Here is a 115343-nt window from a genome sequence, read left to right as displayed (position 1 = left end):
TCCAATACTTCTACACCAGCAATTTCAAGACGTGCCTCTAACTCACGTTTTAATTCTTCAGAGATTTCTTCAGTATTTCCGCGTAACGTAATGCAAGTTTCATCTTGGAAATTGTCATAAGGATATTTTGTTGCGACGTGGCGGATTGCCGTTTCGCTTTGAATTTCTACAAATCGATCGTAATGTTCAACACCGAACATTGCTTTTGCAGAATCAACTACTTTATATACGATAACAGCTGCAATTTCAATCGGATTTCCCTCAACATCGTTTACTTTTAATTTCTTACTATTAAAGTTTTCAACACGTAACGATACAGTTTGACGGAATGCGAACGGAATCGTTAAAAATAAACCGTTTTGACGAATTGTTCCTAAATAATTACCAAAGAACGTAATAACTTTCGCTTGATTCGGTTGAACAATCCCGATACCCGTAGCGAGAATTGCGGCTAATACAATAGTTAGTGCTGCTCCTATAAAAATTTCTTGTGCAAGGAAAAATACACCGATAGCCGCTAAAATCAAAATTCCAATAATACCGAGAAAACCATTTACATAAAATACTTGTTTTTCTTTCATATAATCGCCTCCTGATATAAAAATGATATCACTTTTATATCATTTTAAGCAAGAGGTATGCACCTAATTTTCTGAATTTTATTGATTGATATCTTTTATGTACATTTTAAGCTTAAAAAAGGGAATGTACGTTCTGTTTTTATGGTAAAATAAAGAAGACTTAACCGCCCACTGCAGCAGCTAAGTCCCTTTGAGAGCATCTTGCATTGTGACAAATGATTCAAAGCGGTTTTGCCAGGATTATTTCTTCAATCGCTGACTCAATCTCTTTGTCAGAAGCGTCATAACTTCCTTTTGACTTTGGCTTGTCATGAGAGGAAGTTTGATTTACTTCTTCTTTAGCATGTCCTTTTTCAGTAAAATTCATGCTAGGCATTTTAAATGCACCCATATTCATGTATTTTCCAAACTTCCACGCTTCAACAATAGGGCAGAAGCGAACAATTCCCTCTGCAACTTTCATTGCACCAATCCATAGAAAAATGTTAGACCAAGTGCACCATGGCTTGCGTACAAGTTTAGTTGCACTACACCCGAAGAGGACAAGCCCAAGTGTAATTCGAATTAGAGCGTTTATTGTCCCGATGTTTTGCTTCATTAGAAAAACACTCCTTTTTATGAAAATTGAAATAGTAAATACTACTTCTCTTATTAGTATCCCGTGTGATTTTCGGGATATGTAATCCAACATTTGACGTTGAAAAAGATGTTGGAATGGGCGTGTGTGTCAGTAGCTTTTTTTGTTATAATGAAAGAATGCATAAAAAGAAGATGAAATTAAATCATTCTTTTTGAAAAATATTTAATAGTTATTTAAAAAAAACAAGATGAAAACTAACTGTTATTTTAAACAGAACTATAGATATAACTAGAGAAAAGGAAGGGTGTTTTCATGTACGATATTTCCGGATGGAAACATGTATTTAAGCTTGATCCAAATAAGGAGTTAAGCGATGAACATTTAGAAATGATTTGTGAGTCTGGAACTGATGCGGTTATTGTAGGCGGAAGTGATGGGGTTACAATTGATAACGTATTACACATGCTAGTTAGCATTCGTAGATATGCTGTTCCTTGTGTATTAGAGGTCTCTGATGTAGAAGCAATTACACCAGGATTTGATTTTTATTACATCCCAAGTGTGTTAAATAGCCGAAAAGTAGAATGGGTAACAGGTGTTCATCATGAGGCATTGAAAGAATTTGGGGATATTATGGACTGGGACGAAATTTTTATGGAAGGTTATTGTGTTTTAAATCGAGAAGCGAAAGTAGCCGAGCTTACAGATGCAAAATGTGATTTAACAGAAGATGACGTTATTGCATATGCGCGTTTAGCAGACAAGTTATTACATTTACCGATATTTTATTTAGAATATAGCGGTACGTATGGAGAAGTTGAACTTGTTAAAAATGTAAAAGCAGAATTGAAACAAGCTAAGTTATACTATGGCGGCGGTATTTCTAATGCAGAACAGGCGAAAGAAATGGCACAGTATGCTGATACAGTAGTTGTTGGAAATATTATTTATGATGATATAAAATCGGCGTTAAAAACAGTTAAAGCAGTAAAAGGAGAGTAGGTGCAGGCGTATATGAGTATGACAGATAAGTTATTAAACGGTTTAAATCCACAGCAACAAAAAGCGGTACAAACAACGAATGGACCACTTCTATTAATGGCAGGTGCAGGTAGTGGTAAAACACGTGTGTTAACACACCGTATTGCGTATTTGCTTGGTGAAAAAGGTGTAGCACCATGGAATGTACTAGCTATTACCTTCACAAATAAAGCAGCTCGTGAAATGCGCGAGCGTATTGATACACTTGTGGGACCAGAAGCAGAAGATATTTGGATTTCGACGTTCCACTCTATGTGTGTACGTATTTTACGACGCGATATCGATCGTATTGGTATTAATCGTAACTTTACAATCTTAGATTCAGGTGATCAGCTAACTGTAGTCAAAAAAATTATGAAAGAGCGCAATATTGATCCGAAGAAATTTGAGCCGCGCTCTATTTTAGCGGGTATTAGTAATGCCAAAAATGAACTGTTATCTGCGGATAAATATGCAAAAAAAATTACAATGGCTGATCCATATGAAAAATTAACGAGCGATGTATACACAGAGTATCAAAAACGTCTTTTGAAAAATAATTCATTAGACTTTGATGATTTAATTATGACGACGATTCAGCTATTTGAACGTGTTCCAGAAGTATTGGAGTTTTATCAGCGTAAGTTCCAATATATTCACGTGGATGAGTATCAAGATACGAATAAAGCGCAATATCTTCTTGTTAAACATTTGGCAGCACGTTTTAAAAATCTTTGCGTTGTAGGTGACTCTGACCAGTCTATTTATCGCTGGCGTGGTGCAGATATTTCTAACATTTTGTCATTTGAAAAAGATTATGAGAATGCACAAGTAATTTTGTTAGAACAAAACTATCGTTCGTCACAAAATATTTTAAATGCAGCGAATGCTGTTATTGAAAAAAATACGAATCGTAAACCGAAGAAATTATGGACGGACAATCAAGTTGGAAGCAAAATTTCGTATTATCGTGCTGCAACTGAAAAGGACGAAGCATATTTTGTTGCGAAAAAAATTCGTGACGATCTTCAAATGGGGAAACGAAAATATACTGATTTTGCAGTACTATATCGTACGAATGCTCAGTCTCGTATGGTCGAGGAGATTTTCCTTAAATCTAACATTCCGTACAAAATTGTCGGGGGTACGAAGTTCTACGACCGTAAAGAGATTAAAGATATTTTGGCATACTTACGTTTAATCGGTAATCCAGATGATGAAATTAGTTTTGCACGTATTATTAACATGCCAAAGCGTGGTATTGGTGCGACTTCTATTGATAAAATTATTAATTATGGTGTGCAAAACGGAATTTCATTAACTGCTGTATTTGATGAGATTGAGCATGTTGGAGTAAGTGCAAAAATTACAAAGGCAGTAAAAGAATTCGCAAGTTTATTACACAACTGGGTAAATATGCAAGAGTATTTATCTGTTACAGAATTAGTAGAAGAAGTTATTGAAAAAACAGGCTATCGCGATATGTTGAAAAATGAGCGTTCTTTAGAAGCGGAAGGTCGTTTAGAAAACTTAGACGAGTTCTTATCTGTTACGCAAACATTTGAATCTCAAAGCGAAGATAAGAGCCTTGTTGCATTCTTAACAGATTTAGCACTTGTTGCTGATATTGATCGTGTAGATGAAGACCCAACTGCTGGTGAAGAAGTTATTTTAATGACGATGCACTCAGCAAAAGGATTAGAGTTCCCGGTTGTCTTTATTGTTGGTTTAGAGGAAGGGATATTCCCTCATACTCGTTCTCTTATGGAAGAGGATGAAATGCAAGAAGAACGTCGTCTTGCTTATGTAGGTATTACTCGTGCAGAAGAAGAGCTATATTTATCTAATGCGCAAATGCGTACTTTATTTGGTAGAACAAGTATGAACGCTGCGTCTCGCTTCATTACAGAAATCCCGGCAGAACTAGTGGAATCATTAAATGAAACAGCGCCGAAGCGTGAAAATTCGTTTGGTGCAAAAGGCAGAACAGCAAGTAGTAGTAAAATGACAACGACAACCACAACACGCTCTCGTTCAGCTTTCGCGCGTCCTGCAGCTAAGACGACAGGCGGTGAGCAAATTGGCTGGGCAGTAGGCGATAAAGCTTCCCACCAAAAATGGGGAATCGGTACAGTTGTAAGTGTAAAAGGTGAAGGTGATGCAAAAGAATTAGATATTGCGTTCCCAAGCCCGATTGGTGTTAAACGTTTGTTAGCAAAATTTGCACCTGTGACGAAACAATAGAAAGGAATGAGGATATGTCAAAAGAGATAGCAAAAAAACGTATAGAAGAACTGCGTGATTTGTTAAATACATTTAACTATCAATATCACGTATTAGACAATCCTTCTGTTTCTGATGCGGAATATGACCGTGATATGCAGGAGCTTATAAAATTAGAAGCAGAGAACCCTGAGTTTATGAGTGAAGATTCTCCCTCCGTTCGCGTTGGGGGAACTATTCTTGATATATTTGAAAAAGTAACACATAAGTCACCAATGTTAAGTTTAGGAAATGCATTTAACGAAGGGGATTTACGTGATTTCGACAGAAGAGTACGTCAAGGAATTGATGGTGCGAATGTAAGATATATATGTGAATTAAAAATTGACGGGCTTGCCGTTTCGCTTCATTATGAAAAAGGACGCTTCATTCAAGGGGCGACACGTGGTGATGGTGTAACGGGTGAAGATATTACTCAAAATTTAAAAACGATTAAAGCTATCCCACTGCGTTTAAATGAAGAAGTAACGTTAGAGGCACGAGGCGAAGCTTATATGCCGAAGCGTTCATTCGTTAAACTAAATGAAGAAAAAGAGCAAAATGGGGAAGATGTATTTGCGAATCCGCGTAATGCAGCAGCAGGTTCAATACGTCAACTTGATCCGAAAATTGCAGCGAAGCGTAACTTATCTATGTTTGTGTACGGTCTTGCGAATGTAGAAGAAAAAACAATTCCATCGCACAGTGAATCGCTTGATTTCTTAGGTGAACTCGGATTTAAGACAAATCCAAATCGCCGTACATGTGAAACAATCGAAGAGGTTATAGCTTATGTAGAAGAATGGCAAGAAAAACGTCCGCATCTTGATTATGAGATTGATGGAATCGTTATAAAAGTAGATGATGTTGCTCTTCAAGAAAGTCTAGGAACTACAGCGAAGAGTCCAAGATGGGCGATTGCTTATAAATTCCCAGCTGAAGAAGTTGTAACGAGATTAACAGGCATTGAATTAAGTGTTGGCCGAACAGGGGTTGTAACACCGACTGCAGAGCTAGAGCCAGTGAGAGTTGCTGGTACGATTGTTCGCCGTGCTTCTTTACATAACGAAGATTTAATTCGTGAAAAAGACATTCGAATTGGTGACTACGTTGTTGTGAAGAAGGCTGGAGATATTATTCCTGAAGTTGTGAACGTTATTTTTGATAAGCGTACTGGTGAGGAAGAAGAATACCGCATGCCAACGCATTGTCCAGCATGTGAGAGTGAACTTGTTCGTTTAGAAGAAGAAGTAGCACTTCGATGTATAAATCCGACTTGTCCGGCTCAAATTCGAGAGGGATTAATCCATTTCGTTTCAAGAAATGCGATGAATATTGATGGACTTGGAGAACGTGTCATTACACAACTCTTTGATGCAGATTATATTCGTACATTTGCTGATTTATATGCATTGACGAAAGAGCAATTATTACAGTTAGAACGTTTTGGTGAAAAATCAGCAACAAACTTAATACAGGCAATTGAAAATTCTAAAGAAAACTCGTTAGAGCGATTATTATTTGGTCTTGGAATTCGCCACGTTGGAGCGAAAGCAGCACGTACATTTGCAGAGCACTTTGAAACGATGGATGAGCTTGTAAAAGCAACAGAAGAAGAACTAAAAGCAATTAATGAAATTGGCGAAAAAATGGCTCAATCTGTTGTGACATATTTTGATAATGAAGATGTATTAGAGTTATTACAGCAGTTTAAAGAGTATGGCGTGAATATGACATACAAAGGTATAAAAATTGCAGATTTACAAAATGTTGAATCTTACTTCGCAGGAAAAACGGTTGTTTTAACAGGTAAGCTAGAAGTTATGGGACGAAGTGAAGCGAAGAAGAAGATTGAGGCATTAGGTGGAAAAGTAACAGGAAGTGTTAGTAAGAGTACAGATTTGGTTGTTGCAGGTGAAGCGGCTGGTTCGAAATTAGCACAAGCGGAGAAACATAATGTTGAGGTTTGGAATGAAGAGAGGTTCTTACAAGAGCTAAATAAGTAAGAGGTGCAAACTTACCATGAAAAAAATAGCATTAGCGGTATTAAGCCTTGGCCTACTTATAAGTGGGTGTAGTACAGGTGCCGAAAAAGATGAAAAAGTGGCTGAGAAATCGGGGAAAGCAAAAGAACAATCAGTTGTTCCAAAATACGCTATGTCGGATGAATATTATAAGACGACTATTCCATTTGATGGTGGAAAGGCACGTGGTTTAGTCGTGCAAGGAGTAAATAATCGTCTTGATATAGATGAATTTGAAACAGGATTAATGCGTATTGCGAAGGAATCATTTAGTACGAAAGATTATTTCTTTAAAGGCGGAGATACTCTAGAGGCTCAATATGTACAAATGCTTGTCAAAAGAAAGCGTACAAATGCTGAACAGAAAGAACTAGAAGACACGTTAAAAAAAGATGCAGTTAAATTTCCAAACATAGGATTAAATCCAGCTTTAGGTGAAGGATCCGAAATACTAGAAGAAAAAAACAAAAAAAATCCAATATATATTTCCAATATTTTAGAGCATGATTATTATGTGAAAAACGGCGACAAAGATGAGCGTAGCGGCATTGTAGTTGGATTAGCAATGAATTCAGTGCATTATTATAATGAAGAACATGGTTACCCGCGTGAAGCTACAATCTCGAATGAAAAAATGTTAGCTGAAGGGAAAAAAATGGCGCAAGAAGTCTTGAAGTTTATGCATCAAAAAGATCCTGCAACAAAAAACCTTCCGATAACATTTGCAATTTATCGTCAGGCTCCGAAGGCTTCACTTGTGCCAGGTAACTTTGTTTCTTATGCCAATGTTGAAAAAGGTAGTGAAACGGTTGAAGATTGGAAACAAATTAATGAAAAATATTATTTGTTCCCATCTGAGCAAGCGAAAACAGATAATAAACGTGAAGATCTTGCAAGAGTATCCAACTTTAAGGCAAAACTAAGCGATTATTTCCAAGGCGACTATACAGCTGTTATTGGTACTGGTATGTATAGAGATGATGAATTAAGAGAAATGAAGCTTGATATTCCTGTCCAATTTAATGGAAAAGCTGAAATAGTTGGTTTTACACAATATGTGGCAGGGCTTGTTATGGAATACTTCCCGAATTATATGAAAGTACAAGTAACGATTAAATCTGTAGAACGCCCAGAAGCTATTATTATACGTGAAGCAAAACAAGATGAACCACTTGTGAAGATTTTAGATTAAATATGAAGGCTGTTCCTCTATGGAACAGCTTTTTTTCTTATGTAATTTTGTTATAATTTAAAATGTTGTAAAAAATAGGGGTAAGGGGTAAAGCTCATGGAAGAATTAAGTTTTCAAGTCATTATTTTATTAATTGCATTCGGTTTTTTAGCAGCTTTTATTGATTCCGTTGTTGGAGGAGGAGGGTTAATTTCGCTTCCTGCACTTATGTTTGTTGGCTTATCGCCAGCTTCGGCAATTGCAACGAATAAATTAGCAGCAACGATGGGGACGTTTACGAGTGCGATGTATTTCATTCGATCAGGAAAAGTTGATTTTAAAATTGTAGGAAAGTTAATCCCGTTAACTATTGTTGGAGCTGTTGCAGGTGCTTTAGTAGTAAAATTTATTCCATCGGATATTTTACGCCCATTAGTACTTGTAATGTTGGTATTTATTGCTATTTATATTATTGCAAAAAAGAATTGGGGAAGTGTGTCTACCTATAAGAAGATGACGCAAAGAAAAACATTAATATTTTTCTTTGTTATTTTAATGATAGGATTTTATGATGGGTTTTTTGGACCGGGGACAGGGTCATTTTTAATTTTTGCATTTTTATTAATTGGTTTGGATTTTATTCAAGCGGCAGCATCTGGAAAACTTTTGAACTTTGTTAGTAATATTGTATCTTTAATTACTTTTTTATTTTTAGACATAATTCATTTTGAATACGGTATTATCATGGGATTATCAATGATCTTAGGTGCTTATTTTGGATCGAAGTTTGCGATTCAAAAAGGCGTTGGATATGTAAGGACTTTATTTTTATTAGTTACTATATTATTGATCGGGAAAAATGTTTTGGAATATACTCATATTTTGTAGATTCATACGCATGTATGAATCTCTTTTTTTTATTATATTTTAAAAATTTATTAATTTTTAAAATATAAGTCTAGGAATATTTGAATAAATCTAAATTATCGTGTAGAATAATGTTGTAAAATGTAAACGTTTTTCTAAGGGGAGGCTAAAAAAATGGTAGTAGCATACAAACATGAGCCATTTACAGATTTTTCAGTGGAGGCTAACAAATTAGCGTTTGAAGAAGGTTTAAAGAAAGTAGAATCTTATCTTGGACAAGACTATCCATTAATTATTGGGGGAGAAAAAATCACTACAGAAGACAAAATTGTTTCTGTAAACCCTGCAAATAAAGAGGAACTTGTTGGTCGTGTTTCAAAAGCAAGCCGTGAGTTAGCTGAAAAAGCAATGCAAGTAGCGGATGAAACATTCCAAACTTGGAGAAAATCAAAGCCAGAAATGCGTGCAGACATTTTATTCCGTGCTGCAGCAATCGTTCGTCGCAGAAAACATGAATTCTCTGCTATTCTTGTAAAAGAAGCAGGTAAGCCATGGAATGAGGCAGATGCTGATACAGCAGAAGCAATCGACTTTATGGAATATTATGGTCGTCAAATGTTAAAATTAAAAGACGGTATTCCAGTAGAAAGCCGTCCAATTGAATATAATCGTTTCTCTTACATTCCATTAGGAGTAGGTGTTATCATTTCTCCTTGGAACTTCCCATTCGCAATTATGGCAGGTATGACAACAGCTGCTTTAGTTTCTGGTAACACAGTATTACTAAAACCAGCTAGTACAACTCCTGTAGTAGCAGCGAAATTTATGGAAGTATTAGAAGAAGCTGGCTTACCAGCTGGTGTAGTAAACTTCGTTCCAGGTAATGGTTCTGAAGTTGGTGACTACTTAGTAGATCACCCTCGTACACGTTTCGTAAGCTTCACTGGATCTCGTGATGTAGGTATCCGTATCTATGAGCGTGCAGCGAAAGTAAACCCAGGCCAAATTTGGTTAAAACGCGTTATTGCTGAAATGGGCGGTAAAGATACAATCGTTGTTGATAAAGAAGCAGATCTTGAATTAGCAGCTAAGTCTATCGTTGCATCAGCATTCGGGTTCTCAGGACAAAAATGTTCTGCATGTTCTCGTGCAGTAATCCATGAAGACGTATACGATCACGTATTAAATCGTGCTGTTGAATTAACGAAAGAATTAACAGTTGCTAACCCAGCTGTATTAGGTACAAACATGGGCCCTGTTAATGACCAAGCTGCATTCGATAAAGTAATGAGCTATGTTGCAATTGGTAAAGAAGAAGGTAGAATCTTAGCAGGTGGCGAAGGAGACGATTCTAAAGGCTGGTTCATCCAACCAACAATCGTTGCTGACGTTGCAGAAGATGCTCGCTTAATGAAAGAAGAAATCTTCGGACCAGTAGTAGCATTCTGTAAAGCGAAAGACTTTGATCATGCACTTGCAATTGCAAACAATACAGAATACGGTTTAACAGGTGCTGTTGTTACTAATAACCGTGACCATATTGAAAAAGCACGTGAAGAATTCCATGTGGGTAACTTATACTTCAACCGTGGATGTACTGGTGCAATCGTAGGTTACCAACCATTCGGTGGCTTTAACATGTCTGGTACAGACTCTAAAGCTGGTGGCCCTGACTACTTAGCACTTCACATGCAAGCAAAAACTACTTCTGAAACTTTATAAGAAATAGTAAAGGAGCTCTTCACAGAATGTGAAGAGCTCCTTTTAAAATTGAAATCCCGTATATTACCATCGTTCGAAGGGAATGAGCTAAAACCTATTAATAGCGGGATAAACATGTGAACAGAAATAAAATGATGAGAAAAGTTGACTTATTAGTCATATTTTTTAGTATTCATTTTGAGAATTTCCTGTATAATACAATTTGAAAGAAAATCTATGGTTCGACAAGGAACACTCCTTTCAGTTTTGCTCACTGAAAGGAGTGTTTTTTTATGTAGCTAAAAATTCTTGCGTGCTTATTACATTTGCATATACGCCATTTAAACTAGCTAAAATTGTATTGTGAATATAAACAGCTGGTATAGTAGCGTTCTTAAAAGAAAGGTCTTTTGTAGCACAAGCATCATGTATAACGGTACATTGAAAGCCAAAATCGAATGCAGCCCTTACTGTTGCATCAATACACATATGAGTCATCATCCCGCATACAACGACATGTTCAATATTTAAACGTTTTAATTGCTCTAGAAGATTAGTTTCTCGGAAGCTATTTGGATAATGTTTGAGTATAACTGTTTCTTCTCTAAGTGGACGTACGCTTTCGTGAATATGTACACCTTCTGTATTAGGTAGGAAAAAAGTAGTGTCATCTTTTATAGCTACGTGTTGGATATGAAAAATAGGTTCGCTGTTTGTTCTAAAGTGTTGTAATAACTGATTAGCATATTCGCTTGCTTCTACTGGATTACGCAATTCCATCTTTCCATTTGGAAAATAATCGTTTTGAATATCGACGAGTAAAAGAGCTGTTTTCATATATTTATCTTCCTCCGAGTTTCATATTCAAATAAATTTATTCAATTCGTAGAGAGGATTCTCCTGTTTAAAAATATGAGGAAGAAGAATTTTAAATAACCTTGAAAGTTACTATTTTCTTATGAATGTTCATCTGAAAATTTCGATAAAGGAATAATTAATATTTTTCTAAAAAATGTATTGACTCTTATTATTCTGAGTTCTATAATGAGAATTAATTAAACGACAATTAAATCGATACATTCTTATCCAGAGAGGTGGAGGGACTGGCCCTACGATACCTCAGCAACGGGTTTTTTAATACCGTGCTAACTCCAGCAAGCCATATAAAGGCTTGGAAGATGAGAAGATGTGAACGAGTACATATAAGTGCTCTCCTTCTTAATCTTTATGGTTGATAAGAAGGAGAGCACTTTTTATTTTACCTCGAAAGCTCTACTTCAAGTTTTTACAGCATATAGGAGGGGGAAAAATGATTTCTTTTAACAATGTAAGTAAAGTGTATGAATCAGCTGGGCAATCTGTTCATGCGGTGGAGGATGTAACATTATCAGTTGAGAAAGGCGAAATTTTTGGCATTATTGGTTTTAGTGGCGCTGGAAAGAGTACGTTATTACGCCTAGTAAATATGTTAGAGAGACCGACGGCAGGAACGATTTCAATAGATGATAAAGATATTACATCATTATCGACGAAAGAATTACGTAAACTAAGACAAAGAATTGGAATGATTTTTCAAAGTTTTAATTTATTTAATTCAAGAACAGTATTTGGAAATATTGCTTATCCATTAAAGTTAGCGAAAGTACCAAAGAATGAGATAAAAGAAAGAGTAAATGAACTGCTAAGGTTTGTAGGGCTAGAAGATAAAGCAAACTATTATCCAGAACAGCTATCAGGTGGACAAAAGCAGCGTGTTGGTATTGCTAGAGCACTTGCGACATCGCCAGATATTCTTATATGTGACGAGGCAACATCAGCCTTAGATCCAGAAACAACGACAGAAATTCTAAACTTATTAAAGAAGGTAAATCGAGAATACAATTTAACAATTCTTCTTATTACACATGAAATGCATGTTGTGAAAGAAATTTGTCACCGTGTAGCTGTAATGGAGAAGGGAAAAGTTATTGAAGAAGGAAAACTGTTTGATGTTTTCACGCAACCAAAAACAAAGACGACTCAAAACTTTGTACGTTCTGTTATTAATGATCATTTACCAGAAAGTGTTCTAGCGAAAATTCAAAATGGTGGTCAAATTTATCGTCTAACATTTACTGGTGAGGAGACAGGACAGCCGGTACTATCATATATCGCAAAAAACTATAACGTTGATGTAAATGTACTGTACGGAAATATTATTGAACTTCAAAATGTGCTATTTGGAAATCTTCTTATAGAATTGCAAGGTGAGCAGAGGGAAATTCAAAAAGCATTACAACATCTAAGACTGCAAGTGCAGCTGAAGGAGGTAGAAGCTCATGCGAGTTGATTGGAGTATATTTTGGCCGCGCATACTAGATGCGACGGGAGATACCCTCTTAATGGTAATTGTAACACTTATATTCGCTACAATTCTGGGTATACCTCTAGGTTTACTTTTATATGTAACGAGAAAAGGAAACTTTTTAGAAAATAAATGGGTCTTTTCTATTCTTAACATCATAATTAATACAATTCGTCCGGTACCATTCATTATCTTTTTAGTAGCTTTAAGCCCACTAACAAGAAGCGTTATTGGAACGACGATTGGAACAGCAGCGGCAATTTTCCCGATGACGTTAGTCGCATCAATTGGTATTGCTAGAATGGTTGAAACAAATCTTGTTTCCGTTCCGAAAGGAGTAATTGAAGCAGCACAAGCAATGGGCGCCTCGCCAATTAGAATCGTTTTTGAAATCCTTGTACCAGAAGCGTTAGCACCATTAATCTTAGGTGTCACGTTTATGACAGTTGGTTTAATTGAATTTTCTGCAGTTGCTGGGCTTGTCGGTGGTGGCGGTCTTGGTGACTTGGCAATGACATATGGTTATCAACGTTTTGATACATCGGTTATGTTCGTAACGGTTGTTTTACTTATTATTCTCGTACAGATAGCTCAAAATTTAGGAAACTACTTTGCGAAAGTCTTGTTACGCAGATCATAAAAAGGAAGAGAGGAAAAGAAAATGAAGAAAATTTTAGCATTTGCATTATCAGCGATTGTAGGAATCTCAGCATTAAGCGGCTGCTCAAGTGGAGACACGGGTGCAGGAGCGAAAGAAAAAGTAGTTCGCGTCGGTGTAACTGGAACGGATGGAGACGCTTGGGAAATTTTGAAGAAAAAAGCTGAAAAAGAAGGGATTAAAGTTAAACTGATTGAGTTCTCTGATTACACAACGCCAAATAAAGCGTTAGCTGATGGAGATATTGAATTAAACTCATTCCAGCATATTGCTTTCTTAGAGCAATTTAAAAAAGAGCATAAGTTAGATATTACAGCTGTTGGTACAACGCAAATTGCACCAATGGGTTTATACTCTGAAAAATATAAGAAAGCAAATGAAATCCCAGATGGTTCAGAAATTGCAATTCCAAACGATCCAACGAACCAAGCACGTGCATTAAAACTTCTTGATGCAGCTGGATTATTAAAGCTTAAAAAAGATTTTGGCTTATTTGGAGATCCAAGCGGCATTGCTGAAAATCCGAAGAAATTAAAAATCACGCCGGTTATCGCACAGCAAACACCTCGTGTATTAAAAGATGTAGCAGCTTCAGTTATTAATAACGGTGTTGCTGGTCAAGCTGGATTAGATCCAGCGAAGGATCCTATTTTCTTAGAAGATCCAAAGAATGAAAATGCGAAGCCATATATTAATATTTTCGCAGCTCGTACAAAAGATAAAGATGATCCAACACTGAAAAAAGTAATTGAACTATATCATTCAAAAGAAGTAACAGATGCAATTAAGAAAGAAACAAATGATGGCTCCATTTCAGTAGATCTTTCACTTGAGGAGCTTGAAAAAATCGTAAAATAATTATTGGGTTTAATGGACTAACAGAAGGAACCCCTCCGCTGTTAGTTCGTTCAACATATAAACTTAACAAACAAACCCTAATTCTGTACCTTCCAATTTTGTATAACGTAGAATCCAATGTTTGTTAAGTAGAGTAATGGACCAGGAGTTTTCCTGGTCTTTTTTTATGAATGAAAGTAGATAGCGAACAGTAAGGTAATCTGAAAAACCAATTGTTTAGATTGTTTTTTCAGATTAGACAGAAAACTTTCTTTAAAATAGTATTCTTTTATGATAGATTTATAAATATAAAACTAGAATTTACATAAAAATCCATCATGGTAAATATACTTATCTATAATGGGTATACAGCTAACGAGGGGGAGAACGATGAGAAGACGTAATACGCAAGCGTTCACATTTTTAGCATGGACTTCATTTGTTTGTGCGCTTTCAGGTATGCTAATTGGGATTTATACGTTAGATGAAACGCTTAGTGTAAAAGGATACTATTTAATTGGAACATTATTTTTAACGATGTCTTGTTTTGTATTACAAAAAACAATTCGTGATAATGAAGAAGATAACGAGAGATTTCCGAAAAATAAACCGTTAGATAAAGAGTAAATTGTAAAGAAAGGCATTTGCCTTTCTTTTTTTATGTAAAAATGGCGTAAGTACTCTGTGTTGACTTGCTTGAAGTACTGAAAATTTGGTATCATCAATAGTATTGTAGATTGAACGATATATTATGGAGGTGGCCTAGCCGTGTCAAGAATTTCCGTTGAGAATGTAAAGCACGTAGCACATTTAGCACGTCTTGCAATTACTGATCAAGAAGCAGAAAAATTTCAAAAACAACTAGATGCAATTGTTACATTTGCAGAACAGTTAAATGAATTAGATACAACAGATGTAAAACCAACAACTCATGTATTAACTATGAAAAATGTTATGCGTGAAGATGTACCAGAAAAAGGTTTACCAGTCGAAGAAGTATTAAAAAATGCACCGGATCACAAAGATAATCAAATCCGTGTTCCAGCAGTATTAGAATAGAGGAGGGGAATTTCGATGTCATTATTTGATCATTCAGTATCAGAGTTACATAAGAAGTTAAACAACAAAGAAATTTCCGTTACGGATTTAGTAGAAGAATCTTACAAACGTATTGCGGATGTTGAAGATAACGTAAAAGCTTTTCTTACATTAGATGAAGAAAATGCACGCGCAAAAGCGAAAGAATTAGATGCAAAAATCGGCGCTGAAGATAATGGTTTATTATTCGGTATGCCAATTGGTGTAAAAGATAACATTGTAACTAACGGTCTTCGTACAACTTGTGCGAGCAAAATGTTAGCAAACTTCGATCCAATTTATGATGCGACAGTTGTGCAAAAGCTAAAAGCTGCTGACACAATTACAATCGGTAAATTAAATATGGACGAGTTCGCAATGGGTTCTTCAAATGAAAACTCAGGATTCTACGCTACGAAAAACCCATGGAACTTAGATTACGTTCCGGGCGGATCTAGTGGTGGTTCTGCAGCAGCTGTAGCAGCAGGAGAAGTACTATTCTCTCTAGGTTCTGATACGGGTGGTTCTATCCGTCAGCCAGCTGCATATTGCGGTGTTGTAGGTTTAAAACCAACTTATGGACGCGTATCTCGTTACGGATTAGTAGCATTCGCATCTTCACTTGACCAAATCGGACCGATTACACGTACAGTAGAAGACAATGCATACTTATTACAAGCTATTTCAGGTATTGACCGCATGGATGCAACTTCTGCAAACGTTGAAGTTGGAAACTATTTAGCTGGTTTAACAGGCGATGTTAAAGGTTTACGCATTGCTGTACCGAAAGAATACTTAGGCGAAGGTGTTGGCGAAGAAGCTCGTGAGTCAGTACTAGCTGCTTTAAAAGTATTAGAAGGTATGGGCGCAACTTGGGAGGAAGTATCGCTTCCACACTCTAAATACGCTCTAGCAACGTATTACTTACTATCTTCTTCTGAAGCATCTGCGAACCTTTCACGCTTTGATGGCGTGCGTTACGGTGTTCGTTCTGATAATGTAAATAACTTATTAGATCTTTACAAAAACACACGTAGTGAAGGTTTCGGTGATGAAGTTAAACGTCGTATTATGCTTGGTACATTTGCCCTTAGCTCTGGTTACTATGATGCATATTACAAAAAAGCACAACAAGTACGTACATTAATTAAAAATGACTTTGAAAATGTATTTGCTAACTATGATGTTATTATTGGACCAACAACACCAACTCCGGCATTTAAAGTTGGAGAAAAAGTTGACGATCCAATGACAATGTATGCAAATGACATTTTAACAATCCCAGTAAACTTAGCGGGTGTTCCAGCGATTTCAGTTCCATGTGGATTCGGTGCTAACAACATGCCACTTGGTCTACAAATCATTGGTAAACACTTCGATGAAGCGACAATTTACCGCGTTGCACATGCGTTTGAGCAAGCAACAGACTATCATACAAAAAAAGCAAGTCTGTAAGGAGGCGAGCATAGATGAATTTAGAAACAATTATTGGTTTAGAGGTTCACGTTGAGTTAAAAACAAATTCGAAAATTTTCTCTGCGAGTCCAACAGAATTCGGAGCGGAGCCAAATACACAAACAAGTGTAATTGACTTAGGATACCCAGGGGTACTTCCTACTTTAAATAAAGAAGCAGTTAACTTTGCAATGAAAGCTGCAATGGCATTAAACTGTGAGATCGCAACGGAAACGAAGTTCGACCGTAAAAACTATTTTTATCCAGATAATCCGAAAGCTTACCAAATTTCTCAATTTGATAAGCCAATTGGTGAAAATGGTTGGATTGAAATCGAAGTAGACGGTAAAAAGAAACGTATCGGTATTACACGTCTTCATTTAGAAGAAGATGCTGGTAAATCAACGCATACAGCTGATGGTTCATTAGTAGACTACAACCGTCAAGGTATGCCTTTAATCGAGATCGTATCTGAGCCAGATATGCGTACGCCAGAAGAAGCATATGCATACTTAGAGAAGTTAAAATCAATCATTCAATATACTGGTGTATCTGATTGTAAGATGGAAGAAGGTTCTCTGCGTTGTGATGCGAACATTTCTCTTCGTCCAGTTGGACAAGAGAAGTTTGGTACAAAAGCGGAACTGAAAAACTTAAACTCATTCACTTACGTACAAAAAGGTCTTGAGCACGAGCAAGTGCGCCAAGAAAAAGAACTGTTATCTGGTGGTATCATCCAACAAGAAACACGTCGTTATGATGAAGCAACGAAGAAAACAATCTTAATGCGTGTGAAAGAAGGATCTGACGATTACCGTTACTTCCCTGAGCCAGACTTAGTTGAACTTTACATCGACGATGAGTGGAAAGAAGCAGTTCGAGCTTCTATTCCAGAACTTCCAGATGCGCGTAAAGCTCGCTACGTTGCAGAAATTGGCTTACCAGCTTATGATGCACACGTATTAACATTAACGAAAGAAATGTCTGATTTCTTTGAAGCAACTGTTGCAGACGGTGCTGATGCGAAATTAACATCGAACTGGTTAATGGGTGAAGTACTTGCATACTTAAACAAACAACAAAAAGAATTAAAAGACGTTGCATTAACGCCTGCTGGTTTATCTAAAATGGTTCAATTAATTGAAAAAGGTACAATTTCTTCTAAAATCGCGAAGAAAGTATTTAATGAATTAATCGAAAAAGGTGGAGACCCAGAAGAAATCGTTAAAGCGAAAGGTCTTGTTCAAATTTCTGACGAGGGTACACTTCGTAAAGTTGTAACAGAAATTCTTGATAATAATGAGCAATCTATCGAAGACTTTAAAAACGGTAAAGACCGTGCAATTGGGTTCTTAGTTGGTCAAATTATGAAAGCTACAAAAGGACAAGCAAATCCACCGCTTGTTAACAAAATCTTACTTGAAGAGATTAATAAGCGATAATAGTAGTGACTTTTAAAGATTAAGCAGAAAAACACCCGTACATGGGTGTTTTTCTAGGTTAATCAAACGTTTGTTTAAATGAGACAAAATCGTTTAAACAAACGTTTGATTAACTGTCAAAAGTGGAAAAATGTTTGTATAGCAACTATGGTATGATAGTTGCAAAAAGGTGGGAATAATGATAAATCTAAACATAGAGGTTTTTTTTCATCTCATGAAATAATAGATAGTTATTATTCGTTATATGTAAATTTTTATGGAAGAATGGATAGAAATAAAGTGAAACTTTAATCAGTGGGAGGTTCATCCCCAACTGATTATTAGCCCACACCAATCGGGCATTTACTGCCCGCAAATAGCGGGATAAATTTTTTGGTCAAATAAAACAAAACCATTGAAATGAATATTTACTTTTGATGGACTACACGAATCGGGTTCTTACTGCCTGTTTGAGCGGGATAAAAGAAGGATAGCAAGATGAGAGGAGGTAGGCATGGGAATACTGAATAGAAGTTCGGTATGTTCTTTTTCGATGCATAAAGAAATTTCCTGTGCTAATAAATGATGAAGCGAGCAAGAATTATTTATAATCCTACTTCTGGGCGTGAGCTATTTAAGAAGAGCTTACCAGAAGTATTACAAAAATTAGAACAAGCTGGCTATGAGACATCTTGTCATGCGACAACGGGTCCTGGAGACGCTACTGTGGCGGCGAGGCAAGCTGCGGATCGTAAGTTTGATGTTGTTATTGCCGCTGGTGGCGACGGTACATTAAATGAAGTAGTAAACGGTTTAGTTGGACATGAATTCCGCCCGAAATTTGGAATTATTCCAGTTGGAACGACAAATGACTTTGCACGTGCGATTGGTGTACCTCGTTCTATTGAAGAGGCAGCAGATATTATTTGCGAAGGAAAAACAGTGCCATTAGACCTCGGTAGAGCGAACGATACATATTTTATTAACATCGCTGGTGGCGGTCGTATTACAGAATTAACATACGAAGTACCGAGTAAGTTAAAGACAGTATTAGGACAACTTGCTTATTACCTAAAAGGTATCGAGATGTTACCATCATTGCATCCGACATATGTTGAAATTGAGTATGATGGAAAGTTACTACAAGAAGAAATTACAATGTTTTTAATTACGAATACTCGTTCAGTAGGTGGATTTGAAAAGGTAGCACCGTATGCATCTATTAACGATGGGTTATTTGACCTATTAGTACTGAAAAAAGGTTCTATCGCTGATTTAATTAAAGCAGCAACACAAGCACAACGTGGTGAACATATTAACAATCCAAAAGTGTTATACACACAAGCGAACCGAATTAAAGTACATTCACCAGATAAACTAATGATTAATTTAGATGGTGAGTATGGTGGAGATGCACCGATGGAATTCGAAAATATATATCATTGTTTAGAACTATTTGTTCCTGAACATCAAGAGGATGCCTTGTAAAGGCATCCTTTTTTACTTTGTTAAAATGAATTGTAAATTGGGAGTTAGTTTGATTTTTATGGTATTTTTACAATTCTTTTATTTTACATCCATACTTTATTGATACACTGGAAGAGATAAGAAATGAGAGGTAGGATGCTATGGAGAAGATAAAGGCGATATTATTTGATAAAGATGGGACATTAATGGATTTTCATTCAATATGGATAAAAGTAGCTGAAGAACTTGTAGCTGAATGTATAAGTTTATATCATTTACCAAATACAATACGGCAGACCTTATTAGAAGAGATTGGTGTAGAGGGAGCATTTGTTAATCCGAGGAGTGCAATAGCTGCTGGAACAAGCCTTGATGTAGCGAAGGGGCTTTGTAATTATATTGAGTCTGCTAGAGAAGAAGAGATGCATCATTGGGTAAGTGAGAAGTTATTTTCCCTTATGTATGAGCATCGTTCGCATATGAAAATGACAGCGAATTTACCGAAAGTGTTACAGGCATTAAAAGATAAAGGATTTATATTAGGGGTTGTCACGGCGGATGATTTTGCACCAACAGAATTATTTTTAAAACAATATAAGTTGGAGAACTTTTTTGATTATATTATAGCCTCGGATACATTCCCTGTGCAAAAACCAGATAAAAAGATTATAGAAGTGTTTTGTGAGAAATTTAATTTAGAATCATGTGAGGTTGCGGTTGTTGGAGATACGCCAACTGATTTACATTTAGCTAAAAATGGCGATTGCTATGCAATTGGGGTGCTATCTGGTACGGGAGACCGTCCAACATTAGAACCACTTGCTGATTTAGTGTTAGATTCTGTTGAAGAGTTTATTTCTCAATCGGGTGAGTTTTTCTGGGAGAAAGAAAAGTCTAATGTGTAAGGAAAATAAGTCTATAAAGACTCTTAATGAGTCTTTATAGACTTATTTTTTATGCCTGGATACAAAGAATATAGGATAAATGCTAGAAAAGAAAGTTGGCATACATTTTGCAATAAAAAGAGAAAACAATGTAAAGAAAAGGATGGGGTACGCAATGAACACAAAAAAATTTGCTAAAGTAAATGAACAAATTCCAGGACCGAAAGCGGCATCTTTATTAGAACGCCGTCAAAATATAGTACCAAAAGGAGTAAGTAACGGCATCCCAACGTTTGTACAATCTGCAAATGGTGCTCTTGTAACAGATGTTGATGGCAATCAGTACATTGATTTTGCAGGAGCAATCGGGACAATTAACGTAGGGCATTGTCATCCAACGGTTAAAGAAGCGCTCCATAAACAAGTCGATCAATACATTCATACTGGATTTAACGTCATGATGTATGAGCCATATATTGAATTAGCGGAAAAACTTGCGGCATTGGCACCAGGAAGTTTCGATAAGCAAGTCCTCTTTTTAAATAGTGGTGCAGAAGCAGTTGAGAACGCGGTGAAAATCGCTCGTAAATATACGAAGAGACCCGGTATTATCGCATTTTCTAAAGGTTTCCACGGGCGTACATTAATGACAATGACGATGACAAGTAAAGTGAAGCCATATAAATTTGGGTTTGGTCCCTTTGCTCCAGAAGTATATAAAGCGCCATTTCCATACGAATACCGTCGCCCAGAGGGATTAACGGAAGAGCAGTATGATGATTTTATTATTGAAGAGTTTAAGAACTTCTTCATATCGGAAGTAGCGCCAGAAACAATTGCAGCTGTTGTAATGGAACCTGTTCAAGGGGAAGGTGGATTTATCGTCCCAAGTAAGAAATTTGTTCAAGAAGTACGCCGCATTTGTTCAGAGAATGGCATCTTATTTGTAGCGGATGAAATACAAACAGGCTTTAGTCGTACAGGAAAATATTTTGCAATTGATCATTATGATGTCGTTCCAGATTTAATTACAGTGTCTAAATCATTAGGGGCTGGTGTACCGATAAGTGGTGTCATTGGACGTAAAGAAATTATGAATGAGTCTGCACCAGGTGAACTCGGTGGAACGTATGCAGGAAGTCCATTAGGATGTGCGGCTGCCTTAGCTGTTCTCGATGTAATAGAAAATGAGAAATTAAATGATAGAGCGATAGAATTAGGAAAAGTCGTAATGAATCGATTCGAAGAGATGAAAAATAAATATCATTGCATCGGTGATGTGCGTGGGTTAGGAGCAATGTGTGCATTTGAGGTCGTTCAAGATCGTAAGACGAAAGCAACTGACAAAACGTTAACGGCTAATCTATGTGCAGAAGCAAATAAGCGTGGGTTACTTTTATTATCAGCAGGAACGTATGGAAATGTTATCCGTGTGTTAATGCCTTTAATTATTACAGATGAGCAACTTGAAGAAGGATTAACAATAATTGAAGAATCGTTGCAAGCTTGTTATAAGCAAACAAACATCGCTCGCGTTTAAAAACTGAAGTATAAATAGCAAACATTCTAGCTGACTCTATATTAAATGCAGAAAATTCACTTTATAATAAAGGTAGTGAAGTGGATCGATGGATTTGAAGTTAGGGGTGGCTAGGATGGTTGCAGAAAAGGAACGAGTGTTAATGGATTTAAAAGATGTATTTGAATATGCGTTTGACGAAATTTTTGTTACAGATGAGCAAGGGATCGTTGTGCGTGTAAATAGTACATGTGAAAGGCACTATCAACTAGCTGCAGAAGAGTTAGTTGGTAAGCATGTAAAAGAACTACAAAAGGATGGAATCTTTTATCCATCAGCGACATTAGAAGTGATTGAAAAAAAGAGGCCAATTGAACTCGTTCAAACTACAAAATCAGGAGAGTATTTACACGTTCGTACAAGGCCTGTTTTTGATGATGAGGGAAATTTAAGAAGAGTGATTAGTTATTCTCGGGACCTTACTGAACTCTATCAATTACGTCAAAAGGTAGAGGAAATGGATAATCAGCTAAAAACATATAAAAAAGAATTAAGAGAAACATATGAGCATGAAGGACTTATTTTTAAAAGTCTAGCTATGCAAAAAATAGTCGATACAATCAAAAAAGTATCTATAGTGGATAGTACTGTTCTCGTTTTAGGCGAGACTGGAGTAGGAAAAAGTCGATTAGTACGCCATTTACATGAGGTGAGTCATCGGAAGAATGAAAGTTTCTATGAAATTAATTGTGCGGCATTGCCAACTAATTTAATTGAATCGGAGCTTTTTGGATATTCAGCTGGATCTTTTACAGGTGCGAATCGTGAAGGGAAAAAGGGACTATTAGAATCCGCGCATAAAGGAACTCTTTTTTTAGATGAAATCGGTGAAATGCCGATTGAAATTCAAGCGAAGCTTTTGCAAGTATTGCAAGAAAAAACATTTCGTCCTATAGGCGGAAGAGAATTAAAAAAAGTGGATGTTCGAATTGTGGCGGCAACAAATAGAGATTTAAGCGAGATGGTGAAACAAGGAACATTTCGGAAAGATTTATACTATCGTCTGAATGTCATTCCAATTGCAATTCCCCCGCTTAGGGAGAGAACAGAAGATATTTTGCCGCTTATTTATCATTACTTGCAGCACTTTAATAAAAAGTACGGACGTGATGTGAAACTAGCGCCGAGTACGTTACAAATGTTTGTTGGATATCCGTGGGAAGGAAACAATAGAGAAATAGAGAATGTAATTGAGAGAATTGTTATTACTGTCGATGATGTTGTAACGGTAGAGGATTTGCCACTCTCTATGCAAGAGGCTGCAGTTGAACAATCGGGGCAAAGCCTTTATAAAATGCTGGAAGAGGTAGAGCGAAATATTATTCTTAAAGCGTATAAAACGTATGGATCAAGTTATAAAGTGGCTGAGTTTTTGCAAATTAGTCAATCTGCTGCTACTAGGAAAATTAAGAAGTTCATAGAGGAGGAAGAAAACATTGGATAAAAAGGCGACTTTCGTAAGTATAGATAAAAAGGCGATGTATATAAATGGTGAGTGGATTACATTACAAGAACAAATTGAAGTAAATAATCCTGCGACGAAGGAAATATTTGCAACTGTACCAAAAGGCGGAGTAACAGAGGCAAAGCAAGCTGTTGATGCTGCACATGAAGCTTTTAAAACGTGGTCTAAGTTAACAGCAGCGGATCGTGCAGCGAAATTAAAAAAGTGGTTCACACTTATTGATGAAAATAAGGAAGAAATCGCAGCGATTATGACGAAGGAACAAGGAAAGCCGTTTGCAGAAGCGCTTGGTGAAGTAAATTATGCAAATAGCTTTGTTGAATGGTATGCAGAAGAGGGGAAACGTGTATATGGTGAAATGATTCCTGCTTCTCATCCGAATAAGCGCATTTTAGTTATGAAGCAACCAGTTGGCGTTATGGCAGCTATTACACCTTGGAACTTCCCGGCAGCGATGATTACGAGAAAGGTAGCCCCAGCGCTTGCAGCAGGCTGTACAGCCGTTGTGAAACCGGCAAGTCAAACGCCATTAACTGCATTGAAATTAGCTGAATTAGCCCATGAAGCAGATATTCCAAAGGGCGTAATCAATATCGTAACAGGTAGTGCAAAAGCAATTGCTGATACGTGGATGGAAGATGGTCGCGTTCGAAAAGTGTCCTTTACAGGTTCAACGGAAATTGGGAAAGAATTAATGGCTAGTGCCGCGCAAACGATGAAAAAAGTTTCATTAGAATTAGGTGGCCATGCCCCATTTATCGTAATGAATGATGCAGATTTAGATAAAGCGGTAGAAGCAGTGATTGGTTCGAAGTTCCGTAATGCAGGACAAACGTGTATATGTACAAACCGTGTATTCGTTCAAGAAGACGTATACGAAGTATTTGTAGAGAAGTTCCAAAAGGCAGTAGGACAACTACAAGTAGGAGACGGTTTTGGTGACGGAACGACTGTAGGACCACTTATTGACGAGAATGCAGTTTCGAAAGTACAAGAACATATTGAAGACGCTATTCAAAAGGGGGGAGAAGTTTTATATGGTGGCCAAAAAATTGCAGAGCTAGATGGACACTTCATTCAACCGACTGTCATTGGATTGGCAAATGATACGATGCTTTGTATGAATGAAGAAACATTTGGGCCAGTTGCCCCTGTTGCGAAATTTAAAACCGTTGAAGAAGTAATCGAACGTGCAAATAATACACCATACGGTTTAGCTGCGTATATTTTCACGAAGGATATTAGCCAAGCATTCCAAATTAGCGAGGCGCTAGAGTACGGTATTATTGGTCTAAATGACGGTCTTCCATCAGTTGCACAAGCCCCATTTGGTGGCTTTAAAGAAAGTGGTATTGGCCGTGAAGGAGGCCATTTTGGTATCGAGGAATATTTAGAAATTAAATATATTTCATTAGGACTATAAGTAGTATACTAGAATCTCTATAAGGTAACAGAGAAGGAGATTCTAGTATGGTATATTGGCTATTATTACTTGTTACAATTATTTTTGAAGTAGCTGGAACAATCGCAATGAAACTATCAAATGGTTTAACAAAGCTCGTTCCGAGTGTACTGATTTTTGTATTCTATGGTATTTGTTTTAGTGTATTTGCTATCGTTGTTAAAAAGATTCATTTAAGTATTGCTTATGCAATTTGGTCTGGCGTTGGAACATTACTTATTACAATTATTAGTGTGTATTTTTTTAAAGAGCACATTAGCTTATTCCAAGCATTTTGTATTCTTTTTATTGTTTTGGGTGTCATTGGTCTTAAGGTTTCATCGGCATCATAAAAGGCTATCTTCCTGTGTGGAAGATAGCCTTTTAATTTTATCCCGCTATTTTCCGGGCAGTAAGACCCCTACCTCAAAATTCAGCGAAAGCAAAGAAGTTAGGTGGGGGATCGGGCTGCCCGTAAAAGTCCAATTGGTGAGGGCTGATTAAAGTTTCACTTTATTAAAACGCCCAGTTACCTTTACGGAAGATAGGCTCATGTCTGCCATCAGCTGTAATACCATCGATATCAAGCTCAGCGGATCCAATCATGAAGTCGTTGTGTGTAATACTAGCGTTTGCGCCGTTTTCAGCAAGTTCTTCTTTAGACATTGTTTTTCCGCCAACTAAGTTAAATGCATAAGCATTTCCGATTGCAAGGTGGCAAGATGCATTTTCGTCAAATAGTGTATTGTAGAATAAAACATTTGTGTTTGAAATTGGTGAGTCATGAGGTACTAAAGCTACTTCTCCTAAGAAGTGAGAACCTTCATCTGTTTCTACTAAATGTTTTAAAGCTTCTTCACCAGCTTCAGCTTTATAGTCTACGATACGTCCGTTTTCAAATGTTAACGTGAAATTATCGATAATATTACCTGCAAATACTAACGGTTTTGTACTAGAAACTTGGCCGTTTACACCTGTTTTAAGTGGCATTGTAAATACTTCTTCAGTTGGAATATTAGCCATAAATGGTACGTTCTTTTCATTTAAGCTACCAGCACCAGCCCATACATGTTTTTCTGGAAGTTCGATTGTTAAATCTGTTCCAGGACCTGTATAGTGAAGAGCTTTATAATGCTTTTCGTTTAAGTAATCCACTTTTGTATGTAATGTTTCATCATGTTCTTTCCATGCTTCTACAGGATTTTCTAAATCAGCGCGAGTAGCTTTGAAAATAGCATCCCATAACTTTGCTTCTTGTTCTTCTGGCGCTACGTCAGGGAATACTTTCGCAGCCCATTCTTTCGTAGGAACAGAAATTACACACCAGCTTACTTTATCGGCTTGTACGTAATCACGGTATACTTTCATCGCTTCTCCAGCTACTTTATGAGCTGTTGCGATACGTGTTGCTTCTACACCTTTTAATAAATCAGGGTTTTCTGCATAGATAGACATAAATGCAGCGCCTTCTTTTGCTAATTCTTCACGAGCATGTGCTTTCCAAGAAGGGAATTCAGAGAAAGCTTCTTCAGGAGCTAGATCGAACTTTAAGCGTGTTAACGTCTCATCATTCCAATCCACATATACGTGTTTTGCACCAGATTTATATGCTTTCTCTGTAACGAGGCGTACAAATTGTACAGCTTCAAGAGGTGCACTAATTGATAAAGTTTGTCCAGGTTGAATATTAACACCAACATTAACTGCAAGAGCAGCATATTTCTCTAACGTTTGTTCAAATGACATATGTATAATCTCCTTTAATTTGAAAGATTTCTTACTATATATAATACAAGAAAATTCTAAAAATATATATAAATATAAAGTAAAAAGAGAGCTCAAAATGTATTGAGCTCTTACATTTACTTAATTGAAGAAGCAAACTGCTCTACAGTCGTTGTATGGTGTATACGAACGCGCTTCATCTTTAACAATTCATCAGGTTCACCCTTCGTAATGAATTGCCCAGGCTTTGTCGTCGTCGCAAATTGATAATACTTCTTCGTTTCTGCAACAACCTTATCATCTACATGACCGAATGGATAAGCAATCGCCATAACAGGCTTACCTGTTATTTTTTCTAGCTTTTCTTTTGAACCTTTTAACTCTTCCTCATAGTTTGTAATTTTCGGCAAGTCTGCATGTGTTGCAGTATGAGATTGTACTGAGAAAATGCCGGAATCAATCATTTCTTTTATTTCAGAAGTAGACAATGCTCCTTCTACATCAACGTTATCAACAATCATATATTCTGTTGCTGCCGGTTTAAAAGTATCATCTTTTAGCTTTTGTAAAACGCGAAATGCATTCATATTATTTTTCATACCGTCATCAAATGTAACGAAAATCGGCTTATTTACTTTATTTATATCGCCCCAGCGTTCAAACGTTAACAGCGTATAACCATTGTCCTTTAAATGTTTCATTTGTGCTTCAAAGTTAGCTGGTGATACGAATAAGTCTTTAATACCTTGACCATGATAATCATCAATTGCGTGATACATAAGAACAGGAACCTTTTGTTCGAAAGTAATAGTAGATTTCGTAAGCGGGATTGTTTCCCCATCTTCCTTCATTCCTGTTGCTTCAATTTGGAACTCACCGCGTTTTCCTTCAAATTCCTTGATATCAAAAGGAAGTGTAAATTGTTCCTCCTTTTCTTTAGAAGAAAAAGGTTTAGCACGTTCCTTTCCATCAGCTGTGCGCCAAATTTTATATTGTACTTCATTTAAAGAATCTTTTATGTCTGTAATATGAATACTTGTGTTTGTAGATTCGTGTGTAATTGCATTATATGAGACTTTACCTTGTTCTTGCACAGTCTCTTCTTGTTTCTTAATCCCTTGAGCCGTTTTCTCTTTTTTAGGTTCTGGACTTACATTGTTAGTATTACAGCCTGCTAGAATGGCAGACGTACATAAAGCAATTGCTGCGTATTTTCTCATGAAAATCACCTTCTATTGTGTAGTATGTTGCATATTGACATTAAAATCCCCACCGCTATAAGAGTGGTGGGGATATACCCTTGTTCATCATATCATTTGAAGAAAATGAGGGGAATATGATTTTTAGGAGGCTATTAAGGTAATAGATTAGTGACTTTGAATAGATGTATTTTTTTGTTTCTTATTAGAATTAATAATAATATAACCGACTACAAAGATAAGAGGAATAATAAAGACATAGATAGGCATTCCCCATACATAATAGCTTTTTAGGGTTAAGACTAGTAAATGTAAGAAATCGAAAATTACGTGGGCTTTCATAATATCCTCCGGTGGTTTTTTGAAAATTATAACATTTTAAACTTGTTATTTGTATAATTTGGAAAGTGATTTAAGCTAATTTTAAAGTAAGAAGAAGACTTATTAATATGCAATTTTGCATACGGGTATGGATTCTATTAAAATATAAAGATTTTATACTATAATAAAAACCGCTATAAAACTAAGTAAGGATAATGTATGGAGTGGAGAATAGAAATGAAATATAAAAAAATAATATATATCTTTTTCATATCGCTATTTATAGTTGGTTGTCAAAGTGAAGTGAGTAAAGCAAATAGTGTGGAAGAGTATATTCCATCGCATCTTATGAATGCGGAAGTGACGGCGGATATTATGACACTAGAGATGGAACCAGATACTCTTAAAAAGGTAGGGAGTATTGGTCAAAGAATGAGAGAGCATCTAGCGAGTAATATGGAATGGTATTTAAAATATGTAGAAGAACATGCAGAGAAAAAAAGTTTTCCATATCATCCTAATTTCGGTGTTACAAAAGAAGAGTATGAGTTTGTACTAAATGCAATTGATCAAAGTAAATTGGTTAATACAAAAGATGGAAAGCTGAAATTTAAGAAAAAAAATGATCATGAAGTAGAGATTTTTTCAAGTGAAAGTATAAAGCTCCTTAAATATGTAGTTATTGATACGAAGAAGAATACAGTAAAAACATCTCTAGGGGAATGTGAATATTTTGGAGAAATACTGGCGTCACCAGAACAGAAGTTAACTGGTCCTTGGCACGGAAAACAATGGATGTTAAAAAAAGATGATTTAATATATATATTTTCTTTAGGGAAAATGGAAGCAGAAAATAAATCAATTATTGATATTTCGGTGAAAGGTAATTATAAGGGGGAAATTATTAATAAGGAAGAGGCATTAGAGTTTTCTTCAGTTTCTTAAATGATGATAATAAAAAAATCACCTTGCTGTCTAAGCAAAGGTGATTTTTTATTAAATAAACAATCCAGCGATTGTCGCAGATAAAATAGAAGCAAGTGTTGATGCAAACAGCATTTTCCAACCAAATTTAGAAACAACGCTTCCTTGTTTTTCAGAAAGGGCACGGATTGTACCAACGATTGCACCAATTTGGCTAATACTTGCGAAGCTAATTAAGAATACTGTAACGATTCCAACTGTACGTGGAGCTAATGTTGTAGCTGTGTCTTTTAAATCAAGGATTGCTACAAACTCGTTTAAAACAATCTTCGTACCCATAATACCACCAGCTGGGATAATATCTTGAGTTGGAATACCCATTAAGAATGCGAATGGAGAAAGTACGTAACCGAAGATTTGTTGTAAAGTAACAGCATGTCCTATTGCGCCTGAAGCTGCACTAATTACGTAGTTTACAACTTCCATCACACCGATAAAGGCGATCATTAATGCGGCAACGATACCAGCTACTTTTAAACCATCAAGCGCACCGTTAATCATTGCGCCGATAAAGCTGTCTCCGAATAGAGTTCTATCAAATTTTTGAATCACTTCATCCTCTTTTTTCGTATCAACTGGTGTTAATAACGAACAAACGATTAAGCTTGAGAATAAGTTTAGCGGAAGAGCTGCTAGTACGTATTTTGCATCTAACATCATTACGTATGATGCTGTAACAGAAGCAGAAACGGAGCTCATCGCAGAACAACAAATGATAAACATACGATTTTTATTGAAATGCTGTAAATCGTTTTTAATAACGATTAACGCTTCACTTGAACCGAAGAATACAGAGTTTACTGCGTGGAATGACTCAACGCGTGGCAAACCAGTAATTTTTGAAATTGCACCGCCGACAACACGAACGATGAATGGTAAAACACCTAAATAACTAAAGATTGAAAGTAGTGCTGAGAAAAATACGATAATTAATAATACGTTTAAGAAAAAGACAAAATCTCTGTGAATTCCATTAAAGAGAAAATCGACACCTGTCGTACCAAGTTTAATTAGTTTGTTGAAAACTTTACTAATGAAAATAATGATTTGTTGACCAACCTTTGTAGCAAACATAAACCAACCGATTAAAATTTGGAAACCAATCATAATTGCAATTGCACGGAAGTTGATTTTACTTTTGTTGTTTGACAAAGCAAAACATAAACCTAACACGGCAAGAATACCGATAATGCTCATTACATATTGCATGTAGTTGCCCCTTTCAGAAGTTCGTATAAAGTTTGTACATAAAACGCTCGTTATATTACTAAAAATAAAGGAATGAGGTTTTATGTCATACGTAAGATGTCTGACCTTTTAGAAAAATAAAAAAAGACCCATATGGATTCACTTTCATCTATGAGAGAAAGCTAATCAATATGAGTCCTTTTTTGCGCATAGGCTAATATTCATTAGTTTTCCCCATAGTCCAGCAATTTAAGGTTGCCGGGTAGAAACTCTCGATCCATATTATCAAGTATATATGAGGTAACATCGTCCGTATTAAATTAGTAGTAGCGTAACATTAACAGAGAAGTATCGTCAATAGCTTTTTTTCTTCCAATAGAAAAAGACCATATAAGTATGATAAAATGTAACGCAGTGTTATGAAAAAGTGAGGTCGGAAAATGAGTACTAAAATGACGCCACCAGTTGAGAAAAACGAGTTTATAGATGTAGTATTTGAAGATTTAACACATGATGGTGCCGGTGTTGCGAAAGTAAAGGGCTATCCTATTTTCGTTAAAAACGGATTACCAGGTGAAGAAGCGCAAATTAAAATTATTAAAGTGAAGAAAAACTTCGCATTTGGTCGTTTAATGAAGCTTCATACAGAAAGTCCATATCGTAAAGATGCAGAATGCCCAGTATATAACCAGTGCGGCGGTTGTCAGCTTCAGCACTTAACTTATGAAGGACAGTTACAAGCGAAAGAAAAACAAGTACGTGACGTTATGCAACGTATCGGAGGACTAGGTGATGTTCCTGTTCATCCTGTACTTGGCATGAAGAACCCGTGGGTATATCGCAATAAAGCACAAGTACCAATCGGAGAACGTGAAGGCGGACTTGTAGCTGGTTTCTATCGCCAAGGAACGCATGACATCATTAATATGGAATCATGCTTAATTCAGGCAGAAGAAAACGATACATTAATTCAAGAAGTAAAACGTATTTGTGAAAAGCACGGTATCACTGCGTACAACGAAGAGCGTAACAAAGGAACACTTCGTCACGTAATGGCTCGTTACGGACAAGTAACAGGGGAAATTATGCTTGTCTTCATTACACGTACAGCAGAATTGCCGAACAAAAAGGCAATCATTGAAGAAATTGCAGCGAAATTCCCAGAAGTAAAATCGATTGTTCAAAACGTAAATACGAAGCGTACGAATGTAATTTTCGGAGACAAAACTACAGTACTGTACGGATCAGAATATATTTATGACTTTATCGGTGACATTAAATTTGCGATTTCAGCACGTTCATTCTATCAAGTAAATCCAGAACAAACGAAAGTGCTATACGATAAAACGTTAGAATACGCAAAATTAAATGGTAACGAAACTGTAATTGATGCCTATTGCGGAATCGGATCAATCTCGTTATTCCTAGCGCAAAAAGCGAAAAAAGTGTACGGCGTTGAAATCGTTCCAGAAGCAATTGAAGACGCAAACCGAAATGCAGCACTAAACAACATGACAAACGCTGAATTTGGCGTAGGAGAAGCAGAAGTAGTCATTCCAAAATGGTACAAAGAAGGCGTAATTGCTGACACAATGGTCGTAGACCCACCGCGTAAAGGCTGTGACGAAGCATTACTAAACACAATCATTGACATGAAGCCAAACCGCGTCGTATACGTATCATGTAACCCAGCAACATTAGCGCGTGACTTAAAAGTATTAGAAGAAGGCGGATATAAAACACAGGAAGTACAACCTGTTGATATGTTCCCGCATACGACGCATGTGGAGTGTGTAGCTTGGCTTAAGTTAGTATAATAGGAAAGCAGTTGATATAGAAAAAATCTATACCACCTGCTTTTTGGTTTACAAAAATACCATTCATAAGAGATTTTAGTTAAAATAAATATTGCTGATTTTCACAAATTATAAATTGAGATTTTGAAATTGTATTCTTAGTGAGAGGATTTGAATTTGAAATGATAGATAATTTTTGGCGTGAATTACCACGACCATTTTTCGTACTTGCACCAATGGAAGATGTGACAGACGTTGTTTTCCGTCACGTAGTAAGTGAAGCAGGTCGTCCGGACGTATTCTTCACAGAGTTTACAAACTCGGATAGCTATTGCCATCCAGAAGGTATGAAAAGTGTACGTGGCCGTTTGATTTTTACAGAAGATGAACAACCGATGGTAGCACATATTTGGGGAGATAATCCTGAATACTTCCGTCAAATGAGTATCGGTATGGCAGAGCTAGGATTTAAAGGTATCGATATTAACATGGGTTGCCCAGTTCCGAACGTTGCATCAAGAGGAAAAGGTAGTGGCCTTATTCTACGTCCAGACGTTGCAGCAGAACTTATCCAAGCAGCAAAAGAGGGCGGACTACCTGTCAGCGTAAAAACAAGACTTGGCTTTAAAGAGTTAAGCGAGTGGGAAGATTGGTTAACGCACATTTTCAAACAAGATATTGCAAATCTTTCTATTCATTTACGCACAAGAGAAGAAATGAGCCAAGTAGATGCGCATTGGGAACTAATTCCGGAAATTAAAAAATTACGTGACCGTATCGCACCAAATACGTTAATAACAATCAATGGAGACATCCTTGATCGTAAAATGGGACTGGAACTTGCTGAAAAATACGGCATTGATGGCGTAATGATCGGACGAGGCATCTTCAAAAATCCATTTGCGTTTGAAAAAGAGCCAAGAGAGCATAGCAGTAAAGAACATCTAGATCTTTTAAGACTACAGCTGGATTTACAAGATCAATATGCAGAAGTACTGCCACGCTCAATCACAGGGCTTCACCGCTTCTTCAAAATTTATGTAAAAGGCTTCCCTGGAGCTGCTGAATTGAGAAATCAATTGATGAGCACGAAATCTACTGATGAGGTGCGTGCTTTGTTGGATAGGTTTGAGGATAGTGTTGGTGTGGCTCAGGATAGTGAGACGGTTTAACTTTTAAGCAGTTAAATCATTTCATATGTAGTGTATGACATGAGTGAGTTGAAAATAAGCGTAGAGCTGGAAAAGAACAGTGTATTTGAGAAATCAAAGCACTGTTTTTTTCTTTTAGTTAATGTTAAGAGAGAAATCTTTTTAAAGGCATATAAAAAACACGTAAGAGCTCTGTAGATACAATGATAGAGAAAAGTTCGGGTAAGACTATAAAACATATCTTTAAAATGTTAAAGTATTAATTTAGCGGACAATAACTAAAAGGTTAGATTTAAACATGATAATTTAAAGCACGTTATAGGATAAACTTTAACTGCTGAATAAATAATCAGCATTTCAGGAGGAAACCCAATGGCAATGAGCAACAACGATATATTAAAAAGAGTAAGATACGCTTTAGATATAAAAGATATAGATATGGTAGAAATCTTTAAACTTGGCGGGATGGAAGTAACGAAAGAAGACGTAGTTGATATGCTTACAAAAATAAAGAGGGCTCCTCAGCATGAAGCTGAAAATGATGAGGTAGCTGAAGATGAGTACGTATTAACATGCGATATGATGATGTTAGAGGCATTTTTAAATGGATTTATTACTTTAAAAAGAGGAAAGCAAGATCCGAAACCAGGGCAGCCTGCACCTGTACAGAGCAAGGAGAGTGCCAATAACCTTCTTCTAAAGAAAATGAAAATCGCACTATCTTTAACGAGTGAGGATGTACTTGATATATTAGATAGCGTAGGCGTTACGGTAACAAAAGGAGAGTTAGGCGCTCTATTAAGAAAAAAAGGTCATAAAAATTACAAAGAGTGCGGCGATAGATACGCAAGGAATTTCATTAAGGGATTAGGTGTAAAGTATAGAGGATAATGAGTTCGTTAAAGCAGTAAATGATATAATAGGTAGAGTAGGACGTTCGTATCCTACTCTTTTTTATTTGTAAAAATACTATGCTAGGTGATGAAATGGTACATACATATTTAGGTGAGACAATTAATTTTCATATAACTTATAAGAAGAAAAAGTCCGTGCGTCTTTTTGTGGATTCGTATGGAAATGTGGAAGTGCAGGCTCCGAAAGGGACACCTGTTGAATACTTAGTCCAGTTGCTAGAGGAAAAGTGGGATTGGATTCAGACAACTCGTAAGGAAATGGCGGAGCGAGCGCGTGGACCACAGGAAAAGGATTACGATCAAGGAGAAGGCTTTTTGTATTTAGGGAATACGTATCCGATACAGATTTCCCAAGATGTAAGTATTGAGCAAGACAATGCGATTTTTGAAGGGGATAAGTTACATATTTATGTAAAAGAGCTAAAGGATGAGAAAATACAGCAAGCTTTAAAACGATTTTACCATAAGCAGTGTAAATCTTTAGTAGAGAAGAGTATTAAAGCGCATCAAAGTAATTTCAAAACAAAACCACGTTCTATTCGTATTACAGATAGTAGTCGTACTTGGGGTACTTGCGATTCGAATTTACAACTAACATTCAATTGGAAGCTAGCAATGGCACCACAGCGAGTAATTGACTATGTAGTCGTTCATGAAATGTGTCATATGGTTCATTTAAATCATGATCGTTCTTTTTGGCGGCTTGTCGGGAAGATAATGCCTGATTATAAAGAAATGGAGAACTGGTTAGCTTTATCTAGTTGGAAGATGACGGTTTAGGAAGGGATATCGATTTTTGTCGGTAAATCGATATTTCTTGTCGAATCGTTGATATATTGTGAGTTTTGATAGATATATTTTAAAAATCGTTGATATATTTTAAGTTATGATAGATATATTCGAAAAATCGTTGATATAATTTCATTTACTACAGGATTGTTCAACAAATCGAAAAGAGGAGATGTCACAAGGGACATCTCCTCTTTTCGAGTATATAGATTATCGTCCAAACTTCACAACAAATTCTTCATCAACTTTCTCCATCTCATACCCACGATACCCCTCCGAAAGCAAAGCCTGCTGTCCACTAGCATCACTCATTAGAATACTTTGAACATCCGTCCAATCGCTTTCTTTATCTCCGCGCAATTTCTTCACAAAAACATATCGCATACTCCCGCCATACTTCTCCTTCAGCGCAGCAATCTCCATCCCTTGCGCAAACTTATCCTTCAAGCTCGGAATGTTAAAAGGAGCAACGGTGCAGCATACATAATCATATTTGCTATCTTCTTTTTGTAATTCGTCCATGATGACGTTTGCTAATATTTTTTGCATCCCATTTCCTCGACAGTTCGGATGAACGTTTGAGATTTCTTGATAGATGACGCGGTGTAGTTCACTTTCTGGCAAACCAATATCGAGCCCTAAATGTTCATCATCGATAGGAGGGACGAGTAGAGCGCGAAATGCGATGAGTTCGTTTTCGATAAAAGCACCGATCATCATGCCGTTTCCTTCCAGAATGTATTGAAATTCTTCTTGTGAGAGTGGTTGTAAACGACTTTTATCTTCTAGTGCTTCAACTACAATGTTTTGTAGTGATAAGGTTTGCTCGATGTGCTCTAGTGATAGTAATGTAACGTGAAATGGATTGTTATTTTGTTTTAATGTTCCTTTGTATAGAACTGTCATATGATAGTCCTCCTTTAGCGTACAACGTCTTGAAAGACGGTTAGTTCTTGTAGTGTATCTTCGTTTATTTCAATGCCGAGTCCGGGCTTTTCGTTTAAGCGAATGAATGGTACATCGTAATGTAAGTTTCCAATGTCTTTCGTGAATTTTAATGGTCCTGTTAGCTCTACGCTCGTAATGATTTTCTTTGAGAAAGCGACATGGAATCCTGCGGAAGAGGCAACAGATGATTCGACCATTGATCCCACTTGGCATTCAATGCCGGCCATTTCAGCTTGATGAGCGAGCTTTACAGCTGGATATATGCCACCGCATTTCATTAGTTTTATATTCACTTTATCAGCAGCTTCTAATTTAATAATTTGGCGCATTTCACGAGAACTTTTTAGTCCTTCATCAATCATAAGCGGGAGGTCTGTCTTAGAACGGATATGAGCCATGGCATCAATATCGTCCGCGATAACAGGTTGTTCAATCCAGTCAATGTTTAAATGTCCTAATGAACGCAGTGCTGTTAATGTGTTCGCGCTATTTTTCCAGCCTTGGTTTACATCAACGCGAATCGCGATGTCATTTCCTACACGTTCACGTACAGCTTCAATACGTTTCACATCTTCTTTTACATTCGTACCAACTTTCATTTTGAAAGATTGGTAACCTTTTTGAATCATAGAAGCAGCTTCTTCAGCCATGTCTTCTGGATTGGCAATACTTAAAACGTGAGTGATAGGGAATTCTTCATGGTAGCGCCCGCCAATTAATTGATATACAGGTTGATTTAGTTTTTTGCCCATTATATCAAAACAAGCAATATCAATTGCGGCTTTCGCTGTTGGAACACCGTAAATTGTATTGTCCATCATGTCGTGTATTTTTTCGATATTCATTGGATTTTTCCCAATTAGAGCAGGGGTTAGCGTATGTTTTAAAGTATGGAAAGTACTTTCCCATGATTCACCTGTGACATGATCATCAGCAACGCCTTCACCGTAACCGATAATACCTTCATCTGTTTCCATTTTGACGATAATAGAGGGCATATCAGAATAAGAGCCATAACTAATAACAAACGGATTGCGAAGCGGTAAACGAATTGCGTAAAGATGAATAGCTGTAATTTTCATTGAATAGAAACCCCTTCCTGTTTACAATAGTTTTGTACATTTGATATAGTTGACGTTAAATAGTCGTTAATTAATGATAAGGAGTTAGAGAAAATGATGATAAAAATTGCAGTTGTCGGTTCAAAGGAGTTTATGGAGAACCTTTTTCCTATTGCTCAAAAATTAGAAGGAATAGAAATTGATCCATATATTTACCTTCATCCGGCGGAATCTTCTGAATTATTAAAGTGTCTAAAGCCTTGTGATGTCATCTTTTTCTCAGGTGCTTTACCTTATTATATGGCAAAAGAAATAAGAGAACAATTACGAATTCCAAGTACATACTTACAGCAAGACGAGACAACTGTAGCATCTTCCATTCTTTCTATCATGTATCATAAAAGTATTCAACCACATAACATTTCCATCGATTTAGTAGACCGCTCGTTTATTACAAATGTGTTCCATGATATTGGTATAAAAGAAAGCCCGCAAGTGTTAGATTATGAAAATATGCTGTGGAGTAAAGATGAAATAAATAGAGTTATCGATTTTCATGTAGCTAAATATCAATCTGGAGAGGCTCATTTAGCTTTAACTAGTATTCACGCTGTTTACGATGAGCTTCAAAAAATAGGTGTTCCTTCAGAGCGTATGATTGATCCAACACAGTCCATTATACATGGGCTAAAAGATGCAAAAATAAAAGCTGAGTTAGCAAAAAGCTATTCAGCTACTGTTGGTGCTTGTATTATTTCTTCCTTAGAATTACGAGCGAGTTTGCTTGAAAAACTAGATGTCATTTCAAAGGAACTACGTGGTTCATTTAAACAAGTGGATGAAATGACATGCATTTTGTATACAACTCGTGGTGATATCGAATCAATTATTAAAACAAATGCGATAGATAACTTGTTTGCGAGCGTAGATGGAACGATAGCTATTGGATTTGGTTATGGGAAAACCGTGAAAGAAGCGGAGCAAAATGCAAAAATTGCTCAAAGTTTTGCAAAGAACAATCCAATAGATCGTTGTTTTTATATACTAACAAGTGATAAAGATTTGTTTGGTCCGTTCCCGAAAGAAAAGAGAGTACAAAGTTTGAAAAATGATAATCCGGAACTAATGAAAATAGCGAAGGAAACGAAGCTTAGTCCGGCCAACTTGTCAAAAATCATTCAATTTAGTCAATCGCATCCGTCATTGAAGTTTACAGCAGCTGACCTTTCTGAGTACTTACAAGTAACTCGAAGATCGACAGAAAGGTTGTTAAAGAAATTAGTTGATTACGGGTATGCTCATATTTGTGGGGAGGAAATGCCCTATCAACAAGGGCGACCTCGCGCACTATATGAACTGAATTTACCGCTATTTTTAAGCTTCTAGTTGAGCTTTTTGTTTCTTTAGTAGTTCTGCTTTTTCAATGTCTGATAGTTTTACAATTGTGAAGCCTGTTATACCATAAATGATTGAGATAATAGGTACGATGAAATTCAAAATAGCATAAGGAGCATATTCAAATGCACCTACGCCAAGTGTTGCGAGAATAAATACACCGCACGTATTCCAAGGAACGAAGACAGAAGTTAATGTTCCACCATCTTCTAATGCTCTGGATAAGTTTTTTGAATGTAGTCCTTTTTCCGTGTATGCATTTGCGTACATTCTTGAAGGGACAACAATTGAAATATATTGTTCAGAGCAAGTAAGGTTTGTTGCAAAACAAGATGCGATAGTAGAAGCGATAAGCCCTTTTGCTGATTTCGCTAACTTTAAAATTTGATTTACAATTGAGCGAAGAATACCTGTATGTTCTAATACTCCTCCGAAAGTCATAGCGACAATTGTCATAGAGACTGTATTCATCATCGAATCTAAGCCACCGCGGTTAAATAGTTCGTCTACTAGCTTGTTTCCAGTGTCTATAACAAATCCAGCTTGGAGTGCACCGACAGATGCTGAGACAGAACCACCTTGAATAAAGACTTGTGATAAGAATCCTAAAATAATACCGAAGAGAATTGCTGGTATAGCAGGGACTTTTTTAGCGACCAATACCATAACGACTACGGGTATAATGAGTAGGAAAGGCGAGATAACAAAGTTTTGTTGCAATACTTGTAACGTTTGATCGATGCTTTTCGCATCAATATTGTTAGCGCCGAAGCTTCTTCCTAAGACTGCGTAGACGATAAGAGTAATAATTAAACCTGGAACTGTAGTAAATAACATATGACGAATGTGTGCGAATAAATCTGTATTTGTTAATCCTGCGGCTAAGTTAGTTGTATCTGAAAGCGGTGACATTTTATCGCCAAAATAAGAGCCTGAAATAATGGCACCAGCAACCATTGGAGCGGGGATTCCCATACTTAGGCCAATTCCCATTCCAGCAACACCAATTGTTCCCATTGTAGACCAAGAGCTACCAATTGCTAATGCAACGATAGAACAAATGACGGTAATGGAAACTAAAAATAGTGATGGAGTTAAAAGTTTTAAACCGTAATAAATCATCGTTGCGACGATTCCACCGCCAATCCAAGCACCAATTGTTAAGCCAACAAGAATAATAATGACGATAGCAGGTAATGCAAGACGAATCCCTTTATACATTGCTTCTTCAAGATCATTCCATTTGTAACCGTAACGCCAAGCGACAATAGAAGCAACGGTTGTACCGATAATAAGTGGAACGTGAGGGGTTTGTTTTAATACAACAATTGTAACCATCATAACTGCAACGGTAATGATAATAGGGATAATCGCTATTCCAAAAGGTATTTCTTTTTTCATAAAGTTCCTCCTTGTTACGTATGTTTGTTTGTATTTTTAAAATTGTCGTAAAATAGACGTTTATTAGATTATGATAACTAAAAGTTTATGTAAGCGTCAACATAAAAAACAGAAAATAAGGAATGTTCTAGTTGTTTGTTTAGTTTGTAATATAGGTGAGTAGTAAGCTTTTTAAGTATTTAAAAATAAACAATTGACTTTTTTCTTAAAATTCAATATGTTCATAAAAACATCTGTTTTTCATAAGTATAATTAACCCGAATCGTTTGTAATGTGGGAAGGAGACTGGAACGTTGAAAACATTAGAACTACAAGAGCGCTTAATGGAGATTTTTCAGCATTTACACGAAAACCCTGAAGTAAGTTGGAAAGAATATGAAACGACAGCGTATATTACTGACTTTTTAAAAGAAGAAGGAATTTCATATAGAACATTTGATGATTGTCCAGGTGTAATTGCTGAGATTGGAGGCGGGAATCCAGTTATTGCGATTCGTGCTGATATGGATGCACTTTGGCAAGAAGTAGATGGAGAATTTAAAGCGAACCATTCATGTGGCCATGATGCTCATATGACCATTGTAATGGGACTTATTTTACAATTGAAAAATATGAGATGGAAAAGTGGTACGGTTAGATTTATTTTTCAGCCAGCAGAAGAGAAGGGTAATGGTGCTTTGAAGATGGTGGAGAAAGGTGCTGTAGATGATGCTGATTTCTTATTTGGCGTCCATCTAAGACCAATTGAAGAACTATCTTTGAAACAAGCAGCCCCATCTATTCGTCATGGAGCAGCAGGATTTTTAGAGGGTACGATTCACGGAGAAGATGCACATGGAGCACGCCCACATCAAGGGATAAATGCGATTGATGTTATTTCCATGATTAATATCGGTTTGAAAAACATATGGCTACCACCGCAAAGTTCCTATTCAGTAAAGATGACGAGGTGCCAAGCTGGTGGTGATAATTTAAATATTATTCCGGGTAACGGTCATTTTAGTTTAGATGTAAGAGCAGAGAATAATACACTATTAGAAGAGTTAAAGAAAAAGATAGAGCATGTAATAGAATCAGCTGCATCGATGGGATCAAAAACTTCATACGAATGGATGGATCTTGCACCAGGAGCGGAGGTTTCCGAAGAAGCAGAGCGCTTTATGCGTAAAGGTATTCTCGAAGTGTATGGGGAAGAGAGATGTACGGGACCGCTCTATACGACGGGAAGCGATGATTTCCATTACTATACAGTGAAAAGACCACATTTAAAAGCTGTCATGCTTGGACTAGGAGCAGACCTACAACCTGGATTACACCATCCGTATATGAGATTTGATCATAGTTGTATTATGGATGGGGTAGAAATATTGAAACAAACTGTATTGAAAGTATTAGAAGACAGGGGCTAGAGAGCTCCTGTTTTTTTGTCGTGAATTGTCGGTAAATCGATATATTTGAAAAATCGTTGATATATTTTGAGTTATGATAGATATATTGAGAAAATCGTTGATATATTTGAAGTTACGATAGATATATTAAGAAAATCGTTAATATAATTTCACGTACCTATTAATTTGATAAAAAATGAGCCTCCAGTACATGGTGTATAATAATAAGTACCATTTTTTAATAGGAGAAAACGAATGAACGAACAATATTACGATGCAGTTTTACATATAAAAACAGTCGGTGAGCAAAAAGGGTTTAACAAGTCTATGCATTATCACCGCTATGAACCGACGCCGTATAGCGGGTTAGATGAGTTATTGAATCAATATGAAATACGAAGTAGCGACCGAATTGTAGACTTTGGGTGCGGAAAAGGGCGATTAAACTTTTATATGCATCATAAATGTGGTGCATCAGCAGTTGGAATTGAAATGAATGAAGAGTTTTATAAAGAAGCGATGGATAATCGAGATCGTTATGCCCGAAAGGCACGAAACAGTAAGGGGAAAATTCAATTCCAATGTTGTTTAGCGCAGGAATATGAGGTTGATCCACGCGATAACCGTTTTTATTTCTTTAATCCATTTTCTGTACAAGTGTTTATGAATGTAGTAAATAACATTTTGCTTTCAGTAGAAGAAACGGGGAGAGAAGTGGATATTATTTTATATTATCCTTCTGAGGACTATATTTTCTTCTTAGAAAATCAGACTGCGTTTAAGCTGAAGAAAGAAGTAAGGTTGCCTGGGGCTTATGAGAAGAATGGGAATGAGAGGTTTTTAGTTTATACATTAGGGTAATAAAAAACAGGTGCCAAGGCACCTGTTTTTTATTAGTTACGGATTAAGTAATCAAATGCACCTAAAGCTGCGTTTGCACCTGAACCCATAGAGATGATGATTTGTTTGTACGGATTATTTGTACAGTCACCTGCAGCAAACACTCCTGGTACGTTTGTAGCGCCGTGCTTGTCTGTTACGATTTCACCGCGAGCGCGTTCAACTGTTTCGCCTAACCAGTCTGTGTTTGGCACAAGACCGATTTGTACGAATACACCCTGTAATTCAACGTGATGAACTTCTTCAGTTTCACGATCGATGTAAGAAATACCGTTTACTTTATCAGTACCAGTGATTTCTTTCGTTTGAACGTTTTTCAGAACAGTTACGTTTGGTAAGCTGTTAAGACGCTCTTGTAATACAGCATCAGCTTTTAATTCTGGCATGAATTCAAGAACAGTTACGTGCTTAACGATACCTGCTAAGTCGATAGCTGCTTCAATACCAGAGTTACCTCCGCCGATAACTGCTACGTCTTTTCCAGTAAATAATGGACCGTCACAGTGTGGGCAGTATGCTACACCTTTATTTTTGAACTCAGCTTCACCCGGTACGCCAACGTTACGCCAGCGAGCACCTGTAGAAACGATTACGCTCTTACTTTTCAGAATAGCGCCGTTTTCAAGTTCCACTTCAATAAGTTCTTTTTTCTCTAAACGTTTTGCACGTTGTAGATTCATTACATCGATGTCGTATTCTTTTACGTGCTCTTCAAGGCTTGCTACTAGCTTAGGACCTTCAGTCTTTTTTACGCTGATGAAGTTCTCAATGCCCATAGTATCCATTACTTGACCACCGAAGCGCTCAGCAACGATACCAGTGCGGATGCCTTTACGTGCTGCGTAAATTGCTGCACTTGCACCAGCAGGGCCGCCACCAACAACAAGAACATCGTATGGATCTTTATCAGAAAGCTCTGATGCATCTGGACCGTTACCCATTTTAGCTAAAATTTCTTCAAGTGTCATACGACCGCTTCCGAAAGATTCGCCGTTTAGGTAAACTGTTGGTACTGCCATGATGTCTTTGCTTTCGACTTCCTCTTTGAATGCAGCGCCATCAATCATAGTATGTGTAATACTAGAGTTTAGAACGCTCATTACGTTAAGAGCTTGTACAACATCAGGACAGTTATGACAACTTAGGCTGATATAAGATTCAAAATGATATTCGCCTTGAATGTTTTTAATTTGATCGATTAATTTTTGTTCAATTTTTGGAGCGCGTCCACTTACTTGTAGTAAAGCTAACACTAGTGATGTAAATTCGTGTCCTAATGGAATACCAGCGAATACGACACCAGTGTCTTCACCAGGGCGGTTTACGCTAAAGCTTGGTGTTCTCTCTAATTCAACTTTTTCTACTGTAATCTTAGATGACATAGTAGCTAATTCGTCTACTAGAGATAACATATCTTTAGATACGTTATCGTCTCCTGCGCTTACTTTAAGTAAAATATCGTTCTCCATTAACTGAAGGTATTGGGATAGTTGTGTTTTTATATCTGCATCTAGTATCATTTTGATCGAACTCCTTAGATTTTGCCTACAAGGTCAAGGCTTGGTTTAAGTGTTGCAGAACCCTCTTGCCATTTAGCTGGGCAAACTTCACCTGGGTTGTTACGTACGTATTGAGCAGCTTTAATTTTGTTAACAAGAATGCTTGCGTCACGGCCGATACCGTCAGCATTGATTTCCATAGATTGGATAACGCCGTCTGGATCGATGATGAATGTACCACGAGCAGCAAGACCTTCTTCTTCCATTAAAACGTTGAAGTTTGTAGTGATTGTGCGAGTTGGGTCACCAATCATGATGTACTCGATTTTGCCGATAGTTTCTGAGCTATCATGCCATGCTTTGTGAGTGAAGTGAGTGTCTGTAGATACAGAGTATACTTCAACGCCTAAGTCTTTTAGAGTTGCATATTGGTTTTGTAAGTCTTCAAGTTCAGTTGGGCAAACGAATGTGAAGTCAGCTGGGTAGAAACAAACTACACTCCATTTTCCTTTTAAACTTTCGTCAGTAACTTGGATAAATTCTCCATTATGGTAAGCATTAGCTTTAAACGGTTTTACTTCTGTGCCGATTAATAACATGTTAAAATTCCTCCTAAATGTTGGTTTTGAGCATCAAAAAATAGTGTGCTCATAAAATATATTTTTTAATTAACTATAATAATTCTAATTCGATATTAATTATCATATAGAAGTGGTTATTTTGTCAAGAGAATAAACCAACTTTATACCAATTTAATTAATATTTATTCTCAATTAAGACTAACAGGGAATTGAAAGGTAACTTTAAGTTTATAAATTTTCAATGATTGTTTGAAAGAGTAGTGTGTATGTTAGAGATATGGTGTAAGTATAAGTTCTTAGGAAGGAAATATTTCTTAGAAGTTATTTATTTGAAAAGGAACTGCTTACTTCTATTTTACAAAGAATTTTGTGATAAATAAAATAAAATGAATCGGAAATTTTTTGAACAATTTTTGTCATCTCAAATATATAATTAGGAAGTATATTACGATGATAGTTAGAAACATTGACTCAAAGTGCTAACAAGATATAATAAAACCTAGATATACCTTTCAAAAAGAAGAATACATATTTATAGGATGAAAAAATTCAACCTATTATTTTTTATAGCTTTTAGAAAACGCTTACAATTAGTGTGGAGGGGAAACCATGTCTAAGTTCACGAAGTATTTTTTAATGGAAGCTAAAGATGTGATTGCATATGTGAAAGAGAAATTATCTAAGTTTGAAAATGCAAAGGGGTTACAGTGTAAAGAAATAGGTGATGGCAATTTAAATTATGTGTTCCGCGTTTGGGATGAAAAAGAGACCATGTCTGTCATCGTAAAGCAAGCTGGGGATACAGCTCGCATTTCAGAGGAGTTTAAGTTGTCGACGAATCGTATTCGTATAGAATCAGATGTTTTGCAGTTAGAGGAGGAGTTAGCACCTGGACTTGTTCCTAAGGTGTATTTATTTGATAGTGTGATGAATTGTTGCGTAATGGAAGATTTATCGGATCACACAATATTACGTACAGCACTTATAAATCATCAAATATTTCCGAGGCTTGCGGATGATTTAACTACTTTTATGGTAAATACACTTTTATTAACATCGGATGTTGTAATGAATCATAAAGAGAAGAAGGAACTTGTGAAGAATTATATAAATCCTGAATTATGTGAGATTACAGAGGACCTCGTATATTCAGAACCATTTACCAATCATAATAAGCGTAATGAGTTATTTCCGTTAAATGAGGGATGGATTAGGGAACATATTTATAGTGATAAAGAGCTTCGTATGGAAGTAGCGAAACGTAAATTTTCTTTTCTGACGAATGCACAGGCATTACTTCATGGTGATTTACATACTGGTTCTGTTTTTGTAAGAGATGATTCTACAAAGGTTATTGATCCTGAGTTTGCTTTTTATGGACCTATGGGATATGACGTTGGGAATGTAATGGCGAATTTAATGTTTGCTTGGGTGAATGCAGATGCAACGATGCCACCTGGAGCTGAGAAAGATACGTATATGGATTGGTTACAAACTACGATGGTAGAGATAATTGATTTATTTAAGAAGAAGTTTTTAGATGCTTGGGATATTCATGTGACCGAGATTATGGCGAAAGAAGAAGGCTTTAGCGAAGTCTATTTGCAATCTGTATTAGAGGATACGGCTGCAGTGACAGGTCTGGAATTAATTCGCCGTATTGTTGGATTAGCGAAAGTAAAAGATATTACTTGTATTGAGAATGAGGAAGCACGTGCTAGAGCGGAGCAAATTTGTCTTCAAGTAGCGAAGCATTTTATTTTACGAGCGAATCAATATAGAACGGGTACAAGTTTTGTAGAAACGTTAAAAGAACAGTCAACGCACTACGCGAAGTAAGGGGAGAATATGATGGAAGAGCAATTAATACCAATTCAGTGGAAAGATGATGCTTTAGTTTTGTTAGATCAAACGTTATTACCAAATGAAATTGTCTATGAATCTTTTAAAACAGCTGAAAGTGTGTGGGATGCAATACAAGTAATGAAAGTACGAGGTGCACCCGCGATTGGTGTTTCAGCTGCTTATGGAGTGTATTTAGGGATAAAGGAATTTGCTGAAAGTACGGAAGAAGGATTTATGGATGAAGTAAGAAAGGTATGTACATACTTGGCGACATCAAGACCGACTGCAGTAAATTTATTTTGGGCGCTTGAAAGAATGGAAAGTGTAGCGACAGATAATGCTCACTTATCAATCTCACAGTTGAAAAATAGATTACTAGAAGAGGCAAAAGAAATTCATAGAGAAGATGAAGAAATTAACCGTCAAATTGGAGAGCATGCATTAACATTATTCCATGATGAAATGGGAGTATTAACGCATTGTAATGCAGGTGCTTTAGCGACGACTAAGTATGGTACTGCGACGGCTCCAATGTATTTAGCGAAAGAAAAAGGATGGAATTTAAAAATTTATTCGGATGAAACGCGTCCTAGATTACAAGGTTCAACGTTAACAGCATTAGAACTGCAGCGAGCGGGTATTGACGTTACTGTTATTACGGATAATATGGCAGCTATGGTCATGTCACAAGGGAAGATTGATGCAGTAATCGTTGGATGCGACCGTGTGGCAGCAAATGGTGATGTAGCAAATAAAATTGGCACATTAGGCGTATCTATTTTAGCTAAGTACTACAACATTCCGTTTTATGTAGCAGCGCCAACACCGACAATTGATTTAAAGACATCGACAGGAAAAGAAATTCCGATTGAAGAAAGAGATGCTTCTGAAGTGATTAATCGCTTTGGACAATATTCAGCTCCGAAAGAAAGTAAAGTATATAATCCAGCATTTGATGTTACTCCACATGAAAATGTAACAGCGATTATTACAGAAAAAGGGATTGTAAAGGCACCGTTTACGGAGAATTTAAAAAAGCTATTTCAATAAGTAGATAAATATAAAAGTCAGTCATCATAAGCTTCATACTTAGGGGGATGTATATGTTATTACAAAAAGAAAGAGAAGAAATTGTAGCGTATGGAAAGAAAATGATTTCTAGTGGTTTAACAAAGGGAACGGGCGGTAATATTAGTATCTTTAATCGTGAACAAGGTCTTGTTGCGATTAGCCCAAGTGGTTTAGAGTATTATGAAACAAAGCCTGAAGATGTAGTTATATTAAACTTAGATGGTGAAGTAGTAGAAGGAGAGAGAAAACCATCAAGTGAATTAGATATGCACCTTATTTACTATAGGAAGCGTGAAGATATAAATGCGCTTGTGCATACACATTCTCCTTACGCGAAGACGATTGCATCATTAGGATGGGAGCTTCCTGCTGTGTCATATTTAATTGCTTTTGCAGGCCCGAATGTCCGTTGTGCGCCGTATGAAACATTTGGTACGAAGCAATTAGCGGATGCTGCTTTTGAAGGCATGATTGATCGTCGTGCTGTGCTACTTGCAAATCACGGTTTAATTGCTGGTGCAAATAATATAAAAATGGCATTTACTGTTGCAGAAGAGATTGAGTTTTGTGCTCAAATTTATTATCAAACGAAAAGCGTCGGAGAACCGAAGCTTTTGCCAGAAGATGAGATGGAGAATTTGGCGAAGAAGTTTGAAGGGTATGGGCAGCAGTAGAATGAAACAAAAACACCCTCAAGAAAAGATCTTGAGGGTGTTTTTTACGCTTTTTTAAGTAACAAATACATAAAGTAAGGAGCCCCAATTAAAGCAACGACAATACCTGCTGGAATGCCATTAGGATCAACGATATTTCGTCCAATTGTATCTGCTAATAATAATAGCCATCCGCCGATTAAAAGGGCGATAGGCATGAAGATTTGATGTCTTGGACCTACTAAAGATTTCGCGATATGAGGAGCCATTAATCCGATAAAGCTAATTCCTCCTGTTACGGAAACAGCTGCAGCTGCAAGTGCAACGGCTGCAACTAATAAGTATCTGCGTTCTTTTTCAATTTCAATTCCAACGCCAATTGCGACTGGTTCGTTTAATGCTAAAATGTTTAATCGATTTGCTTTATAGAAAATAAACGGAATGAATACGATTAACCATGGGAGCATTGCTAAAACGAAGATCCAGTCATCTCCCCAAATATTTCCGGCAATCCATTTTGAAATAAAGTCTACTTTCATACGATCTGCGGATGAAATAAGGACAATCATCGTTCCAGATAGTGCAAATGCAAAACCGATACCGGTTAATGTTAATCGGATTGGCTGAAGTCCAGTTGATTTACTATATGAAAATACGTAAATTAGAACAGCTGTCAGAAATGCTCCGATAAATCCAACTACAGGTAGTAAGTAAAGAAATGAACCTACATCTATTGGAAAGTATAAAAAGAAAATAGCAACAGCAACACCGGCCCCAGAGTTGATACCAAGAATACCAGGTTCAGCTAAATCATTTCGGGTAATTCCTTGGAATATAGCCCCTGATAAAGCGAGAGCCATACCAGCTAATAATGTAATAACAATTCTAGGTAGTCTTAAAGAGTATAAAACGAACTCCTCTTTAAAAGTCCCTTGCCCCATTAATGTTGGGAGTAGTCGATCATAAGATAAAGATGCTGAACCAAGTCCCATTCCAACTACAATGGTTGTGATGATTACTATAAGTAAAGCGAGTATAATGAGACGCTGTTTTCTTAAAATAGATTGCATCATGAGAATGTTTTTCCTCCTTTACGTACAATGAATAGGAAGAATGGTAACCCTACAATCGCGACAATTGCCGCAACTGGTGTTTCGTACGGAGCGTTAATAGTACGTCCGATTGTATCTGCAAGTAGCATAAAGGAAGCTCCAGCAATTGCTGACATCGGTATAACAAATCGGTAATCTGGACCGACAATTGGGCGTACCATGTGAGGTACCATTAAACCGATAAATGCCATATTTCCAACAAGCGCTACAGATGCACCTGCAAGTAAGATAATAATGATAAATAAAATAGTTTTAATAACAATAATTTTTTGACCTAGTCCAATAGCCACTTCCTCACTGAAACTAAGAACTGTCAATTTTTTTGCTAGGAAGATAGCGATAAAGATACTAATTGAAATGACTGGAATAATAATTTTTAATTGGCTCCAAGTTGTTCCAATTACGCCCCCAGCAGTCCAAAGTGATACATCTTGTGAAATTTTAAAGTAAATGCCAATTCCTTCTGAAATTGCGAGTAGAAATGCTGAAACTGCAGCGCCCGCTAATACAATTCGAAGAGGAGAAAGGCCGCCTTTTTTCACTATACCAATTCCAAATACCATAATTGCGCCAATTGCAGCACCGATAAAGCAAGCTAACGTTAAGTAAAGATAGCTGATGGAAGGATTGAAAGCAAGTGTTAGTGCAAGCGCAGCATTTGCTCCACCAGATAGCCCTAATAATCCAGGGTCCGCAAGTGGATTTCGTGTTAATCCTTGCATAATTGCTCCAGAAACGGCTAATCCAGCTCCTACAAAAATAGCAGCAACTTCACGTGGTAAACGTATTTCTCGAATAATAGATATTTTGTCTCCTTTAGCGGAGGAAGTGAGTGCTAACCATACATCTTTTATCGAAGTATCTGCAGCACCTAATACCATTGCAACCATAAAAATAAGAAAGAATGCAATTAAGCTTAAAATTAGTTTGTATGTAAAAGCTATAGAACGTGGATTTTCATGATCTTTGGTCATTCGTTTCACATCTTTTCTGTTCATAGAATAAAGGAAGAGGAATTCTTAAATTAAGAATTCCTCATGTTTGTATTATTTACCAAGAAAGTTCTTCTTGAAGAAGTCTAGTTGGAAATCTAATGTAAGTGGATCATTGAAATAGAATTCCATCATGTTTGCTTCATATACGCGATTATTTTTTACTGCTGGGATGTTTTTATATGATTCTGTCTCTTGGAATGAGTTATCAGTATCTTTATTTTTACTTACGATTAAGTAATCACCAGCAAATTCAGGTAATACCTCAGTAGATAATGCGTAGTAACCTTCTTTTAATGCTTTTTCTTTTACTTTTTCAGGCATTTTTAATTTCATTTCTTGGTACAGGATTTCTGTTCCGCGGCCCCAGTTCTCGCCGTATACATAAAGCTGTTTGTTGAAGTTTTCTACAACAGAAACTGTTGCATCTTCACCGATTTTTGCTTTAATTTCTTTACCAGCGTCTTGTGCACGTTTCTTGAAGTCATCAACCCAAGTTTTTGCTTCTTTTTCTTTGTTTAATAACTTACCAATTTCTAAATGCTGTGTTAAGTAATCAACTTTTCCGTAAGTGTATGTTACAGTAGGAGCGATTTTCTTTAACTTATCGACATTTTTAATATTTGATAAACCGATGATTAAATCTGGATTTAGTTCAGCGATTTTTTCAACATTTTCATCTGATACTTCAGCAACATTTTTAAGCTTGCTATCAAAACGTGGGTTTTGTTTAGACCATGAATCTACCCCAACAAGATTTACATCTAATGACATTACGTTACCAGCGAATGATGATAATACAACAACGCGTTTTGGATTTGCAGGAACTTCTACTTTACCATTTTCAGATTGGTATGTAATTGTTTCTGATTTGCTACCTTTTGCATCGTTCTTTTTGTCTGTAGAGCCATTGCTACAAGCACTCATAACAAGAACGAAAAGAACTGTTAGTGAAATAAATAACTTTTTCATCGTCTTTCTCCTTTAGCATAGATGATATGTGTATACAATAATTTGTTTAACTGTAATATTTTTGAAAGAGTAGTGGTAATGCAAAATAATTTATTAAAAATCTTGAATATGAGATTTTATAATATAGTATTAACCATATTAATAAAAGAAGATGTAATCTCAATTTGCTAATTATTAACAAATTGATAATGATTATCACTATTGATTCTTTAAATAATATAATTTTATATAGGTGTATTGTCAATAGTAATTTTGATTGTAAATTTTGCGGAAACAGGTTATATTTTATTGAGAATGATAATCAACAACTAGTAGCTGAGGAGTGACACGAATGAATCAAGAAGAATTGTTTGATGTAACCGTGATAGGCGGAGGACCTGCAGGGCTTTATTCAGCTTTTTATAGTGGACTCAGAGAAATGAAAACGAAAATAATAGAATTTCAACCACAGTTAGGTGGAAAAATACATGTTTATCCAGAGAAGATGATTTGGGATGTAGGAGGGCTGCTGCCAGTTACAGGTGATAAATTAATTGAACAACTTGTACAGCAAGGGCTAACATTTAAGCCAGAAGTGGTATTAAATGCAAAAGTAGAATCGATTATTCGTAACGAAGATGGCACTTTTACGTTAAAAGCAAGCAATGGCGAAGAACACTTTTCTAAAACAGTTATCGTCGCAACAGGAAGTGGTATATTGAAACCGCAAAAGTTATCTATTGAAGGTGCTGAGCGATTTGAAGTATCGAATTTAAATTATACAGTGAAATCTTTAAAGCGTTTCAAAGGTAAGACGGTCATTATTTCCGGCGGAGGCAATTCTGCTGTTGATTGGGCAAATGAATTGGAACCAATTGCGAAAAAAGTGTATGTAACCTATAGAAAAGAAGAATTATCTGGTCATGAAGCACAAGTAAAACAACTTATGAACAGCTCAGCGGAGTGTTTCTTTAATACATCGATTACAAAATTAATTGCTGGTGATAATCATGAAGCGATCGAATATGTAGAATTAACAAATCATGAAACAGGTGAGGTTTCTCATTTACCTATTGATGAAGTTATTATTAATCATGGATATGAACGCGACATTACATTATTAGAAAATAGTGAGTTAGACGTTGCAATTATAGATAATTATTATATTGCAGGTAATGCAAATAGTGAGTCTTCAGTAGATGGATTATATGCTGCTGGAGATATTTTAAAGCACGAAGGGAAACTACACTTAATTGCAGGTGCATTCCAAGATGCTGGAAATGCTGTGAATAAAGCAAAACAATTTATCCAACCAGATGCAAGTGAGTACGGAATGGTTTCTTCTCATAATGAAGTATTTAAGAAGAGAAATCGCGAACTGATTAAGCAGATGATGAAATAATAAGGAACAAGTATACCCCCACGTATTTCTCTATTCAAGTGGATGAGAGATGTACGTGGGGGTTTTCCTGTTTACTATATTTTCAATCATTATAATGACACCGGTTTCATCAGTTCATATGATATGAACATTTTATTGGTAAAGCATCCTAGACAACAATTTAGCTATGTTTTGCTTACGCAGAACATGGCTAAATTACGCTGTCCCTTTAGCGCGTTCATTAGGAAATGGCATATTTAGTATAGAAGCAATATACTGTTTTCCGTGTTTTCGAGCCAATGATTCTAATATTTGACGGACGCGTTTTGTAAGATGGCCTTGTTTTTTGATGGCTTCACAATATGCGTCATAGAAAGCATATTTAGCCCAAAGGAAATCATCTTGTTGGAATAAGAAATGATTTTTGTACCATTCACCAATTGTATGATAACAATTGTTTTCATGTATTGCTGTGCTTTGAGAAAGAAAACGATCAGATAAAGATACATTCAAATGAGAAATTGTGTTTTCTGTTTCAACTTGTAGTGTTTTTTCTAACATTGTAATGATGTGACGAGTAGCCATATGTTAACTCTCCTTTGTGTAAATGGGTAATACCATTCTATATTTAAAAAATTCTTACTATATAATACTATACAATATATGGAATGCATCTACCTGCTTTTTGAACTGCATTTACAAAATCTTTTTTATTTGTTTACAAAAATAAAGTAAGATACAGTATAGATGAAAAAATAATAAAGGAATGAACGCATTGTATATAACAGTAGAAGAGACTGCGGAGTATTTGAATTTACCGAAATCGTATATTGAAGAGTTAATTCAGCAAAAGAAAATTCGTGCGCTATTCGATGGAGAGCAATATTTAGTAAATAAAGAACAATTCAATACACATTTAGAACAAATGGAGAAATATAAGCAGTTAGTGGAAGAAATATTAAATGAACCAATTCCAGAAGATATGGATGTTAAAGACGAAGACTAAACTTAGGGAAATCCCGTATGAAGATATGCAGAAATGTATCTTCATACGGGATTTTTTGTTTAAATGTATCAAAATCCTAATGGGCACGCAGAATTTCTTATATTTTTGATAGGTAGTAGTCTACCATGTTAAAAGCATATTTTTTTCTAGCTAGGACAAACATAGAGAACGTAACCTGTACAGATACATATACTATCAGTGCAAAAGCTTATAAATTAATGGAAGGGGTTTTCTCGTGAGTTTATTTCATTGTGATTTTCTGAAAGACTTAATTGGATCTTTTGTGAGAGTAAACAGGGGTGGTCCAGAATCTCAAAAAGGGACAATAGTCGCTGTATGTTCGGATTACTTTGTATTAAAGAATGAAAAAGGAGAGCTCTATTACTATCAGATTCGTCATCTGAAAAGTATTACAAAAAATGCGAAAGATTGTAAAGCAGATGATTGCAGATGGTTGGAATGTGAATGTGAAGATGACTTTGAAAAGTTACTTCAAAGCTTCAAATATTGCTGGGTGAAAATTAATCGTGGTGGCCCAGAGAAAGTTGAAGGTATTTTACAAGATGTTTCTTGTGAATTTGTGACACTAATTGTAAAAGAAGAAGTTATATTAGTTGCAGTATCTCATATTAAGAGTGTAACAGTACCTTGTAGAGAGAGCGAAGAAAGCGATAGTGATAGTGAAAGTAATAATTCGGGTCGAGCTCGCGCACAAAGACAGTCAAGTAGAGGAAGATAATAAGAAAGGAGGATACAAATTTGGAAAGTATATTATGCTGTGAACAAATTAAAGGCTTAGTCGGTGAGACTGTAAAAGTAAATCTTCGTGGACCAGAGAGTCGAGTGGGGGTACTTGTATCGTTAGGAAGAGATTACCTTACATTACAACTTCCTCTTGGTGAATTAGTATATTACCAATTGAAACATGTGAAGAGTCTAGTTAAGAAAGTGAAAGAAAGTAAATGTGGCGATGGCTATGTTTCATGTTTCTGCTCTGATGATGATACTTTTGTCGATGTATTACGTGACTTGAAGTATAAGTGGGTAAAGATTAATCGTGGCGGCCCAGAGTGTGTAGAAGGCCTATTAAGTGAAGTGCATGAAGAATATATTACGCTAGTAAACGGTGATGAAGTTATTTATATCATTAATTATCATATTAAGAGTGTGAGTCAAGTAGTGAAATGTAAAAAGAATGAAGATGAATAATGTTTAATAAATAAGAGGGGCATTATGAGGGAAAGAGAAGAACAATTTCTTATTTCGATAGTATGAAAAGGAATTACTTACTATTAAAACAGAACTTTGCCCTGATTATTTTTTTAGAAATGGAAGACAGGTAAGAAGAAATTCATAGGAAGGAGGATATAGATGAATGAGTTAAACAAAAGTATTGGAGAAAATATATATGTTAAATTAATCGGTGAAAAAAGATTTAAAGGTGTATTAATTGATGTAGGAAATGATATCGTTGTTCTTTACAATGGACAAGATTACGTATATATATCTTTATATCATGTACAATACTATAAATTTTTAAGACCATATGATGAAGAAATATCAAAACCAGATGTTGATTCTGTAATTAAGAGGGAATCCCCTTCAATTTCTTTGAGAAAAGTATTAAGTACTTCTAAAGGTATTTTTACAGAAGTTTATGTAGCAGGAAATGCTCCAATACATGGTTATGTTACAAGTGTGATGAACGACTATATTGTTTTTTATAGTCCGGTTTATAAAACGGTATATATATCTTTAAAGCATTTAAAATGGTTAATTCCGTATAAAGAAAACCAAGTACCGTACGCCCTCAATAAAAATGAACTCCCCGTAAATCCGTTAAATATTACGTTAGCTAGAACATTTGAAGAACAGCTTATTAAAATGACTGGGAAAATTATGGTGTTTGATTTAGGTGAGGAGTCCAATAAAATTGGAAAAATGGCGAAAATTGATGAAGGTCATATTGAAATATCAAAAGCACGTGATGCAAAAATGTATATGAATATTCAACATGTAAAATCCGTCCATTGTCCGTAGATTAGTTGAAAGGGCTGACTTTTTCTTTTATATGCAGAAGAAAAGGTCGAGCCTATTTATTTAGTTTAATTTGGATATGAGGGGAAAAATGAATTGAATATAAATATATTATAGTGTGATCTTTTTAAAAATAATTTTGTACTAATTTATAAAGAAATATGTACGAGCTATCTTTTATGTATTCAATTTATTTTTTGAGGAGGAGCTGCTCAACTAATTTATTAAAGGGGTTTTGTTTGTGGAGCAGTTTCCGAATTCGTTATCAATTACATTGCTTGGTAGTGCTGGTGGAGCAGCAAAAGCAGTTTTAGCAATTTTAAATCAAGCGATAGCAAATGAAAAAGATCCAATTTATGAAGTATTAAAGAATGCCAAATTTCATTTGGTGGATATAAAACAAAAAGATAGGACTTATTATGATGAGTTGTTTTCGAATTTGAAAGGTCGCTTATATTTATATGAAATAAACCTTCAAAATGTAGTGGAATTTAAACAACATTTAAAAGAAAAAAGAACGAGTGTTGTGATTGATGTTTCAGGGGCAGATACAATTAGAGTATTAAGCTGCTGTAATGAACTAGGAATTTGTTATATTAATTCAGCCTTGGAAAATGAGGCCGTAGATCAGGACGATAGCTTAATCGGCTTTCAGCTTACGGAAAGATATACAAGGTTTGAGAAGGAGAAAGAGAAATTTACAAATACAAAAGCGATTATAGGTTCAGGTATGAATCCAGGTGTTGTTCAATGGATGGTTGTTGAACTTATGAAGGAACGACCAAACGAAAGGCCAAGAGCATGTTATATTGTAGAACATGACACGTCGTTTTTGAATGATACAGCGCTTATAAAGCCACATACACTTTATGCTTCATGGGCAGTAGAGCGATTTTTAGATGAAGCAATCTGGAGTTATCCGATGTATATGAGTCATCATCGTCCTCTTTACTTTTATGAAGATGTATATGCTTCAGAGTATAAAGTGAAGTTAGGAGAAAAAGAATTCTATGGTTGTTTAATGCCACATGAGGAAGTATTAATTTTAGGGAAAAACTTTAATATGGAAGTTGGTTTTCTTTACCGAATTAATGAGTATACAACAAATATAATTAGACAGAATTTAGATCAAGTAGAAGATTTATGGAACTGGAATCGTAAAGTGTTTAATCCAGCGGAAGAAGAGGTTGCTGGAGAGGACTTGGTCGGTGTGTTACTCGTTTATGAAAATAGTGAGACATATATGTATAATGTGATGAATAGTAGCCAAGTTTTTCGTAAATATAAAACGAATGCAACGTATTTTCAGGTAGGGTGCGGGATTTATGCGGGCTTGTCCAGTTTACTTTTAGATCAATTTGAACAAGGTGCTTATTACGTCGAGGAGTTGTTATTAAATACAGAAAGTAAGTACGGTGAGTATTTAAATTTATATATGAAGGATTGTGTAATGGGGCATAATAATTTTACTGATGGATTGTTACATGACAGGGTAAGATGGGTGTAATTTGTTACCAAAAGGAAGGAGAGATCTCCTTCCTTTTAGTATTATAAGGTTAAATATTGCCCTGAAAGCAATTTCATACTTATACTTTAAGGAGATAACAATGAAAGTTTTTTGTATCGATCAAGGGGAGTTTTTATATGAACAAATACAAGAGCTTGATTTATGAAGAAAGAAGAGCCTTAAAGGTATTTATATTATTATTCTATATTATATTCTTTTTATATGACGCTATATATTATTTTGTGTATCCTGCTATGAATATTAGTGGAACAGCGGTAGGTTGGCCAGAAGGTAGTCTTGGGATAGGTGTGCCTATATTTGTAATAGCAATATTTCCTATTTCTATATATCTTCAAAAAAGAGGGTATGTATATTCTGTAAAATATTTATTTTTATTTGGGTACATGTTTATCAATCTTGTTAATAATTTAATGATTTATTTGCGAACGGATAGACCTTTTGAACATGGTAGTATGGTAGAAATGTTATTAATTTTATTTGCCCCAGTTTTCGTGAATAGAAAATACTTTTATTTAGTTTCCTTTAGTGTAATTGGAAAGTACGTATTTTTCACATTGCTATTACAAGATTTAAAAGTGGTAATTCCACTTGTTTTATGTGTATTCTATTTCATTATTTCACATTCTTTATTAAAACGATTTCAATCTTATGTAAGAACAGTGGTTGAAATGATGAACAATATGAAAGAGACGGAAAATTTAGCTGTGATTGGGACTATGTCTACAACAATTGCCCATGAAATTCGAAATCCGTTAACAGCGTTAAAAGGGTTTACGCAAATGCAAAAAGAAAGAAATCCAGCTGATACGATGAGCTACGACATTATGTTACAAGAAATTGAAAGGGTTAATGGATTTGTTAGTGAATTGATGTTGTTAGGAAAACCAAAGCCAACAAATTATGAAAGGTGTAATATACGAGACATCCTTCTATATGTTGTGCATCTAATGGAAAGTTATGCAACGCAATATAGAGTTAAATGTCATTTACAAGTAGATGGGAATTTACCGGCTATAAACGGTGATGATAAGCAATTAAAACAAGTGTTATTAAATATCATTAAAAATGGAATAGAATCAATGCCAGAGGGTGGAGAAATTCATATCCGTGCATATCAAAAAACGAAAGGACATTTGTGTATTTCTGTTGAAGACCAAGGATTTGGTATAGAGAATGAGAAGTTGAAAAAAATTGGAAAGGCGTTTTACACAACAAAGGAGAATGGTACAGGACTTGGATTAATGATTACATATAAAATTATTAAGGAACATCAAGGGAGTATCACGATCCAAAGTAGTCTAGGAGTAGGAACGAAAGTCGAAATTTTTCTGCCGACCGTTTAATGTATTGGGAGAAAAGATTTTTCAGAAAAGTGTTCTTGTTGTGTAAATATAAACATTTTATAAAATGTTTCAAGAAGGGTTTTTTTTATAAAATACTTCGTTTATAATGGAGGAAAATATCGACATGAGATTGATTGCTCATGTAACGGTTCAGTAGTGTTATGAAAAGATAAGAAGGGGTGCACGCGCATCCTTTTTTCTATGCAGATATTATGAAAGAGGTGGTATGATGGAATTAACATTAAATTCGACTGTATGTTTACACACGATTCAATTTCGAAAAGAGCAAAAGAATTATATTGTAAAAGATACAATTACAGGAGAAAAATATGAAATGCCGCCACTTTGGATTGATGCATTGGCAATGATGCGTGACGGTTTTTTATTGGGAGAAATTGAGGAGAAATTAAAAGAAGAGTATCCATCCGAAGAAGTGAATATGTTAGCATTCACGAGACAACTGTTAGAACTAGAACTTGTTGAAATGGTAGATGGAGAAGAGATAGCTTGCACAAAGAAGAAAGAGATAGATTGTTTAGCTTGGGTGCGTCCCCGTGTGGAACAATTCTTTCTTAATTTAAATAGAAAATATAGAAGCAAAGACCAGTAGTGGCCTTTGCTTTTTTTATCCCGCTATTTGCCGGGCAGTAAGACCCCCACCTCAAAATTCAGCGGAAGCAAAGAAGTTAGGTGTGGGATGAACAAAACCCCCACTGATTAAAGGTTCACTTTATAGGTTGTGTTTAAAATATAACAGCAAATGCTCTTGCGAAAGCACCGTCACTATTTTTAATTTTTAAAGGTGCGGCTGAGAAAAAGAAACGTTTTGCTTCGATAGCATCTAGATTTGTTAAGTTTTCGATTAAATAAATATTATTCCCTAGTAATATGTGATGAATCGGTGATGTTTCTGTTGTGACTTCATCAGGAGAAATGAAATCTAAACCGATAGATTTTACCTTTAATCGCACTAGTTCTTTAGCTAATTCTTCAGAAAGATAAAATGCTTCCTTCTCATAAGCTTCTGTATTCCATTTAGTGGATAGATTAGAATGAAAAATAACAATATCACCTTCTTTTATGTCAGTATTATGCAATACTGCCTTAGGTAATTTTCGCTCTTGAATATGTGTTACATCTATAAGAACAGCTTCGCCTACAAATTGATCCAGCGGTAATTGATCGATGGTCGTTGCGCCTGAAATAAAATGCGCAGGGGCATCACAATGCGTGCCAACATGAACGACAGAATGAAAATCTGTAACTTGATATCCTGATTCTTCAACACTTGTAACAGCTTCTAGTTGTATTTTAGGTGTTCCAGGAAATTGAGACATATTATTTTCAAATGTTTGCGATAGATCAATTACTTTCATTTTACATACCTCCAATATATGTTTTTCAAATAATAAAAAGCTCACCCTTCAATATCAAGAAAGGTGAGCTTTACATGCTAGTTGAGTTTTATCTTCCAAAATGCAATGCATTTTGCAGGAATTAGCACCTATTCAGTTTGTATAAACTGAGGTTGCTGGGCTTCAAAGGGCCGGTCCCTCTGCCTCTCTGGATAAAGAAGTATTTAATTTTTGAAATTGGAATTTTCCGATAGTTAAATTGTAATTCATTTCCTTTTTGCGTGCAATACAAAATAGGTATTCACCCAAATAAAGCTACGCGCATATTGTAGCTTATGTAAATAGAATGCTGCGAAGGAGTGAGTGCAGTGACAGGAAATGTATTGAATTATTATGCTGGTGGTAATACAGCTAGGGGATTTCATAATTTATACGAAGAGAATTTAAAAGGGTTAGACAGATTATTTATCTTAAAGGGTGGCCCAGGAACGGGGAAATCTTCTTTAATAAAGGCAATCGGTCGTGAATGGGTTGAAAAAGGATATGATATTGAATTTTTACATTGTTCTTCTGACAATAAATCGGTTGATGGTGTAATTATCCCAAAATTAAAAGCAGGAATTGTTGATGGGACATCGCCGCATGTTATTGAGCCAAAAATGCCAGGAGTTGTTGAAGAGTATATAAATTTAGGAATTGCTTGGGACTCAGATAAACTAAGAAAGCAGAAGTTAGAAATTGAAAGATTTGTTTCAGAAGCAAGCAAAGCTTTTCATTCTGCTTACGCACGTTTTAAAGAGGCATTGGTTATACATGATGAGTGGGAGAAGATATATATTGATAATATAGATTTTAATAAAGCAAATGAACTAACCAATCAGCTAATCCAGAAATTATTTGCAGATAAAAGCGGGAGACAATCGCTTGTAAAACATCGTTTTTTAGGAGCTGCTACACCGAAAGGAGCAGTTGATTTTGTCCCTAATTTAACAGAAGGGTTACCACATCGTTATTTTATAAAAGGGCGCCCAGGTTCTGGAAAATCAACGATGCTCAAAAAGTTAGCTAAGGCAGCTGAAGAAAAAGGGTTTGAAGTTGAAGTATATCATTGCGGATTTGACCCGAATAGTCTTGATATGGTTATCGTAAGAGAATTAGGCTTTGCAATTTTTGATAGCACTGCACCACATGAATATTTTCCAAGTCGCGAGGGTGATGAAATTATTGATATGTATGCCCTTATTGTTACGCCAGGGACGGATGAGAAATATGCGAAGGAAATTCGTGATGTCTCCATTCAATATAAAGCAAAAATGAATGAGGCGATGTCTTTCTTAGCGAAAGCAAAATCGGTTCGTGATAAATTAGAACGAATTTATATTGCTGCTATGGATTTTTCAATAGTAGATGCATATAAAGAGGAGATTCAAAAAGAGTTTGAACGAATTGCTACTACTGTAATCGAAAAGCAACAATAGACGTTTCATTAGGCTGTCAGTAATTTCTGACAGTTTTTTTGGTATGTAGTAAAATTAGTATTGTATTTGTCGAATTTCCAAGGAAATAATCAAAAAATGGAGGTGTTATGCAATGAGAGAGAAAATCGAGTTGGAGTTAGAAAGAATTGAAAAAGAGAATGATGTGAAAATTTTATTTGCGGTAGAATCAGGGAGTCGTGCTTGGGGTTTTCCATCGAAAGATAGCGATTATGATGTTAGGTTTGTTTATATACATCCGGTAGAATGGTATTTATCAATTCATGACAAACGAGATGTAATTGAATATCCAATTAGTGATGATTTAGATATAAGTGGTTGGGATATTAAAAAGGCGTTGCAACTATTCGCGAAGTCGAATCCTGCTTTACTTGAGTGGATTCGATCACCAATTTTTTATTCGAAAAACTCTAATTTTCCAGAACTACTTCAACAGATGAGTGAGAAGAATTTTGATCCAAAAGCAACGATATATCATTATTTACATATGGCGTCGAAAAATTATCGTGAATTTTTGCAAGGTGAGAATGTAAAGCTGAAAAAGTACTTTTATGTATTACGTCCCATTTTAGCTTGTAAGTGGCTAGAAGAGAAAACGACTTTACCTCCTGTAGAATTTGACCGATTGATTACAGAATTATCATTAGAACGTAGCGTATTAGATGAAATTGAAAAGTTGTTAATAAAGAAAAAAGCAGGTACTGAATTAGATGTTGGATTGAAAATTAAGGTGCTAAATCAATTTTTAGAAGAACAAATTCATTACTATCAGGAATATGTAAAAGGAATTGAAAAGGGATCAGGAATCGATATTGAGAGTTTAAATACATTGTTTCGAGATATGTTGTTTGAAGCATATGAAAAAGAGCACAAGTAAGTTTGTGCTCTTTTATTTTGTAGGAATGAAGAAAACAGATATAGCTGCGATAAGACCTGCAAAGGAGAATAAGTAAAAATTCCATGCTAAGTCATATTGCATTGTCATAATAATACCGACGAGAATAGGGCCAGCAATTGCACCAACTCGGCCAAGCCCCAGTCCCCAGCCTAAGGAGGTAGCTCGGATATGTGATGGGAAGTATTGTGTTACATATGCATTTAATATTTGAGTAATACCGACTGATCCAATACCAGCAAGGCCAATTAAAAGATAAATGATTGTAACAGATGGTTTGATTGTTAATAGTCCGATACATATGGCTGCCATAAGATAAGAGATGCTAATAACAATTTTTGCTCCTATACGATCAGCAATTGCTCCAGCGAATAATGCGCCGATAGCTGCGGTAATATTTAGCATAAGTAGAAATGACAGACTAGACCCAAGAGGATATCCTGCCTGGCGCATCATCTGTGGTAACCAAGTGTTTAAACCATATATTAAAAACATTCCCATTATATAAGTGATCCAAAAAAGTAGCGTTGCTTTTATGTATTCTTTTGAGAATAAAGTAAAAAATCCATTTTTCTTTCGTATAGTAGATGGGTCTTGATGAGTTTTATCTTTTACATGAAATTCAACTTGAAAACGATTAAGAATTTGCTTCACTTCTTCTTGGCGATTACGTGATAATAAAAATTGAATGGACTCAGGTAAATAGCGAATAATGAAAGGAATGAGGAGTAGTGGAATCATTCCGATACCAAACATAATTCTCCATCCGAAATCTTCTAACATAAGCATGGACAAAATAGCACCTAACACGATACCTAAAGGATAGCCAGTAAACATAAGAGCATAAATAAAAGATTGCCTTTTTTTGAGTGAATATTCAACAGTGAGTGCTGAAGCCGTAGGGATAACACCGCCTAATCCGATTCCTCCTATAAATCGAGATAATCCAAATAACTCAGGAGAAGGAGCGATAGCCGCTAAACCCATTGTGATAGAAAAAAGTGCTAAACAGCATATAAGCGTCCATTTACGCCCAATTAGATCTGTAATCGTTCCAACTAGAATAGCCCCAATAAACATCCCAAATAAAGCATAGCTTGCAATTGTACCAGCGTGCGCTGGTGATAGCGCCCAGCTTTTGTCTTCTAGGAGCTTTGGTAGAACGGCACCGTAAATACCTAAATCATATCCATCAGCTAAAATGGCTAGCCAACAAATAAAAACAACAAGTTTTGTAATAGAGCTTGGAAAGATAGTTTCTGTAGATTCTAGATGAGGTGGAGCTGAAGGTTGCATAATATTCACCCCTTTTAATTTGTAGATGAATATATTATTTTATTTAATGTTAATATTTTCCTCCTTGTGTCGAATTTTATCTGAAAAGGGTTTATAACAAATAAAGAAGTTCAACAGTAATTCTGTTGAACTTCTTTATTTGTTTACTCATTATCAACTCGTTTTAACGGTTGATCTGCTGGGCCTTCAAGAACGTCTCCCTCAATTGAAAAACGAGAACCATGGCAAGGGCAATCCCAAGTACAATCACCATTATTCCATTCAACTTCACAGCCGAGATGTGTACAAGTTGTATCGACGATATGTAATTTTCCTTCTTTGTCCTTATAAGCACCTGCTCGTTTACCGTTAACATGTACGACAGATCCTTCACCAACTTCGAGATCTTCTGGCTTACGTAATGCGGTTTCAATCTTTCCTGCAATTAAATGTTTCGCAACATCAATGTTTTGGGAGAGGAACGTTTTTATATCTGGATTTGCATGGAAGCGTGATGGTGCATACAGTTCTTTATAGGGACTGTGAACTTTTAGGATGGAGTCCTTCAGTAGGTGAGCGGCAGCAGTTCCAGTTGTCATTCCCCATTTGCGATATCCAGTTGCAACAAATATATTTGGATTTCTTTCGTTAATATGTCCGATATAAGGAAGCTTATCTAGAGTAATTAAATCTTGTGCTGACCATCTATAAGGAACTTCATCTATTCCAAAAGTGGCTTCAGCAAAAGAATAGAGTGCTTCATAATGAAGCATCGTATTTATTCCCTGACCTGTTTTATGACTCTCTCCGCCAATCAAAATTAATTTTTCTCCATTGTTTGTTATATAGCGTAAGGAGCGCTTTGGATCATCAATACTTAAATACATGCCACCTGGATACTCCGTTTTTGCTTTTATTGCAAGAGCGTAGGAGCGTTCTGCGTACATTCGCGTAAAGAAAAAGCTATTCGCATCATAAAAAGGAAAATGTGAACAAGAGACGACATATTCACAAGTGATATGATGGCCCTCTTTTGTAATTATTTGTGGATAATCGCCCTTTTCCACATCCATAGCTGTTGTTTGTTCGTAGACCTTTCCGCCCATCTCCACAAACTTTTCTAAAAGTGTTTTTAAATAAAGAAGGGGATGGAATTGTGCTTGATTTTTCATTACAAGCGCAGATTGTACTGGAATAGGAATCGATAGAGATTGAACATAGTCACAAGGTATATTTAATTTTTGATAAGCTTCATATTCTTTCGATAAATTTCTTAATCCGTTATCAGTAGTTGTATATAAATATGAATCTTCATTTGAGAAATTACAGTCGATTTTATATGTTTGAACAGTTTTATTTATGAATTGTAGAGCCTTATTATTTGATTCATAGTAAAGCCGGGCCTTTTCTACACCGAAATGATTTATTAATTCATCATAAATAAGATCATGTTGTGCTGTTACTTTCGCTGTTGTATGCCCAGTCGTTCCGTTTAAAATACGACCAGAATCAATTAAAACAACATCGATGCCTTCTTTTGCAAGTAAATAGGCAGTAGTAATACCTGTAATACCAGCACCGATAATAGCAACTTTCGTCTTTATATTTTCGGATAAAAGAGGGAAAGTAGGAAATTGAGTAGATTCAATCCAATAAGATAGCGGCAGTTGTGGAAATGTATCACTTGTCATTGCGGAAACCTCCTGATTTTAGAACAATTTTCCTTTTAATATTTCCATATTATATGAAATTCATGTGTGTTGTTTTAGAGGAAGTCTATTTTTATTAAAAGAGGGTATAAATTATTTTAATATAATTAATTAGGTGGGGCATTATGAAGAAGTAGGATTTATATAAAACTAAATTCAAATGATTCTGTTTGTTGATTACATAGAGAGTTATTGAATGAGATAGAGTCTATGCCGTTTAAGAAAATGTCTATATATAGTGGGTAAATCCTTATGAAATCTATACGTTTTCTTTAGTGAAATAAAGTATGATTATAAAAATATAACCAACTTTTATTACTAGGTCATAAAAGTTGTTGACAATATAGAAATTCTATTGTTATGATTCATCATGTGGAAAGGTTGATAGAGGGTAAAAAGAGAAATGTTTTTCATTGATAATAAAAGCGAAAAATAAGTGACGATAGAGTGAGTATATTTTCCTTATAATAGATGCTTTTTGGATCATCTAGTAAAATCAATCTGGAAGCAAGAATTGATATATGTAAGTTGCGCAAGGCGCGGCATAAGAAAGGGGCAAAAGGATGAAGGAGCTTCATACGTTTGGGTGGTATGCAGCACGTGTATCACCACATTTGCCGAAAAAAGCATTTAAACCAGTGCCTACTCGTTTATTTGGTGGACTGGCTTATTTGCTTGTGGCATTGGCGGGATTAATATCGATTGGTGTATTTGAATTGAATGTGTGGGCGAATCTAGGAATTGCGATTGTTCTTGGATTATGTTTTGCTTCACTAGGATTTTTAGGGCATGAAATTTTACATGGAACTGTTGTAAGAAAGGCATGGCTTCGCGACTTCTTAGGCGCTATTGCATTTATGCCATTATCAACAGGGCCAAAGCTTTGGAGAAAGTGGCATAATGCAACGCATCATGTTCATACACAGCATGAAGAGAATGATCCGGATGCATGGCCGACACTTGAGAAACTTAAGAAGAGTAAGTTTTTGAGTTGGGTATATCGTATGCCTCTACATGTACGTTCATTCTTTAGTTTTCTGTCACTAACAATTCAATTTACATTGCATTCGACTCGAATGTTCTTTCATTTTATAAAAGAGTTCAAGTCATCCAATCAAAAATCTGTATGGCTTCAACTTCTTTTGCCTTGGACAGTTTGGATTAGTTTATTGTTTATTATGGGACCTGGAAAATGGTTATTTGCATATGTCATTCCGTTGTTAATTGCTAACTTTATTGTAATGGCATATATCGCAACAAATCACCGATTAAATCCAATTGTTCCAGTAAATGATCCGTTAGCAAACTGCTTATCAGTAACAGTACCGCGCTGGGTAGACGTTTTACATTTCAATTTCTCATATCATACAGAACATCATCTGTTCCCTGCTATGAGCTCTAAATACTATCCGTTAGTAAAAGAGAAGATTAAAGAAATGTGGCCGGAACGTTATCACGAAATGCCGATGACAAAAGCATTGGCAGCACTTTGGAATACACCACGTGTGTATTATCACGGAAGTGAATTAGTTGATCCGCATAGAGAGCATTTCTACGGTTCTTTAGGAAATGGCTTAGACCCTCATAATATTTCATATCGTGAGGAACATATAGAAGAAAAAGAGAGTATTAAAAAAATAAATCAGTAAAAATTAATATACTTTTGCAGTGAAAAAGCAAGCCATCTCAGGCTTGCTTTTTCTTATAAAGAAACATCCTTTTTGTTCTTTTTATGGACTTGGAAGGAGTTAGTTTCTTTTCGTTGTAATCGTTTTTCTAAAAGATTAACAAAATAAGTAAATAGAAGAACAAGTACGAGATAGTATGCACCAACGATTATGTAAGTATCTAATTGTTGGAAGTTACCTGCTGCAATTGATAAACCCGATCCCCATAATTCGGACATTCCTACATAAGCAACAAGTGAAGAATCTTTTAATCCGATAATAAATTGGTTTCCTAGAGGAGGAAGAGACAGACGAAATGCTTGTGGTAATATAATTCGTCGCATAGCTAAAGGATAAGGCATGCCTAAAGAGCGAGCTGCTTCTAATTGTCCCCGGTCAACGGATTGAATGGATCCCCGGAAAATTTCCGTAATATATGCACCGTTATGAATTGCTAAAGCGATTGCTCCTGCCCAAAAAGGAGTGAAAACAACAACGGATGTAATTCCAAAATAGAGAATGGCAATTTGAACAATTAAAGGTGTACCACGAATAATAGCAATGTAGACATGAGCGATACTATTTAAAACTTTATTGTTAGAGATTCGAAAGAAAGCGAATAATAATCCAATTAATGAACCGAGTACTAGGGAAGTTAATGTTAATTGTAATGTGACAATAGTAGCTTTTAAGAGTGTGGGATAGGAAGAGATAAAAATTTCAAACATGCGTTTCACCTCATATTGTATAGATTTTAGTAGAGAATGAAATGCCCCACATAAAATGAACACTTAATCAGTGGGGCACTGTTTATGAATCTTTTGAATGGCTAACTTACTTCGTTTTTTCCTCTTCACCAAGAATATTACGCCCGAACCATTTTTTACTGATCTTTTCATACGTACCATCTTTAATGATTTCATCTAACGCTTTATTTACTTTCTCAACCATTTCTTTATCATCTTTGCGAATAGCAATTCCCATTTCATCAAGATTTAATGGTTTTCCGGCTTCTTTTATATTCGATTTTCCTTCTTTTATCATACGTAGACCAACCATTTGATCCGTAATTACTGCATCAACACGCCCAGGCTCTAAATCCATAAGAGCAGTAATATCACTGTCATATTCTGTGATTTGATCTGTATATTTTGCAACAAGATTTTTAAAGGTACTAGCTTTTACAACACCAATTTTCTTACCTTTTAAATCTTCTGGAGAAGAGATAGCGGTATTCTTTTTAGCCACAAAAATTTGGGCGCCAGAACGATAGTATGGATTTGAGAAACTAACAGCTTTTAAGCGCTCCTCTGTAATTGCCATACTACCCAGTATTACATCATATTTCTTCGCTTGAAGACCTTGAATTAGCGTTTCCCATGGGTTTGTAACTGGCGTAGCCTTCATTTTCATCTTTTTAGCAAGAGCTTCGCCGATTTCTACATCAAAGCCGACAAGTTTGCCGTCATTTTCTTTATAGTTAAAAGGTTTGTATAATCCACTCATCGCATAGCGAAATTCTTTTTCACCATTTGATGAAGTAGTAGAGCTTTCTTTGCTACAAGCTCCTAGTATGAAGGATGTACATAGTGTAATGCTCGCAACAATGGTTAATAGTTTTCTTTTCATAAAACCCCTCCTATATATTGATCATACGGATGGTTTTCAGTATGTTATTGAAATATTTTATTTGGATGATTAGTTGTGCACCGTATGAATGTATTCCTTTTCGTTTGAAACAGAAGTTACATTATAAAACGTTGCGTAAAAATTGTTTTGCTCGTTCATGTGATGGAGCTGAAAAGAATTGTGCTGGCGGAGCATCTTCTACAATCTTTCCATCGTCCATAAAGATGACGCGATCAGCTACATCTTTTGCGAAATTCATTTCATGAGTAACAATAACCATTGTCATCCCTTCTTCAGCAAGTTCTTTCATAACTTGCAATACTTCTCCAACAAGTTCAGGGTCTAAAGCTGAGGTAGGCTCATCAAATAGCATAATCTTAGGGCTCATTGCAAGAGCTCGTGCAATGGCAATGCGCTGTTTTTGACCACCTGAAAGAAGATGAGGAGTTACATCCGCTTTATCTTGAAGGCCGACTTTTTGGAGAAGTTGATTTCCAATATCCTTTGCATTTGCTTTCTCTAATTTTTTTACGTGAATAGGTGCTTCTATGATGTTTTCTAGTGAGGTCATATGAGGAAAGAGGTTAAAGTGCTGAAAAACCATACCGACATTTTCACGGACTTTATTTAAATTTGAATGCTTTGGATCAATTCGCTCACCTTGTAAGTGGATTTCACCTTCATCGTACATTTCTAAAAAGTTAAGACAGCGAAGTAATGTACTTTTACCAGAACCACTGGCACCAATTAAAACAACAACTTCTTTTTCTTTTACTTCTAAATCAATTCCTTTTAACACATCAAGTGAACCGAATGACTTTACTAGATTTCGAACCTGAATCATACAAAACCCCCAGTTAAAAATATATTTTACAAATGTTGCCCCTTATTTCTGTTATTAGTCATAAATTGTCAGAATCCTTTATTTTTTTCATGCAATTTGATATTCAAAGAAATAATATTTTTTAAAATCTCTATATCCTTCTATAATGAAAATATGGATAATAATATATAGGTAGTATTTATATTGCTTATAAAAAGGGGGAAAGGGAAGATGGAAAAAGAAAGGAAAACATTTTCTTTTGGATTACGTACACAACTTATGCTATTCACTACAGTTTTAGCTTTCATTACATATTCAACAAGTATATTTTTTATTTACGTGATATACGATTATTTTCAAAGTTATGTAAGTCAAACTGTATATAATATTATCGTTATGTTATTAGGGGTAGTATGGTCTGGAATTTTAGCATATGGAGCAGCCGTATTTTTAATTAAACCACTTCGCAAGTTAGAGGAAGCGGCAAGAAAAGCAGCTGAGGGTGATATTCGTGAAGATGTTCCATTACCGAAGACAGATGATGAAATTAAATCTTTAAGTGTTGCATTTAATATGATGTTAGGAAACTTAAGGGGCATGGTAAAAAATATTGATACAACATTTTCGTATACAAATAATCAAGTACAGCAGATTAGAAAACAAACAGGCGAAGCAACGAGACAAGCGCAAGGTGTATCTGAGACACTTGCAGAGATTTCTTCAGGCGCTGAGCAATCAGCGGCATCAATTCAAGCAATTGTTTCTGCTGTTGATACAACGACGTCTATTGCAAGTAAAGTAGAAGAAAAAGCGAAGCAGTCTGATACGTTGTCTTCAGAAATGGTTCAAGCTTTAGGGCATAGTACTCGTGTCTTTACGTCTTTAATTCAAGGTATTCAAACATTGGCAAAAGAAAATGAAGATTCAATGCAAAATGTACAGAAGTTAGAAGAACGAATGAAACAAGTAGAACATATTGTGTCTGTTGTGAGTGCGATTGCTAGCCAAACGAATTTATTAGCACTAAATGCTTCTATTGAGGCAGCTCGCGCAGGAGAGCATGGGAGAGGCTTTGCGGTTGTTGCGGAAGAAGTACGGAAACTTGCTGATGAAAGCGATCATTCTGCAAGAAACATATCGCAGTTATTACGAAATATGCAAGATGAAGTACAACAAGTTGCAATGAAAATGACAGAACAAGTGAAAATAGCTAAAGAAGAGGCGAAACGTGGGGAAGCTACGGAATTAATTTTAAAAGAAATGTCATCAAGTGTTATGGAAGTAGCCGATGCAACTCAGCAAATCAGTAGTTATATGAATGAACAAGTGAGCCACATTCATCAAACAGGAGCACAAACAAAAGCTGTAGCAGCAATTGCTGAAGAAACGTCAGCCGGTTCGCAAGAAGTGGCGCGTGTGACGCTACAACAGTCTAAAAATATGGTAGTAATCGATCAATTATTAAAGGATTTAGAGAAGCAAGCAACTGATTTGAAACAAACAATTGAACGATTTTCAATGTAAAAGGAAGAACAGAATGCTGTTCTTCTCTTTTTTATTTAGCTTGATTTAATATTTACAGTTAAACTATGAACGTTTCCGCAACATTCTTTTCTGTCCCTTTCGGATGAAAATTATAGCGAGCTATAATATTAAAAGGGGTGTCTTTTATGAAAAAAGAAAAAAGACAACGGTTAATTAAACAATTTGTAAAGGAGTATGAAATAGATAAGCAAGAAAGATTAGTAGAATTGTTAGCAAAAAAAGATGTATTAGTAACACAAGCTACGGTTTCTCGCGATATTCGTGAGTTAAACTTAACGAAGGTACCTTCTCAAGAAGGATTAATGATATATAAAGTTTTCACAGAAGAGCATTTACAAACTGATATAAAGTTAAAGAAAAAATTACGAGAGGTTGTTGTAAAAATTGATTGTGTAGATCAATTAATGGTTATTAAAACATTACCTGGTAATGCACATGTTATTGGTGTTTTATTTGATGAGTTAGATTGGAAAGAAAAAATAGGATGTATATGTGGAAATGATACATGCCTTATAATTTCACAGTCGAAATCAGATAGGGAGATTATAGAAGAAAGATTAAATTTGATTATTTAGATACAAAAATCCTGTTTTTAATAAAATTAAAAACAGGATTTTTGTTTAAATACGGAAGTTAAATATTCAACATATATGCGTAATATATGTATTTTTTATTGAGAAAGCGAGATAGTTTGTTATAAAAATACATATTCGTATGATTTTAAAAAAATTACTTGTTTAATATTTCACAATGATAATGTGGATGCTTTCACAAAGATGAAAGTGCAGAGCATTTATTATGTACTTGTAAGACATCAAACATATTTAAAAGGAGGTACAACAAATGAAACATCCGATACATGTTACTTCAGAAATTGGGGAATTACAAACGGTTTTATTAAAACGACCGGGTAAAGAAGTGGAAAACTTGACGCCAGATTATTTGCAGCAATTATTATTTGACGATATTCCATACTTGCCAATTATTCAAAAAGAGCATGATTATTTTGCACAAACGTTACGCAATCGGGGTGTTGAAGTTCTATATTTAGAAAAACTAGCTGCTGAGGCGTTAGTAGATAAAAAACTTCGAGAAGAATTTGTTGATCGTATTTTAAAAGAAGGACAGGCCGACGTAAATGTTGCACATCAAACTTTAAAAGAATATTTACTCTCCTTTTCAAATGAAGAATTAATTCAAAAAATTATGGGCGGTGTACGGAAAAACGAAATTGAAACAAGTAAGAAGACACATTTATATGAATTAATGGAAGATCACTATCCGTTTTACTTAGATCCAATGCCTAATTTATATTTTACTCGTGATCCAGCAGCTAGCGTGGGCGATGGTTTAACGATAAATAAGATGAGAGAACCAGCGCGTAGACGTGAATCATTATTCATGGAGTACATCATTAAATATCATCCAAGATTTGTAAAACATAATGTACCAATCTGGTTAGATCGTGATTATAAATTTCCAATTGAAGGTGGCGACGAGCTAATTTTAAATGAAGAAACAATTGCGATTGGAGTATCTGCTCGTACTTCAGCTAAAGCAATTGAACGTTTAGCTAAAAATCTCTTTAGCCGACAAAATAAAATTAAGAAAGTGTTAGCAATAGAAATTCCAAAATGCCGAGCATTTATGCATTTAGATACAGTATTTACAATGGTTGATTATGACAAGTTTACAATTCACCCAGCCATTCAAGGGCCAAAAGGGAATATGAATATTTATATTTTAGAAAAAGGAACAGATGAGGAAACTCTTAAAATTACACATCGTAATTCTTTAATGGAAGCGTTAAAAGAGGTATTAGGCTTAAGTGAATTAGTTCTTATTCCATGTGGAGGAGGAGATGTAATTGCTTCTGCTCGTGAACAATGGAATGATGGCTCGAACACATTAGCAATCGCGCCAGGTGTAGTTGTTACATATGATCGCAACTATGTATCCAATACGTTATTACGGGAACACGGTATAGAAGTGATTGAGGTGCTAAGTTCGGAATTATCTCGTGGGCGTGGGGGTCCACGTTGCATGAGTATGCCAATTGTTCGTAAAGATATTTAGTATAAATAATGGAGAAAGTAGGGATGAAGTATGTTAATGACTAGACCAAATTTAAAAGGAAGAAGCTTTCTAGCAGAAAAAGATTTTACACAAGAAGAATTGTTATATTTTCTAGATTTGGCAGCAGAATTAAAAGAGAAAAAGAAAAATGGTATCCCGCATCATTATTTAGAAGATAAGAATGTAGCGCTCTTATTTGAAAAAACCTCCACTCGTACGCGCTGTGCATTTACAGTAGCATGTACAGATTTAGGGGCGAATCCTGAATATTTAGGGAAAGGTGATATTCAGCTTGGGAAAAAAGAATCCGTAGAGGATACCGCGAAAGTGTTAGGGCGTATGTTTGACGGAATTGAGTTTCGTGGATTTAGTCATGAAACTGTAGAATCTTTAGCACAAAATTCTGGTGTGCCAGTTTGGAATGGATTAACAGACATGTGGCATCCAACACAAACACTAGCAGATTTATTAACAATTAGAGAACATGTAGGGAAATTAAAAAATGTGAAGCTCGTTTACGTTGGAGATGGACGAAATAATGTTGCTAATAGCTTACTAGTTGGTGGAGCAATCATTGGAATGGATGTACGTATTTGTACACCGGAATCTTTATGGCCTGCACAAGAAGTAATTGATTTAGCAAAAAAATATAATGAACAGGTAATGATAACAAGTAATGTGGAAGAAGCTGTTGCGAGTGCAGATGTAATTTATACAGATGTATGGGTGTCTATGGGGGAAGAAGAAAAATTTGCTGAACGTGTCGAGTTATTGAAACCTTATCAAGTAAATATGAAAATGATTAAAGAAACAGGGAATGAAAACGTGATTTTCTTACATTGTTTACCTGCATTTCATGATGTTGAAACGATGTATGGCGAAGAAGTTTATGAGAAATATGGATTGAAAGAAATGGAGGTAACTGACGAAGTATTCCGCAGTAAACATTCAAAAGTATTTGATCAAGCTGAAAATAGAATGCATACAATTAAAGCGGTTATGGCAGCTACTTTAGGAAACATGGAGTAAAGAAGAAAGGGAGTCTTCCTTTCTTCTTTCTCCTCCTTTAGACACTATCATTCACTATTGCTTTTGTATTGTTATTGCAATTAAAGAGAGGTGAGTGGAATGGGTGAAGATAAGAAATTAGGGTTGTTTACACTAACGGCTCTTGTAGTTGGGTCTATGATTGGCGGTGGAGCCTTTAATTTAGCGAGTGATATGGCAAAAGGTGCTGGTGCTGGAGCCATTATTATTGGCTGGGTTATAACAGGAATTGGGATGATTGCACTTGGATTATCTTTTCAAAATCTAACTGTAAGACGGCCAGATTTAGATGGTGGTATTTTTAGCTATGCAAAAGCAGGATTTGGTAATTTTATGGGATTTAATAGTGCGTGGGGATACTGGCTATCTGCTTGGCTTGGGAATGTAGCTTACGGTACATTATTATTTTCTTCATTAGGATATTTCTTCCCGATCTTTGAAGGCGGTCAAAATGTAGAATCCATTATTGGTGCAAGCGTATTATTGTGGTGTGTTCACATGTTAATTTTACGTGGAGTTCAATCAGCAGCACTTGTGAATTTAGTAACTACAATCGCAAAATTAGTACCTGTATTTGTATTTATTGTCATAGGAATCTTCGCGTTTCATATTGATACGTTCTTAGATGGATTTTGGGGGCAAACTGGTTCTTTTTCATGGGGAGCAGTTGGCAGCCAAGTTAAAAGTACAATGCTTGTAACTCTATGGGTATTTATTGGTGTAGAAGGGGCTGTTGTTTTATCCAGTCGAGCAAAAAATAGAAGTGATGTAGGGAAAGCAACGGTTATTGGCTTAATTGGTACACTCATTATTTACATTTTAATCACATTATTGTCTCTTGGACTTATGCAGCAAGCAGATATTGCTGGTTTGAAGAATCCAGCTATGGCTTATTTATTTGAAAGTGTTGTTGGAAAATGGGGTGCTATCTTTATAAATTTAGGTTTGGTCATCTCTGTATTAGGTGCTTGGTTAGGTTGGACTTTGCTCGCTTCTGAAATTCCATATTTAGCGGCTAAAGATGGAGTATTTCCAAAATGGTTCGCAAAAGAAAATAAAAATAAGGCTCCAGTAAATTCATTATGGATAACAAATGGTTTAATTCAAATATTCTTGTTAACATTCGTCGTTTCTGATCAGGCGTATAACTTTGCATTCTCTTTAGCATCTTCAGCCATTTTAATCCCATATGCTTTTTCAGCATTTTATCAACTGAAGCATAGCTTAAAATCTGAAGAAGTAGATCGAAATAAAAATATAATAATTGGTTTGATAGCAAGTATTTATGGTGTGTGGTTAGTTTATGCAGCTGGTTTAGAGTATTTATTACTAACAATGACTTTATATGCGCCAGGTATTTTTATTTTTTACAATGTTCAAAAGCAAAAGAGTTCGAAGCAAATATTTACTCGAGTGGAATTAGCATCATCCGTAGCAATTGGTGCCTTAGCATTCTTTGCGATTTATGGATTAATTACAGGCAGTATTACTTTATAAAGCGCTGTGAAAGCGAAATCAACTGGAGGGCTGAAATATGGCACGAAGAAAAATTGTAGTTGCACTAGGGGGAAATGCGATACAGTCTGGAGAAGCTACTGCGGGAGCGCAGCAAGAAGCGTTGGAAAAAACGGCGGAACAACTTGTGAAAATAATGGAAAATGATGTGGATATAGTAATTGCGCATGGAAATGGCCCACAAGTGGGGAATATTTTATTACAGCAAAAAGCTGCAGAAACGGAAAAGACACCTGCAATGCCATTAGATACTTGTGGGGCAATGAGCCAAGGGATGATTGGATATTGGATGGAAAATGCGATTGAAAAGGCATTGAAAAAACGGAATATAAACAAAGATGTAGCAACGGTTATAACACGCGTTGTTGTGGATAAAAAAGATGAGGCATTTAAAAATCCAACTAAACCAATTGGTCTTTTTTATACAGAAGAAGAGGCCAGAAGATTAATGGATGAAACAAAAGCAGTGTTTAAAGAAGATGCTGGTAGAGGGTGGAGACGTGTTGTTCCATCACCGAAGCCTGTAAGTATTCATGAACATAAAGTGATTAATTCTTTGGTCGAAGATGGAAACATAGTGATAGCTGTTGGCGGAGGTGGAATTCCAGTAATTGATTCCGAAGAAGGGTTAAAAGGAACTGAAGCGGTTATCGATAAAGATTTCGCTGCGCAGAAATTAGCAGAATTAGTAGATGCCGATACGCTCGTTATTTTAACTGCAGTTGATCATGTGTATGTAAATTATAATCAACCGAATCAAAAAAAATTAGAGCATGTCACAGTGAATCAATTAGAAGAATATATTGAAGAACAACAATTTGCTGCGGGAAGCATGCTTCCAAAAATTGAAGCTGCTATTAATTTTGTTAATACAAATCCAAAAAGAAAAACAATTATTACGTCTTTAGAAAAAGTATATGAAGCACTAGAAGAAAAAGCTGGTACTATTATTTCAAAACAGAATATATGCATGTATGTTTAAATTATTATGTACGCTACTTAGTAGTAAAAAAAGAATGAGGTTAATAACTTCATTCTTTTTATTTATTAATATTTTTTGTACTCATTGTTCATAAAGTTTTCATGATGAAATCTGAATATATAAGTTAATTATGATAAAATTCAAATTGAATACGCTTTCTTGATTTTTCGCTCCAACATACAGCAAGAGAGAGGGAATTTTATGAATAGACGGAACGTAGTGAAAGACTTAAAGCAGTTCGAATTATTTGCTCATTTAACAGAAAAAAAATTGAAAGGCTTAACAGAGTTTGTTTATTGGCGAACTTATAAAAAAGGTCAATTTTTATTTTTAGAAGGAGATTTAAGGGAAAGAATTTACTTCATGTTAGAGGGGTTTGTAAAGTTAGAGCGGGTTAATCAAAATGGGAACTTATTATACGATGACTATGTAAAGCGGTATTCTATTTTTCCTTATGGTGGTATGTTTACAGACAGAGGATATAACTATACAGCAGAAGCAATGACGGATGTGGAAGTATATTATATTCCAACGGTAATCTTTGAAGATATGGTAAAATCCAGCAGAACGCAATTGATGTACGTTGTTCAGCAATTATCATCTATATTAAAATTGAACGAAAATCGAGTGCAAAATATTACAATTCCTAATGCACAAGATCGGGTTATCCAAACGTTAAATTATTTAATGCAGGATTTAGGAGAACAGAGTGGGGAAAAGATTGTAATTTCATGTCCACTTACAACAATTGAAATATCCAAAATATCTGGAACATCTCGAGAGACAGTTAGCAGCGTATTAAAACAATTAAAAAATAATAGCATTGTTACAATTTTAGATAAAAAAATTACAATACATGATCCAACATATTTTGAAGAAATCTCTATGTGAATATTGTATATTGATTTTTTAATTCATAATGTATATTAATAAGGTTCTTTATATATTTATAAGGAACTTTTTTACGTTATCCTCTATAAAAAGATTGTATAGTATGGTAATAATAGCTAAAATCGATAATAAAAAACAAAGTGAAGGGGAGAAAGAATGATTCGTATTGAGTATGATCGATTAGTAGCTATTTGTTACAGTATAGGGGTTTTGTTATTATTAAAAATTCCAAATGATAATGAATTAATTGGGGAAAAACTATTCAATGTCTATAAGATTCCGATACATACGTATGTTTATATGGATTATAAAGTCTCAAATATATGGATTGTTTCTTTCATACTACATGTAATTGCATTTATATTATTTTTAAAATGGCTAGGAAAAAAGGAGTCTAGTACATTTAGAAAAATGAATAAGATAAAAGTAGTAGGCATTAGTATTTTGATTTTAATGATGCCGTTTATTTTAAATACAATCCTCCAGACATTGAATAAAACATGGTACTACGCAGGAAAAACAGAGGTAGAAGCAATAGAATATAAAAAAGAAGATAGCCAGTGTAGAATGGAGAAAAATGGAGAGAATATCCAACCGAAGTGCATTGTTACTTTAAAAAATTATCGTAATCATTCACAAGCATTAAAAGTTGTTTTATATGATAATGCAAACGAGAATTCAAAAAGCTATCCAGTACCGAAACCAGTCTATTTACAAAAACATGAGACAAAGCAATTCGAATTTCAAGTTCCTGTTTCTTATAATAGAGGTATTGAAAAAGATAAAGTACCAAATATTAAATTACATTCATTGCATGAAAATGATACGAAATACAATTAATCTGTAAGTAAAAGTTTAAGAGTAGGAGCAAGGATTTGAAACGATATAGAAAATCAACTTGAATCATCCAACATACTGCGAGGTAACTGTATATTGGGTGATTTTTTTTATGTTATCCCCTTTTTTCACGTATGAAAAGGAGGAATACTTTGTTGAAAATGAAAAACATTACAAGGATCATACATGGTTTTTACTTTACGCAATCTGTGAAAGTTAGAGCCATAATAACTAGTTTCCCAATTTTTAATGTCGATATCGGGCCAGTTCACATAGTCACCTAGTGTATAAGGATCTAAGCTTTCTCGTAAATCTTTAACCCAGCGTATATTTCGATTTTCTTCATCATCGCATTTCCAAGAGGTAATGTATTCTTGAGCAATAATTGCTTTACGATGAAAATAAGCCGTTTCATTCGGCGAAATATTTTCAACAGCACCTATGAGCGATTGATGCCAAATACTAGCATCTTTATTTGGGGCATGAGAAAGAAAGTATTGCATGATTTGAATGCCTTTAAGGGGAATAGGTTTATAGACATAGGAACCAGAGCGCTTGAAATTTTCAGGGATGTTACCGCCATTAAAAAATTCAACAGCCTTTATATAAGGAACTTCTTCTATAAAGAGAGAGGGGCTACCAGTTTCAAGAAGAGGGGATAATAGGGAATAGAGTTCAGAGGGAGAACCGACAAACTCGCCTTGTGCTTCGATTTTATTTCGTTGTTTGGCGAATAATTCGATCGATGAAGTGAGACGTTCATCTACATGAGGTGCCCAGTTTTGCCACGCTTGAAATGCATCAATAAAGTCTTCCCATTCCCATGTGATTGAGAAAATTGATACATTTTTTATAGGGTGGACTCGAAAAGTTAAGAAAGTAACAATTCCGAAGTTTCCACCACCGCCACCACGGCACGCCCAAAAAAGGTTAGAATTTTCTTGTTCGTTTGCACGAATGAGTTTTGCACCAAATTTTCCGCACGCTTGTACCATTTCCACTTCCATTAATTGATCACATGTTAATCCCAATAAGCGCGAAAGCATACCGATGCCACCACCAAGTGTTAATCCAACAATGCCAACGCTTGCACTTGTACCAGCAGGAATTGTAACACCGTAATTCCAAAGTTCTTTATAAACAGTGCCAAGATTTGCACCAGCCTCAATTGTTGCTGTTAATTTCTCTGTATTAACAGTAATGCGATGCATTTCACTCACATCAATAATAAGTCCTCTATTTAAAAGAGAAAAATTTTCATAGCTATGACGTCCACTTCTTAACCGAAATGGTATATGACGTTCACGTGCCCATTTTAAGGCGTTACAGACATCCTTGTTATTTTGACAAAAAACAATAATACAAGGGAGTTTTGGAATACTTAAATTTAAATTCATTCGGGCTACGTCGTAGTCAGAATCTGCGGGAACAACGATACGACCTGTTAATTTTGTTTGCTTCAATTTATTACTCCTTTCTAAAATAATCAGAGATTTTTATTAATATATGAAAAATGTCTGTAATACGCGTGGACAAGGAGAGGTGAAGAATGAGATTTACCTTTGTGAGAAATAAATAAAGCATAAGAATAAAGAATCTACATAGAGTTCAATGAAAACAGTTGCAAACTGTTCATATTTTGTTATGATAGTGTTACGAAAACGTTTGCATAAAATTCCGATGGGATGCAAAAGGAGAGAAGGACTATGAATAAGACATGGTGGAAAGAAGCAGTTGCTTATCAAATTTATCCACGAAGCTTTATGGATTCAAATGGTGATGGTATTGGAGATTTACAAGGTATTATTGCAAAACTGGATTATTTAAAAGATTTAGGTATAGATGTAATTTGGATTTGTCCAATGTATAAGTCACCTAATGATGATAATGGTTATGATATTAGTGATTATCAAGATATTATGGATGAGTTTGGTACAATGGCAGACTTTGATGCTTTACTAGATGAAGTTCATAAGCGTGATATGAAGCTTATTATTGATTTAGTTATTAATCATACGAGTGATGAACATCCATGGTTTATTGAATCACGTTCATCTAAAGATAATCCGAAGCGTGATTGGTATATTTGGCATGATGGTAAAGATGGTGCGGAGCCAAACAATTGGGAAAGTATTTTTAATGGTTCGGCATGGGAATATGATGAAGAAACAGAACAATATTATTTACATTTATTCTCACGTAAACAACCAGATTTAAACTGGGAGAATAAAGAAGTTCGCGAAGTACTATATGATACGGTTAATTGGTGGCTTGATAAAGGTATTGATGGTTTCCGTGTTGATGCGATCAGTCATATTAAAAAAGAAGAAGGCCTCAAGGATATGCCCAATCCAAAAGAGTTAAAATATGTGCCATCTTTTGATAAACATATGAATGTGAAAGGTATTCAACCTTTATTAGAAGAGCTAAAAGAAAATACATTCTCTAAGTACGATATTATGACTGTTGGTGAAGCAAATGGCGTTAAGGTTGAAGATGCTGAGCTTTGGGTTGGAGAAGAGCAAGGTAAGTTCAATATGGTATTCCAGTTTGAACATTTAAGTTTATGGGATGCAGAGAAGAAGAAAGACCTTGATGTTGTAGGATTGAAAAAAGTATTAACGAAATGGCAAAAAGGATTAGAAAATAAAGGATGGAACGCTTTATATATTGAGAATCACGATAAACCACGTATCGTTTCAACGTGGGGAGATGATAAAAAATATTGGCGTGAAAGTGCAACAGCTCTAGGAGCGATGTATTTCTTTATGCACGGTACACCGTTTATTTATCAAGGACAAGAAATTGGTATGACAAATGTTCAGTTACCAAATATTGAAGATTACGATGATGTAGCAATTAAAAATTTATATCGCGAGAAAATTGCAGAGGGCGTACCACATCAAGATATGATGGAGATTATATGGGCTTCTTGCCGCGATAATTCACGTACACCTATGCAGTGGAATGATGAGGTGAATGCTGGTTTCACAACAAGTACACCTTGGTTTAGCATGAATCCAAATTACAAAGAAATTAATGTTGAAAAGCAAAAAAATGAAGAAAAGTCTATTTTCAATTTCTATAAGAAAATGATTGCCCTGAAAAAAGAGCACGATGTACTGAACTATGGTACGTACGATTTACTTTTAGAAGACGACCCACAAATTTATGCATATACACGTACGTTACAGGATGAAAAAGTCATTGTAATTAGTAATATCTCAAAAGAGGAAGCTGTGTATAATGAGGGTTCATTTGCACTAGAACGCAAACGTTTGCTTTTAAATAACTATGAAGTTGCGGAACATGAAGAAGTAACAACAATTGCTTTAAAACCTTATGAAACAAGGGTTTATCGCATTTCGTAATAAAAAAGGATGCTCTTTGAGCATCTTTTTTTATGAAAAAAAATAAATTTCTATTGCAATGTGAAAACGCTTTTATTAAAATAGATTTATGAAAACGGTTGCGTAAAGAGAGAAAAGTGATATAAGGAATCGTTTTCATGAAAGGGACAGAAATTATAATTTAAATCATTATGTTTTTATAAATAAAGGGGAGGAAGAACAGATGAAAATTACGTCTTTTGATTTTTGGCAAAAGTTCGGGAAAGCTTTATTAGTTGTTGTAGCTGTAATGCCAGCAGCTGGTTTAATGATTTCCATCGGTAAGTTAATTGGGATGTCTGCTGGGGATGTTAACGCAGTTCATACAATCGCTCGCGTAATGGAAGACATCGGTTGGGCAATCATTACAAATCTACACATCTTATTCGCAGTAGCAATTGGGGGATCTTGGGCGAAGGATCGTGCAGGTGGTGCATTTGCAGCGCTATTAGCATTCGTCTTAACAAACCGAATTACAGGAGCTATATTTGGAGTAAACGCTCAAATGTTAGCGGATTCAAAAGCGACAGTTTCTTCAGTAATAGCAGGAGATTTACTTGTAAAAGATTACTTTACTTCTGTACTTGGTGCACCAGCATTAAACATGGGAGTTTTCGTGGGGATTATCACAGGTTTCTTAGGAGCTAATCTATATAACAAATATTATAACTATAATAAACTGCCACAGGCATTAGCATTCTTTAATGGAAAACGATTTGTACCATTCGTTGTAATTCTTTGGTCTACAGTTACTGCGATTGTATTATCACTTCTATGGCCATTCATCCAAAGTGGGTTAAATGAATTTGGTCGCTGGATTGCAGCTTCAAAAGATAGTGCACCAGTTGTTGCACCGTTTGTATATGGAACGTTAGAGCGTTTATTATTACCATTTGGTTTACACCATATGTTAACGATTCCGATGAACTATACAGAGCTAGGCGGAACATATACGATGCTAACTGGTTCAAAAGTTGGACAAGTTGTAGCAGGACAAGATCCATTATGGCTTGCATGGATTACAGATTTAAATAATTTATTAGCAAATGGAGATACGAAGGCATATAACGATTTATTAAATAACGTTGTACCAGCTCGTTTCAAAGCTGGACAAGTTATCGGCTCAACAGCAGCGTTAATGGGTATTGCATTTGCGATGTTCCGTAACGTTGATAAAGAAAAGCGTGCAAAATATAAACCAATGTTTTTATCAGCAGCATTAGCAGTATTCTTAACAGGTGTAACAGAACCAATTGAATTCATGTTCATGTTTATTGCTCCAGTATTATATGTTGTATATGCTATTACAACAGGACTTGCATTCGCGCTAGCTGATTTAATTAACTTACGTGTTCACGCATTTGGATTTATTGAGTTAATTACTCGTACACCAATGATGGTTAACGCAGGTTTAACAAGAGACTTAATCAACTTTGTTATTGTTTCATTATTGTTCTTCGGTCTTAACTTTACACTATTTAATTTCTTAATTAAAAAATTCAACTTACCAACACCAGGGCGTGCAGGTAACTATATTGATAATGAAGATGAGGCATCAGAAGGAACAGGAAATGTACAAGACGGTTCATTAGCAACAAAAGTTATCGATTTATTAGGTGGAAAAGAAAATATTGCTGACGTAGATGCTTGTATGACACGCTTACGTGTAACAGTAAAAGATTTAGATGTTGTTGCACCAGAAGCACAGTGGAAACAAAATGGTGCTTTAGGGCTTATTGTAAAAGATAAAGGTGTACAAGCGGTATATGGTCCGAAAGCTGACGTATTAAAGTCAGACATTCAAGATATGTTAGGTGCGTAATAATATGAAATTGCTAACTTTAAACTGTCATTCTTGGCAAGAAGAGAATCAAATAGAAAAGATACAATACCTTGCTAAAGTAATTCAAGAAGAAGAGTACGATGTCATCGCATTGCAAGAAGTAAGTCAGTCCATACAAGCTGAAAATGTATGCGGTAACAAGAAAGAAGATAATTTTGGACTTTTACTATTAGAAGAGTTAAAAGCGCTACATGTAAAAGATTACAATATTACTTGGGGTTTCTCTCATATTGGTTATGACGTGTACGAAGAAGGATTAGCGATTATAACGAAGCATAATATTATAAAAGAAGATACGTTCTTCATTTCAGAAAACGAGGATACAACGTATTGGAAAACGCGTAAAATTGTAAGTACAACAATTGCTTATAATGGTAAGGATATAACGTTTTACTCTTGCCATCTCGGTTGGTGGAATGATGAAGAAGAGTCATTCAAAGGTCAAGTCGATCGTTTGATGGAGCGTGTAGATAGCAATAAGCTCGCCTTCTTAATGGGGGATTTTAATAACAATGCTCGGTTGGAAGGCGAAGGTTATGAGTATATGATGCAAAAAGGGTTGTATGACACATATGAATTAGCAATAGAGAAGGATGAAGGAACGACTGTCCAAGGCGTGATTGCTGGTTGGGATGAAAATAAACATAATTTGCGAATCGATCTAATATTGTGTAACCAAAGTAAAAAAGTTCATTCTTCAAAAGTTGTTTTTAATGGTACAAACAGAAATGTAATTTCAGATCATTTCGGTGTAGAGGTGCAATTGGATATATAATAGAAGAAATCCTCACAGTGAATAAAAGCTGTGAGGATTTTTTTAGGAATACAAGTATTTCCAAGAGAAAATACTTGTATTTTTTATGACATTTCATATATATTTGTTATTATTGAATGTAAAACCGATTTGGTCATTTTGTATTCATACTTTGACTCACTTCGTTATATAATAAAGTAAGTGAAAGTTAATGGGAAAAAATAGTACGTTTTTGGTTAATACACGATGTAGAAAGTGATATAATTGCAAAATGCATGTATCATTTTCTAAAGAAGGAAAAATATATAATTAGGTGATAACTTCTATGAAACAAATTTGGCGTATTTATAAGACAGATTTACGGAATGTAGCCAAACATTGGGCTGCAATTGTTATTGTTTTAGGATTAATGATTTTACCATCGTTATATGCATGGTTTAACATTAAAGCTTCTTGGGATCCGTATGGAAATACAAAAGAGGTTCCCATTGCAGTTTCTAACCAAGATGCAGGTTCTAATTTAAGAGGGAAAGATATTAATATCGGGAAAGAGATTGTAGACTCCCTTAAGAAAAACAAAAATCTTGGCTGGAAATTTGTAGATGAAAAACAAGCAATTTACGGAGTTGAGCGTGGGGATTATTATGCAAGTATTACGATTCCAAAAGACTTCTCTGAAAAAATTGCAACTGTTCTGGATGAAAATCCTAAAAAACCAGAACTGGATTACTATGTGAATGAAAAAGTAAACGCGATTGCACCGAAGATTACAGCAAAAGGTGCATCAGGTATTACAGAAGAAATTAGTAAAAACTTTGTTAAAACAGCAAACGGTGAGATTTTTAAAATTTTCAATGACCTTGGAATCGATTTAGAAACAAACTTACCAAGTATCGAAAAAGTAAAAGATCTTGTATTTAAGTTAGAAGCGCAGTTCCCAGAAATGAATACACTTATGGATAAGGCGTTAGATGATGCAACTCGAGCAGAAGATGTTGTGAAAGTAGCGCAGAAAGAGTTGCCGGTTGTAGAGAGTGTTATGAATGATGGGCAAGAAGCGTTAGGGAATTTAGATAAATTCTTTGCAAATAATGATGAAACTTTAAAGAACGCACCTGGAACAATGAGAAACAATTTAACTGTAGCAAAAGATGTAATGGATAAGGCCAATGCTTTTACGAACTTTTTAATGAATCCAGGGATAGACCTTTCTGGTATGAAGGGATTACCGGAGTTCCCAGCACGCCCTGATCTTTCAAAGATGAATGATGAAGGTTATAAAAACATTGCAAGAAACATTAATCAAACAGTTAATAACGTTTTAAACTCAGCACGTGCAGGAACAGCATACGGAAAAAGTGTTGTGAATGGATTGCAAAATGGTCAGTTTGATCCAGAAAAGGCAAAACAAGACCTTAATGCGGTTTCTGAAAATCTTCAAGGGCGTACAGATAGTATTGCATATCTTATTAATGTATTTACTGAACTTCAAAAGTCAGCGACGACTGATTTTGGTCAAAGCTTTTTCCAAGGGCGAGTGGATCGCTTAACTAAGCTAAAAAGCGGTATGGAAAATGCAAACAAGGGTATTAAAGATATTGTAAATGTTATCGGTACAGGACAAGAAGTAAAGAAAGATGTAACAGATGTAGCGAATCAAAAATTAGATGCAGCAAATGGATTAATTGATCAAGCGGAAAAAGATTATAATGAAACGTTTGTAGCAGATTATAAAAAAGCAGTCAGCACAGTCGATCAAGCTAAAGCTGATGCAAATGAAGCATACGATAGTGTGAAAAATGAATATGAAAAGGCAAAAAATAATTTAGAAGGTGTTATAGCAGACGTAAATAATAGAGGTGTTAATGGATTAGATAGTACAAAAGTAGCTTTAAACGATTTAAATGGTCAACTACAAGCTACTAATAATCTAATTGGTGATGCGATTCCAGTTCTAGAAAGCACAAATAAGGTATTAGCAGATGTAAATAGCGGAAAAAACCTTAATGGCGGAATTGCAAAATTGAACAAAATACAAAATTCTGTTCAAAAAGGTATAGATGCGACGAATAAAGCAACTACACTAATTAATAATGGACAGAAGCCTACAAAAGAGGTTGTAGAAAGCATTAATGAAGCGACTAAAAATGCTTCAGCTCAATTAGGCGATTTCTTAGCAACATATGATTCAGAAATCGTTCCAAACTTTAACACAGCAATTGAACGTACGAAACGTATGTCTAAAAACACATCTCAAATTTTAAAAGAGGCAGACAAAAAGCTTCCAGATGTTAAAAAATTACTAGAAGATTCATCAAAAGGCTTAGTAGACGGTAAAAAGAAATTAGTAGACATTAAAGCTGAAATGCCGGAGACTGAGAAAAAGATTAAAGACTTAGCAAATAAAATTCGTGATTTTGAATCTGAAGAGGATTTAAAAGACATTATACGCTTATTGAAAAATGATGTTGAGAAGCAAAGTGATTACTTTGCGAATCCAGTAAATTTAAAAGAGAATAAATTATTTGCGATGCCGAATTACGGTTCAGCGATGTCACCATTCTATACAGTGCTTGCATTATGGGTAGGCGCATTATTAATGGTTTCATTATTAACAGTAGAAGTACACGAAGAGGGCGCGAATTATAAGAGCCATGAAATTTACTTCGGACGTTTATTAACATTCTTAACGATAGGTCTTTCACAAGCGTTTATCGTATCGATGGGAGATATATTCTTACTCGGTACGTACGTAGTCGATAAATTCTGGTTTGTGTTATTTAGTTTATTTATTGGTGGAGTCTTTGTTTGTATCGTATACTCACTCGTTTCTATTTTCGGAAACGTTGGGAAATCGATGGCGATCATTTTACTTGTACTGCAAGTAGCAGGATCGGGCGGAACATTCCCAATTCAAATGACACCAGCGTTCTTCCAAGCAATTTATCCGTTCTTACCGTTCACGTATGCAATTAGTGCAATTCGTGAAACAGTAGGCGGAATGCTTTGGGATATCGTAACGCGAGATTTACTTGTGTTAAGTGCTTTCGTAGTAGTTATGATCGTTGCTGCGTTATTACTGAAAACACCAATTAACAAATCAAGTGAAAAATTCGTCGAGAATGCAAAAGGAAGTAAAATCATTCACTAAAATAAAAGGTTCCTACCGATAGAGGTAGGAACCTTTTTGTTTAATCAAATTTTAATTTTTTTAATGCGTCTGCGAATGGATTATTTAATGGTTCTTCTTCTTTTTTCTGTTGTTTCATATATTTTTGAACGTCACGTTTATCAGCTTTGTTTCCAGATTCTTTTTTACGTCGCTCTTGGAATGTTGATAATTTCTCGCGATAGCCACATTTACATGCAAAGATTTGACCTGCACCTTCACCACGTAATTCTAGTTTCTTCTTACATTGCGGACAGCGAGCGTTTGTTGTACGAGATACATTTTTACGATGACCACATTCACGATCTTGGCATACGAGCATTTTTCCCTTTTTGCCGTTTACTTCTAACATTGGTTTACCGCAGTCTGGACAAGACTTCGTTGAAATGTTGTCATGTTTATATTTTTTATCACTCGATTTAATTTCAGAAACAATTTCTTTCGTATAGTTCTTCATTTCCGAAATGAATACTTCTTTCTTTAATTTTCCTTTTGCAATTGCCTCGAGTTTTTGTTCCCACTCACCAGTTAGTGTAGGTGATTTTAATTCTTCTGGTACTAAATCAAGTAATTGACGACCTTTTGATGTAATGTGAATATCTTTACCACGTTTTTCAATTAAGAAAGAGTTGAAAAGTTTGTCGATAATATCTGCACGTGTTGCTACAGTACCTAATCCACCAGTCGATTTTAACGTATCAGCAAGTTGTTTATTTTGCGTATCCATATATTTTGTAGGATTCTCCATTGCTGAAAGTAAAGTTGCCTCGTTAAAACGTGCAGGTGCTTTCGTTTGGCCTGATGTTTGCATAAGTAACTTTACAGTTAATGTATCGCCCTTTTCAATGTGAGGTAGAATCTGCTCTTTTACGTCATCAGTTACATCATCGTCTTCAAAGCGATTTTCGTATACTTCCTTCCAACCAGCATGTAAAATCGTTTTTCCGCGTGCAATGAACGTTTCACTACCAACTTTGGTACGTAATGTTAGTTGCTCGTATTCGAATGCTGGGAATAAAACAGCTAAGAAACGTTTTACAACTAAATCATAAATTTTGCGTTCTTTATCTGTGAATGCTGAGAAGTTAACGTATCCTTCTGTTGGAATAATCGCATGATGATCGCTTACTTTACTATCATCAACAAATGATTTATTAGCCTTGATAGGCTTTTGTAATACTTTATGTGCTAAAGGACGGTACTCTCCAACGCCACATGCTTTTAAACGTTCTGGAAGTGTTCCAACGATATCAGATGAAATGTAGCGTGAATCTGTACGAGGGTACGTTAGCACTTTATGTTGTTCATATAACTTTTGCATAATGTTTAATGTTTCTTTCGCAGAGTAACCGAACTTTTTATTTGCATCACGTTGTAATTCAGTTAAATCGTAAAGACCAGGAGAGAATGACTTCTTCTGTTTTTTGTCAATTTCCACAACAGTAGCATTATGTTTATCTACACCTTTTACAATACCATCAATTTTTTCTTTATTAAAACTACGGCTATTGCCATTTGCATCTTGCCAAGTAAGTTTAAGCTTCTCCATTGTTTGAGCTTCGATGCCGTAGTAAGTTTGTGCTTTGAAGTTCTTAATTTCATCTTCACGACTAGCAATCATAGCGACAGTAGGCGTTTGTACACGGCCGCAATTTAACTGAGCATTAAAGCGAGTCGTTAAAGCGCGAGTTGCGTTAAGACCGATATACCAGTCAGCTTCTGAACGTGCAACTGCTGAAGCGTATAAATTGTCATAGGCTTTACCTGGTTTTAAATTTGCAAAACCATCTTTAATTGCTTTATCGGTTACAGAAGAAATCCATAAACGTTTGATTGGTTTGCTTAGCTTAACTTTATCGATGATCCAGCGTGCGACTAATTCTCCTTCACGTCCAGCGTCTGTTGCTACAATAATTTCATTTACATCTTTTCTAAGTAGCTGACTCTTTACAGCATTAAACTGTTTACCAGTTTGTTTAATCACTGTTAATTTCAAACGCTCTGGTAGCATCGGTAAATCTTCTAAATTCCACTGTTTATATTTCACATCATAGCTTTCTGGATCAGCTAATGTAACGAGATGACCTAAAGCCCAAGTTACAATATATTTATTACCCTCAAGATAGCCGTTTCCTTTTTTATCACACTTCAGTACACGAGCGATATCTCGTGCAACGGAAGGTTTTTCAGCGATTACAACGCTTTTTGACATATTAAAAACATCCTTTCAAATTTCCATACGTTAAATATAGCATACATCTTCTTGAGATTCAGTTGTCCTCAAGGTTTGTATGCTTCTTGCTTCAATTAACAACAAGGGTTTTACAAATATAAAAATAAGATTGATATAAATTTCAGATTTTTAAGTGTATGCGTTGAAGCAGACCTTAAAGCAGATACACATGGTAATAAAGTTTCATTCGAATACATTCTTGAGAAAAATCCTGATTATATCTTTGTAGTAGATAGAGGCGCTGTTGTTGACGGACTTGACTCTGTATCAGAAACGGTTAAAGAAATATCAAAAGGTCTAAAATAATAATGTAAAAGAGTGATAGGACGAGCTTCCTAGCACTCTTTGTTTTCCGTATTGAAAAGTAAAGAACTTGTTATTTTACTAGAATAAGAGTAGACTTTGAAATAGATGAATAAGAAACACATGGGAGTTTGTGGATACAAACTGAGAGTATGACTACTAGTCCGTCATTGACCATTTGAACCTGTTGGATAATGCCAGCGTAGGGAGAGTGTAAAAGCACATGTTCAGGCACTTTGCGTACGCGCAAAGTGTCTTTTTGTGTATCTCCCATCATTATAGTTAGGAGATGAAAAGGATGAATATGAAAGAAATTAGTAAAGTAGTGGATTTGGTGAGAGAATCTAATCCGCTTGTTCATAATATTACAAATGTTGTTGTAACAAATTTTACTGCTAACGGTTTGTTGGCACTTGGGGCATCGCCTGTAATGGCGTATGCAAAAGAAGAAGTAGCAGAAATGGCTAGCATTGCTGGAGCGTTAGTATTAAATATGGGGACACTTCGTCCTGAAGAAGTAGAAGCGATGTTACTCGCGGGTAAATCAGCAAATGCGAACAATGTGCCAGTACTATTTGATCCAGTTGGTGCAGGAGCAACTTCGTATCGAACAGAAGTTGCGAGACATATTCCGGCTGAAATCGATTTAGCAATTATCCGCGGAAATGCAGCTGAAATAGCAAATGTTATTAATGAGAAATGGGAAATTAAAGGGGTAGACGCTGGTACTGGAAATGGCAATGTTGTAAGTATTGCAAGGCAGGCAGCAGATGAACTAAATACAGTTGCGGTCATTACTGGAAAAGAAGATGTTGTTACAGATGGAGAGAGAACTATTGTTATTCGAAATGGTCACCCTATTTTAACGAAAGTTACGGGAACAGGTTGTTTACTAACTTCTGTAATAGGAGCATTTGTAGCAGTGGAAAAAGATTATGTAAAAGCAGCAGTAGCCGCATTAACGTTTTATGGTGTAGCTTCGGAACTGGCAGCTGCTAAGACAGTGGAAAAGGGACCTGGTAGTTTCCAAATTGAATTTTTAAATCAGTTAGCGAATACTACTTCTGGTGATATTGAGAAGTATGGAAAGATTGAGGAGTTAGAGTAAGAGGGAGTGAAAGAAATGGCACGCATTGAAATAGATAAAATGTCTAAGCTATTGCAAGTGTATTTTATTATGGGAAGTAATAACTGCACGAGGGATCCTTTAGCTGTATTGAAAGAAGCGTTAGATGGTGGAGTGACAATTTTTCAGTTTCGCGAGAAGGGGGAAGGTTCTTTAATCGGAGAAGATAGAGTGCGCTTTGCAAAAGAATTGCAGACGCTTTGTAAGGAATATAGTGTTCCTTTCATTGTAAATGATGATGTAGAATTAGCCATTGAATTAGATGCAGACGGTGTTCATGTAGGACAAACTGATGAAGGGATTACATCTGTTCGTGAAAAAATGGGAGATAAAATTATCGGCGTATCTGCTCATACAATTGAAGAAGCACGCTTTGCAATCGAAAATGGAGCAGATTATTTAGGTGTTGGACCTATTTTCCCAACGAGTACGAAAAAAGATACGAAAGCGGTTCAAGGAACGAAAGGATTAGCTTATTTTAGAGAACAAGGAATTACAGTGCCAATCGTTGGTATTGGTGGGATTACAATTGAAAATACAGCTGCAGTTATAGAAGCGGGTGCGGACGGTGTTTCAGTTATTTCAGCAATTAGTTTAGCTGAATCTGCGTATGAAAGTACGAGAAAATTAGCTGAAGAAGTAAAGAGAAGTTTGTAGAGAAGGACGTGTAGTATTTTAAGTGCTACATGGAGAAATAGACTGCCCCAAAATTTAAACAAACATTTGATTAAAAAAGCACAAACCTTTTTAAATAAAGGTTTGTGCTTTTTCTTTAAAACATAATTGAAATTAAGAGCATTCCAATTCCGATAGAAGTAAATGTTGCAATTAGGCCCGGAATCATAAAACTATGATTTAATACGTATTTACCGATACCTGTTGTACCAGTACGGTCAAAGTTAATGGCAGCAACGATTGTTCCATAGTTTGGAATGAAGAAATATCCATTTACTGCAGGGAACATCGCAATCAGTAGCGCTGGTGGAATGCCAAGAGATAGTCCAAGTGGCATTAAGGCACGAACTGTTGCTGCTTGGCTGTACAGTAAAATAGATAGAATGAATAGTGCGATGGCAAATAGCCAAGGGGCACTTGTTACTAAATGCTGAATGGATCCTTGAATCATATTTAAGTTTCCATTAAAGAAAGTATCTCCCATCCAAGCGATACCGAAAATAGCAACAACTGCTGTTGTACCTGCTTTAAAGACGTTACCAGACACAATGCTTTCTACATTTGGTTTACAGAAAATAATAATAAGAGCCGCGATAGTTAACATAACCATCTCAATTGTGTTCGGCATGGAAAGACGAGCTAACTTCCCATCAACTATCCATCCTGGACGAAGTGCTTCAAATGAACCAAGAAGTACAACAAGGAAGGTTCCTACAAGGAAAAGGATAACTGATAATTTTGCGCCCTTTACACCTACAAATTCTTTTTTCTCTTCAAGCTTAGGAATCATTCCTTCGTTTAATCGTTTTAAGTATTCAGGGTCTTCATTTAATTCTTTTCCCATCTTACTAGCAACGAATGCTGCTAACATACAAGCAATGAAAGTAGAAGGAATACTCACTTTTAAAATATCTAATAAAGTGATTTTATAGTCAGCTAACATTGCTAAAAGAGCAACTGTGGCAGCTGAAATTGGACTAGCTGTAATTGCTTGTTGAGAAGCGATTACGGCAATCGACATTGGGCGTTCCGGTCTAATCCCTGATTCACGAGAGACTTCTGCAATAACAGGAAGTACAGAATAAGCAACGTGACCAGTTCCTGCACAAAGTGTAAATAAATAAGTAACAATTGGAGCAAAGAATGTAATGCGTTTTGGATTTTTTCGTAATGCCTTTTCAGCTAGATGAACAAGGTAGTCCATTCCTCCAGCGGCTTGCAAAGCACCAGCGGCTGTAATTACTGCCAAAATCATAAGCATTACATCGATAGGAGGCGCGGTCGGTTGTAAGTGGAAGACAAAAACGAGTATTGCCATACCAACTCCACCCATTACTCCTAAACCAACTCCGCCTAGGCGTGCACCAATAAAAATACAGAGTAACAAGGTAAGAAATTGTAGCCAAAACATGATAAACTACCTCCGAAATTCATTAGTTAAGATATATTTGAATAGTTTAATTTGAATGAAAATTAAATAAATACCCGAAGAAATCCTTGTTATTTATACATTTTTTATTATATAACACAAAAAAAGTAACATTCACGTACTTTTTGAAATTATTTCGAAAAAGCAATTCGTTAAAAATTTGTATTTATATCTCTAAATAAGTAGACATTTTGATTTATATGTTGTAACCTTTGATAGAGAATATATGATTCTCATAGAACTCCCATATCGTTCAACTCGTTCAGCGAGAAAGGCAAACTGATGGAAACATGAGGACGCAAAACTACAGGAGCTAAGGTCGAAAGGCTATGCTAGCCAGTTACCGGACGGATAGGGTTGGTCTTGGCCAATGCGTTTACATTGGCTTTTTTTTATTCTCGAACATATTGAGAAACATCTTTAAACAAAATATTCATATATTTTGTTTTTTTTGTTTAGAATCATTAAGGAAGGTGGATATTAATGAAAAAATATTGGCATAAGTTATCGTTCCTTCAAAAGAACGTCTTATTAACCGTATTAGTTATTTTGACACTTGTTGGAAGTATGGGCGCGTTAAGTTTCAACATGTTTCAAAATAGTATGATGTCTTTATTTGAAAGACAGTCTATTGAAACAGGAGAAATAGTGTTGAAAAAATTGGATGTAGAATTAGTTAGAGACATGGCGAAAGATCCTACAGCCGAAAAAGTGAAAAAAGAAAAGTTAACAGAGAAATTAGATGAAGTGTCAAAAGAATTGAAAAGTGTTGGACAAACGTATGTTACAGGAGCAAAGCCGAATGAAAAGCGAGAATTACAACTCGTTGGTTTGACTACAGAGTTAACAAATGCATTCCCTATAAAGCCGGGAGATTATTATGAACAACCCGCTCATTGGATGAAGGCATACGATAAGGTCATTGATACGAAAAAGGCCCAAATGACAGAAGTATATGAAGATGAAATAGGTTCGTGGGTGACAATATTAGAACCAATTACAGATGGAGAAAACAATATTGTTGCAATTATTGCGGCTGACTTAGATGCTTCCATTGTTCCTATTACAAAAGAGAAGTTTATGATACAGGGCTTACTCTTTATCATTATTTCATTAGCAATTGCGACTATTACTCAATTCTTTATCGTGCGTCACTCGCTAGCTCCATTAAAAGATTTACGAGAAGGATTACGTAAAATTGGTGAAGGTGATTTAAGTATTAAATTAAAAGAAAGACCAGATGATATTGGAATTATTAATGTTTATTTCAATAACACGATTGAAAAATTTAAAGGGATTATAGATAAAGTAAGGCAAACTGCTGAGCAAGTTTCTTCTTCTTCACAAGAATTGTCGGCGAGTACAGAGGAAAACAGTATGGCAGTTCAAGAGATTGCAAGTTCTATTGAAGGTTTAAGAGTAGGGGCACAGTCTCAAAAAACTTCAGTACAACAATGTTTAGGAATTGTACATGGAATGGAAGATAAGGTAGAAGAGATAACTGGGGCTGCAAAACAAGTTGCGGTTGCTTCTGAAGGTATGGAGCAACATTCAATTGAAGGTAATGAAGTGATTGGACAAATTATTAATCAAATGAGTTTAATCCAAAATGCAGTACAGGATTTATCTTCCATCATTTATTCGTTAGAAACAAGGTCAAAAGAAATTAGTGATATCGTAACTGTAATTACAGGTATTTCAAATCAAACAAATTTATTAGCTTTAAATGCTTCTATTGAGGCTTCACGTGCTGGAGCAGCTGGAAGAGGGTTTGCAGTTGTTGCTGATGAAGTACGAAAATTAGCAGAACAAACTGAAGCGTCTGCAAAAGATATAGCGAAATTAATTGGTGAAACACAAGCTGAGACAGAAGATGCTGTAGTTTCAATGCAAAAAGGTTCAAAAGAAGTAGAAACTGGAATTTCACTTGTTCAAAGTAGTGGAGATTTCTTTGAAAAAATTTCAAAATCAGCGCAATCTGTTACAGATCAAGTAAAAGCTGTCTCTGGTAATTCGAGTGACATTTTACAAAATAGCCAGAATATTGTTCAAGTCGTAAATGAATTATCACATATTGCAAATACTTATGCCAGCAGCAGTAGTAATGTTGAAGAAAGCATGAAAGAGCAAGAAATATCAGTACAAGATATTGCAGAATTAGCGACTTCTTTAAGTTGGCTTTCTCAGGAATTACAAGAGCTAATTGGTGAGTTTAAAAGTGAATAAGAAGAAAGATCAATTCTAATCAAAGGGGGATCCCCCCTTTGATTATGAATTGAACTAATTTGCCCGTTAATAAGGGATGAAAAAGGTGTGAATTTTCACACCTTTATTATATTTGAGAGAGGAATTTACATAAATATGAAATTAGCAATTTCTTATAATGAGATGGTAAAAGAATTTTTAGGAAAAGTAGAAGGAAGTATTAAAATACCTAAAGATGTGCAAGGAACAGAATTTGGGGTAAAAAGAAAAACTGAACTATTTCCAAATTTGACTCACATTGTAGATTTAATAGGAGCGACTGCAACGTGGTTATATCATATTTCTAAAGAAAAACATATTGTCGTGCTTTATCATGTAAGAGGAAGTTTGTTTCCGATTACTATTGAAATTTCTAATTTTCTCTCCTATGAAAGTTTGAATTTACAGATTGAAGAGCAACTGGAACAAATTAAAGAAATGAATGAGGAAGAAATAGAAGAGTTTCAAAACGGTAATACATTATATGAAATGTCACCTATTATTATTGGTGAAACATATTATGAGCTACAAGACACGAATACATTACAATTTGTATTTAGTAAAAATATGCAAAGCGTAGAAATAATATTTAATAGTGTTAATTGGAAAGAGACAACGATTACTCGTTATGTACAACAAATACAAGGTGTTTTAATCTATACATCACAAAATACTAATAATTATATAAATAATTTTAATGTTATTACAGAGGCCGAGATGGCACTTTATAATCAAGTGAATGATACGACAGCAGTATATCCTGAGAAAAGTATCGTCGATATGTTCTATAATACTGTTACTCAATTTCCAAATCGTATAGCTTTATCTTCAAGGGAAGGTACTTTAACTTATGAGGAGCTAAATAAAAAAAGTAATCAAATAGCTCATATGTTAATTAAAAACGGCGTCCAATTAGGAGACTATGTTGGAATATTTATGAAACGTAGCATAGACACAGTAGTAAGTATGGTAGCTATATTAAAAGCTGGTGCAGCGTATGTTCCGATTGATCCAGATTATCCGGAAAGTAGAATACAGTACATTATTCAAGATAGCCAAGCGAAAGTTATATTGATGAAAGAGACGCCTATAACATGTGATGGGGTTCAAACAGTTTCAATGTATGATAGTGAAACTTGTGAAGATATAGATGTAAAGTTGTCTATTCATTGTGATGATGTAGCTTATATGATTTATACATCTGGTTCAACAGGGAATCCAAAGGGAACGATGTTAGCACATAGAGGCGTTGTTAATCTGTACACTTGGATGCAAAAGCAATATGAATTGACAGAAGAGGATGTATTTGCCCAATTTCCTTCCTTTAGTTTCGATGCTTCTGTATGGGAGTCATTTGCTTCTTTATTCTGCGGAGGAAACTTGTATGTATTATTAGAGGAAGAGCGATTGTCTGTAGAAGCATTTGCACATGCAATTTATAAAGTGAAAGCAACTTCGATCTTGGCATTAGCAACAATTTTTGTTCGACAAGTAGCAACTTATTTAGCAGAAGAAGATATATATAAGCTAGCTTCCCTAAAAAGAATTGCGATTGGCGGTGAAATGTTGCCTGTAGAGGTTATTAAATTGTGGAGAGAAAGAATAGGTACAAATGTTGAAATTCATAATGTATACGGACCGACAGAATGTACAGTAGTGACGACAACTTATAAAATACCTAGTCAGTTAAATGAGGATGTTGCGAGTATTCCCATTGGTAAACCATGTTCTAATTATCAAGTTATGATTTTGGATGAGAATATGAATCTTTGTCCAATAGGTGTACCTGGTGAATTATATATAGATTCAGTAGGATTAGCAAAAGGGTATTTTAATAAGCCTAATAAAACAATTGAAGCTTTTATTCCGAACCCTTTTAATCCTATAGTTAATATATATAAAACGGGTGATATCGTTAAGTTGCTAGAGGATGGAAATATAGAGTTTTTACATCGGAAAGATGATCAAGTAAAAATTAGAGGACATCGTATTGAACTAGGAGAAATCCAAAGTAAAATTTCTCAAAATCATAATATAAAAGAAAATGCTGTTTTTGCTAAGAAGAGTAAGGAAGGTAGCCAATATTTAATCGCGTTCTATACAACTTTAAATAAAAAAGAAATACCAGAATTAGTTTATCAGTTACAAGAGCAATTACCAGATTATATGGTGCCATCTAAACTAATTTATATTAATGAATTACCACTTACACCTAATAAAAAGATTGATGTTAAGAAGTTAGCTCAGTTAGAAGAAAAGTATGAACCGGTTCGTCTACAAGAATATGTTGCACCTTCTAATAAAGCAGAAAAACAAATAGCGAACGCTTGGGCGGAAGTATTAGGAATTTCAAAAGTTGGAGTGCATGATGATTTCTTTACAATTGGTGGACATTCATTAAAAGTATTACGAGTCCTAACATTGTTAAAAGAAGATTTCTCACATTTAACCATTCAAGATTTCTTTAAAGAAAGAACGATATATGGATTAGCTCGAATTGAGCGAGAAGTAAAAGTAGAGAAAGAAGAAGTATTTCGTGAATATAAAGTGATTCACGAACCAGATACTATTACGTATGCAAATGCTTTGGAAGAAACCCAGATTTCAAATATTTTTTTAACAGGAGCTACTGGTTATTTAGGATCACACATATTATATGAATTGCTGAGAGATACATCTGCTACTATTTATTGTTTAGTAAGACCAACCAAAGATGTGCAGCAAAGAATTATAGATACATTAACAGGCTACTTTAATGATATATGTGAAGAATGGTTACAGCGTATACAGGCCGTAGCTGGCGATCTGGGAGAAGAGTATCTTGGGATGAGCGAAGAAGAATTTATGTTCATCAGTTCTAAGATGGATACGATAATTCATTGCGGTGCAGATGTAAGACATTTTGGAGATGTAAAACAATTTGAAAATATAAATGTACAAGGAACTAGCCGTATGCTAGCATTAGCGGAAAAAGATGCTACATTCCATTTTATTTCTACAATTGGTATCCCGTTAGAATTAGCAGTAGATCAATGGGATACATACATGAAAACTGGTGATTTTAATTACAGTGTAGACTTAGAGAATGTATATTCAAATAGTAAACTACAAGCGGAAAACATTGTTCGTGAAGCAATGAAAAATGGTTTGCACGGAAATATTTATCGTGCAGGTAATTTAGCATGTCATTCAGAAACAGGTTCGTTCCAACAAAATATTGAAGGAAACGCATTTTATCGTCTTATTAAAACAATGCTATTAATTGGAAAAGCACCAAATGTGAAGTGGAAAGTTGATTTCACACCAATTGATTTTGCTAGTAAATCAATTGTAACGTATGTACAAGATTCACAAATAGATGGAGAAACATTGCACATCTGTCATCCACATCAAATTGAGTTTGAACAATTTATACAGCTAATTGGAGTGTGTGGATACAATCTTGAAATGGTTCCACTTTCAGAATATGAAAATGCCGGACTTGAATTAGCAAAGGGAAATGAAGTAATAGCAGAGTTAATTGCTTCTCAAGTTGCAGGAGATGGAGCGCAGCAATCTGAAATTGTAATGGGTACGCGTAGAACGAATGAATGGATTAAGAAAAAAGAATTGATAGTACCAACAATTAATAAAGAATTTATTCAGCAGTTATTAGCTCATGGTGAAAAAGTTGGTTATTTTCCAAAAATAATAAAATGATTATGCATGCTTTTGTTTGTTCAATAAAATAAATCATGCTACAATGAAAACGAATTAAGGACCGGGGAGCCAATTGGCTGAGAGGATGTAAGTAAACATCGACCCTCAACCTGATCTGGATAATGCCAGCGTAGGGAGTTACTTAAAGTGATGTAGCATATGTTATTCTATAATAACTTGCATACAAGGCTTTCCTACGCAGTAGGAAAGCCTTTTCTTATTTTTGAAATTTAATTTTATAAGGGGGATTTTATTATGTCACAACAAGTTACAATGTCATTTTCAGTAGTACCACAAGCGAAAACGAAAGATGTATATTCTGTTGTCGATAAAGCAATTGAAGTTGTGCAACAATCGGGAGTTCGTTATGAAGTAGGGGCAATGGAAACAACTTTGGAAGGAGAATTAGATGTACTTCTTGATGTCGTTAAACGTGCGCAACAAGCTTGCGTCGATGCTGGAGCAGAAGAAGTGATTACTTCTATTAAAATCCATTATCGTCCAAGCACTGGTGTAACGATAGATGAAAAGGTTTGGAAGTACCGTGATGAATATGCAAAACCAGAAGCAATCTAAACTTATTACAACTATTTGGCTTATCCTTCTCATTGCGATATGGGAAGGATCTGTTTCATTATTTAAAATCGAACCGTGGATTTTACCAAAGCCTTCTGCCATTGTTCAAGAATTAATTGGGATGAAAGATTTACTATTACCAAATACAATGCAAACACTGCAGGAAGTTATAATTGGACTATTCTTTGCGATTTTATTGGGGACGAGCATCGCAATTATTATGGACGTTATACCGTTATTTCGTATTCTAATAAATCCATTGCTCGTTATTTCGCAAACAATTCCAATTGTTGTACTTGCACCGCTATTTATTATTTGGTTTGGATATGGGATGTTGCCGAAAGTAATGGTCGTAATACTCGTTTGTTTCTTCCCAATTGCGCTTAGTATTTTAGAAGGTTTTCAAACAGTAGATAAAAACATGCTGAAACTGTTACAAACAATGAAGGCGACAAAATGGCAAGTTTACCAGAAAGTAAAATTTCCAGCAGTGCTTCCATACTTTTTCTCCGGTTTAAAAATTGCAGTTACATATAGCGTAATGGGGGCAATTATCGGAGAATGGCTCGGTGCAAGTGAAGGATTAGGCGTTATGCTTACGAGGGCTACAAAATCCTTTTTGACTGCCCGAGTATTTGGTGTTGCAGCAATCATCGTTATAGTGACATTATGCCTGTATTTTATCGTAGAGTTTATGGCAAGAATAACAGCACCATGGATATATAGAAAGGACGGCAGAAAATGAAAAAAGGTTTGAAAGTTATGTTAGCTGCCTTAGTAGCGGTAGGTGTGGCTGGATGTAATCCGGCGAAGAAAGAAGAAAGTGCAAGTAAAGATCAAAAAGTAAAAGTAGTATTAGATTGGTTTCCAAATACGAATCATACTGGCTTGTATGTAGCGCAAACGAAAGATTATTACAAAAAGCAAGGATTAGATGTAGAAATTATTCAACCAGGTGACAATGTAACAGCAGAGCAAATGATAGCATCAGGAAAAGCAGACTTCGCAATAAGCGCACAAGAAAATGTAACATTAGCTCGTGTGGAAGGAATTCCTGTTGTATCTGTAGGAGCGATTATTCAGCATAACACTTCAGCGTTTGCATCGCTTAAGAAAGATAATATGACGTCACCGAAAGATTTTGAAGGTAAACGTTATGGCGGCTGGGGAGGACCAGCGGAAGAAGCGACATTAAAGACGATTATGGATAAGCATCAAGCTGATTTTAATAAAGTTGAAAAAATCATCTTAGGACAAACAGATTTCTTTAAATCAATCGGCCGTGATGCAGATTTCGAATGGATTTATTACGGTTGGGATGGTATTGAAGCGAAGCGCCAAGGAAAAGAGTTAAATACGATTATGGTGAAGGACTTAGATCCAGCGCTTGATTTCTATAGTCCTGTTATTATTACGAGTGAAAAACATACGAAGCAAGATAAAGACTTTGTGAAAAAGTTTATGAGTGCAACAACAGAAGGTTATAATTTTGCAATTAAGGAACCGAAAGAAGCTGCTGATATTCTAATTAAAGCTGTTCCAGATGTAAATAAAGATTTAGTTCAAGAAAGCCAGAAATGGTTAAGTACGAAGTATCAAGATGATGCGAAAGCATGGGGAGTACAGAAGGAAGAAATTTGGACGAATTACATGAATTTCTTATATGACAACAAAGTTATTAAAAAGAAAATCGATGTAAAAGATGCTTTTACAAATGAATTCCTTCCAAGTGAAAAATGAGCGGATTACAAATAAAAAATATAGTGAAATCTTTCGACGGAAAGAATGTATTAGAGAATATTAGTGCCTCTATACAAGAGGGAGAGTTTGTTTCCTTTGTAGGACCGAGTGGTTGCGGGAAAAGCACATTATTAAACATGATTGCAAATGTTGAAAAACCAACAAGCGGGAACGTAACGTATAAAGATAAGCAAGTACAAGAGCAAGACGTTGTTAGTTACATGCCACAACAAGATTTATTACTACCGTGGCGATCAGCTTTGCAAAATATCGTTCTTCCGTTAGAAATTGAAGGAAAGCCGAAAAAACAAAGGCTGACAGAAGGAATGGAAGCATTAAAGCAGTTCGAACTAGATGAATATGCAGACCATTATCCAGATGAATTGTCTGGTGGTATGCGTCAAAGAATTAGTTTTCTGCGCACATATTTATGTGAAAAGCCAATTATGCTGCTTGATGAGCCTTTTGGAAAGTTAGATGCATTTACAAAAATGGAAGTACATAGCTGGCTTTTAAACTCTTGGCATCAAGAGAAGCAAACAATCGTTATGGTTACACATGACTTAGATGAGGCAATCTTGCTTTCAGATCGCGTATTTATTTTATCTCAAAGACCAGCGTCAATAGTTGGCGAGGTACAAGTGAAATTACCTAGACCGAGAACGATGGATATGTTAACATCACTCGAATTAAAAAAGGATAAAGAAGAGATTTTAAGTGTGTTAGCTCCTTATATGAAAAAATAGAAAAAGCCTTTTAACAGTTTTTAGTATAATTACTGTTAAGAGGCTTTTTTTAGAATATGAAAAGATGGAGAAGGAACAAAAGGGAAAATAGAGAATAGAATATAACAGAGTAGTTTATACTCTTAATATAACAAATGTTAAAGGAGTGAAAGGATAAAATGACTTTATCAACTGTTCTTCAAATGGTTTTAGCTTGATAGGGGAGAAGTCTGCCCATTTTTTAAGATTAAGCTAAATTGAAGACAGCAGGTAAAGAACCTTAATCCTTTTTTACGATAATATGTAATGGGTAAGGTGTATTCACCTTACCCATTTTTATATGCATAATTAAATAAGGCTTCATACTGTTGGTCTCTCTATTTAGCTTATGGACGATAAGTAAAGGAGAGAAAAAAATGAGTATATTAACAGTAGAAAATTTAAGTCATTCGTATGGTGAGAAAACCATCTTATATAATGCATGCTTTCGATTATTAAAGGGGGAGCATGTTGGGTTAGTAGGGAAAAATGGGATTGGAAAATCAACACTGCTAAGAATTTTAACAGGAGAACTTATACATGATGATGGGAACATTGAATGGTTTCCACATGTAAAGGTTGGATTTTTGCAGCAGCATATAGATTTACAAGAAGGGATAACAATTGAAGGATACTTGCAAAGTGCATTTTCTAACTTATATGCGATTGAATACGAAATGTTAAAAATTGCAGAAGAGATGGCTGAAGCAGTAGAAGTAGAAAAATTGTTAGTAAGGTATGGAGAGTTACAAACTATATTGGAAAACTCTAATTTCTATCAAATTCATACAGAAATTGAAGAAGTGGCAATTGGTTTAGGGCTGTTTGAAATAGGATTGGAAAAGGATGTTTCAAAGTTAAGTGGAGGACAGCGGACAAAGTTATTACTAGGAAAGCTTCTTCTAGAAAAAGCTGATGTTTTATTGCTAGATGAACCAACGAACTATTTAGATACAGCACATATAGAATGGTTGCAATCGTACTTGAAGTTGTATGAAAAAGCTTATATTATCATTTCGCATGACGAAGTATTTTTGAACAATATTACGAATGTCATTTACCATCTAGAAGAACGAAAAGTTAAGCGATATGTAGGGGATTATGAAAAGTTTTTACAAAGTTATCAATTGCAAAGGAAACAATTACAATCGGCGTATGCGAAACAACAAAAAGAAATTGCTCAGTTAGAAACATTTATTCAAAAAAATAAAATTCGAAAAGCAAAACAGGCAAAAAGTCGAGAGAAAGTATTGGAGAAAATGCAAAGGGTTGAAAAGGTTAATAATGTACCTCGGTCCCGTTTTGCTTTTACTGTTTATAATGAACCAGTAAGTCGTATATTACAGGCTGAGAAACTAAGAGTGGGTTATAGTGAGCCGTTATTTCCAGACTTGAATTTACAAGTGAAAAAAGGAGAAAAGATAGCTGTTGTTGGTCATAATGGTATTGGAAAAACGACAATGTTAAAGACGTTATTAGGTCAAATAAAGCCGCTAAGCGGTTCAATTTTTGTTGGGGAACGAGTAAATCCTGCTTATTTTGCACAGGAAGAGTTTGCTTCAGAAATAACACCGTTAGAGAAAGTTTGGACAGAACGACCAGATATGACAAAGAAAGAAGTGCGCCAAGCATTAGCGAAGTGCGGATTGAAAGAAGAACACGTATTAAAACCTATTCGTTTATTAAGCGGTGGAGAGCAAACGAAAGTACGTTTATGTGAACTTATCGTAACGAAAAGCAATGTTTTAATTTTAGACGAACCGACTAATCATTTGGATGTAGAAACTAAGATGGCTTTACAGGAAGCGTTACAACAATACAAAGGAACAGTTTTAATTGTCTCACATGAACCTTCTTTCTATGAATCGTGGATAACAAAAGTGTGGAATATAGAGGATTGGAATGCTGAACAATATGAATAAAGAAAAGGCATTAGCTTTTATGAGCTAATGCCTTTTCTTTGTGATTAACATGATTTTCGAGAACTCTTACATGAGAATTGTATGAAGAAGCACTCTTATGGTGCGCTTATAAGCGTGCTTTTTCTTTTGTTATATTTATAATAATACGAAAGCCTTTCCCTAACAGGTGACTATCTTTCTTTATATATATAGATAGTTCAAAATGGAATGAAAATAATTCCTATATGTAAAGGATAATGTGGATATTATAGGAAGACAATAGAAATTAAAGGAAATTCATGTAAAATTCAAATGAACTTCATATAAACTCCATATTAGAAACTAAATATAATTATAATAGGTTATTTTGATGTTTTTGATTTTTCATAAAATTAAAAGTTTGAATTTAGGAGGTATTGCTCGAACCTAAATTCAAACTTTAGTGAAATAATTAATGGATATTACGTCTAGTTTTCGCTAATGATGGCATTTAAAAGTTCGGCAGGATTACCCGTTCCTGCACCACCAATTGTAATAGATCCACCAGGAGGAATTTCGCCATTCCATCCTGCGTTCGTAATTACATAATGATTATTTGTTTTACTACTAATTTTAGAATCCCAAACTTGTGTTAAATTGCCGCTATAATCAAATTCTAATTTCCAATTTTTAATAGGAGTCGTTCCATTATTTTTGATTATAATCGAGAAGTTATAACCGCTGCCCCAATTCGAAGTGACTGAAAATGTAGCAGTGCCATTTCCATCAGGAGGTGTCGTATTAGCTTCATCCGTTTTGACAGTAAGAGCGTTAGGTTGTGATTTATTTCCAGCAGCATCTTTGGCAATTACTGAAAATGTGTATTCCGTATTAGGTTTTAAGTTTTTAATTGTAATACTATTTGTTGTTGCACTCCATTTTTCTTCTCCGGCAGTAATTTCGTATTCAGTAACGCCTACGTTATCAGTGGATGCAGTCCAGCTTAATTGAACTGAGCTTGAATTTTTATTCGTAACTACAATATTTTTAACATTCGTTGGTGGCTCAGTATCTTTTTGAATAATAGGTCCACCAAGTAATTCTTTTACTAGCGTATCAAGTAATTTTGGGCCACTACAACTATATTTTGGACTTGTACGGCAATCCCCGCTTAGTTCCCAAAACATTGCTCCACTTAAACCTTTCGTCTTTATATAGTCTGTTTTATATTTCATAGATTCATTGTCATCGTAGCTAATAAATGTGCCTGTAGTTGCATTATATAAATAAGGTACTTTAGCTGTGTCATTCCAGTAGCGTACAAAACCATTTTTATTAACGTAATTGGCTGCTAAATCACCGTAATCATATACACCTGTGTCACCAGTAGAATAATCATCCCAAGTACCTTTAGAAGCAAGTTTCCCATCACTACCTGGTTTGCAAGGTTGATATTGTCCGTTATTTTCTTTTCCACAACTTTTCCAGCCACGTCCGTAAAAAGGTACGCCTAATACTAGTTTATCCACTGGAACACCTTCATTTGTATAAACGTCTATAGCACCATCTACGTAAAAATTCGTATTTGCTGCTGGGTCATTTGGATCCTTATATAGAGCTGCATTATGATTAGAAGTAGCTTCCCATCCGCCGTGGAAATCATATGTCATAATATTAATCCAATCGAGTATTTGAGAAATTTTCTTTAGCTCTGTATGATCAGCGTAGCGTTGGCTTGCGCCTGAAGCGATTGTTAGTAAATATTGTTTGCCATCTTCAGCACCTGCTTTATTCAAAGCATTTCGGACGTCTTGAAGAAGGAGAGTGAAATTTTGTTTATCTTCAGGACGATAACTACCACCAGGAATCGTTTCAACGCCCGGATATTCCCAGTCTAAATCCACGCCATCAAACCCATATGCACGAAGAAAAGATACTGTAGATTCAGCAAATACTTTTCTTGTTTTTTCATCAGCGGCCATATCAGAAAAGCGGTTAGACCAAGTCCAGCCACCAACGGAAATAATTGTTTTTAAGTGAGGATATTTAGCTTTTAATCGTTTTAGTTCTCCGAAATTTCCGCAACGGGCATATTTATCGCAATCTTCCCAAGTTGTCCCTGAGCCAGGATACGATTTGGTAACATCAGCCCATGGTTCACCGAGTACGAGAGTACCATTAGGAACCTCTTTATTTTGCAATGGCACACCAGATTCTTTACAGTTCCACGTTTGTTTATTTGGATTATCAGGATGAGTAGAAGGGTTTCCATGTTTTCCATTCCAACAAATATCCGCGAAAGCATAGTTAAGGTGAGTAAGTTTTGATGCATCAATGTCAGCAACTTGATAATTACGTCCGTAAACGCCCCACGAAGGAAAGTACCCAACAATTTTTTGACTTTGCTTTGGTGAATCTGCTAATGCGAGATTTGGAGTAATAAAATTTGTGAGAAAAAGAGGTAAGAAAAGTAGTAGAGATAGTAATAGCAGTGTGAATTTTTGAGACCTCATAGCCATTTCTCCTTTCAAAATAAAAAATATATTTAAAGGCATACGCCAATAAATCAAAATGAATCTAGACGTATGAAACGTCTAGATAAAATGATCAGACATCACGAAGTCTATACAAGGGAGCTGGGGGTGATTAAATCGTAACAAATGTAAGATTTAGTGTAAACGCTTTATTAAGTTAAAACATACTTTCTCAATACAAAAAGGCTTGAATACAAACTATATATGAAAATGAAAGATCGGTATGGGAGGAAAAAGCTCATTATAAATAAATTTGAGAAAAAATTGTTTGGAGTCAATTATTAAAGACGTAGAAAGATAAGGAAATATCATGTAAAATAATAGTAAAAATATGTAAAGGAGGGAATGGTGTGGATGTGTTTTTGAACATTGCTGAAGAAAAAATTCGACAAGCAATACGGAATGGTGATCTTGATTATCTTCCGGGAAAAGGAAAACCACTACAATTAGAAGATTTTTCAATGGTACCTCCAGAACTTAGAATGAGTTATAAAATTTTAAAAAATGCGGGAATGATTCCACCAGAAATGGAACTACAAAAAGATATATTAAAAATAGAGGATCTAATTGCTTGCTGTTATGATGAAGAAGAGAGAAAGAAATTACGAGAAGAGTTAACAGCAAAAACGCTTCGTTTTCAGCAAGTAATGGAAAAGAGAAAGATTAAAGATAGTTCAGCTTTTCGTATGTATCAAGATAGAGTATTTCATAAATTGCGTTAAGAGGTATAAGATGCATAAATTTAAAACGATAGAAGAATTAGCGACATATATTGAAGAACAACAATTGGTACTTCTGTTTATTAAAACGGAAAATTGTGGTGTTTGTGATGTTATGCTAAGAAAAGTAAATTGCGTATTAGAGAATTATGATTACGTAGAGAAAATAGAGATATTACTACAAGACATGCAAGAGATTGCGGGGCGATATGCCGTATTTACAGGACCGACAATTTTATTATTTTATAATGGAAAAGAGATCCTTCGGGAATCGCGCTTCATTTCACTTGAAAATCTAGAGAGAACCATTCAATTATTTGAGGAATAAGGGAGGCTTTTATATGGAATTTATTATTGTCATACTATTATTTGTTGTAGTTGGAATAATCGTAACAGCAGTTCGATCGAACAAAAAGAAGGTAAATCTTACAAAACAAAATAACATTCATAATTCATCTAACAGCTCATCACCATTATTTTTCTTTGCTGGATCTGATAATGATAGCTCGCATGATGGCGGCTCACATGATTGTGGAGGGTCTTTTGGGGGAGATAGCGGAGGAAGCTGCGGTGGCGGTGGTGATTGATGAAAATGCGCCTTATATAGGCGTATTTCTTTTTAAACAAACGTTTGATTAGTCGGCTTACATATGCATAAACACAGTTAAACAAACGTTTGATTAATATTTTTAACATACTAAGGGGAATGGAAATGAAAAGGGAACCGAAAGTGAAAAATAAGGGGAAAGTAGTGTTATTTTTATTAGCTGCGGGAGGCGTATTTCTTGTTAAATTAGCATTTAAATTTGGAACGATACATATGATTCGAACTTGGTTTGAAAGTACGTTTTCTTAAATAAGGAATATAGCCTCTTGCGATAGAGGTTTTTGATTTGTTATTATTAAACTGAACGGTCGGTTTAAAGAGGTGTGAATATGAGAAGAAGCGCAGAAGAGATAAAGAAAGAAATTGCATCTAAAGCAGAAAGTCTATTTTCACAGAAGGGCTACGCAGCTACATCTATGGAAGAGATTTGTGAAATTACAGAGCGAAGTAAAGGAAGTATTTATTATCACTTTAAAAGTAAAGAAGATTTATTTTTATTTGTAGTGAAACAGCATACGTATGATTGGCTTGAAAAATGGAATGAAAAAGAGAAGTTGTATAGCACTAGTACTGAAAAACTATATGGTCTCGCGGAATATCATGTAGAGGACATACAGCAACCAATTTCAAATGCAATAGAGGAATTCTCTATGAGCCAAGTTGTAAGTAAAGAGATTCTGGATGAACTGTTAGCTTTAACTAGAGAATCATATGTTATGTTTGAGAAATTAATTGAAGCAGGTATACAGTCTGGAGAGTTCCGTGAAGATAATACTCGTGATCTTATGTATATTGTGAACGGATTATTATCAGGGCTTGGAGTACTTTACTACGAATTAGATTATAAAGAGTTGAAACGTATTTATAAAAAGGCAATAGATGTATTGTTAAAAGGAATGGCAGCTGAATAATAAGTCAGCAGCTTTTCTTATGAAACAAATTAGACCGAACGGTCGGTTTATAAGGAGGATGAAAATGAACACTTTATTTAAAAACAGAGCATTTATGCTCGTTATGGCATCTGATATTTTACAACAATTTGCAATTTGGATTAGAAATATGGCTCTATTGTATTTCATAATGGAGCGGACGAATAATGATCCAGTTTCAGTGTCGCTATTATCTGTCATGGAATATGCACCTATCTTTATTTTCTCGTTCATTGGTGGTGCATTAGCAGATCGTTGGAATCCGAAAAGAACAATGATTGCTGGAGATGTGTTAAGTGTACTGTCTATTATAGGAATTGTCATATTGTTAACGTTTGATTACTGGCAGGCAATATTTTTTGCAACACTCGTTTCCGCAATTGTAGGTCAGTTTTCTCAGCCCTCATCTTCGCGTATATTTAAGCGCTATGTAAAAGAAGAAGAGGTAGCAAGTGCTATTGCATTTAATCAAACATTACAGTCCTTATTTATGATTTTTGGGCCAGTTGTAGGATCAATTGTGTATACACAACTTGGCTTATTTACATCACTATATAGCTTAATCATTCTATTTTTGTTATCGGCTATCATTCTTTCATTTTTACCAAAATGGGTTGAAAAAGAGCAAGTGGCGAGAGATTCATTAAAAAATGATATAAAAGAAGGTTGGAAGTATGTTCTTCATACGAAAAATTTACGTATGATTACGATTACTTTCACCATTATAGGCTTAGCTGTTGGATTAACAACTCCATTAGAGGTGTTTCTTGTAATAGAACGCCTTGGAATGGAAAAGGAAGCAGTTCAATATTTAGCTGCAGCTGATGGAATAGGTATGTTAATTGGTGGTATTGTTGCTGCAGTTTTCGCTTCAAAAGTGAATCCGAAAAAGATGTTTGTATTCGGTATGAGCATATTAGCGATGTCATTTTTAGTAGAAGGGCTATCTACATCATTTTGGATTACTAGTTTCATGAGATTTGGAACAGGTATTTGTTTAGCTTGTGTTAATATCGTTGTCGGTACGCTTATGATTCAACTTGTACCAGAAAATATGGTTGGAAGAGTAAATGGGACGATTGTACCACTGTTTATGGGGGCAATGCTAATTGGAACTTCACTAGCTGGAGGATTAAAGGAACTAACTTCACTAGTTATTGTGTTTTGTATAGCAATGGCACTTATTTTATTAGCGATAGGGCCAGTTCTACGCATGCAAATAAAGAAAGAAGATGTCGTTAATAAAGAGAAACTAACAAATTCGTTAGCTTCGAAATAACTATTTTAAGGGAGCAAAATTGTTCCCTTTTTCTTTGAGGAACTTTTGACAACTATATGAGCCAATTATATACTGATGTTGTAAAAACGATTTTACAGGTTAGGAGCAATGGTGTGAAAAATCAAATCTATGAATTACGCACTGAAAATAATATTTCACAAGGCGCATTAGCTGATAAATGCAAGGTTTCTAGACAGACGATAAATGCAATTGAGAATAATAAATATGATCCAAGCTTAGCGTTAGCATTCCGTTTAGCTGAAGTATTAGGAACAACTGTTGATAAATTATTTTTGTACAAGCAGTAGAGTCGTTCATTATAAGGCGCACCGTTAAAAATAAAAAAGATCCTCTTCTCATGAGAAGAGGATCTTTTCTTATAGCGTTTTAGTCTTGGGACTAGGTGGTGTAACGGATGTATTATTTTCTGGAACTCTAGTTAGTAAGAATCCACCGATAATAAACAGAACAATAATACTAAGAACACCAGCGTTTGTTTTTCCTGTTAATTGCGTTGTAACACCGACTAATACTGGGCCCATAATTGCGGCGAACTTACCAAAGATATTATAAAATCCGAAGAATTCATTAGCAGATTCTTTTGGTACTAGCTTTGCAAAGTATGAACGACTTAGTGCTTGAATACCACCTTGAGATGTAGCAACTAACATTGCTAAAATCCAAAAATCAAGTGTCGTTTTTAAGAAATAAGCATATATGCAAATGATGATATAAATAATGATACCGACATATAGCATTTTTTTACCTGTAAATGTTGCTGATAATTTTCCGTATAATAAAGCAAATGGACAAGCGACAATTTGTGTTACAAATAATATGATTAATAGATTAGTTGCACTGATACCGAGATCTGTTCCGTAAGCGGTGGACATAGTAATAATTGTATCGACTCCATCAATATAGAAAAAGTAAGCGATTAGGAACATGAATACAGTTTTATATTCTTTAATATTTTTAAAAGTAGCAGCAAGGCGTTTGAAGCTCATTGTAATTGGTCTAGGGTGACGTTCAATATAGTGCGTTTGCTCTACGTTTTTTAGCATTGGAATCGTAAATAACCCCCACCAAAGAGCTGTTATCGCAAATGAAATTTGACTAGCAATACCAACAGATAAAGGGATAGTTCCTTTTTGAGAAAGAATAATAAGAGCGATACAACCGATGAAAGGAATAGTACTCCCAATATAGCCTAATGCGAAACCTCGCGTAGAAATTCGATCCATTCTATCTTCAGAAGTGACATCTACTAAAAATGCATCATAAAAAATGTTTGCTCCAGCAAAACCGACTAAGGCGAGCATATAGCATCCTAATAATAAGTACCACTGAGATGTTGGAACGACTGCTAATATACTTGTAAATACGATACCGAGTCCAAAGAAGAATGTGAAAAATCGTTTTTTAAATCCTTTATAATCAGCAACTGTGCCGAGAATAGGAGCAAGTATAGAAATTAAAAGTGTTGCGAATGAGTTTGCATATCCCCAATATGCTGTTGAAGTTGCCCCAGATAGTCCAGCTTCTTTTGCAGCTGCTTTAAAGTAAATTGGAAATAATGCAGTTGTAATGACGAGCGAGTATACAGAGTTCGCCCAATCGTATAATATCCAGCTTTTTTCTTGTCTGGACATTTTTTTCATATAATGTTCCCCCTTAAATTTGTTTTACTAACAGTGTACAAAAATAAAAATTATAAAAAGAGAAACAGTGATGAATTTTACATAACTTTTACATATATACACAGTTTTTTACAATTGGAGTAAATCCTCTACAATTGCTCCGTCTGTTTCACCTAAGTGTAAACCTAGTAGTCTAGCGATAGTTGGACCTTCATCAATAAGTCTCATATACGGGATTGTCACACCACTTTTTATAGCTTTTCCAGCAGCGATAAAAATTGTTTCATAGTTAGGTTTTGTTGGAGAATATCCATGCGTACCAAATGTATATTTTTTACTAGGCGTAACATCTTTTTCAGTAATTTCTTTGATAAAATCTCCTGTATAGTTTTCAGTGAAATAATACCCTTCTCGTGCTTCTAACATGAATAAACAATTACCGTCTGCACCCCATTCCTTCGCAGCTTCATCATGAAGTATAAATTCAATTCCGTTTTGTTTATTTTGAAGTAGTTCTTCAAGGAGTAGTTGTACCTCCCGAATTGTATCTGTATTATTTTTGTCCTTTACATATACATAGGCAGAGCCGTCGCAACTTTGGCAATAGGCTTTCCAGTCTACTAATTTTCCTTTTTTATTAAGAGATATAAGTCCTCTTTGATGGAATAGTACATTTAATTGGATGGATTTGTTTTCACTTAAAGCGCTATGATCACCAAGGGCAATAATTGTACTTTCTTCGTATAGGTCACTTTCTTTTAGTGCTTGAATAATTTTCCCTAGACGTTCGTCGTGTCTCTGGATAGCAGCCATTGTTTCGTTAGATTCAAAGCCGTGATAGTGTCTTTGGGTGTCTAGATCGGTGAAATGTACAAACATGACATTAGGCTTTTTCGTCTGGATTGTATGCACAGCAGAGGCGAGGACGAAATCATCCAGCTCTGGCTGTGATAAACCATTTCTTATATGGCCGAAACGACGATTTAAATCTAATTGGTATAGTGGGCTACCGCTAAATAAGGAAACTAAAACTTGATTTTGCCACGGTCTATTTGGAAAGATTTCTGGTAAATTGTAATCAATATTTGCTCTGCCGGTAACAGGCCATAGAAGAGCAGCTGTCGTTAAATTTGCTTTACGTGCTTCATCATACAATGTTGTTCCTTTTATCGATTTTCGGTACCAATGCCAATCAGGTGATTCACGCCCTGGTTGAAGTAACGTATTGCTAACAACACCGTGCTTGTTAGGGTAATTACCGGTTACGATTGTTGAGTGGCTTGGATATGTTACAGAAGGATAAATCGGTTCTACTTTTTCGACAACCGTGCCTTTTTTTATTAGAGATTGGAAATGAGGTAGTTTTTGTAGTATAGGAAAATCTAAAGCTGATAAACAGTCGAATGATAAAATAATGACGTGGTTTGTTAATGCTTTATCCATAAAGTTCCCTCCTGATTATATAAAACCTATTCTTATATATTACTATTAATACCTAGTAATAAAAATATATTTTTAGGTGAAAATTTATTATTTATTTTCAGAAAAATTAAATATATAATTAAGTATAAGGGAATCTATGGAAGGAGGAAACACTATGGATTGGTTAGATGGATTTGGTATCTTTTACATCATTGGCGGAATCACGATTATCCTTGTATTTGCTATTTCATATTTACTAAAGAAACGGTTTCCAGACAAACAGTTCGATATTATATTTGCACTTAGTTTAATACTTCTTTGCTTAGCGTCCTTTCCCGTTACAATGATGGTTATTGGTGGGTGGGAAGGAATGGGATATGGATTTATTGGTTTCTTCGTTCTACTAGGTACACTCATCGGTATGATTGCACATCAACTTGTAAAAATCTCTCGAAAAAGCTACGTATAAAACTGCAAAAAATGAAAAGAATATATAATAATAAGAAAATTAGCTATTGTTTTAAAAAAGAATTTGTATTATGATAATCAACAAATTTATTGCGTTATAACGATGAAAAAGGACTAGTACATGTTCAACCTTTTTAGCAGAGAGAGAATCCGCCAGGCTGAAAGATTCTTAAAAAGGCAATATGGAACCTGCCTTTGAGTTCTGCATATGCAGCGGGAATTTCCCGTTATCAAGAAGAGAGCATATACAATTTTTGTGTATGAATCAGGGTGGTAACGCCGGCAAAGCTCGGTCCCTATTTAGGGGCGCGGGCTTTTTTGTATTTTCTAGAAGGAGGAAGAATGACTATGGCAAAAGAACAAGTGCAAGCTATTACGAAGATGGAAGAGGACTTTGCGCAGTGGTATACCGATATTGTAAAAAAAGCCGAACTTGTTGATTATTCAAGTGTAAAAGGGTGCATGATTTTACGTCCATATGGTTATGCCTTATGGGAGAATATGCAGAAGGTGATGGATGAGAAGCTAAAAGAAACTGGCCATGAAAATGTATATATGCCAATGTTTATCCCAGAGAGTTTATTGCAAAAAGAGAAGGATCATGTTGAAGGGTTTGCTCCTGAAGTAGCATGGGTTACGCATGGCGGAGATGAAAAGTTAGCGGAAAGACTTTGTGTACGTCCTACATCTGAAACTTTATTCTGTGAGCACTTTTCAAAAATTGTGCAATCCTATAATGATTTGCCAAAATTATACAACCAGTGGTGTTCAGTAGTTCGTTGGGAGAAGACAACTAGGCCATTCCTTCGTACGACAGAATTTTTATGGCAAGAGGGTCATACAATCCATGAAACAGCAGAAGAATCGCAGGCTGAAACATTAAATATTTTAAACTTATATGCTTCTTTCTGTGAGGATTATTTAGCGATACCAGTTATTAAAGGACAAAAAACAGAAAAAGAGAAGTTTGCTGGAGCAAAGGCAACTTATACAATTGAAAGCTTAATGCATGATGGGAAAGCACTTCAAACAGGAACATCCCATAACTTTGGAACGAATTTCTCTGAAGCATTTGATATTAAATTTTTAGATCGTAACGGTAAGTGGCAATATGTACACCAAACATCTTGGGGTGTATCAACAAGAATGATAGGTGGGCTAATTATGGTTCATAGCGATAATAATGGACTTGTAATGCCACCAAAAGTTGCTCCAGTGCAAGTTGTTATTGTACCGATTGCTCAGCATAAAGAAGGAGTTTTAGCAAAAGCAACAGAGTTACAAGGACATATTCAAAAGGTTGCACGAGTAAAAATAGATGCTAGTAATAAAACGCCAGGTTGGAAATTTAATGAGTATGAAATGAAGGGTATTCCAATTCGATTAGAAGTTGGCCCTAAAGATATTGAAAAGAATCAAGTTGTACTTGTAAGAAGAGATAGGAAGGAAAAAGAGTTTGTACCAATGGATCAATTAGAAGAACGTGTTCCAGCATTACTTGAAGAAATTCATATTTCTTTATTTAATAAAGCAAAAGTATTTCGTGATGAAAATACGTATGCTGCGACAAATTTCGAAGAGATGAAAAAAGTAGCTGACGAAAAGCAAGGCTTTATTAAGGCAATGTGGTGCGGAGAATTGGCTTGTGAAGAGAAACTAAAAGAAGAAGTGGGAGTATCTTCACGTTGTATGCCTTTTGAGCAAGAGCATTTAGCTGAAGAATGTATTTGTTGTGGTAAAGAAGCTAAACAAATGGTGTATTGGGGAAAAGCGTATTAATACTTTTTCTGATAGGTGATAAAAAGGACTTTGGGCTGCATAATAAAATGCAATCCAAAGTCCTTTTTAGTTTTATAATTTGTTTCATGTATTGTTTAGATGGAAGGATGTGTTTTTATTTTGCATTTTTACGGCGAATAAACAGTAACATACCGATTAGGAATGTTGAAAGTCCCATTAAAATAGATGCAGGATAATGTGTTGCAGTATTAGGTAACTTATCGCCTTGTTTTTTCGAGTTGTCTTTTACGTTACCACCTTGGGAACCATTTCCCCCTTGAGAGCTACTATCGCCTTTAACGCGGTTACCCCCTTGAGAGCCATTGCCACCTTGAGAACTGCTATCGCCTTTAACACGATTACCGCCTTGAGAGCCATTGCCACCAGAGCCATTGCCACCAGAGCCA

Annotated in this window: 99 protein-coding genes, 1 pseudogene, 6 riboswitches and 1 other annotated feature (1 of these 107 only partly in view); of the genes and pseudogenes, 72 read left to right on the top strand and 28 right to left on the bottom strand. The window is 35.5% G+C overall.

Features of this window, described 5'->3' with window-relative positions:
* Together C4S65_RS18360 and C4S65_RS18355 are read right to left on the bottom strand one after the other, a co-directional pair.
* On the bottom strand, positions 1-581 hold the 5' portion of the coding sequence (locus C4S65_RS18360; RefSeq protein WP_000660674.1) for an SPFH domain-containing protein. The gene continues 265 nt to the left of window position 1, outside the view; only the first 581 of its 846 coding nucleotides appear in the window; it begins with the start codon at positions 579-581; the stop codon falls past the left edge of the window.
* A gap of 220 nt (positions 582-801) precedes the next feature.
* Entirely contained in the window at positions 802-1179 is a 378-nt protein-coding gene (locus tag C4S65_RS18355; RefSeq protein ID WP_000812342.1) for a DUF2892 domain-containing protein, read from the bottom strand.
* Between the two features lie 294 nt (positions 1180-1473).
* Here C4S65_RS18355 and C4S65_RS18350 point away from each other — a divergent pair, with 294 nt between their 5' ends.
* The 6 genes from C4S65_RS18350 (at position 1474) to pruA (ending at position 10227) form a co-directional block, all read left to right on the top strand.
* Positions 1474-2163, top strand: a complete 690-nt coding sequence (locus tag C4S65_RS18350; RefSeq protein ID WP_000272105.1) for a heptaprenylglyceryl phosphate synthase — start codon at positions 1474-1476, stop codon at positions 2161-2163.
* Positions 2164-2175: 12 nt separating this feature from the next.
* Complete coding sequence (pcrA, locus tag C4S65_RS18345; protein WP_042973201.1) at positions 2176-4425, top strand: DNA helicase PcrA; 2250 nt, start codon at positions 2176-2178, stop codon at positions 4423-4425.
* A gap of 14 nt (positions 4426-4439) precedes the next feature.
* The gene (gene ligA / locus C4S65_RS18340; protein ID WP_000031419.1) at positions 4440-6449 is read left to right on the top strand and encodes an NAD-dependent DNA ligase LigA; all 2010 of its coding nucleotides are present in this window, start codon (positions 4440-4442) and stop codon (positions 6447-6449) included.
* Positions 6450-6465: 16 nt separating this feature from the next.
* Positions 6466-7659, top strand: a complete 1194-nt coding sequence (locus C4S65_RS18335; RefSeq protein ID WP_000717021.1) for a CamS family sex pheromone protein — start codon at positions 6466-6468, stop codon at positions 7657-7659.
* A 96-nt stretch (positions 7660-7755) separates the two neighbouring features.
* Positions 7756-8526 carry a TSUP family transporter gene (locus C4S65_RS18330; RefSeq protein WP_000391978.1) on the top strand — a complete coding sequence of 257 codons (771 nt, stop codon included), beginning with the start codon at positions 7756-7758 and terminating at the stop codon, positions 8524-8526.
* A gap of 153 nt (positions 8527-8679) precedes the next feature.
* Positions 8680-10227, top strand: a complete 1548-nt coding sequence (pruA, locus tag C4S65_RS18325) for an L-glutamate gamma-semialdehyde dehydrogenase (protein ID WP_000259556.1) — start codon at positions 8680-8682, stop codon at positions 10225-10227.
* Positions 10228-10497: 270 nt separating this feature from the next.
* Here the strand turns inward: pruA and C4S65_RS18320 are convergent, their stop codons facing one another.
* Positions 10498-11043, bottom strand: coding sequence for a cysteine hydrolase family protein (locus C4S65_RS18320; protein ID WP_000844909.1), 546 nt, complete (start codon positions 11041-11043; stop codon positions 10498-10500).
* Between the two features lie 242 nt (positions 11044-11285).
* A riboswitch (SAM riboswitch) is annotated at positions 11286-11391 on the top strand.
* Between the two features lie 124 nt (positions 11392-11515).
* On the opposite strand from C4S65_RS18320, the gene C4S65_RS18310 reads away from it, so the two are divergent.
* The 13 genes from C4S65_RS18310 to C4S65_RS18250 all read left to right on the top strand — a co-directional run bounded on the left by C4S65_RS18310 (position 11516) and on the right by C4S65_RS18250 (position 25187).
* Positions 11516-12535 (top strand): methionine ABC transporter ATP-binding protein, encoded by a 1020-nt coding sequence (locus tag C4S65_RS18310; protein ID WP_000622971.1) that lies wholly within the window; start codon positions 11516-11518, stop codon positions 12533-12535.
* Entirely contained in the window at positions 12525-13190 is a 666-nt protein-coding gene (locus tag C4S65_RS18305; RefSeq protein ID WP_001261865.1) for a methionine ABC transporter permease, read from the top strand. The genes C4S65_RS18310 and C4S65_RS18305 overlap by 11 nt, the downstream gene beginning before the upstream one ends.
* Before the next feature lie 21 nt (positions 13191-13211).
* The gene (locus C4S65_RS18300) at positions 13212-14066 is read left to right on the top strand and encodes a MetQ/NlpA family ABC transporter substrate-binding protein (protein ID WP_000721588.1); all 855 of its coding nucleotides are present in this window, start codon (positions 13212-13214) and stop codon (positions 14064-14066) included.
* A gap of 369 nt (positions 14067-14435) precedes the next feature.
* Entirely contained in the window at positions 14436-14672 is a 237-nt protein-coding gene (locus C4S65_RS18295) for a YiaA/YiaB family inner membrane protein (protein ID WP_001254393.1), read from the top strand.
* Positions 14673-14813: 141 nt separating this feature from the next.
* Positions 14814-15104 carry an Asp-tRNA(Asn)/Glu-tRNA(Gln) amidotransferase subunit GatC gene (gene gatC, locus C4S65_RS18290; protein ID WP_000086999.1) on the top strand — a complete coding sequence of 97 codons (291 nt, stop codon included), beginning with the start codon at positions 14814-14816 and terminating at the stop codon, positions 15102-15104.
* Between the two features lie 15 nt (positions 15105-15119).
* Positions 15120-16577 (top strand): Asp-tRNA(Asn)/Glu-tRNA(Gln) amidotransferase subunit GatA, encoded by a 1458-nt coding sequence (gene gatA, locus C4S65_RS18285; RefSeq protein WP_000051441.1) that lies wholly within the window; start codon positions 15120-15122, stop codon positions 16575-16577.
* A gap of 14 nt (positions 16578-16591) precedes the next feature.
* Complete coding sequence (gatB, locus tag C4S65_RS18280; protein WP_001047683.1) at positions 16592-18019, top strand: Asp-tRNA(Asn)/Glu-tRNA(Gln) amidotransferase subunit GatB; 1428 nt, start codon at positions 16592-16594, stop codon at positions 18017-18019.
* Positions 18020-18580: 561 nt separating this feature from the next.
* Entirely contained in the window at positions 18581-19486 is a 906-nt protein-coding gene (locus C4S65_RS18275) for a diacylglycerol kinase (RefSeq protein ID WP_000977679.1), read from the top strand.
* 140 nt (positions 19487-19626) lie between these two features.
* Positions 19627-20370: an HAD family hydrolase gene (locus C4S65_RS18270; protein ID WP_061666176.1), complete on the top strand. Its 744-nt coding sequence runs from the start codon at positions 19627-19629 to the stop codon at positions 20368-20370.
* Positions 20371-20524: 154 nt separating this feature from the next.
* Complete coding sequence (gene gabT, locus C4S65_RS18265) at positions 20525-21889, top strand: 4-aminobutyrate--2-oxoglutarate transaminase (protein WP_086406723.1); 1365 nt, start codon at positions 20525-20527, stop codon at positions 21887-21889.
* A 115-nt stretch (positions 21890-22004) separates the two neighbouring features.
* Positions 22005-23372, top strand: a complete 1368-nt coding sequence (locus tag C4S65_RS18260) for a sigma 54-interacting transcriptional regulator (RefSeq protein WP_086406722.1) — start codon at positions 22005-22007, stop codon at positions 23370-23372.
* Positions 23365-24816: an NADP-dependent succinate-semialdehyde dehydrogenase gene (gene gabD / locus C4S65_RS18255; protein WP_086406721.1), complete on the top strand. Its 1452-nt coding sequence runs from the start codon at positions 23365-23367 to the stop codon at positions 24814-24816. The genes C4S65_RS18260 and gabD overlap by 8 nt, the downstream gene beginning before the upstream one ends.
* Before the next feature lie 47 nt (positions 24817-24863).
* Positions 24864-25187, top strand: a complete 324-nt coding sequence (locus tag C4S65_RS18250) for a multidrug efflux SMR transporter (protein ID WP_000263262.1) — start codon at positions 24864-24866, stop codon at positions 25185-25187.
* Positions 25188-25350: 163 nt separating this feature from the next.
* On the opposite strand, the gene C4S65_RS18245 is transcribed toward C4S65_RS18250, so the two are convergent.
* Positions 25351-26580, bottom strand: coding sequence for an aminopeptidase (locus tag C4S65_RS18245; RefSeq protein ID WP_000007372.1), 1230 nt, complete (start codon positions 26578-26580; stop codon positions 25351-25353).
* Positions 26581-26696: 116 nt separating this feature from the next.
* Complete coding sequence (locus C4S65_RS18240; RefSeq protein WP_103945379.1) at positions 26697-27779, bottom strand: polysaccharide deacetylase family protein; 1083 nt, start codon at positions 27777-27779, stop codon at positions 26697-26699.
* Between the two features lie 537 nt (positions 27780-28316).
* On the opposite strand from C4S65_RS18240, the gene C4S65_RS18235 reads away from it, so the two are divergent.
* Positions 28317-29024: a hypothetical protein gene (locus C4S65_RS18235; protein WP_086406719.1), complete on the top strand. Its 708-nt coding sequence runs from the start codon at positions 28317-28319 to the stop codon at positions 29022-29024.
* Between the two features lie 51 nt (positions 29025-29075).
* On the opposite strand, the gene C4S65_RS18230 is transcribed toward C4S65_RS18235, so the two are convergent.
* Positions 29076-30272, bottom strand: a complete 1197-nt coding sequence (locus C4S65_RS18230; RefSeq protein WP_103945378.1) for a nucleoside transporter C-terminal domain-containing protein — start codon at positions 30270-30272, stop codon at positions 29076-29078.
* A gap of 196 nt (positions 30273-30468) precedes the next feature.
* Positions 30469-30570: riboswitch (purine riboswitch) on the bottom strand.
* Between the two features lie 121 nt (positions 30571-30691).
* On the opposite strand from C4S65_RS18230, the gene rlmD reads away from it, so the two are divergent.
* The 4 genes from rlmD to C4S65_RS18210 all read left to right on the top strand — a co-directional run bounded on the left by rlmD (position 30692) and on the right by C4S65_RS18210 (position 34892).
* Positions 30692-32068, top strand: a complete 1377-nt coding sequence (rlmD, locus tag C4S65_RS18225) for a 23S rRNA (uracil(1939)-C(5))-methyltransferase RlmD (RefSeq protein ID WP_000105032.1) — start codon at positions 30692-30694, stop codon at positions 32066-32068.
* A 161-nt stretch (positions 32069-32229) separates the two neighbouring features.
* Positions 32230-33219, top strand: coding sequence for a tRNA-dihydrouridine synthase (locus C4S65_RS18220; RefSeq protein WP_086406873.1), 990 nt, complete (start codon positions 32230-32232; stop codon positions 33217-33219).
* Between the two features lie 351 nt (positions 33220-33570).
* On the top strand, positions 33571-34089 hold the full coding sequence (locus C4S65_RS18215) for a DUF1456 family protein (RefSeq protein WP_001251704.1): 519 nt from the start codon (positions 33571-33573) through the stop codon (positions 34087-34089).
* A 95-nt stretch (positions 34090-34184) separates the two neighbouring features.
* Complete coding sequence (locus C4S65_RS18210; RefSeq protein ID WP_086406872.1) at positions 34185-34892, top strand: SprT family zinc-dependent metalloprotease; 708 nt, start codon at positions 34185-34187, stop codon at positions 34890-34892.
* A 219-nt stretch (positions 34893-35111) separates the two neighbouring features.
* On the opposite strand, the gene C4S65_RS18205 is transcribed toward C4S65_RS18210, so the two are convergent.
* Both C4S65_RS18205 and C4S65_RS18200 read right to left on the bottom strand, forming a co-directional pair.
* Positions 35112-35807, bottom strand: a complete 696-nt coding sequence (locus C4S65_RS18205; protein ID WP_086406871.1) for an N-acetyltransferase — start codon at positions 35805-35807, stop codon at positions 35112-35114.
* 14 nt (positions 35808-35821) lie between these two features.
* Complete coding sequence (locus C4S65_RS18200; RefSeq protein ID WP_000704487.1) at positions 35822-36931, bottom strand: dipeptide epimerase; 1110 nt, start codon at positions 36929-36931, stop codon at positions 35822-35824.
* Between the two features lie 93 nt (positions 36932-37024).
* On the opposite strand from C4S65_RS18200, the gene C4S65_RS18195 reads away from it, so the two are divergent.
* Entirely contained in the window at positions 37025-38296 is a 1272-nt protein-coding gene (locus C4S65_RS18195; RefSeq protein WP_086406869.1) for a transcriptional regulator, read from the top strand.
* On the opposite strand, the gene nhaC is transcribed toward C4S65_RS18195, so the two are convergent.
* Positions 38285-39706: a Na+/H+ antiporter NhaC gene (gene nhaC, locus C4S65_RS18190; RefSeq protein WP_086406868.1), complete on the bottom strand. Its 1422-nt coding sequence runs from the start codon at positions 39704-39706 to the stop codon at positions 38285-38287. The genes C4S65_RS18195 and nhaC overlap by 12 nt on opposite strands.
* Before the next feature lie 293 nt (positions 39707-39999).
* Here nhaC and C4S65_RS18185 point away from each other — a divergent pair, with 293 nt between their 5' ends.
* Positions 40000-41115 (top strand): M20 peptidase aminoacylase family protein, encoded by a 1116-nt coding sequence (locus tag C4S65_RS18185; RefSeq protein ID WP_086406867.1) that lies wholly within the window; start codon positions 40000-40002, stop codon positions 41113-41115.
* A 234-nt stretch (positions 41116-41349) separates the two neighbouring features.
* Entirely contained in the window at positions 41350-41955 is a 606-nt protein-coding gene (locus tag C4S65_RS18180; RefSeq protein ID WP_061666183.1) for a class I SAM-dependent methyltransferase, read from the top strand.
* Between the two features lie 32 nt (positions 41956-41987).
* Here the strand turns inward: C4S65_RS18180 and ahpF are convergent, their stop codons facing one another.
* A complete protein-coding gene (gene ahpF, locus C4S65_RS18175) occupies positions 41988-43514 on the bottom strand; it encodes an alkyl hydroperoxide reductase subunit F (protein ID WP_000599512.1) in 1527 nt (508 codons plus the stop codon).
* A gap of 14 nt (positions 43515-43528) precedes the next feature.
* Positions 43529-44092 (bottom strand): alkyl hydroperoxide reductase subunit C, encoded by a 564-nt coding sequence (gene ahpC, locus C4S65_RS18170; protein ID WP_000924420.1) that lies wholly within the window; start codon positions 44090-44092, stop codon positions 43529-43531.
* A 591-nt stretch (positions 44093-44683) separates the two neighbouring features.
* Between ahpC and mtnK the strand changes: the two genes are divergently transcribed.
* From mtnK to C4S65_RS18155, 3 genes are read left to right on the top strand one after another with little or no spacing between them, the layout of a single operon-like run.
* The gene (gene mtnK / locus C4S65_RS18165) at positions 44684-45913 is read left to right on the top strand and encodes an S-methyl-5-thioribose kinase (RefSeq protein ID WP_061666184.1); all 1230 of its coding nucleotides are present in this window, start codon (positions 44684-44686) and stop codon (positions 45911-45913) included.
* Positions 45914-45922: 9 nt separating this feature from the next.
* Complete coding sequence (mtnA, locus tag C4S65_RS18160; protein ID WP_061666185.1) at positions 45923-46969, top strand: S-methyl-5-thioribose-1-phosphate isomerase; 1047 nt, start codon at positions 45923-45925, stop codon at positions 46967-46969.
* A 53-nt stretch (positions 46970-47022) separates the two neighbouring features.
* On the top strand, positions 47023-47664 hold the full coding sequence (locus C4S65_RS18155) for an L-fuculose-phosphate aldolase (protein ID WP_000926555.1): 642 nt from the start codon (positions 47023-47025) through the stop codon (positions 47662-47664).
* Positions 47665-47708: 44 nt separating this feature from the next.
* Here the strand turns inward: C4S65_RS18155 and C4S65_RS18150 are convergent, their stop codons facing one another.
* The 3 genes from C4S65_RS18150 to C4S65_RS18140 are packed head-to-tail and all read right to left on the bottom strand — an operon-like array spanning position 47709 to position 50719.
* Complete coding sequence (locus tag C4S65_RS18150; protein WP_000983750.1) at positions 47709-48716, bottom strand: iron chelate uptake ABC transporter family permease subunit; 1008 nt, start codon at positions 48714-48716, stop codon at positions 47709-47711.
* The gene (locus C4S65_RS18145) at positions 48713-49753 is read right to left on the bottom strand and encodes an iron ABC transporter permease (protein WP_140348315.1); all 1041 of its coding nucleotides are present in this window, start codon (positions 49751-49753) and stop codon (positions 48713-48715) included. Before C4S65_RS18145 ends, C4S65_RS18150 begins: the two co-directional genes overlap by 4 nt.
* Positions 49754-49801: 48 nt before the next feature.
* Positions 49802-50719, bottom strand: coding sequence for an iron-hydroxamate ABC transporter substrate-binding protein (locus tag C4S65_RS18140; protein WP_061666187.1), 918 nt, complete (start codon positions 50717-50719; stop codon positions 49802-49804).
* Positions 50720-51050: 331 nt separating this feature from the next.
* On the opposite strand from C4S65_RS18140, the gene C4S65_RS18130 reads away from it, so the two are divergent.
* Positions 51051-52100: an NAD(P)/FAD-dependent oxidoreductase gene (locus C4S65_RS18130; RefSeq protein WP_001070936.1), complete on the top strand. Its 1050-nt coding sequence runs from the start codon at positions 51051-51053 to the stop codon at positions 52098-52100.
* Positions 52101-52295: 195 nt separating this feature from the next.
* Here C4S65_RS18130 and C4S65_RS18120 read toward each other — a convergent pair whose 3' ends face one another.
* Positions 52296-52664, bottom strand: a complete 369-nt coding sequence (locus C4S65_RS18120) for a hypothetical protein (RefSeq protein WP_000235474.1) — start codon at positions 52662-52664, stop codon at positions 52296-52298.
* Positions 52665-52845: 181 nt separating this feature from the next.
* On the opposite strand from C4S65_RS18120, the gene C4S65_RS18115 reads away from it, so the two are divergent.
* The 7 genes from C4S65_RS18115 to C4S65_RS18085 all read left to right on the top strand — a co-directional run bounded on the left by C4S65_RS18115 (position 52846) and on the right by C4S65_RS18085 (position 58603).
* Positions 52846-53085 (top strand): helix-turn-helix domain-containing protein, encoded by a 240-nt coding sequence (locus tag C4S65_RS18115; protein ID WP_001998970.1) that lies wholly within the window; start codon positions 52846-52848, stop codon positions 53083-53085.
* Between the two features lie 235 nt (positions 53086-53320).
* Positions 53321-53824, top strand: coding sequence for a spore coat protein (locus C4S65_RS18110; RefSeq protein WP_086406865.1), 504 nt, complete (start codon positions 53321-53323; stop codon positions 53822-53824).
* A 20-nt stretch (positions 53825-53844) separates the two neighbouring features.
* Entirely contained in the window at positions 53845-54294 is a 450-nt protein-coding gene (locus C4S65_RS18105) for a hypothetical protein (protein WP_061666188.1), read from the top strand.
* A gap of 162 nt (positions 54295-54456) precedes the next feature.
* Positions 54457-55125, top strand: a complete 669-nt coding sequence (locus C4S65_RS18100) for a hypothetical protein (protein WP_001004280.1) — start codon at positions 54457-54459, stop codon at positions 55123-55125.
* 238 nt (positions 55126-55363) lie between these two features.
* The gene (locus tag C4S65_RS18095; protein ID WP_061666189.1) at positions 55364-56629 is read left to right on the top strand and encodes an S-adenosylmethionine decarboxylase related protein; all 1266 of its coding nucleotides are present in this window, start codon (positions 55364-55366) and stop codon (positions 56627-56629) included.
* Between the two features lie 137 nt (positions 56630-56766).
* Positions 56767-57993: an ATP-binding protein gene (locus tag C4S65_RS18090; protein ID WP_001046098.1), complete on the top strand. Its 1227-nt coding sequence runs from the start codon at positions 56767-56769 to the stop codon at positions 57991-57993.
* A gap of 229 nt (positions 57994-58222) precedes the next feature.
* Positions 58223-58603 (top strand): hypothetical protein, encoded by a 381-nt coding sequence (locus C4S65_RS18085; RefSeq protein WP_000424116.1) that lies wholly within the window; start codon positions 58223-58225, stop codon positions 58601-58603.
* Positions 58604-58736: 133 nt separating this feature from the next.
* On the opposite strand, the gene C4S65_RS18080 is transcribed toward C4S65_RS18085, so the two are convergent.
* A complete protein-coding gene (locus C4S65_RS18080; protein ID WP_000862977.1) occupies positions 58737-59369 on the bottom strand; it encodes a cyclase family protein in 633 nt (210 codons plus the stop codon).
* Between the two features lie 85 nt (positions 59370-59454).
* A riboswitch (SAM riboswitch) is annotated at positions 59455-59567 on the bottom strand.
* A gap of 149 nt (positions 59568-59716) precedes the next feature.
* Between C4S65_RS18080 and C4S65_RS18075 the strand changes: the two genes are divergently transcribed.
* Positions 59717-60826 (top strand): PRK06851 family protein, encoded by a 1110-nt coding sequence (locus tag C4S65_RS18075; RefSeq protein WP_000147468.1) that lies wholly within the window; start codon positions 59717-59719, stop codon positions 60824-60826.
* 112 nt (positions 60827-60938) lie between these two features.
* Complete coding sequence (locus tag C4S65_RS18070; protein WP_001208235.1) at positions 60939-61721, top strand: nucleotidyltransferase domain-containing protein; 783 nt, start codon at positions 60939-60941, stop codon at positions 61719-61721.
* A 12-nt stretch (positions 61722-61733) separates the two neighbouring features.
* Here the strand turns inward: C4S65_RS18070 and C4S65_RS18065 are convergent, their stop codons facing one another.
* Positions 61734-63035, bottom strand: coding sequence for an aromatic acid/H+ symport family MFS transporter (locus C4S65_RS18065; protein ID WP_001183076.1), 1302 nt, complete (start codon positions 63033-63035; stop codon positions 61734-61736).
* A gap of 143 nt (positions 63036-63178) precedes the next feature.
* Entirely contained in the window at positions 63179-64705 is a 1527-nt protein-coding gene (locus C4S65_RS18060; protein WP_103945377.1) for an FAD-dependent oxidoreductase, read from the bottom strand.
* A 581-nt stretch (positions 64706-65286) separates the two neighbouring features.
* On the opposite strand from C4S65_RS18060, the gene C4S65_RS18055 reads away from it, so the two are divergent.
* Positions 65287-66372, top strand: a complete 1086-nt coding sequence (locus tag C4S65_RS18055; protein ID WP_000661220.1) for an acyl-CoA desaturase — start codon at positions 65287-65289, stop codon at positions 66370-66372.
* 53 nt (positions 66373-66425) lie between these two features.
* Here C4S65_RS18055 and C4S65_RS18050 read toward each other — a convergent pair whose 3' ends face one another.
* The 3 genes from C4S65_RS18050 to C4S65_RS18040 all read right to left on the bottom strand — a co-directional run bounded on the left by C4S65_RS18050 (position 66426) and on the right by C4S65_RS18040 (position 68863).
* Positions 66426-67181 carry an amino acid ABC transporter permease gene (locus C4S65_RS18050; protein ID WP_116366276.1) on the bottom strand — a complete coding sequence of 252 codons (756 nt, stop codon included), beginning with the start codon at positions 67179-67181 and terminating at the stop codon, positions 66426-66428.
* Positions 67182-67224: 43 nt separating this feature from the next.
* Complete coding sequence (locus tag C4S65_RS18045; RefSeq protein WP_061666190.1) at positions 67225-68019, bottom strand: ABC transporter substrate-binding protein; 795 nt, start codon at positions 68017-68019, stop codon at positions 67225-67227.
* Between the two features lie 121 nt (positions 68020-68140).
* Entirely contained in the window at positions 68141-68863 is a 723-nt protein-coding gene (locus C4S65_RS18040) for an amino acid ABC transporter ATP-binding protein (RefSeq protein WP_000616920.1), read from the bottom strand.
* Positions 68864-69073: 210 nt separating this feature from the next.
* On the opposite strand from C4S65_RS18040, the gene C4S65_RS18035 reads away from it, so the two are divergent.
* From C4S65_RS18035 to C4S65_RS18000, 8 genes are all read left to right on the top strand, one after another.
* Positions 69074-70366: a methyl-accepting chemotaxis protein gene (locus C4S65_RS18035; protein WP_086406864.1), complete on the top strand. Its 1293-nt coding sequence runs from the start codon at positions 69074-69076 to the stop codon at positions 70364-70366.
* Positions 70367-70512: 146 nt separating this feature from the next.
* Entirely contained in the window at positions 70513-70962 is a 450-nt protein-coding gene (argR, locus tag C4S65_RS18030; RefSeq protein WP_000711828.1) for an arginine repressor, read from the top strand.
* 268 nt (positions 70963-71230) lie between these two features.
* Positions 71231-72463: an arginine deiminase gene (gene arcA, locus C4S65_RS18025; RefSeq protein WP_000682341.1), complete on the top strand. Its 1233-nt coding sequence runs from the start codon at positions 71231-71233 to the stop codon at positions 72461-72463.
* Between the two features lie 30 nt (positions 72464-72493).
* A complete protein-coding gene (gene argF, locus C4S65_RS18020; protein WP_000930285.1) occupies positions 72494-73492 on the top strand; it encodes an ornithine carbamoyltransferase in 999 nt (332 codons plus the stop codon).
* 99 nt (positions 73493-73591) lie between these two features.
* Positions 73592-75007: an arginine-ornithine antiporter gene (gene arcD / locus C4S65_RS18015; RefSeq protein ID WP_061666191.1), complete on the top strand. Its 1416-nt coding sequence runs from the start codon at positions 73592-73594 to the stop codon at positions 75005-75007.
* Between the two features lie 37 nt (positions 75008-75044).
* Positions 75045-76007, top strand: coding sequence for a carbamate kinase (gene arcC, locus C4S65_RS18010; RefSeq protein WP_103945376.1), 963 nt, complete (start codon positions 75045-75047; stop codon positions 76005-76007).
* A gap of 201 nt (positions 76008-76208) precedes the next feature.
* Positions 76209-76898, top strand: a complete 690-nt coding sequence (locus C4S65_RS18005) for a Crp/Fnr family transcriptional regulator (RefSeq protein WP_086406862.1) — start codon at positions 76209-76211, stop codon at positions 76896-76898.
* Between the two features lie 156 nt (positions 76899-77054).
* On the top strand, positions 77055-77738 hold the full coding sequence (locus tag C4S65_RS18000; RefSeq protein ID WP_103945375.1) for an ABC transporter permease: 684 nt from the start codon (positions 77055-77057) through the stop codon (positions 77736-77738).
* A gap of 125 nt (positions 77739-77863) precedes the next feature.
* On the opposite strand, the gene C4S65_RS17995 is transcribed toward C4S65_RS18000, so the two are convergent.
* Positions 77864-79198 carry an FAD-binding oxidoreductase gene (locus C4S65_RS17995; RefSeq protein ID WP_086406860.1) on the bottom strand — a complete coding sequence of 445 codons (1335 nt, stop codon included), beginning with the start codon at positions 79196-79198 and terminating at the stop codon, positions 77864-77866.
* A 243-nt stretch (positions 79199-79441) separates the two neighbouring features.
* Here C4S65_RS17995 and C4S65_RS17990 point away from each other — a divergent pair, with 243 nt between their 5' ends.
* From C4S65_RS17990 to C4S65_RS17975, 4 genes are all read left to right on the top strand, one after another.
* A complete protein-coding gene (locus C4S65_RS17990) occupies positions 79442-81106 on the top strand; it encodes an alpha-glucosidase (protein ID WP_086406859.1) in 1665 nt (554 codons plus the stop codon).
* Positions 81107-81308: 202 nt separating this feature from the next.
* The gene (locus C4S65_RS17985) at positions 81309-82946 is read left to right on the top strand and encodes a PTS transporter subunit IIBC (protein WP_000705567.1); all 1638 of its coding nucleotides are present in this window, start codon (positions 81309-81311) and stop codon (positions 82944-82946) included.
* A gap of 4 nt (positions 82947-82950) precedes the next feature.
* A complete protein-coding gene (locus tag C4S65_RS17980; protein ID WP_061666196.1) occupies positions 82951-83742 on the top strand; it encodes an endonuclease/exonuclease/phosphatase family protein in 792 nt (263 codons plus the stop codon).
* A gap of 304 nt (positions 83743-84046) precedes the next feature.
* The gene (locus C4S65_RS17975) at positions 84047-86872 is read left to right on the top strand and encodes a YhgE/Pip domain-containing protein (protein WP_086406858.1); all 2826 of its coding nucleotides are present in this window, start codon (positions 84047-84049) and stop codon (positions 86870-86872) included.
* A gap of 40 nt (positions 86873-86912) precedes the next feature.
* Here C4S65_RS17975 and topB read toward each other — a convergent pair whose 3' ends face one another.
* Positions 86913-89102, bottom strand: a complete 2190-nt coding sequence (gene topB / locus C4S65_RS17970; protein WP_098285928.1) for a DNA topoisomerase III — start codon at positions 89100-89102, stop codon at positions 86913-86915.
* Positions 89103-89264: 162 nt separating this feature from the next.
* Between topB and C4S65_RS35255 the strand changes: the two are divergent.
* The 3 genes and pseudogenes from C4S65_RS35255 to thiE all read left to right on the top strand — a co-directional run.
* Positions 89265-89429 (top strand): annotated as a pseudogene (locus tag C4S65_RS35255) (ABC transporter); the annotation flags it as partial.
* A gap of 110 nt (positions 89430-89539) precedes the next feature.
* A riboswitch (TPP riboswitch) is annotated at positions 89540-89652 on the top strand.
* A gap of 72 nt (positions 89653-89724) precedes the next feature.
* The gene (thiM, locus tag C4S65_RS17960) at positions 89725-90534 is read left to right on the top strand and encodes a hydroxyethylthiazole kinase (protein ID WP_098222649.1); all 810 of its coding nucleotides are present in this window, start codon (positions 89725-89727) and stop codon (positions 90532-90534) included.
* 15 nt (positions 90535-90549) lie between these two features.
* Positions 90550-91209 (top strand): thiamine phosphate synthase, encoded by a 660-nt coding sequence (thiE, locus tag C4S65_RS17955; protein ID WP_098838726.1) that lies wholly within the window; start codon positions 90550-90552, stop codon positions 91207-91209.
* Between the two features lie 115 nt (positions 91210-91324).
* Here thiE and C4S65_RS17950 read toward each other — a convergent pair whose 3' ends face one another.
* Positions 91325-92638, bottom strand: a complete 1314-nt coding sequence (locus C4S65_RS17950) for an anaerobic C4-dicarboxylate transporter (RefSeq protein WP_061666201.1) — start codon at positions 92636-92638, stop codon at positions 91325-91327.
* Between the two features lie 281 nt (positions 92639-92919).
* A riboswitch (cyclic di-GMP riboswitch) is annotated at positions 92920-93004 on the top strand.
* Positions 93005-93139: 135 nt separating this feature from the next.
* Here C4S65_RS17950 and C4S65_RS17945 point away from each other — a divergent pair.
* From C4S65_RS17945 to C4S65_RS17915, 7 genes are all read left to right on the top strand, one after another.
* The gene (locus C4S65_RS17945) at positions 93140-94882 is read left to right on the top strand and encodes a methyl-accepting chemotaxis protein (protein WP_000761082.1); all 1743 of its coding nucleotides are present in this window, start codon (positions 93140-93142) and stop codon (positions 94880-94882) included.
* 135 nt (positions 94883-95017) lie between these two features.
* Entirely contained in the window at positions 95018-98599 is a 3582-nt protein-coding gene (locus tag C4S65_RS17940; RefSeq protein WP_098535985.1) for a non-ribosomal peptide synthetase, read from the top strand.
* Positions 98600-98651: 52 nt separating this feature from the next.
* Positions 98652-98753: riboswitch (TPP riboswitch) on the top strand.
* Positions 98754-98854: 101 nt separating this feature from the next.
* On the top strand, positions 98855-99175 hold the full coding sequence (locus tag C4S65_RS17935; RefSeq protein ID WP_000082906.1) for an MTH1187 family thiamine-binding protein: 321 nt from the start codon (positions 98855-98857) through the stop codon (positions 99173-99175).
* Entirely contained in the window at positions 99147-99920 is a 774-nt protein-coding gene (locus tag C4S65_RS17930; RefSeq protein ID WP_001057164.1) for an ABC transporter permease, read from the top strand. The genes C4S65_RS17935 and C4S65_RS17930 overlap by 29 nt, the downstream gene beginning before the upstream one ends.
* Complete coding sequence (locus tag C4S65_RS17925) at positions 99917-100915, top strand: ABC transporter substrate-binding protein (protein WP_000715573.1); 999 nt, start codon at positions 99917-99919, stop codon at positions 100913-100915. The genes C4S65_RS17930 and C4S65_RS17925 overlap by 4 nt, the downstream gene beginning before the upstream one ends.
* Positions 100912-101661, top strand: a complete 750-nt coding sequence (locus C4S65_RS17920) for an ABC transporter ATP-binding protein (protein ID WP_000016083.1) — start codon at positions 100912-100914, stop codon at positions 101659-101661. The genes C4S65_RS17925 and C4S65_RS17920 overlap by 4 nt, the downstream gene beginning before the upstream one ends.
* A gap of 395 nt (positions 101662-102056) precedes the next feature.
* The gene (locus tag C4S65_RS17915; protein ID WP_000025948.1) at positions 102057-103601 is read left to right on the top strand and encodes an ABC-F family ATP-binding cassette domain-containing protein; all 1545 of its coding nucleotides are present in this window, start codon (positions 102057-102059) and stop codon (positions 103599-103601) included.
* A gap of 446 nt (positions 103602-104047) precedes the next feature.
* On the opposite strand, the gene C4S65_RS17910 is transcribed toward C4S65_RS17915, so the two are convergent.
* Positions 104048-106072 (bottom strand): glycosyl hydrolase family 18 protein, encoded by a 2025-nt coding sequence (locus tag C4S65_RS17910; protein ID WP_001257490.1) that lies wholly within the window; start codon positions 106070-106072, stop codon positions 104048-104050.
* A 371-nt stretch (positions 106073-106443) separates the two neighbouring features.
* Here C4S65_RS17910 and C4S65_RS17900 point away from each other — a divergent pair, with 371 nt between their 5' ends.
* The 7 genes from C4S65_RS17900 (at position 106444) to C4S65_RS17870 (ending at position 109935) form a co-directional block, all read left to right on the top strand.
* On the top strand, positions 106444-106815 hold the full coding sequence (locus C4S65_RS17900; RefSeq protein ID WP_000382369.1) for a DUF1992 domain-containing protein: 372 nt from the start codon (positions 106444-106446) through the stop codon (positions 106813-106815).
* 10 nt (positions 106816-106825) lie between these two features.
* Entirely contained in the window at positions 106826-107140 is a 315-nt protein-coding gene (locus C4S65_RS17895; protein ID WP_061666204.1) for a thioredoxin family protein, read from the top strand.
* A 13-nt stretch (positions 107141-107153) separates the two neighbouring features.
* Positions 107154-107399: a hypothetical protein gene (locus tag C4S65_RS17890; protein ID WP_000394364.1), complete on the top strand. Its 246-nt coding sequence runs from the start codon at positions 107154-107156 to the stop codon at positions 107397-107399.
* A gap of 125 nt (positions 107400-107524) precedes the next feature.
* Positions 107525-107668 (top strand): hypothetical protein, encoded by a 144-nt coding sequence (locus C4S65_RS17885; protein ID WP_000817981.1) that lies wholly within the window; start codon positions 107525-107527, stop codon positions 107666-107668.
* Positions 107669-107748: 80 nt separating this feature from the next.
* A complete protein-coding gene (locus C4S65_RS17880) occupies positions 107749-108330 on the top strand; it encodes a TetR/AcrR family transcriptional regulator (protein WP_001254428.1) in 582 nt (193 codons plus the stop codon).
* Between the two features lie 64 nt (positions 108331-108394).
* The gene (locus tag C4S65_RS17875) at positions 108395-109627 is read left to right on the top strand and encodes an MFS transporter (protein ID WP_001093904.1); all 1233 of its coding nucleotides are present in this window, start codon (positions 108395-108397) and stop codon (positions 109625-109627) included.
* A 56-nt stretch (positions 109628-109683) separates the two neighbouring features.
* The gene (locus tag C4S65_RS17870) at positions 109684-109935 is read left to right on the top strand and encodes a helix-turn-helix transcriptional regulator (RefSeq protein WP_002023181.1); all 252 of its coding nucleotides are present in this window, start codon (positions 109684-109686) and stop codon (positions 109933-109935) included.
* Positions 109936-110004: 69 nt separating this feature from the next.
* Here C4S65_RS17870 and C4S65_RS17865 read toward each other — a convergent pair whose 3' ends face one another.
* A complete protein-coding gene (locus tag C4S65_RS17865) occupies positions 110005-111288 on the bottom strand; it encodes an MFS transporter (protein WP_000738804.1) in 1284 nt (427 codons plus the stop codon).
* 108 nt (positions 111289-111396) lie between these two features.
* On the bottom strand, positions 111397-112710 hold the full coding sequence (locus C4S65_RS17860; protein ID WP_000356415.1) for an ectonucleotide pyrophosphatase/phosphodiesterase: 1314 nt from the start codon (positions 112708-112710) through the stop codon (positions 111397-111399).
* 154 nt (positions 112711-112864) lie between these two features.
* Between C4S65_RS17860 and C4S65_RS17855 the strand changes: the two genes are divergently transcribed.
* Both C4S65_RS17855 and proS read left to right on the top strand, forming a co-directional pair.
* Positions 112865-113158, top strand: coding sequence for a YesK-like family protein (locus C4S65_RS17855; RefSeq protein WP_000383852.1), 294 nt, complete (start codon positions 112865-112867; stop codon positions 113156-113158).
* A 93-nt stretch (positions 113159-113251) separates the two neighbouring features.
* Positions 113252-113458 (top strand) — a binding site (T-box leader).
* A 47-nt stretch (positions 113459-113505) separates the two neighbouring features.
* On the top strand, positions 113506-114936 hold the full coding sequence (gene proS, locus C4S65_RS17850) for a proline--tRNA ligase (RefSeq protein ID WP_001040981.1): 1431 nt from the start codon (positions 113506-113508) through the stop codon (positions 114934-114936).
* 115 nt (positions 114937-115051) lie between these two features.
* Here proS and C4S65_RS17845 read toward each other — a convergent pair.
* Positions 115052-115343 (bottom strand): LPXTG cell wall anchor domain-containing protein (locus C4S65_RS17845; protein WP_142391553.1); only part of this gene is annotated, 292 nt, incomplete at its 5' end.

Source organism: Bacillus sp. ok061 (genome assembly GCF_900108285.1).
Taxonomy (GTDB): domain Bacteria; phylum Bacillota; class Bacilli; order Bacillales; family Bacillaceae_G; genus Bacillus_A; species Bacillus_A thuringiensis_S.
Note: the sequence above shows the minus strand (reverse complement) of the source record. Positions and strands in the feature narration are given on the sequence as shown.

Bases quoted from the DNA above. Each gene is read 5' to 3' on its own strand.
- C4S65_RS18205 (WP_086406871.1), bottom strand. From the start codon at position 35,807: ATGACAGTTCTATACAAAGGAACATTAAAACAAAATAACAATCCATTT.
- C4S65_RS17880 (WP_001254428.1), top strand. From the start codon at position 107,749: ATGAGAAGAAGCGCAGAAGAGATAAAGAAAGAAATTGCATCTAAAGCA.
- gatA (WP_000051441.1), top strand. From the start codon at position 15,120: ATGTCATTATTTGATCATTCAGTATCAGAGTTACATAAGAAGTTAAAC.
- C4S65_RS17865 (WP_000738804.1), bottom strand. From the start codon at position 111,288: ATGAAAAAAATGTCCAGACAAGAAAAAAGCTGGATATTATACGATTGG.
- pruA (WP_000259556.1), top strand. From the start codon at position 8,680: ATGGTAGTAGCATACAAACATGAGCCATTTACAGATTTTTCAGTGGAG.
- C4S65_RS18310 (WP_000622971.1), top strand. From the start codon at position 11,516: ATGATTTCTTTTAACAATGTAAGTAAAGTGTATGAATCAGCTGGGCAA.
- C4S65_RS17860 (WP_000356415.1), bottom strand. From the start codon at position 112,710: ATGGATAAAGCATTAACAAACCACGTCATTATTTTATCATTCGACTGT.
- C4S65_RS18235 (WP_086406719.1), top strand. From the start codon at position 28,317: ATGAAATATAAAAAAATAATATATATCTTTTTCATATCGCTATTTATA.
- mtnA (WP_061666185.1), top strand. From the start codon at position 45,923: ATGATGGAAGAGCAATTAATACCAATTCAGTGGAAAGATGATGCTTTA.
- C4S65_RS18115 (WP_001998970.1), top strand. From the start codon at position 52,846: ATGAACGCATTGTATATAACAGTAGAAGAGACTGCGGAGTATTTGAAT.
- C4S65_RS17935 (WP_000082906.1), top strand. From the start codon at position 98,855: ATGTCACAACAAGTTACAATGTCATTTTCAGTAGTACCACAAGCGAAA.
- C4S65_RS17925 (WP_000715573.1), top strand. From the start codon at position 99,917: ATGAAAAAAGGTTTGAAAGTTATGTTAGCTGCCTTAGTAGCGGTAGGT.
- C4S65_RS18100 (WP_001004280.1), top strand. From the start codon at position 54,457: ATGAATGAGTTAAACAAAAGTATTGGAGAAAATATATATGTTAAATTA.
- C4S65_RS18120 (WP_000235474.1), bottom strand. From the start codon at position 52,664: ATGGCTACTCGTCACATCATTACAATGTTAGAAAAAACACTACAAGTT.
- C4S65_RS17895 (WP_061666204.1), top strand. From the start codon at position 106,826: ATGCATAAATTTAAAACGATAGAAGAATTAGCGACATATATTGAAGAA.
- C4S65_RS17915 (WP_000025948.1), top strand. From the start codon at position 102,057: ATGAGTATATTAACAGTAGAAAATTTAAGTCATTCGTATGGTGAGAAA.
- arcC (WP_103945376.1), top strand. From the start codon at position 75,045: ATGGCACGAAGAAAAATTGTAGTTGCACTAGGGGGAAATGCGATACAG.
- C4S65_RS18355 (WP_000812342.1), bottom strand. From the start codon at position 1,179: ATGAAGCAAAACATCGGGACAATAAACGCTCTAATTCGAATTACACTT.
- C4S65_RS18245 (WP_000007372.1), bottom strand. From the start codon at position 26,580: ATGTCATTTGAACAAACGTTAGAGAAATATGCTGCTCTTGCAGTTAAT.
- C4S65_RS18055 (WP_000661220.1), top strand. From the start codon at position 65,287: ATGAAGGAGCTTCATACGTTTGGGTGGTATGCAGCACGTGTATCACCA.
- C4S65_RS17980 (WP_061666196.1), top strand. From the start codon at position 82,951: ATGAAATTGCTAACTTTAAACTGTCATTCTTGGCAAGAAGAGAATCAA.
- topB (WP_098285928.1), bottom strand. From the start codon at position 89,102: ATGTCAAAAAGCGTTGTAATCGCTGAAAAACCTTCCGTTGCACGAGAT.
- C4S65_RS17870 (WP_002023181.1), top strand. From the start codon at position 109,684: ATGAGCCAATTATATACTGATGTTGTAAAAACGATTTTACAGGTTAGG.
- ahpC (WP_000924420.1), bottom strand. From the start codon at position 44,092: ATGTTATTAATCGGCACAGAAGTAAAACCGTTTAAAGCTAATGCTTAC.
- C4S65_RS17875 (WP_001093904.1), top strand. From the start codon at position 108,395: ATGAACACTTTATTTAAAAACAGAGCATTTATGCTCGTTATGGCATCT.
- thiE (WP_098838726.1), top strand. From the start codon at position 90,550: ATGGCACGCATTGAAATAGATAAAATGTCTAAGCTATTGCAAGTGTAT.
- C4S65_RS17855 (WP_000383852.1), top strand. From the start codon at position 112,865: ATGGATTGGTTAGATGGATTTGGTATCTTTTACATCATTGGCGGAATC.
- C4S65_RS17920 (WP_000016083.1), top strand. From the start codon at position 100,912: ATGAGCGGATTACAAATAAAAAATATAGTGAAATCTTTCGACGGAAAG.
- C4S65_RS18320 (WP_000844909.1), bottom strand. From the start codon at position 11,043: ATGAAAACAGCTCTTTTACTCGTCGATATTCAAAACGATTATTTTCCA.
- C4S65_RS17930 (WP_001057164.1), top strand. From the start codon at position 99,147: ATGAATATGCAAAACCAGAAGCAATCTAAACTTATTACAACTATTTGG.
- C4S65_RS18000 (WP_103945375.1), top strand. From the start codon at position 77,055: ATGATTCGTATTGAGTATGATCGATTAGTAGCTATTTGTTACAGTATA.
- C4S65_RS18090 (WP_001046098.1), top strand. From the start codon at position 56,767: ATGAACAAATACAAGAGCTTGATTTATGAAGAAAGAAGAGCCTTAAAG.
- C4S65_RS18040 (WP_000616920.1), bottom strand. From the start codon at position 68,863: ATGATTCAGGTTCGAAATCTAGTAAAGTCATTCGGTTCACTTGATGTG.
- C4S65_RS18250 (WP_000263262.1), top strand. From the start codon at position 24,864: ATGGTATATTGGCTATTATTACTTGTTACAATTATTTTTGAAGTAGCT.
- C4S65_RS17910 (WP_001257490.1), bottom strand. From the start codon at position 106,072: ATGAGGTCTCAAAAATTCACACTGCTATTACTATCTCTACTACTTTTC.
- C4S65_RS18240 (WP_103945379.1), bottom strand. From the start codon at position 27,779: ATGAGAAAATACGCAGCAATTGCTTTATGTACGTCTGCCATTCTAGCA.
- C4S65_RS18045 (WP_061666190.1), bottom strand. From the start codon at position 68,019: ATGAAAAGAAAACTATTAACCATTGTTGCGAGCATTACACTATGTACA.
- C4S65_RS17890 (WP_000394364.1), top strand. From the start codon at position 107,154: ATGGAATTTATTATTGTCATACTATTATTTGTTGTAGTTGGAATAATC.
- arcD (WP_061666191.1), top strand. From the start codon at position 73,592: ATGGGTGAAGATAAGAAATTAGGGTTGTTTACACTAACGGCTCTTGTA.
- C4S65_RS18230 (WP_103945378.1), bottom strand. From the start codon at position 30,272: ATGCAATATGTAATGAGCATTATCGGTATTCTTGCCGTGTTAGGTTTA.
- C4S65_RS18060 (WP_103945377.1), bottom strand. From the start codon at position 64,705: ATGACAAGTGATACATTTCCACAACTGCCGCTATCTTATTGGATTGAA.
- C4S65_RS18330 (WP_000391978.1), top strand. From the start codon at position 7,756: ATGGAAGAATTAAGTTTTCAAGTCATTATTTTATTAATTGCATTCGGT.
- C4S65_RS18150 (WP_000983750.1), bottom strand. From the start codon at position 48,716: ATGATGCAATCTATTTTAAGAAAACAGCGTCTCATTATACTCGCTTTA.
- C4S65_RS18200 (WP_000704487.1), bottom strand. From the start codon at position 36,931: ATGAAAATTACAGCTATTCATCTTTACGCAATTCGTTTACCGCTTCGC.
- C4S65_RS18295 (WP_001254393.1), top strand. From the start codon at position 14,436: ATGAGAAGACGTAATACGCAAGCGTTCACATTTTTAGCATGGACTTCA.
- pcrA (WP_042973201.1), top strand. From the start codon at position 2,176: ATGAGTATGACAGATAAGTTATTAAACGGTTTAAATCCACAGCAACAA.
- argR (WP_000711828.1), top strand. From the start codon at position 70,513: ATGAAAAAAGAAAAAAGACAACGGTTAATTAAACAATTTGTAAAGGAG.
- nhaC (WP_086406868.1), bottom strand. From the start codon at position 39,706: ATGAAAAAAGAAATACCTTTTGGAATAGCGATTATCCCTATTATCATT.
- C4S65_RS18210 (WP_086406872.1), top strand. From the start codon at position 34,185: ATGGTACATACATATTTAGGTGAGACAATTAATTTTCATATAACTTAT.
- C4S65_RS17945 (WP_000761082.1), top strand. From the start codon at position 93,140: ATGAAAAAATATTGGCATAAGTTATCGTTCCTTCAAAAGAACGTCTTA.
- arcA (WP_000682341.1), top strand. From the start codon at position 71,231: ATGAAACATCCGATACATGTTACTTCAGAAATTGGGGAATTACAAACG.
- C4S65_RS18005 (WP_086406862.1), top strand. From the start codon at position 76,209: ATGAATAGACGGAACGTAGTGAAAGACTTAAAGCAGTTCGAATTATTT.
- C4S65_RS18275 (WP_000977679.1), top strand. From the start codon at position 18,581: ATGATGAAGCGAGCAAGAATTATTTATAATCCTACTTCTGGGCGTGAG.
- C4S65_RS18035 (WP_086406864.1), top strand. From the start codon at position 69,074: ATGGAAAAAGAAAGGAAAACATTTTCTTTTGGATTACGTACACAACTT.
- gatB (WP_001047683.1), top strand. From the start codon at position 16,592: ATGAATTTAGAAACAATTATTGGTTTAGAGGTTCACGTTGAGTTAAAA.
- C4S65_RS17985 (WP_000705567.1), top strand. From the start codon at position 81,309: ATGAAAATTACGTCTTTTGATTTTTGGCAAAAGTTCGGGAAAGCTTTA.
- argF (WP_000930285.1), top strand. From the start codon at position 72,494: ATGTTAATGACTAGACCAAATTTAAAAGGAAGAAGCTTTCTAGCAGAA.
- C4S65_RS18215 (WP_001251704.1), top strand. From the start codon at position 33,571: ATGGCAATGAGCAACAACGATATATTAAAAAGAGTAAGATACGCTTTA.
- thiM (WP_098222649.1), top strand. From the start codon at position 89,725: ATGAATATGAAAGAAATTAGTAAAGTAGTGGATTTGGTGAGAGAATCT.
- C4S65_RS18145 (WP_140348315.1), bottom strand. From the start codon at position 49,753: ATGAACAGAAAAGATGTGAAACGAATGACCAAAGATCATGAAAATCCA.
- C4S65_RS18305 (WP_001261865.1), top strand. From the start codon at position 12,525: ATGCGAGTTGATTGGAGTATATTTTGGCCGCGCATACTAGATGCGACG.
- gabT (WP_086406723.1), top strand. From the start codon at position 20,525: ATGAACACAAAAAAATTTGCTAAAGTAAATGAACAAATTCCAGGACCG.
- C4S65_RS18085 (WP_000424116.1), top strand. From the start codon at position 58,223: ATGGAATTAACATTAAATTCGACTGTATGTTTACACACGATTCAATTT.
- rlmD (WP_000105032.1), top strand. From the start codon at position 30,692: ATGAGTACTAAAATGACGCCACCAGTTGAGAAAAACGAGTTTATAGAT.
- C4S65_RS18270 (WP_061666176.1), top strand. From the start codon at position 19,627: ATGGAGAAGATAAAGGCGATATTATTTGATAAAGATGGGACATTAATG.
- C4S65_RS17940 (WP_098535985.1), top strand. From the start codon at position 95,018: ATGAAATTAGCAATTTCTTATAATGAGATGGTAAAAGAATTTTTAGGA.
- C4S65_RS18335 (WP_000717021.1), top strand. From the start codon at position 6,466: ATGAAAAAAATAGCATTAGCGGTATTAAGCCTTGGCCTACTTATAAGT.
- C4S65_RS18080 (WP_000862977.1), bottom strand. From the start codon at position 59,369: ATGAAAGTAATTGATCTATCGCAAACATTTGAAAATAATATGTCTCAA.
- C4S65_RS18220 (WP_086406873.1), top strand. From the start codon at position 32,230: ATGATAGATAATTTTTGGCGTGAATTACCACGACCATTTTTCGTACTT.
- C4S65_RS18195 (WP_086406869.1), top strand. From the start codon at position 37,025: ATGATGATAAAAATTGCAGTTGTCGGTTCAAAGGAGTTTATGGAGAAC.
- proS (WP_001040981.1), top strand. From the start codon at position 113,506: ATGGCAAAAGAACAAGTGCAAGCTATTACGAAGATGGAAGAGGACTTT.
- C4S65_RS17885 (WP_000817981.1), top strand. From the start codon at position 107,525: ATGAAAAGGGAACCGAAAGTGAAAAATAAGGGGAAAGTAGTGTTATTT.
- C4S65_RS18180 (WP_061666183.1), top strand. From the start codon at position 41,350: ATGAACGAACAATATTACGATGCAGTTTTACATATAAAAACAGTCGGT.
- C4S65_RS18130 (WP_001070936.1), top strand. From the start codon at position 51,051: ATGAATCAAGAAGAATTGTTTGATGTAACCGTGATAGGCGGAGGACCT.
- C4S65_RS18155 (WP_000926555.1), top strand. From the start codon at position 47,023: ATGTTATTACAAAAAGAAAGAGAAGAAATTGTAGCGTATGGAAAGAAA.
- ligA (WP_000031419.1), top strand. From the start codon at position 4,440: ATGTCAAAAGAGATAGCAAAAAAACGTATAGAAGAACTGCGTGATTTG.
- C4S65_RS17975 (WP_086406858.1), top strand. From the start codon at position 84,047: ATGAAACAAATTTGGCGTATTTATAAGACAGATTTACGGAATGTAGCC.
- ahpF (WP_000599512.1), bottom strand. From the start codon at position 43,514: ATGATACTAGATGCAGATATAAAAACACAACTATCCCAATACCTTCAG.
- C4S65_RS18070 (WP_001208235.1), top strand. From the start codon at position 60,939: ATGAGAGAGAAAATCGAGTTGGAGTTAGAAAGAATTGAAAAAGAGAAT.
- C4S65_RS18065 (WP_001183076.1), bottom strand. From the start codon at position 63,035: ATGCAACCTTCAGCTCCACCTCATCTAGAATCTACAGAAACTATCTTT.
- C4S65_RS18260 (WP_086406722.1), top strand. From the start codon at position 22,005: ATGGTTGCAGAAAAGGAACGAGTGTTAATGGATTTAAAAGATGTATTT.
- C4S65_RS17990 (WP_086406859.1), top strand. From the start codon at position 79,442: ATGAATAAGACATGGTGGAAAGAAGCAGTTGCTTATCAAATTTATCCA.
- C4S65_RS18350 (WP_000272105.1), top strand. From the start codon at position 1,474: ATGTACGATATTTCCGGATGGAAACATGTATTTAAGCTTGATCCAAAT.
- C4S65_RS18140 (WP_061666187.1), bottom strand. From the start codon at position 50,719: ATGAAAAAGTTATTTATTTCACTAACAGTTCTTTTCGTTCTTGTTATG.
- C4S65_RS17950 (WP_061666201.1), bottom strand. From the start codon at position 92,638: ATGTTTTGGCTACAATTTCTTACCTTGTTACTCTGTATTTTTATTGGT.
- C4S65_RS18300 (WP_000721588.1), top strand. From the start codon at position 13,212: ATGAAGAAAATTTTAGCATTTGCATTATCAGCGATTGTAGGAATCTCA.
- mtnK (WP_061666184.1), top strand. From the start codon at position 44,684: ATGTCTAAGTTCACGAAGTATTTTTTAATGGAAGCTAAAGATGTGATT.